Origin of the sequence: Streptomyces sp. NPDC051104 (assembly GCF_040682835.1) — a bacterium.
Lineage (GTDB): Bacteria > Actinomycetota > Actinomycetes > Streptomycetales > Streptomycetaceae > Streptomyces > Streptomyces cynarae.
The window spans coordinates 57672-168643 of record NZ_JBFBBS010000007.1; the positions used below are offsets into that span (position 1 = coordinate 57672).

109 protein-coding genes, 2 tRNA genes, 11 pseudogenes and 1 riboswitch (2 of these 123 cut by a window edge) are annotated in these 110972 nt (G+C 70.8%); of the genes and pseudogenes, 47 read left to right on the top strand and 75 right to left on the bottom strand.

What is annotated here, in order from left to right; all coding sequences use genetic code 11:
- From AB0N14_RS12935 to sbnA, 5 genes are all read left to right on the top strand, one after another.
- Nucleotides 1-503, top strand: partial view of a Pls/PosA family non-ribosomal peptide synthetase gene (locus tag AB0N14_RS12935; protein WP_366025702.1) — the final stretch only. Its footprint begins 2083 nt before the window's first position; 503 of the gene's 2586 nt are visible here — the last part of the coding sequence; its start codon lies off the left edge, out of view; the stop codon is at nt 501-503.
- Between the two features lie 22 nt (nt 504-525).
- The gene (locus tag AB0N14_RS12940; RefSeq protein ID WP_366025703.1) at nt 526-3789 is read left to right on the top strand and encodes an amino acid adenylation domain-containing protein; all 3264 of its coding nucleotides are present in this window, start codon (nt 526-528) and stop codon (nt 3787-3789) included.
- 96 nt (nt 3790-3885) lie between these two features.
- Nucleotides 3886-4890 (top strand): TauD/TfdA family dioxygenase, encoded by a 1005-nt coding sequence (locus AB0N14_RS12945; protein ID WP_366025704.1) that lies wholly within the window; start codon nt 3886-3888, stop codon nt 4888-4890.
- Complete coding sequence (gene sbnB / locus AB0N14_RS12950) at nt 4887-5954, top strand: 2,3-diaminopropionate biosynthesis protein SbnB (protein ID WP_366025705.1); 1068 nt, start codon at nt 4887-4889, stop codon at nt 5952-5954. Before AB0N14_RS12945 ends, sbnB begins: the two co-directional genes overlap by 4 nt.
- 34 nt (nt 5955-5988) lie before the next feature.
- The gene (gene sbnA / locus AB0N14_RS12955; protein ID WP_366025706.1) at nt 5989-7017 is read left to right on the top strand and encodes a 2,3-diaminopropionate biosynthesis protein SbnA; all 1029 of its coding nucleotides are present in this window, start codon (nt 5989-5991) and stop codon (nt 7015-7017) included.
- Nucleotides 7018-7137: 120 nt separating this feature from the next.
- On the opposite strand, the gene AB0N14_RS12960 is transcribed toward sbnA, so the two are convergent.
- From AB0N14_RS12960 to AB0N14_RS12980, 5 genes are all read right to left on the bottom strand, one after another.
- Nucleotides 7138-7884: a metallophosphoesterase gene (locus AB0N14_RS12960; protein WP_366025707.1), complete on the bottom strand. Its 747-nt coding sequence runs from the start codon at nt 7882-7884 to the stop codon at nt 7138-7140.
- Nucleotides 7881-8171 (bottom strand): BON domain-containing protein, encoded by a 291-nt coding sequence (locus AB0N14_RS12965; RefSeq protein WP_103841768.1) that lies wholly within the window; start codon nt 8169-8171, stop codon nt 7881-7883. Before AB0N14_RS12965 ends, AB0N14_RS12960 begins: the two co-directional genes overlap by 4 nt.
- Entirely contained in the window at nt 8168-8851 is a 684-nt protein-coding gene (locus tag AB0N14_RS12970) for a hypothetical protein (RefSeq protein ID WP_366025708.1), read from the bottom strand. Before AB0N14_RS12970 ends, AB0N14_RS12965 begins: the two co-directional genes overlap by 4 nt.
- Nucleotides 8852-8991: 140 nt before the next feature.
- A complete protein-coding gene (locus AB0N14_RS12975; RefSeq protein WP_366025709.1) occupies nt 8992-10230 on the bottom strand; it encodes a SpoIIE family protein phosphatase in 1239 nt (412 codons plus the stop codon).
- Between the two features lie 117 nt (nt 10231-10347).
- Entirely contained in the window at nt 10348-12288 is a 1941-nt protein-coding gene (locus AB0N14_RS12980; protein ID WP_366025937.1) for an ABC transporter ATP-binding protein, read from the bottom strand.
- A 144-nt stretch (nt 12289-12432) separates the two neighbouring features.
- On the opposite strand from AB0N14_RS12980, the gene AB0N14_RS12985 reads away from it, so the two are divergent.
- From AB0N14_RS12985 to AB0N14_RS13010, 6 genes are all read left to right on the top strand, one after another.
- Nucleotides 12433-13395 (top strand): lysylphosphatidylglycerol synthase domain-containing protein, encoded by a 963-nt coding sequence (locus AB0N14_RS12985; RefSeq protein WP_366025710.1) that lies wholly within the window; start codon nt 12433-12435, stop codon nt 13393-13395.
- 185 nt (nt 13396-13580) lie between these two features.
- Nucleotides 13581-14345 carry a crotonase/enoyl-CoA hydratase family protein gene (locus AB0N14_RS12990; protein ID WP_366025711.1) on the top strand — a complete coding sequence of 255 codons (765 nt, stop codon included), beginning with the start codon at nt 13581-13583 and terminating at the stop codon, nt 14343-14345.
- A 215-nt stretch (nt 14346-14560) separates the two neighbouring features.
- A complete protein-coding gene (locus AB0N14_RS12995) occupies nt 14561-15643 on the top strand; it encodes a mechanosensitive ion channel family protein (protein WP_366025712.1) in 1083 nt (360 codons plus the stop codon).
- Nucleotides 15644-15693: 50 nt separating this feature from the next.
- Entirely contained in the window at nt 15694-16107 is a 414-nt protein-coding gene (locus tag AB0N14_RS13000) for a DUF4186 domain-containing protein (RefSeq protein WP_366025713.1), read from the top strand.
- A 102-nt stretch (nt 16108-16209) separates the two neighbouring features.
- Complete coding sequence (locus AB0N14_RS13005; RefSeq protein WP_366025714.1) at nt 16210-18429, top strand: NADP-dependent isocitrate dehydrogenase; 2220 nt, start codon at nt 16210-16212, stop codon at nt 18427-18429.
- Between the two features lie 147 nt (nt 18430-18576).
- On the top strand, nt 18577-18948 hold the full coding sequence (locus AB0N14_RS13010) for a hypothetical protein (protein WP_366025715.1): 372 nt from the start codon (nt 18577-18579) through the stop codon (nt 18946-18948).
- A 17-nt stretch (nt 18949-18965) separates the two neighbouring features.
- Here AB0N14_RS13010 and AB0N14_RS13015 read toward each other — a convergent pair whose 3' ends face one another.
- From AB0N14_RS13015 to AB0N14_RS13045, 7 genes are all read right to left on the bottom strand, one after another.
- A complete protein-coding gene (locus AB0N14_RS13015) occupies nt 18966-20342 on the bottom strand; it encodes an NtaA/DmoA family FMN-dependent monooxygenase (protein WP_366025716.1) in 1377 nt (458 codons plus the stop codon).
- A gap of 20 nt (nt 20343-20362) precedes the next feature.
- Nucleotides 20363-21574 (bottom strand): LLM class flavin-dependent oxidoreductase, encoded by a 1212-nt coding sequence (locus AB0N14_RS13020; protein WP_366025717.1) that lies wholly within the window; start codon nt 21572-21574, stop codon nt 20363-20365.
- 123 nt (nt 21575-21697) lie between these two features.
- The gene (locus AB0N14_RS13025) at nt 21698-21892 is read right to left on the bottom strand and encodes a putative leader peptide (protein WP_366025718.1); all 195 of its coding nucleotides are present in this window, start codon (nt 21890-21892) and stop codon (nt 21698-21700) included.
- A 17-nt stretch (nt 21893-21909) separates the two neighbouring features.
- Complete coding sequence (locus tag AB0N14_RS13030) at nt 21910-22935, bottom strand: transporter substrate-binding domain-containing protein (protein ID WP_366025719.1); 1026 nt, start codon at nt 22933-22935, stop codon at nt 21910-21912.
- Between the two features lie 76 nt (nt 22936-23011).
- On the bottom strand, nt 23012-23797 hold the full coding sequence (locus AB0N14_RS13035; protein ID WP_366025720.1) for an amino acid ABC transporter ATP-binding protein: 786 nt from the start codon (nt 23795-23797) through the stop codon (nt 23012-23014).
- Nucleotides 23794-24777 (bottom strand): amino acid ABC transporter permease, encoded by a 984-nt coding sequence (locus tag AB0N14_RS13040; RefSeq protein ID WP_366025721.1) that lies wholly within the window; start codon nt 24775-24777, stop codon nt 23794-23796. The genes AB0N14_RS13035 and AB0N14_RS13040 overlap by 4 nt, the downstream gene beginning before the upstream one ends.
- Before the next feature lie 326 nt (nt 24778-25103).
- Nucleotides 25104-25213, bottom strand: a riboswitch (SAM riboswitch).
- 88 nt (nt 25214-25301) lie between these two features.
- Nucleotides 25302-26186 (bottom strand): glutathione S-transferase C-terminal domain-containing protein, encoded by an 885-nt coding sequence (locus AB0N14_RS13045; RefSeq protein ID WP_366025722.1) that lies wholly within the window; start codon nt 26184-26186, stop codon nt 25302-25304.
- Nucleotides 26187-26676: 490 nt separating this feature from the next.
- Here AB0N14_RS13045 and AB0N14_RS13050 point away from each other — a divergent pair, with 490 nt between their 5' ends.
- Together AB0N14_RS13050 and AB0N14_RS13055 are read left to right on the top strand one after the other, a co-directional pair.
- On the top strand, nt 26677-27288 hold the full coding sequence (locus AB0N14_RS13050; protein ID WP_366025723.1) for a hypothetical protein: 612 nt from the start codon (nt 26677-26679) through the stop codon (nt 27286-27288).
- Nucleotides 27289-27487: 199 nt separating this feature from the next.
- Nucleotides 27488-28294 (top strand): hypothetical protein, encoded by an 807-nt coding sequence (locus tag AB0N14_RS13055; RefSeq protein WP_366025724.1) that lies wholly within the window; start codon nt 27488-27490, stop codon nt 28292-28294.
- On the opposite strand, the gene AB0N14_RS13060 is transcribed toward AB0N14_RS13055, so the two are convergent.
- Nucleotides 28243-28515, bottom strand: coding sequence for a hypothetical protein (locus AB0N14_RS13060; RefSeq protein ID WP_366025725.1), 273 nt, complete (start codon nt 28513-28515; stop codon nt 28243-28245). The genes AB0N14_RS13055 and AB0N14_RS13060 overlap by 52 nt on opposite strands.
- A 361-nt stretch (nt 28516-28876) precedes the next feature.
- On the opposite strand from AB0N14_RS13060, the gene AB0N14_RS13065 reads away from it, so the two are divergent.
- Nucleotides 28877-29413 (top strand): NUDIX hydrolase family protein, encoded by a 537-nt coding sequence (locus AB0N14_RS13065; RefSeq protein WP_200422004.1) that lies wholly within the window; start codon nt 28877-28879, stop codon nt 29411-29413.
- 112 nt (nt 29414-29525) lie between these two features.
- Here the strand turns inward: AB0N14_RS13065 and AB0N14_RS13070 are convergent, their stop codons facing one another.
- Nucleotides 29526-30512, bottom strand: coding sequence for an aldo/keto reductase (locus tag AB0N14_RS13070; protein WP_366025726.1), 987 nt, complete (start codon nt 30510-30512; stop codon nt 29526-29528).
- A gap of 199 nt (nt 30513-30711) precedes the next feature.
- Here AB0N14_RS13070 and AB0N14_RS13075 point away from each other — a divergent pair.
- The 4 genes and pseudogenes from AB0N14_RS13075 to AB0N14_RS13090 all read left to right on the top strand — a co-directional run.
- Nucleotides 30712-31821 (top strand): annotated as a pseudogene (locus tag AB0N14_RS13075) (FAD-dependent oxidoreductase); the annotation flags it as partial.
- 121 nt (nt 31822-31942) lie between these two features.
- The gene (locus tag AB0N14_RS13080) at nt 31943-32944 is read left to right on the top strand and encodes a proline racemase family protein (RefSeq protein ID WP_366025727.1); all 1002 of its coding nucleotides are present in this window, start codon (nt 31943-31945) and stop codon (nt 32942-32944) included.
- A gap of 91 nt (nt 32945-33035) precedes the next feature.
- Nucleotides 33036-33752, top strand: coding sequence for a GntR family transcriptional regulator (locus AB0N14_RS13085; protein WP_366025728.1), 717 nt, complete (start codon nt 33036-33038; stop codon nt 33750-33752).
- 12 nt (nt 33753-33764) lie between these two features.
- Nucleotides 33765-34017 (top strand): annotated as a pseudogene (locus AB0N14_RS13090) (amidohydrolase); the annotation flags it as partial.
- Nucleotides 34018-34020: 3 nt separating this feature from the next.
- Here AB0N14_RS13090 and AB0N14_RS13095 read toward each other — a convergent pair.
- Nucleotides 34021-34662, bottom strand: a complete 642-nt coding sequence (locus AB0N14_RS13095; RefSeq protein ID WP_366025729.1) for a TetR family transcriptional regulator — start codon at nt 34660-34662, stop codon at nt 34021-34023.
- Between the two features lie 81 nt (nt 34663-34743).
- Here AB0N14_RS13095 and AB0N14_RS13100 point away from each other — a divergent pair, with 81 nt between their 5' ends.
- Nucleotides 34744-36246 carry an FAD-dependent oxidoreductase gene (locus AB0N14_RS13100; RefSeq protein ID WP_366025730.1) on the top strand — a complete coding sequence of 501 codons (1503 nt, stop codon included), beginning with the start codon at nt 34744-34746 and terminating at the stop codon, nt 36244-36246.
- Nucleotides 36247-36282: 36 nt separating this feature from the next.
- Here AB0N14_RS13100 and AB0N14_RS13105 read toward each other — a convergent pair whose 3' ends face one another.
- Nucleotides 36283-37326, bottom strand: a complete 1044-nt coding sequence (locus AB0N14_RS13105) for a PP2C family protein-serine/threonine phosphatase (protein ID WP_366025731.1) — start codon at nt 37324-37326, stop codon at nt 36283-36285.
- A 489-nt stretch (nt 37327-37815) separates the two neighbouring features.
- On the opposite strand from AB0N14_RS13105, the gene AB0N14_RS13110 reads away from it, so the two are divergent.
- Nucleotides 37816-39177: a hypothetical protein gene (locus AB0N14_RS13110; protein ID WP_366025732.1), complete on the top strand. Its 1362-nt coding sequence runs from the start codon at nt 37816-37818 to the stop codon at nt 39175-39177.
- Between the two features lie 159 nt (nt 39178-39336).
- Here the strand turns inward: AB0N14_RS13110 and AB0N14_RS13115 are convergent, their stop codons facing one another.
- A complete protein-coding gene (locus AB0N14_RS13115; RefSeq protein WP_366025733.1) occupies nt 39337-41715 on the bottom strand; it encodes an excinuclease ABC subunit UvrA in 2379 nt (792 codons plus the stop codon).
- Nucleotides 41716-41872: 157 nt separating this feature from the next.
- Here AB0N14_RS13115 and AB0N14_RS13120 point away from each other — a divergent pair, with 157 nt between their 5' ends.
- A complete protein-coding gene (locus AB0N14_RS13120; RefSeq protein ID WP_366025734.1) occupies nt 41873-42643 on the top strand; it encodes a TioE family transcriptional regulator in 771 nt (256 codons plus the stop codon).
- Nucleotides 42644-42668: 25 nt separating this feature from the next.
- Here the strand turns inward: AB0N14_RS13120 and AB0N14_RS13125 are convergent, their stop codons facing one another.
- The gene (locus tag AB0N14_RS13125) at nt 42669-43895 is read right to left on the bottom strand and encodes a cytochrome P450 (protein WP_366025735.1); all 1227 of its coding nucleotides are present in this window, start codon (nt 43893-43895) and stop codon (nt 42669-42671) included.
- A 137-nt stretch (nt 43896-44032) separates the two neighbouring features.
- Here AB0N14_RS13125 and AB0N14_RS13130 point away from each other — a divergent pair, with 137 nt between their 5' ends.
- Nucleotides 44033-45265 carry an FAD-dependent oxidoreductase gene (locus AB0N14_RS13130; RefSeq protein WP_366025736.1) on the top strand — a complete coding sequence of 411 codons (1233 nt, stop codon included), beginning with the start codon at nt 44033-44035 and terminating at the stop codon, nt 45263-45265.
- Between the two features lie 107 nt (nt 45266-45372).
- Here AB0N14_RS13130 and AB0N14_RS13135 read toward each other — a convergent pair whose 3' ends face one another.
- The 5 genes from AB0N14_RS13135 to AB0N14_RS13155 are packed head-to-tail and all read right to left on the bottom strand — an operon-like array spanning nt 45373 to nt 50374.
- Nucleotides 45373-46536: a hypothetical protein gene (locus tag AB0N14_RS13135; protein WP_366025737.1), complete on the bottom strand. Its 1164-nt coding sequence runs from the start codon at nt 46534-46536 to the stop codon at nt 45373-45375.
- Between the two features lie 59 nt (nt 46537-46595).
- Nucleotides 46596-47264 carry a response regulator transcription factor gene (locus AB0N14_RS13140; RefSeq protein WP_366025738.1) on the bottom strand — a complete coding sequence of 223 codons (669 nt, stop codon included), beginning with the start codon at nt 47262-47264 and terminating at the stop codon, nt 46596-46598.
- Nucleotides 47261-48565, bottom strand: coding sequence for a sensor histidine kinase (locus AB0N14_RS13145; RefSeq protein ID WP_366025938.1), 1305 nt, complete (start codon nt 48563-48565; stop codon nt 47261-47263). Before AB0N14_RS13145 ends, AB0N14_RS13140 begins: the two co-directional genes overlap by 4 nt.
- 28 nt (nt 48566-48593) lie before the next feature.
- Nucleotides 48594-49433 (bottom strand): ABC transporter permease, encoded by an 840-nt coding sequence (locus AB0N14_RS13150; RefSeq protein WP_366025739.1) that lies wholly within the window; start codon nt 49431-49433, stop codon nt 48594-48596.
- Nucleotides 49430-50374, bottom strand: coding sequence for an ATP-binding cassette domain-containing protein (locus tag AB0N14_RS13155; protein ID WP_366025740.1), 945 nt, complete (start codon nt 50372-50374; stop codon nt 49430-49432). The genes AB0N14_RS13150 and AB0N14_RS13155 overlap by 4 nt, the downstream gene beginning before the upstream one ends.
- Nucleotides 50375-50614: 240 nt before the next feature.
- Between AB0N14_RS13155 and AB0N14_RS13160 the strand changes: the two are divergent.
- Nucleotides 50615-50876 (top strand): annotated as a pseudogene (locus tag AB0N14_RS13160) (hypothetical protein); the annotation flags it as partial.
- A gap of 110 nt (nt 50877-50986) precedes the next feature.
- On the opposite strand, the pseudogene AB0N14_RS13165 reads toward AB0N14_RS13160, so the two are convergent.
- The 4 genes and pseudogenes from AB0N14_RS13165 to AB0N14_RS13180 form a co-directional block, all read right to left on the bottom strand.
- Nucleotides 50987-51177 (bottom strand): annotated as a pseudogene (locus tag AB0N14_RS13165) (hypothetical protein); the annotation flags it as partial.
- Between the two features lie 303 nt (nt 51178-51480).
- Nucleotides 51481-52758, bottom strand: coding sequence for a hypothetical protein (locus AB0N14_RS13170; protein ID WP_366025741.1), 1278 nt, complete (start codon nt 52756-52758; stop codon nt 51481-51483).
- Between the two features lie 38 nt (nt 52759-52796).
- On the bottom strand, nt 52797-54065 hold the full coding sequence (locus AB0N14_RS13175) for a HAMP domain-containing sensor histidine kinase (RefSeq protein ID WP_366025742.1): 1269 nt from the start codon (nt 54063-54065) through the stop codon (nt 52797-52799).
- Complete coding sequence (locus AB0N14_RS13180; protein WP_366025743.1) at nt 54056-54709, bottom strand: response regulator transcription factor; 654 nt, start codon at nt 54707-54709, stop codon at nt 54056-54058. Before AB0N14_RS13180 ends, AB0N14_RS13175 begins: the two co-directional genes overlap by 10 nt.
- A 393-nt stretch (nt 54710-55102) precedes the next feature.
- Here AB0N14_RS13180 and AB0N14_RS13185 point away from each other — a divergent pair.
- From AB0N14_RS13185 to AB0N14_RS13195, 3 genes and pseudogenes are all read left to right on the top strand, one after another.
- A pseudogene (locus AB0N14_RS13185) lies at nt 55103-55414 on the top strand (hypothetical protein); the annotation flags it as partial.
- 53 nt (nt 55415-55467) lie between these two features.
- Nucleotides 55468-55896 (top strand): BlaI/MecI/CopY family transcriptional regulator, encoded by a 429-nt coding sequence (locus tag AB0N14_RS13190; protein ID WP_366025744.1) that lies wholly within the window; start codon nt 55468-55470, stop codon nt 55894-55896.
- Between the two features lie 4 nt (nt 55897-55900).
- Nucleotides 55901-56926: a M56 family metallopeptidase gene (locus AB0N14_RS13195; protein WP_366025745.1), complete on the top strand. Its 1026-nt coding sequence runs from the start codon at nt 55901-55903 to the stop codon at nt 56924-56926.
- 18 nt (nt 56927-56944) lie between these two features.
- On the opposite strand, the gene AB0N14_RS13200 is transcribed toward AB0N14_RS13195, so the two are convergent.
- Nucleotides 56945-57100 (bottom strand): hypothetical protein, encoded by a 156-nt coding sequence (locus AB0N14_RS13200; protein WP_366025746.1) that lies wholly within the window; start codon nt 57098-57100, stop codon nt 56945-56947.
- Between the two features lie 488 nt (nt 57101-57588).
- On the bottom strand, nt 57589-58287 hold the full coding sequence (locus tag AB0N14_RS13205) for a DedA family protein (RefSeq protein WP_366025747.1): 699 nt from the start codon (nt 58285-58287) through the stop codon (nt 57589-57591).
- 326 nt (nt 58288-58613) lie between these two features.
- Between AB0N14_RS13205 and AB0N14_RS13210 the strand changes: the two genes are divergently transcribed.
- From AB0N14_RS13210 to AB0N14_RS13225, 4 genes and pseudogenes are all read left to right on the top strand, one after another.
- Nucleotides 58614-59948 carry a glycosyltransferase gene (locus AB0N14_RS13210; RefSeq protein ID WP_366025748.1) on the top strand — a complete coding sequence of 445 codons (1335 nt, stop codon included), beginning with the start codon at nt 58614-58616 and terminating at the stop codon, nt 59946-59948.
- Nucleotides 59945-60697: a polysaccharide deacetylase family protein gene (locus AB0N14_RS13215; protein WP_366025749.1), complete on the top strand. Its 753-nt coding sequence runs from the start codon at nt 59945-59947 to the stop codon at nt 60695-60697. Before AB0N14_RS13210 ends, AB0N14_RS13215 begins: the two co-directional genes overlap by 4 nt.
- 61 nt (nt 60698-60758) lie before the next feature.
- Nucleotides 60759-61488, top strand: a pseudogene (locus AB0N14_RS13220) (transposase); the annotation flags it as partial.
- A gap of 12 nt (nt 61489-61500) precedes the next feature.
- Nucleotides 61501-61746 (top strand): annotated as a pseudogene (locus AB0N14_RS13225) (histidine kinase dimerization/phospho-acceptor domain-containing protein); the annotation flags it as partial.
- A gap of 86 nt (nt 61747-61832) precedes the next feature.
- Here AB0N14_RS13225 and AB0N14_RS13230 read toward each other — a convergent pair.
- From AB0N14_RS13230 to AB0N14_RS13250, 5 genes and pseudogenes are all read right to left on the bottom strand, one after another.
- Nucleotides 61833-61906 (bottom strand) — tRNA-Pro (locus tag AB0N14_RS13230).
- 106 nt (nt 61907-62012) lie between these two features.
- A pseudogene (locus tag AB0N14_RS13235) lies at nt 62013-62926 on the bottom strand (YceI family protein).
- Between the two features lie 176 nt (nt 62927-63102).
- Nucleotides 63103-64185, bottom strand: coding sequence for a maleylacetate reductase (locus tag AB0N14_RS13240; RefSeq protein WP_366025750.1), 1083 nt, complete (start codon nt 64183-64185; stop codon nt 63103-63105).
- A complete protein-coding gene (locus tag AB0N14_RS13245) occupies nt 64182-65057 on the bottom strand; it encodes an intradiol ring-cleavage dioxygenase (RefSeq protein ID WP_366025751.1) in 876 nt (291 codons plus the stop codon). The genes AB0N14_RS13240 and AB0N14_RS13245 overlap by 4 nt, the downstream gene beginning before the upstream one ends.
- 54 nt (nt 65058-65111) lie before the next feature.
- Nucleotides 65112-65741: pseudogene (locus AB0N14_RS13250) on the bottom strand (FAD-dependent monooxygenase); the annotation flags it as partial.
- 1 nt (nt 65742) lies between these two features.
- Between AB0N14_RS13250 and AB0N14_RS13255 the strand changes: the two are divergent.
- The 3 genes and pseudogenes from AB0N14_RS13255 to AB0N14_RS13265 form a co-directional block, all read left to right on the top strand.
- Nucleotides 65743-67038: pseudogene (locus AB0N14_RS13255) on the top strand (helix-turn-helix domain-containing protein); the annotation flags it as partial.
- Between the two features lie 47 nt (nt 67039-67085).
- Entirely contained in the window at nt 67086-67442 is a 357-nt protein-coding gene (locus tag AB0N14_RS13260; RefSeq protein WP_366025939.1) for a DUF779 domain-containing protein, read from the top strand.
- Nucleotides 67443-67560: 118 nt separating this feature from the next.
- A complete protein-coding gene (locus AB0N14_RS13265; protein ID WP_366025752.1) occupies nt 67561-68745 on the top strand; it encodes a phosphodiester glycosidase family protein in 1185 nt (394 codons plus the stop codon).
- 3 nt (nt 68746-68748) lie between these two features.
- Here the strand turns inward: AB0N14_RS13265 and AB0N14_RS13270 are convergent, their stop codons facing one another.
- From AB0N14_RS13270 to AB0N14_RS13295, 6 genes are all read right to left on the bottom strand, one after another.
- Nucleotides 68749-68943: a hypothetical protein gene (locus AB0N14_RS13270; RefSeq protein WP_366025940.1), complete on the bottom strand. Its 195-nt coding sequence runs from the start codon at nt 68941-68943 to the stop codon at nt 68749-68751.
- 102 nt (nt 68944-69045) lie between these two features.
- Nucleotides 69046-69909, bottom strand: a complete 864-nt coding sequence (locus AB0N14_RS13275; RefSeq protein ID WP_366025753.1) for a phosphatidylinositol-specific phospholipase C/glycerophosphodiester phosphodiesterase family protein — start codon at nt 69907-69909, stop codon at nt 69046-69048.
- A gap of 176 nt (nt 69910-70085) precedes the next feature.
- Complete coding sequence (locus AB0N14_RS13280; RefSeq protein WP_366025754.1) at nt 70086-71192, bottom strand: acyl-CoA dehydrogenase family protein; 1107 nt, start codon at nt 71190-71192, stop codon at nt 70086-70088.
- Nucleotides 71189-72370: an acyl-CoA dehydrogenase family protein gene (locus tag AB0N14_RS13285; RefSeq protein ID WP_366025755.1), complete on the bottom strand. Its 1182-nt coding sequence runs from the start codon at nt 72368-72370 to the stop codon at nt 71189-71191. The genes AB0N14_RS13280 and AB0N14_RS13285 overlap by 4 nt, the downstream gene beginning before the upstream one ends.
- Nucleotides 72367-73338, bottom strand: a complete 972-nt coding sequence (locus AB0N14_RS13290; protein ID WP_366025756.1) for an NADPH:quinone oxidoreductase family protein — start codon at nt 73336-73338, stop codon at nt 72367-72369. The genes AB0N14_RS13285 and AB0N14_RS13290 overlap by 4 nt, the downstream gene beginning before the upstream one ends.
- 84 nt (nt 73339-73422) lie before the next feature.
- Nucleotides 73423-73995 (bottom strand): XRE family transcriptional regulator, encoded by a 573-nt coding sequence (locus AB0N14_RS13295; RefSeq protein WP_366025757.1) that lies wholly within the window; start codon nt 73993-73995, stop codon nt 73423-73425.
- A gap of 116 nt (nt 73996-74111) precedes the next feature.
- Between AB0N14_RS13295 and AB0N14_RS13300 the strand changes: the two genes are divergently transcribed.
- The 4 genes from AB0N14_RS13300 to AB0N14_RS13315 all read left to right on the top strand — a co-directional run bounded on the left by AB0N14_RS13300 (nt 74112) and on the right by AB0N14_RS13315 (nt 77862).
- Nucleotides 74112-75659: an ATP-dependent DNA ligase gene (locus AB0N14_RS13300; RefSeq protein WP_366025758.1), complete on the top strand. Its 1548-nt coding sequence runs from the start codon at nt 74112-74114 to the stop codon at nt 75657-75659.
- A complete protein-coding gene (locus AB0N14_RS13305; RefSeq protein WP_366025759.1) occupies nt 75656-76141 on the top strand; it encodes an NUDIX domain-containing protein in 486 nt (161 codons plus the stop codon). Before AB0N14_RS13300 ends, AB0N14_RS13305 begins: the two co-directional genes overlap by 4 nt.
- A 79-nt stretch (nt 76142-76220) precedes the next feature.
- Nucleotides 76221-77606, top strand: coding sequence for an NADP-dependent succinic semialdehyde dehydrogenase (locus tag AB0N14_RS13310; RefSeq protein ID WP_366025760.1), 1386 nt, complete (start codon nt 76221-76223; stop codon nt 77604-77606).
- Between the two features lie 25 nt (nt 77607-77631).
- Complete coding sequence (locus tag AB0N14_RS13315) at nt 77632-77862, top strand: DUF6213 family protein (protein ID WP_366025761.1); 231 nt, start codon at nt 77632-77634, stop codon at nt 77860-77862.
- Between the two features lie 21 nt (nt 77863-77883).
- On the opposite strand, the gene AB0N14_RS13320 is transcribed toward AB0N14_RS13315, so the two are convergent.
- Nucleotides 77884-78549 (bottom strand): transcriptional regulator, encoded by a 666-nt coding sequence (locus AB0N14_RS13320; RefSeq protein ID WP_366025762.1) that lies wholly within the window; start codon nt 78547-78549, stop codon nt 77884-77886.
- A 189-nt stretch (nt 78550-78738) separates the two neighbouring features.
- Here AB0N14_RS13320 and AB0N14_RS13325 point away from each other — a divergent pair.
- From AB0N14_RS13325 to AB0N14_RS13335, 3 genes and pseudogenes are all read left to right on the top strand, one after another.
- Nucleotides 78739-79812: pseudogene (locus AB0N14_RS13325) on the top strand (type III polyketide synthase); the annotation flags it as partial.
- Nucleotides 79813-79858: 46 nt separating this feature from the next.
- On the top strand, nt 79859-81061 hold the full coding sequence (locus AB0N14_RS13330) for a cytochrome P450 (protein ID WP_366025941.1): 1203 nt from the start codon (nt 79859-79861) through the stop codon (nt 81059-81061).
- Nucleotides 81062-81068: 7 nt separating this feature from the next.
- The gene (locus AB0N14_RS13335; RefSeq protein WP_366025763.1) at nt 81069-81608 is read left to right on the top strand and encodes a cupin domain-containing protein; all 540 of its coding nucleotides are present in this window, start codon (nt 81069-81071) and stop codon (nt 81606-81608) included.
- A 17-nt stretch (nt 81609-81625) separates the two neighbouring features.
- Here AB0N14_RS13335 and AB0N14_RS13340 read toward each other — a convergent pair whose 3' ends face one another.
- Nucleotides 81626-81967: an acyl-CoA dehydrogenase family protein gene (locus AB0N14_RS13340; RefSeq protein WP_366025765.1), complete on the bottom strand. Its 342-nt coding sequence runs from the start codon at nt 81965-81967 to the stop codon at nt 81626-81628.
- Between the two features lie 244 nt (nt 81968-82211).
- Between AB0N14_RS13340 and AB0N14_RS13345 the strand changes: the two genes are divergently transcribed.
- Nucleotides 82212-82451, top strand: a complete 240-nt coding sequence (locus AB0N14_RS13345; protein WP_366025766.1) for a helix-turn-helix transcriptional regulator — start codon at nt 82212-82214, stop codon at nt 82449-82451.
- 128 nt (nt 82452-82579) lie between these two features.
- Here AB0N14_RS13345 and AB0N14_RS13350 read toward each other — a convergent pair whose 3' ends face one another.
- Nucleotides 82580-82816: a hypothetical protein gene (locus AB0N14_RS13350; RefSeq protein WP_366025767.1), complete on the bottom strand. Its 237-nt coding sequence runs from the start codon at nt 82814-82816 to the stop codon at nt 82580-82582.
- 133 nt (nt 82817-82949) lie between these two features.
- On the opposite strand from AB0N14_RS13350, the gene AB0N14_RS13355 reads away from it, so the two are divergent.
- Together AB0N14_RS13355 and AB0N14_RS13360 are read left to right on the top strand one after the other, a co-directional pair.
- The gene (locus AB0N14_RS13355; protein WP_366025768.1) at nt 82950-83186 is read left to right on the top strand and encodes a GntR family transcriptional regulator; all 237 of its coding nucleotides are present in this window, start codon (nt 82950-82952) and stop codon (nt 83184-83186) included.
- A 34-nt stretch (nt 83187-83220) separates the two neighbouring features.
- Nucleotides 83221-83400 carry a hypothetical protein gene (locus tag AB0N14_RS13360; protein WP_366025769.1) on the top strand — a complete coding sequence of 60 codons (180 nt, stop codon included), beginning with the start codon at nt 83221-83223 and terminating at the stop codon, nt 83398-83400.
- A 37-nt stretch (nt 83401-83437) separates the two neighbouring features.
- Here the strand turns inward: AB0N14_RS13360 and AB0N14_RS13365 are convergent, their stop codons facing one another.
- Complete coding sequence (locus AB0N14_RS13365) at nt 83438-83995, bottom strand: hypothetical protein (RefSeq protein WP_366025770.1); 558 nt, start codon at nt 83993-83995, stop codon at nt 83438-83440.
- A gap of 93 nt (nt 83996-84088) precedes the next feature.
- On the opposite strand from AB0N14_RS13365, the gene AB0N14_RS13370 reads away from it, so the two are divergent.
- Nucleotides 84089-84295, top strand: a complete 207-nt coding sequence (locus AB0N14_RS13370; RefSeq protein ID WP_366025771.1) for a hypothetical protein — start codon at nt 84089-84091, stop codon at nt 84293-84295.
- A gap of 99 nt (nt 84296-84394) precedes the next feature.
- On the opposite strand, the gene AB0N14_RS13375 is transcribed toward AB0N14_RS13370, so the two are convergent.
- Nucleotides 84395-84472, bottom strand: a tRNA-Met gene (locus AB0N14_RS13375).
- 43 nt (nt 84473-84515) lie between these two features.
- Between AB0N14_RS13375 and AB0N14_RS13380 the strand changes: the two genes are divergently transcribed.
- Nucleotides 84516-84863 (top strand): DUF6233 domain-containing protein, encoded by a 348-nt coding sequence (locus tag AB0N14_RS13380; RefSeq protein ID WP_366025772.1) that lies wholly within the window; start codon nt 84516-84518, stop codon nt 84861-84863.
- A 149-nt stretch (nt 84864-85012) separates the two neighbouring features.
- Here the strand turns inward: AB0N14_RS13380 and AB0N14_RS13385 are convergent, their stop codons facing one another.
- The 6 genes from AB0N14_RS13385 to AB0N14_RS13410 all read right to left on the bottom strand — a co-directional run bounded on the left by AB0N14_RS13385 (nt 85013) and on the right by AB0N14_RS13410 (nt 88264).
- The gene (locus AB0N14_RS13385; RefSeq protein WP_366025773.1) at nt 85013-86029 is read right to left on the bottom strand and encodes a hypothetical protein; all 1017 of its coding nucleotides are present in this window, start codon (nt 86027-86029) and stop codon (nt 85013-85015) included.
- Between the two features lie 2 nt (nt 86030-86031).
- Complete coding sequence (locus AB0N14_RS13390; protein ID WP_366025774.1) at nt 86032-86418, bottom strand: hypothetical protein; 387 nt, start codon at nt 86416-86418, stop codon at nt 86032-86034.
- Between the two features lie 308 nt (nt 86419-86726).
- Nucleotides 86727-86903, bottom strand: coding sequence for a hypothetical protein (locus tag AB0N14_RS13395; protein WP_366025775.1), 177 nt, complete (start codon nt 86901-86903; stop codon nt 86727-86729).
- Between the two features lie 7 nt (nt 86904-86910).
- A complete protein-coding gene (locus AB0N14_RS13400; protein ID WP_366025776.1) occupies nt 86911-87627 on the bottom strand; it encodes a collagen-like protein in 717 nt (238 codons plus the stop codon).
- Entirely contained in the window at nt 87624-87890 is a 267-nt protein-coding gene (locus tag AB0N14_RS13405) for a hypothetical protein (protein ID WP_366025777.1), read from the bottom strand. Before AB0N14_RS13405 ends, AB0N14_RS13400 begins: the two co-directional genes overlap by 4 nt.
- Nucleotides 87891-87901: 11 nt before the next feature.
- Entirely contained in the window at nt 87902-88264 is a 363-nt protein-coding gene (locus AB0N14_RS13410; RefSeq protein ID WP_366025778.1) for a hypothetical protein, read from the bottom strand.
- A 63-nt stretch (nt 88265-88327) separates the two neighbouring features.
- Between AB0N14_RS13410 and AB0N14_RS13415 the strand changes: the two genes are divergently transcribed.
- On the top strand, nt 88328-88927 hold the full coding sequence (locus AB0N14_RS13415; RefSeq protein ID WP_366025779.1) for an HNH endonuclease: 600 nt from the start codon (nt 88328-88330) through the stop codon (nt 88925-88927).
- 26 nt (nt 88928-88953) lie between these two features.
- On the opposite strand, the gene AB0N14_RS13420 is transcribed toward AB0N14_RS13415, so the two are convergent.
- From AB0N14_RS13420 to AB0N14_RS13480, 13 genes are all read right to left on the bottom strand, one after another.
- Nucleotides 88954-89832 (bottom strand): endolysin, encoded by an 879-nt coding sequence (locus AB0N14_RS13420; RefSeq protein ID WP_366025780.1) that lies wholly within the window; start codon nt 89830-89832, stop codon nt 88954-88956.
- A 1-nt stretch (nt 89833) separates the two neighbouring features.
- Entirely contained in the window at nt 89834-90628 is a 795-nt protein-coding gene (locus AB0N14_RS13425) for a hypothetical protein (RefSeq protein ID WP_366025781.1), read from the bottom strand.
- A 70-nt stretch (nt 90629-90698) separates the two neighbouring features.
- On the bottom strand, nt 90699-91097 hold the full coding sequence (locus AB0N14_RS13430; protein ID WP_366025782.1) for a hypothetical protein: 399 nt from the start codon (nt 91095-91097) through the stop codon (nt 90699-90701).
- A gap of 5 nt (nt 91098-91102) precedes the next feature.
- Nucleotides 91103-91867: a hypothetical protein gene (locus tag AB0N14_RS13435; RefSeq protein ID WP_366025783.1), complete on the bottom strand. Its 765-nt coding sequence runs from the start codon at nt 91865-91867 to the stop codon at nt 91103-91105.
- A 683-nt stretch (nt 91868-92550) separates the two neighbouring features.
- Nucleotides 92551-93387 (bottom strand): hypothetical protein, encoded by an 837-nt coding sequence (locus AB0N14_RS13440; protein WP_366025784.1) that lies wholly within the window; start codon nt 93385-93387, stop codon nt 92551-92553.
- Nucleotides 93387-94457, bottom strand: a complete 1071-nt coding sequence (locus AB0N14_RS13445; protein ID WP_366025785.1) for a DUF5047 domain-containing protein — start codon at nt 94455-94457, stop codon at nt 93387-93389. The genes AB0N14_RS13440 and AB0N14_RS13445 overlap by 1 nt, the downstream gene beginning before the upstream one ends.
- 13 nt (nt 94458-94470) lie before the next feature.
- Nucleotides 94471-95934, bottom strand: a complete 1464-nt coding sequence (locus AB0N14_RS13450; protein ID WP_366025786.1) for a hypothetical protein — start codon at nt 95932-95934, stop codon at nt 94471-94473.
- Entirely contained in the window at nt 95931-100649 is a 4719-nt protein-coding gene (locus AB0N14_RS13455; protein ID WP_366025787.1) for a phage tail tape measure protein, read from the bottom strand. Before AB0N14_RS13455 ends, AB0N14_RS13450 begins: the two co-directional genes overlap by 4 nt.
- 139 nt (nt 100650-100788) lie before the next feature.
- On the bottom strand, nt 100789-101238 hold the full coding sequence (locus tag AB0N14_RS13460; protein ID WP_366025788.1) for a phage tail assembly chaperone: 450 nt from the start codon (nt 101236-101238) through the stop codon (nt 100789-100791).
- Nucleotides 101239-101246: 8 nt separating this feature from the next.
- Nucleotides 101247-101720, bottom strand: a complete 474-nt coding sequence (locus AB0N14_RS13465) for a hypothetical protein (RefSeq protein WP_366025789.1) — start codon at nt 101718-101720, stop codon at nt 101247-101249.
- Entirely contained in the window at nt 101717-102196 is a 480-nt protein-coding gene (locus tag AB0N14_RS13470; RefSeq protein WP_366025790.1) for a hypothetical protein, read from the bottom strand. The genes AB0N14_RS13465 and AB0N14_RS13470 overlap by 4 nt, the downstream gene beginning before the upstream one ends.
- 3 nt (nt 102197-102199) lie before the next feature.
- Nucleotides 102200-102490 (bottom strand): hypothetical protein, encoded by a 291-nt coding sequence (locus AB0N14_RS13475; protein WP_366025791.1) that lies wholly within the window; start codon nt 102488-102490, stop codon nt 102200-102202.
- Nucleotides 102487-102825, bottom strand: coding sequence for a hypothetical protein (locus AB0N14_RS13480; protein ID WP_366025792.1), 339 nt, complete (start codon nt 102823-102825; stop codon nt 102487-102489). Before AB0N14_RS13480 ends, AB0N14_RS13475 begins: the two co-directional genes overlap by 4 nt.
- A 53-nt stretch (nt 102826-102878) precedes the next feature.
- Here AB0N14_RS13480 and AB0N14_RS13485 point away from each other — a divergent pair, with 53 nt between their 5' ends.
- Nucleotides 102879-103097 (top strand): hypothetical protein, encoded by a 219-nt coding sequence (locus AB0N14_RS13485; RefSeq protein WP_366025793.1) that lies wholly within the window; start codon nt 102879-102881, stop codon nt 103095-103097.
- Here AB0N14_RS13485 and AB0N14_RS13490 read toward each other — a convergent pair.
- The 11 genes from AB0N14_RS13490 to AB0N14_RS13540 form a co-directional block, all read right to left on the bottom strand.
- Nucleotides 103094-103555 (bottom strand): hypothetical protein, encoded by a 462-nt coding sequence (locus AB0N14_RS13490; protein WP_366025794.1) that lies wholly within the window; start codon nt 103553-103555, stop codon nt 103094-103096. The genes AB0N14_RS13485 and AB0N14_RS13490 overlap by 4 nt on opposite strands.
- Before the next feature lie 56 nt (nt 103556-103611).
- Nucleotides 103612-103818, bottom strand: a complete 207-nt coding sequence (locus AB0N14_RS13495; RefSeq protein ID WP_366025795.1) for a hypothetical protein — start codon at nt 103816-103818, stop codon at nt 103612-103614.
- Between the two features lie 18 nt (nt 103819-103836).
- Nucleotides 103837-104388: a phage head-tail connector protein gene (locus AB0N14_RS13500; RefSeq protein ID WP_366025796.1), complete on the bottom strand. Its 552-nt coding sequence runs from the start codon at nt 104386-104388 to the stop codon at nt 103837-103839.
- A 30-nt stretch (nt 104389-104418) separates the two neighbouring features.
- A complete protein-coding gene (locus AB0N14_RS13505; protein ID WP_366025797.1) occupies nt 104419-104715 on the bottom strand; it encodes a hypothetical protein in 297 nt (98 codons plus the stop codon).
- Entirely contained in the window at nt 104712-105398 is a 687-nt protein-coding gene (locus tag AB0N14_RS13510; RefSeq protein ID WP_366025798.1) for a hypothetical protein, read from the bottom strand. The genes AB0N14_RS13505 and AB0N14_RS13510 overlap by 4 nt, the downstream gene beginning before the upstream one ends.
- Complete coding sequence (locus tag AB0N14_RS13515) at nt 105395-105895, bottom strand: hypothetical protein (protein WP_366025799.1); 501 nt, start codon at nt 105893-105895, stop codon at nt 105395-105397. The genes AB0N14_RS13510 and AB0N14_RS13515 overlap by 4 nt, the downstream gene beginning before the upstream one ends.
- A gap of 47 nt (nt 105896-105942) precedes the next feature.
- The gene (locus AB0N14_RS13520) at nt 105943-107334 is read right to left on the bottom strand and encodes a phage major capsid protein (protein ID WP_366025800.1); all 1392 of its coding nucleotides are present in this window, start codon (nt 107332-107334) and stop codon (nt 105943-105945) included.
- 136 nt (nt 107335-107470) lie between these two features.
- Nucleotides 107471-107788, bottom strand: a complete 318-nt coding sequence (locus AB0N14_RS13525) for a hypothetical protein (protein WP_366025801.1) — start codon at nt 107786-107788, stop codon at nt 107471-107473.
- A complete protein-coding gene (locus tag AB0N14_RS13530; RefSeq protein ID WP_366025802.1) occupies nt 107785-108807 on the bottom strand; it encodes an HK97 family phage prohead protease in 1023 nt (340 codons plus the stop codon). The genes AB0N14_RS13525 and AB0N14_RS13530 overlap by 4 nt, the downstream gene beginning before the upstream one ends.
- Nucleotides 108800-110080 carry a phage portal protein gene (locus AB0N14_RS13535; RefSeq protein ID WP_366025942.1) on the bottom strand — a complete coding sequence of 427 codons (1281 nt, stop codon included), beginning with the start codon at nt 110078-110080 and terminating at the stop codon, nt 108800-108802. The genes AB0N14_RS13530 and AB0N14_RS13535 overlap by 8 nt, the downstream gene beginning before the upstream one ends.
- A gap of 15 nt (nt 110081-110095) precedes the next feature.
- A protein-coding gene (locus tag AB0N14_RS13540) for a hypothetical protein (protein ID WP_366025803.1) crosses the window boundary here: on the bottom strand, nt 110096-110972 show its 3' portion. Its footprint extends 530 nt past the window's final position; only the last 877 of its 1407 coding nucleotides appear in the window; its start codon lies off the right edge, out of view; the stop codon is at nt 110096-110098.

The following is a 110972-nucleotide window of genomic DNA, read 5'->3' on the forward strand; positions in this document are numbered from 1 at the left end:
GCTCCATCTACGACCCGGAATTCTGGTATCACGAGCGCGTGTGGAAGGTGCCGTCCGCACACCTCAACGTCTTCAACGGAACCCCCTTCAAGAACCTGATCTGGCGGCTGCTGGGCGTCCGTATCGGCCGCAGGGTCTTCGATGACGGCCTTTATGCAACAGAGCGGACGCTCACCGCCATCGGCGACGACTGCACGCTCAATGCCGGCTCCAAGGTCCAGTGTCATTCGCAGGAGGACGGCACGTTCAAGTCCGACCACTCCGCGCTCGGCGTCGGCTGCACCCTCGGGGTCGGCGCCCATGTGCACTACGGCGTGACGTTGGGCGACGGCGCCGTCCTGGCTCCCGACTCCTTCCTCATGAAGGGCGAGGAAGTCCCCCCGAACGCCCTGTGGGGCGGAAACCCCGCCGTCGAGTTGTCCCATGCGCCGGGCGACGGCAGCGGATCGACGACGGCGACAGATACGCCCTCGGTGAACGGCGCCGCCACGACGGCGATTTGAGGAACTTCAGGAAGACCGATCGATGGGAGCGCTCGTGGATGCGGACCGGGAGTACTGGCGCGGCGTGCTGACCGCCGGCGGTTTCACCGCGGTACCCCGCTGGGTGCGGGAGCCGGTGGCGGGTGCGGCCGAGCAGGAGACGGTGCTGCCGGACGACATCGCCGCAGCGGTGCGCGGGCTGGCGGACGTGCTGCGGGTGCCGGTGAGTTCGGTGCTGCTCGCGGCGCACGCCAAGGTGCTGGCCGCGCTGTCGGGTGAGCGCGAGGTGGTGACGGGCTACGCCGCCGGGGCTGCGGGCGGGCCGCTGCCGTGCCGTCTGACGGTCGCCCCCGGGTCGTGGCGAGAACTGGTGCTCGGCGCTCACCGCGTCGAGGCCGAGGTGCTGGCACACCGGGACTTCCCGGTGGACGCGCTGTGCCGGGAGCTGGGGCTCTCCGAGCCGTCGTACGAGGTCGTGTTCGACGCCACGGGCGGCGGTCAGGGGTCGGCCGACGACGCGGTGCTGGGCGTGGGCTTCAGTGACCGGGGCGGACGGCCGGTGGTGCGGGTGCGGTACCGCACGGACGTCCTGGACGCCGAGGCGGCGGCCCGGATCGGCGGCTACCACCTGACCGCGCTGCGGCTGATCGCAGCCGACCCGGACGCCGGGCACGCGCGGCAGAGCCTGCTGTCGGCGGAGGAGATGCTGTACCAGCTCGAAGGACTGGCCGGACCGCACCGGGCCCTGCCCGACATCCGGGCGCACGAGCTGTTCGAGCAGCGGGTACGGGCCCACCCGGAGGCGGTGGCCGCGGTGCACGGCGACCGGCAGTGGACGTACGCGGAGCTGAACGCGCGCGCGAACCGGCTCGCACGGGCCCTTCTGGCTCGTGGACTCGGCCGGGAGGACGTCGTGGCGGTGGTCACCGAACGCGATCTCGACTGGCTCGCGTCGGTGTTGGCGGTGTTCAAGGCCGGAGGCGCCTACCTGCCCATCGAGCCGCACTTCCCGGCGGGCCGTATCGGGACGACGCTGTCGCGCGCCGGGTGCCGGCTGGTACTCACCGAGTCCGGCAGCACCCACAGCCTCGACCAGGCCCTCGCCACACTGCCGGGCGTCGAGAGGCTGCTGGTCGAGACGGCGTACGCGGAGCAGCACGCCGAGGACGACCTCGGCGTGCAGGTGAGTGCCGGCCAGCTCGCGTACATCTACTTCACCTCCGGCTCCACCGGCGAGCCCAAGGGGGCGATGTGCGAGCACGCGGGCATGCTCAACCACCTCCACGCCAAGATCGAGGATCTGGGGATCGGCCAGGGGCGGGTGGTGGCGCAGACGGCCCCGCAGTGCTTCGACATCTCGCTGTGGCAGTTGCTGTCCGCGCTGCTGGTCGGCGGGCGGACGCTGCTGGTCGAGCAGGACGTGGTCGTGGATGTGGAGCGGTTCGTCGACACCTTGGTCCGCGGCCGGGTCGGGGTGGTCCAGGTCGTGCCCTCCTATCTTGAGGTGGTGGTGTCGTATCTGGAGCGGCATCCCCGCGAGCTGCCGGACCTGACGTGTGTGTCGGTGACCGGTGAGGCCCTGAAACGGGAGCTGGTGCAGCGCTGGTTCGCGATCCAGCCGGGCATCGAACTGCTCAACGCCTACGGGCTGACCGAGACCTCGGACGACACCAACCACGAGGTCCTCCACCGGGTGCCCGAACGGGTACTGCTCGGGCGTCCGGTCAGCAACGTGCGCGTCTACGTCGTCGACGAGCATCTGTCGCTGGTGCCGCTGGGCGCCCCCGGGGTGATCGCGTTCTCCGGGGTGTGCGTGGGGCGGGGGTACGTCAACGATCCCGAGCGGACCCGCCAGGCGTACCTGCGGGATCCGTACCGGCCCGGCGAGCGCCTCTACCTCGGAGGTGACTGGGGGCGCTGGCATCCCGACGGCAAGCTGGAGTTCCTGGGCCGCCGGGACAACCAGGTCAAGATCCGCGGTTTCCGCATCGAGATCGGCGAGATCGAGAACACGCTGCTACGGGTGTCAGGGGTGCGCGACGGAGCCGTGGTCACCGCCGAACTGGCCGGTGGCAGCACGCACCTGATCGCCTTCTACACCGGCCGGCGCCAGGAGACGGAGGCGCTGCGCGAGGCTCTGGGCGCTGTCCTGCCCGCCTACATGGTCCCGACGGCCTTCCACTGGCAGGAGAGCCTGCCGCTGACCGCCAACGGCAAGATCGACCGGAAGGCCCTGACCGCGCTCGCGGAACGGACCGAGCCGGCCGCGGACGCCGACCGGGCCGGGGAGGAGGACCGTGCCCCGCGCACCCCGACCGAGCGGAAGCTGGCGGCGACCTGGGCGGAGCTGCTGGGCGTCCCCGAGCACCGGATCGGCCGGCAGGACCACTTCTTCGACTCCGGCGGAACCTCCCTGTCGGCGGTCAAGCTCACCATCGCCCTGGACCGCGCGGTGTCCCTGAAGGACATCACCCGGCACCCGGTGCTCGCCGACCTCGCCGCCCTCCTCGACGGCGCCGCCCCCCAGCGCCCGGAGCTGCTGCAGCCGCTGTCGCAGCCGGACGGTGTGCCGCAGTGCGCCCTGGTCTGCTTCCCGTACGCGGGCGGCAACGCGGTCAACTTCCGTCCGATGGCCGGGGCCCTGGCGGACGGCGGGCCCACGGTGTACGCCGTCGAACTGCCCGGTCACGACCTGGCCGCCACCAGTGAGCCGTTCGCGCCGATCGCCCAGGTGGCCGAGCACGTCGTCGCCGAGCTCGCCGGGCGTGGTCTGACCAGGGTCATGCTCTGGGGCCACTCCTCGGGCACCGCACTGGCGCTGGAGACGGCGAGGAGACTGCGCGAGCGCGGAGTGGACGTGCCACGGGTGTTCCTCGGTGCCCAGCTGCTCGGCACCGCGGCCGAGCGGCGCGCCGCCGTCACCGAGCTGACGGGGCGCAGCAACGCGGAGATCGCCGCCGGGCTGAGCGCGGACAGCGGCTACACCGAACTGGGTGAGCTGAGCGCACAGCACGCCGAGCACGTCGGCGCCGCCTACCGGCACGACTGCATCGGTGCGCACCACTACTTCGCCGACGCGCTGGAAGCCCCGCCCGCAGTGCGGCTGTCCGCGCCCGTCACCGTGGTCGTCGCCGCCGACGACCCGAACACGGCGGGTTACCGCGACCGGTACCGCGACTGGCAGCTGCTGGCCGAACACGTGGAGCTGCAGGAACTGCCCGACGGCGGCCACTACTTCCCGCGCACCCGCCCGGAGGCAGCGGCACGCGCCGTTCTGGGCGCTACCGAACTGCTGTCCTCCTCGTGATCACGAGTCCCTGTCTCTCCGTGAGCCTCTACCTCCCCTGTCAGCCCCTGCCTCCCCGTCAGCCTCCGTGCGGAGCCACCGAAAGGAAGAACAGAGATGTCGTCATCGTCCCTGGCCTCACTGCCCGAAGTGGCACTGCAGCCGGGCAAACCGCCGATCCTGCGCATCGAGGCCCCCGGTGACGCGGTGAGCTGGGCGGCCGAGAACCGGGAAGCGCTGCGTGCGCGGGTCGCCGAGCACGGCGCACTGCTCGTCCGCGGCCTGGGGCTGAAGGAGACGGAGCAGGTCGGCGCCGTCTTCACCGCGCTGGCCGGGGGGCTGATGACGGAGCGGGAGGCCTTCGCTCCCCGGCAGACTCACGGACCCCGGCTGTACTCCTCCGCGACCTGGCCGGCCAACCAGCCGATGTGCATGCACCACGAGCTCAGCTACACCCTGGAGTGCCCCGGCCTGATGCTGTTCGCGTGCCTGACCGCGCCCGATCAGGGCGGGGCGACCGCGGTGTCCGACGCGGAAGAGGTACTGCGGGCGCTGCCCGCCGAGATCAGCGAGCGGTTCGAGCGTGAGGGCTGGCTGCTGACCCGCAGCTACAACGACGAGATCGGGGCGTCCCTGACGGAGTCGTTCGGCACCGACGACCGGGCGGCCATCGAGCGTTACTGCCGCGAGAACGCCATCGACACCGACTGGCTGCCCGACGGCTCGCTGCGCACCCGGCAGCGGCGCGCCGCCGTGGTGCGGCACCCGGTCACCGGACGGCGCTGCTGGTTCAACCAGATCGCCTTCCTCAACGAATGGACGCTCGCGCCGGAGGTGCGCGAGTACCTGGTGGACGAGTACGGGGAGGACGGGCTGCCGTTCAACACCCGCTTGGGAGACGGCAGTCCCATCGGAGAGGACATCGTCGCCCTGCTCAACACCACCTATGAGCAGCACACGCGTCGCGAGCCCTGGCAGGCGGGCGACGTGATGCTGGTCGACAACATCCGTACCGCACACAGCAGGGAGGCCTACACCGGGGACCGTCAGGTGCTGGTGGCCATGGCCGAGCCGCGCCGCCTGGCCGACTGCTGCCCGAGCCCGGAGGTGACCCGGCGATGACCGTTCTGTCGTCCCCCGCCGCCCAGCCCACGCCCGACCACACGGCAGCGCCCACCTTCGCGGTGATCCCCGGCGCGCAGGTGCGGCAGGCACTCGACGGGCGCGAACAGCAGGTCGTGGACCTGGTCGAGGCCACCTACCGGCTGCACGGCGCCGGGGACTCGGTCAATCCCCCGTCGTACTTCCTGCGCTTCCCCGACCGCCCGTCCTCCCGGATCATCGCGCTGCCGGCCTCCATCGGCGGACCGAACCGTGTGGACGGCATGAAGTGGATCTCCAGCTTCCCGGCCAACGTCTCGTCCGGACTGCCCCGGGCCTCCGCGGTGCTCATCCTCAACGACCACGAGACCGGCTACCCGTTCGCCTGCCTGGAGAGTTCCATCATCAGCGCCACCAGGACCGCGGCGTCCGCGGCGCTGGCGGCCGACCGGCTCAGCCGCGGCCGGTCCCGCCCGAGGCGGGTCGGCTTCTTCGGCACCGGCCTGATCGCCCGCTACATCCACACCTTCCTGGCGGGCACCGGCTGGATTTTCGACACGATCGGCCTGCACGACCTGTCCGCCGGCAGCACGGCCGGCTTCCGCGGTTACCTGGAGCAGGCGGACGCGACCGGCGAGGTCACGGTCCACGACAGCGCCGAGGCGCTGATCCGCTCCAGCGACCTGGTCGTCTTCGCCACCGTCGCCGGTAAGCCCCACGTCACCGATCCGGCCTGGTTCTCGCACCACCCCCTGGTGCTGCACGTGTCCCTGCGTGACCTCGCCCCCGAGGTCCTGCTCGCGTCCGCCAACGTCGTCGATGACGTCGAGCACTGTCTGAAAGCCGACACCTCCCCCCATCTGACCGAGCAGCTCACGGGCGGCCGCGACTTCCTCGACGGCACCCTCGACGACGTCATGTCCGGACGGGTGACCCTGCCGGACGACCGGACGGTGATCTTCTCGCCGTTCGGACTCGGCGTCCTCGACCTCGCCGTCGGCAAGTACGTCTACGACGAAGTGGCGCGCTCCGGACACCTCCACCTCATCGACCACTTCTTCCACGATCTGCGCCGCTACGGCTGAAGGCATCCCTCAGCCCTGGCATCAGGAGGCCACCGTGCCTGTCATCTCCGCTCCCCATGCCTTCAACGAGAGCCAGCTGTACGTCGACCTGCGGTCGATCTTCGGCCGCCCCCTCTATCTGAAGTGCGAGGGCTTCAACTTCGCCGGTTCGATCAAGCTGAAGGCCGCGACCGAGATGGTGGAAGCCGCCGAGAGGGACGGCCTCCTGACGCCGGATTCGATATTGGTCGAGTCCTCGTCGGGGAACCTGGGCGTGGCGCTCAGCATGATCGCCGCGAGCAAGGGCTACCGGTTTCTGTGTGTGACGGACTCCCGTTGCAACCTGTCGACCAGGCTGCTGATGGAAGCCCTGGGCAGCAAGGTGCACATCATCTCCGACCTGGACGCCAACGGCGGGTTCCTCGGCGCGCGGATCGAGTACGTCCGCGCGCTGTGCGACACCGACGACCGGTACGTGTGGCTCAGCCAGTACACCAACCCGGGCAACTGGCGCGCGCACTACCGCACGACGGCTCCGGAGATCGCGTCCCAGTTCCCGCGCCTCGACGTGCTGTTCGTCGGGGCGGGCACCACCGGGACGCTGATGGGTTGCGCGCGCTACTTCCGCCAGTGGCACCGGCCGGTGCACATCGTCGCGGTGGACGCCGTGGGATCGGTGGCCTTCGGCGGCGAGCCGGGCCGCCGGATGATCCCCGGCCTCGGCATGAGCATGCGCCCGCCGCTGCTCGACGAGTCGTACGTCGACGAGGTGATCCGGGTCGAGGAGGCGGACACCATCCGTGCCTGCCACCGGCTGGCCCGGCGCGGGTTCCTCTTCGGCGGCTCCACCGGGACGGTGGTCAGCGGCGCCTTGGACTGGCTGTCCCGGCACGACACCCGGGACCTCACCGCGGTCGCCGTCGCTCCGGACCTCGGCGAGCGCTATCTCGACACGATCTACCAGGCCAACTGGCTGCACGACCTGTATGGGGAACACATACTCGACTCCGAGGAGATGGCGACCGGTTCCCGCAAGAGACCGGAGACCATGACACGGACGACGGGCCGCCGGCCGAAGTCGTAGCACGGCGCGTCAGCGGCGCCCGCCGCCCCGGTGGGACTGCCGGCGCCGCTGCCGGTCCGGGGGGTCATGCAGCCCGCCCCCGGACGGCAGGCAGAAAGGCCCCGGGGCCGGTGTTCAGTCTTAGGCGCCGGCGCCCACCGGTTCCCGCGTCCTCAGGTGGTAGACGCGGAAGGCCCGCCCGATGACCGGCTGGGCGACATTGCGCACCTTGACACCGCCGGTGGTCATGCCGTGTTCCGTGCCGGCGTGCGCGTGCCCGTGCACCGCGAGGTCCGCGCCGGCCGTGTCGATCGCCTCGGCCAGCAGATAGGTCCCGAGGAAGGGATAGATCTCCAGGGGTTCGCCGGCCAGGGTCTCCGGCACGGGCGAATAGTGGGTGAGGGCGATCCGGGCGTCGCACCCCTGCCCGTCCAGCTCCTCCAGGGCCTTGCGCAGGGCGTCGGCCGAGCGGCGCGAGGTCCGCACGAACTCCTTCATCAGCGGCTCGCCGAACTCCCCGGCGCTGCGGCCGACGAATCCGCCGCAGAACCCCTTGGTGCCGGCCACGCCGACGCGGGAGCCCCCGGCCTCCACGACGGTTCCCTCTCCCTCGAGCACCTGCGCCCCGGCGCCCCGGAGGATGGCGGTGACCTCGTCCGGGCGCTCGTCGTGGTGGTCGTGGTTGCCGAGCACCGCCACCACCGGGACCGCGAGGTCCTGGATCTCGCGGGCCACCACGCGGGCCTCCTCCGGCGTGCCGTGGCGGGTGAGGTCCCCGGCCAGCAACAGCAGGTCCGCGCACTCGGGCAGGGACTCGAACGCCGGCCGCAGCACTCCCTGGCTGTCGGCTCCCATGTGGATGTCCCCGACGGCTGCCACGCGGATCATGTGAGCTCCTCCGCATGGTCGGGGGACGAGGTGTCCGCGACGACGATGTCGTAGTGGACCGGGATGCCGGCCAGTTCCTCGCGGACCATGCCGAGGATTTCGTCACGGCACTGGGCGGAGGCGACCGTGCCGGTCAGCAGCACCGCCTCGCCGCGCACCTCGACCCGGACCCCCAGCTCACCGGGGTGCCCCCCGGCCAGGTGCTCCAGGAGGTGGGCGACGCGGTACTCCGTGTTCAGAGCGGGTGCGGCACCGGATGGTGCCTGCTCTCCGCCGTGCTGGGTCATGGTGCCTCCTTGCGCGGGGCGATGACGTTCAGGCGTTCGAGGAGGAAGAAGAAGGCGGCGGGCATGGGTTCGTCACCGCAGTCCTGCCGCACCCGCTCCCAGTCGACCTTCTCGCGCAGCGCGCGGGCGACGGGCAGCACCGCGCCGAAGTCGCAGTGGTGCTCGGAGAAGGCGGCGATCAGACTCCACAGCAGGTCGGTGGGGGCCAGCACGGGCATGCGCACCGAGGCGACGGAGAGCTCCTGTGCCCGGGAGAGCATGTCCGTGGTGACGGGCCGGTGCGCCAGCTCGAAGATGACGTCGATGTCCTGGTCGAAGCACTTGGCCTTGAGCAGCCAGTCCTCCGGCGGCCGGTAGACGGTCAGACCGGCTTCGCTCAGCGTGTCCGCCACCGCTTCGGCGTCCTCGGGCCGCACGCAGAAGTCGGCGTCGTGCTGCAGGTTCTGGCTGCCGCCGTGGGCGTAGACGGCCACGCTTCCGGCCAGCGCGAACGTGTGCCCCTTGCTCTTGAGCACGGCGCCGACCCGTTTGGTCGCCTCGAGGATCGCCTGGTGGCGGTCGTGCGGCAGTTGCCGCTCCCCCGGTTCGGGGCCGGATCGTTCGGAATTCGTCGTCGCCGGACGCAGTTCACGCACCTCCGATCGTCGGGCAGGGGTCGCGTGATCCCCGTGCTGTGTCATGGCCACTCCATTGCCGTCCCGGGCAGTGCCCGGTGCCGTCGCTCCCGGGCAGCCCTTCCGTGCCCGTCTGAGTACCCGGTCCTCCCTTCTCGACACAGAGCCGTCCGCGCCACCCTCCGCCGGGCTTTGGGCCGAAGGGGTCACAGCCGGACGATGACCAGGGCGATGTCGTCGCGGGCCCCGCCGGCCACGCCCAACCGGGCCAGCAGTGCGTCGGCGAGGCGTTCCGGGCTCAGGGAGCACTGGCGGCACAGGACGTCCTTCAGGCGGTTCAGGCCCGCTTCTATGCTCTCGGCGCGGCGTTCGATCAGCCCGTCGGTGTAGAGGACGAGCGTGTCACCGGGGATGTAGGTCTGGCCGGCCTGCGGCCGGGGCACATGCTGGGGCCGGGCGCCCAGCGGTGGGTCGGTGGCTCGGTCCAGCAGCTCGCAACTGCCGTCCTGATGGACCAGAACCGGCGGCGGGTGACCCGCGCTGCTGTAGATGAGCAGCTGGCTGCGGGGCTCCACCATCACCTTGACGGCGGTGGTGTTGAGCGCGCCCTCGACGGAGCGGGCGTACAGGCCCAGCACCTCCAGGGCCTGGGCGGGCCGCTCCAGGGCACGGGTGGCCGCGCTGAGCGCGCTGCGGAGCATGCCCATGACGGCGGCGGCCTCCAGGCCGTGGCCGACGACGTCGCCGACGGCCACCGCGAAGCGGTCGTCGGGCAGGTCGACCAGGTCGTACCAGTCGCCGCACACGTTCAGTGATCCGGTGGCGGGCAGGTAGCGCACGGCGACGTTCTCGTGGTGGGCGAGGTCGGGGGACTGGAGCATGGCCTCCTGCAGGGTGAGTGCCACCACGCGCTCCCGCCGGTGCGCCTGGCGCAGCTCCTCGTTCAGCCGCTGCAGCTCGCGCGCCCGCGCGTACAGCTCGGCCTCCAGCGCCTCGCGCTCGGTGAGCTTGCCCGACATCCGCCAGTGCCCCACGCCGTGGGTCTGGACGTACCCGGTCACGTCCTCCACCCGGAGGATGATCGAGCCCACGCTGCCGTCCGACCGGAGGATCGGCGTATTGATCGGGGACCACCACCGCTCCTCGAAGATCCCGGGGCGGCCCATGATCGGGATGTCGTACTTCTGCAGCGCCATGGTGTCGGGCTGTCTGGTGATCAGGACCCGGTGCAGCGAGGCGTTCAGGTTCCGCACCCCCTCGGCGGCGGGGTCGCTCGGGTTGTCGGGGAAGGCGTCGAAGACGTGCCGCCCGATCAGGTCCTCGCGGGTCCGCCTGGTCGCGTCCAGGTATGCCTGGTTCACCTCCACGATGACCAGGTCGGTTCCCAGCACCAGGTAGGGGCTCGGTGTGGCGGCGAACAGGGCCGCGTAGTCGATGTCCGGCATCGTCACCGTCTCCCTTCCCGCCCCTCCCCCTGGTGCCCGCTCCTTCACGCTACGGTCATGGCAGGCCGGACGCCCACCGCGACGGCCCCCGGCACGGCCGCTGGAACCTCTCCGGTCCTAGGCCACGGCCTCCGCCGCGGTGTCCGGCCGGGTCTGCGTCGCTGTCTCCGTCCGCGTCCCCGTCCGCGGCTCCATCGGCGGGACCGTCCTCTCGAACTGGGTCCGGTACAGCTCCGCGTACCGGCCGCCCGCCGCGAGGAGCTGCTCGTGCGTGCCCCGCTCCACGATCCGCCCGGACTCGACCACGAGGATCAGGTCGGCGGCCCGCACGGTGGACAGGCGGTGGGCGATGACGACGGCGGTGCGGCCCTCGAGCGCCTCCGTCAGGGCCTCCTGGACGGCCGCCTCGGAGGTGTTGTCCAGGTGGGCGGTGGCCTCGTCGAGGATGACCACGCGCTGCCGGGCCAGCAGCAGGCGCGCGATGGTCAGACGCTGGCGCTCGCCGCCGGAGAGGCGGTAGCCGCGCTCGCCGACGACGGTGTCGAGCCCGTCGGGCAGGGAGCGTACGAGGTCGTCGAGGCGGGCCCGGCGCAGCACGTCCCACAGCTCCTCCTCCGTGGCGTCCGGGCGGGCGAGCAGCAGGTTGGTGCGGACCGTGTCGTGGAACAGGTGGCCGTCCTGCGTGACCATGCCGAGGGTCGCGCGCAGCGACGCGGCGCTGAGGTCGCGGACGTCGACGCCGCCGACGCGGACGGCGCCCTCGTCCACGTCGTAGAGCCGGGGCAGCAGGGCGGCGATGGTCGACTTGCCGGCGCCGGAGGAGCCCACGAGGGCGATGGTCTGCCCCGGTTCGGCGCGGAAGGAGACACCGTGCAGGACATCGGCGCCGCCGCGCGTGTCGAGGGTCGCCACCTCCTCCAGGGAGGCGAGGGAGACTTTGTCGGCAGCCGGGTAGGCGAAGCGGACGCCCTCGAACTCCACCGCCACCGGTCCGTCGGGGATCTTGCGGGCGTCCGGCTTGTCCTCGATGAGCGGCTGGAGGTCCAGCACCTCGAAGACGCGCTCGAAGCTGACGAGGGCGCTCATGACCTCGACGCGCGCCCCGGCGAGAGAGGTGAGCGGCGCGTAGAGCCTGGTGAGGAGCAGGGCGAGGGAGACGATCGACCCCGCCTGAAGGGAACCGCGCAGGGCGAACCAGCCGCCGAGGCCGTAGACGAGGGCGAGTGCCAGGGCCGAGACGAGGGTGAGCGCGGTGATGAACGCGGACTGCGCCATCGCGGTGCGCACCCCGATGTCCCGCACCCGCCGGGCCCGCGCCGCGAACTCGGCGGACTCCTCCCCGGGCCGCCCGAAGAGCTTCACCAGCGTGGCGCCCGGCGCGGAGAACCGCTCGGTCATCCGGGTGCCCATGGCCGCGTTCAGGCCCGCGGCCTCCCGCTGCAACCGGGCCATGCGGCGGCCCGTCCGCCGGGCCGGGACCACGAAGACCGGCAGCAGCACCAGCGCGAGCAGGGTTATCTGCCAGGACAGGGTCAGCATCACGGCGAGCGTGAGCAGCAGCGTGACCACGTTGCCGACGACCCCGGACAGCGTGTTGCTGAAGGCCCGCTGGGCGCCGATGACGTCGTTGTTGAGACGACTGACGAGCGCTCCCGTACGAGTACGTGTGAAGAACGCGACCGGCATGCGCTGCACATGATCGAACACAGCCGTCCGCAGATCGAGGATGAGACCCTCGCCGAGCGTGGCCGAAAGCCAGCGGGCGAGGATCCCGAGCGCCGCCTCGGCGAGCGCTATGAGGGCGATGAGTGTCGACAGCCGTACGACCGTGCCGCGGTCGCCGTGCGACACGATCGCGTCGACGACGCGGCCGGCCAGCACGGGCGTGGCGACGGCGAGCAGTGCGGTCAGCACACTCACCACGACGAACTGCGCGATGCGGCGCCGGTGCGGGCGGGCGAACGCGCCGATGCGGCGCAGCGTGGCGCGGGCGAAGGGGCGGTGCTCCGCTTGCGCGGTCATGACGCTGTGCAGCTGCTGCCAGGCGGTGGTCTCCATGCTCATGGGAATGACGGTAGAACCTCGAGCTTCGTCGAGGTCAATGAGCGGCGCGCGGGCCCTCCCGTGCCTTGCCCGGCGTGTCAGCCGCCGTACTCGCGCACGCAACCTCGTGTTGGTGCGGTGCGGAGACCCTCTGCCGGTGTGACTGTCCTGCGTCTCCCTCAGGGACTCCCCAGACGTGTTCCGGTCCGCCAGGTGCTCTGCCTGCTCCCGCTCGTCCTTGTGACCGTGGTCGCGGTGCGGCACCGCTCGGTGCTCGCCGAGGGCTTCGGCCATCTCCGGGCGGCCGAGTGGCCGTGGCTGGTGGCCGCCGTCGGCGCCACCTGTCTGACCTGGGTCGCGGCGGCCCTGACCCGGCAGGGCGCGGTGGTGCAGCGGCTGCCGCTGCGCCGGCTGCTCGCCACCCAGTTCGCGGCGGGCGCCGCCAACCACCTGCTGCCCACAGGTCTCGGCGCCGGCGCGGTCAACCTGCGGTTCATGACGGTGTGCGGGGTGCCGCTCGCCCGCTCCTCGGCGGCGCTCGCGCTGTACCTGCTCGCCGAGTCGGTCACCCGGGTCGGCCTGCTTCTGGTGCTGCTGGTCGCCTTCCCGGACGCCCTCCACCTCGGCGGTCTCGTACCCGCCTCGGCGACCGGGCCGCTCCTGCTCGCGGCGGCCGGGGTGGTGGGCGTGGCGGTGGCGGTGCTGCTGGTGGTGCGAAGGGTGCGGACGGCGGCGTGGTCCTTCCTGCGTACGGCGCTCTGCGAGGCCCGCTCGGTGCACACCCGTCCCGCCCGGGCTCTCGCCCTGTGGGGCGGCTCGCTGGCCTTTCCCACGCTGCAGGCGGCCGGTCTCGCCGCGGTGGGGCGGGCGCTGTCGCTTCCGGTGGCGCCCGTGCACATGGCGGTGGCGTATCTGGCGGCGACGGTCGCGGTCGCCGTGGTGCCCACCCCGGGCGGCATCGGCTCGGTGGAGGCGGCGCTGGTGGTCGCCCTGGTCGCCGCGGGCGGTCCGGTGGCCGTGGCGACCGCGGTGGTTCTGGCGTACCGGATCATCACGGTGTGGCTGCCGCTGCTGCCGGGGGCCCTGACGCTGGGGGCGCTGGTGCGGCTGAGGGTGATCTGACCGGGGGACGGCGGCCGTCTCGGTGATCTGACCGGGGGACGGCGGCCGAACTCGGGCGATCCGTCCGGGGGACGCCGGCCGTACTCGCGTGATCTGTGATCTGACCGGGGGACGCCGGCCGTACTCGGGAGTAGCGTCGGGAGCCTCTCCCCGCCCTCCCAAGAGCCGTCCGAAAGGGGCAGCCGATGCCGGTCCGCGTCGAACGTCAGGGACACGTCTTCACGGTCGTCCTCTCCCGCCCCGAGGCCCGTAACGCGGTGGACGGGCCCACGGCCGCCGAACTGGCCGCCGCCTTCCGGGAGTTCGAGGCGGACGAGGTGGCGCGGGTGGCGGTGCTGTGGGGCGAGGGCGGGACGTTCTGCGCGGGCGCCGACCTCAAGGCTGTCGGCACCGGGCGCGGCAACCGGGTCACCGAGGACGGCGACGGTCCGATGGGCCCGACCCGGCTGCGGCTGTCCAAGCCGGTGATCGCGGCAGTCGCGGGGCACGCCGTGGCCGGAGGTCTCGAACTGGCGCTCTGGTGCGACTTGCGGGTGGCCGAGGAGGACGCGGTGTTCGGGGTGTTCTGCCGCCGCTGGGGCGTGCCGCTCATCGACGGCGGGACGGTCCGGCTGCCGCGGCTGATCGGCACCAGCCGGGCGATGGACATGATCCTCACCGGCCGTCCGGTGCCGGCCCGGGAGGCGCAGGAGATGGGGCTCGCCAACCGGGTCGTGCCGACCGGGCGTGCCCGCGCCGAGGCGGAGGAACTCGCCGCCGCGGTCGCCCGTTTCCCCCAGGCCTGCCTGCGCGGCGACCGGGCCTCGGTGCTCGACCAGGAAGGGCTGGACGAGCGGGCGGCCCTGCGTGTCGAACTCCGGCACGGCATGGACGTACTGGCCCAGGGCCTTCAGGGCGCGGCGCGGTTCGCGGCGGGCGCGGGGCGGCACGGATCGTTCTCGGACATGTGACCACCGCGCGCACCTCGCGACGCCGATGGCCGCTTCCCGACGTCCCGGTGAGGGGACGTCACGGTCATGCGGCAGGATGAATCCTCACTCCGGACAGCGAACACCTGTCCGGACGCGATCGTGCAATCCGTGATTCGAGCAGGTGGCAAGGTGACGATTCATCACTTCCGGCTTTCGGGCCTTTTGGGCCTTTCCTTTCGTGCGGGAGGTGACCGGTGAACCGCGCCGTGACCCTGGACGACCTCATCCTCGGCGGGATCGCCCTGGCCGCGGGCTTCCTGGCGGCGTTCCTGTCGCGCGCGCTGCTGCGCTGGCTGGCCAAGCACGCCAAGCGCACCCGCTGGAGCGGTGACGATGTGATCGTGGACGCGCTGCGCACGGTGGTGCCGTGGGCGGCGATCGCGGGCGGCGCGGCGGCCGCGGCCGCGGTGCTGCCGCTGACGCGGACGGTCCAGCATCACGTGAACCAGACCCTGACCGTGCTGCTCATCTTCGTGGTCACCCTCTCCGCGGCCCGGGTGGTCGCGGGCCTGGTGCGGACGGTCACGCAGTCCCGTTCCGGGGTCGCGGGATCCGCCACGATCTTCGTCAACATCACGCGGATCCTGGTCCTGGCCATCGGCTTCCTGGTGGTGCTGCAGACCCTGGGCATCTCCATCGCTCCGCTGCTCACCGCCCTGGGTGTCGGCGGCCTGGCGGTCGCGCTGGCCCTGCAGGACACCCTCGCCAACCTGTTCGCGGGCGTCCACATCCTCGCCTCCAAGACCGTCCAGCCCGGCGACTACATCCGGCTGAGCAGCGGCGAGGAGGGTTATGTGGTGGACATCAACTGGCGGCAGACGACCGTGCGCCAGCTCTCGAACAACCTGGTCGTGATCCCCAACGGTCAGCTCGCCAAGACGAACATGACCAACTACACCCGTCCCGAGCAGCAGCTGACCGTGCTCGTCCAGGTCGGCGTCGCCTACGACAGCGATCTCGAGCACGTCGAGAAGGTCACCACCGAGGTCGTCGCCGAGGTGATGACGGAGATCACCGGAGCGGTCCCGGACCATGAGCCGGCCGTCCGCTTCCACACCTTCGGCGACTCCCGGATCGGCTTCACGGTGATCCTGGGCGTCGGCGAGTTCAGCGACCAGTACCGGATCAAGCACGAGTTCATCAAGCGCCTGCACAAGCGGTACCGGGCCGAGGGCATCCGCATTCCGGCGCCGACGCGGACGGTGGCGCTCCAGCAGGGCTCGGCCGTCATCCCGCCGCAGCGCAGCGGCGAGGACAGGGTGTCGGAGGCCGGTTAGGCCCGGCTGGGCCGGAGTCGGGGAACCGGCGGCTCTATGCTCGAAGGAGCATGATGTCCTCGCCAGACCCCGACCCCCCGACTCCGGCTCCGGCTCCGACGGCCCGCACGCTCGACCAGAAGCTGGACGCCGTCGCGCGCCATCCGTTCCGCGCGAAGTTCCATCTGCGCGGGCGTGATCTGGCCACCGCCCGGCTCAAGGGCCCCTCCACGATCCGGTGGCACGCCTACGACCTCGTCGCCAAGCGTCTGGCGCCGGCCGAACCGTACAAGGACGGAAAGCAGACCCCCTACCGGGGCCACCCGGTCTTCGTCGCCCAGCACGCGACCGCGACCTGCTGCCGTACCTGCCTCCAGCGCTGGCACGGGATCCCCAAGGGGCGGGAACTGAGCCGCGCGGAGCACGCCTATGTGGTGGACGTGATCTGCCGGTGGATCGAGCGCGAGGTGGCAGGAGCGTCCTGATCGGACATCGGGGTATCCGTGGCGCAGGCCACTGTCGAGCGGGATCCGCGTACGAGATATCTTGATGTCGAGCAATGTTGCAGACGTGGAGCGGAGCACCCGGTGACTGACTCGACCATCATCTACACGCACACTGACGAGGCCCCGGCCCTGGCGACGTATTCCTTCCTGCCGGTGGTCACGGCCTACGCCGGGAAGGCGGGTGTCGCCGTCGAGACGCGCGACATCTCGCTGGCCGGGCGCATCCTCGCGGTCTTCCCGGAGTACCTGAACGAGGACCAGCGGATCAACGACGACCTCACGGAGCTCGGCGAGCTGGCCAAGACCCCCGCGGCCAACATCATCAAGCTGCCGAACATCTCGGCGTCCGTACCGCAGCTGAAGGCGGCCGTCGCCGAGCTGCAGGGCAAGGGCTACGCGCTGCCGGAGTACCCGGACGAGCCGAAGACCGACGAGGAGCGGGAGATCCGCGCCCGTTACGACAAGGTCAAGGGCTCCGCCGTGAACCCGGTCCTGCGCGAGGGCAACTCCGACCGCCGGGCTCCCGCCTCGGTCAAGAACTACGCCAAGACCCACCCGCACCGCATGGGCGCCTGGACCTCCGAGTCCAAGACGAACGTGGCGACCATGGGCGTGGACGACTTCCGCTCCACGGAGAAGTCCGCGGTGATCCCCGAGGCCGGTTCGCTGCGCATCGAGCTGAAGGGCGACGACGGCTCGACCACCGTGCTGCGCGAGTCGGTGCCGGTCCTCGAGGGCGAGGTCGTCGACGCCTCCGTGATGCGCGTCGCCGCGCTGCGCGAGTTCCTCACGGCGCAGGTCGCCAAGGCCAAGGAGGAGGGCGTCCTGTTCTCCGTGCACCTGAAGGCCACGATGATGAAGGTCTCCGACCCGATCATCTTCGGTCACGTGGTGCGCGCCTTCTTCCCGAAGACGTTCGCGAAGTACGGCGAGACGTTCGCCGCGGCCGGTCTGACCCCGAACGACGGTCTGGGCGGCATCTTCAAGGGCCTTCAGGCCCTGCCGAACGGCGACGAGATCAAGGCCTCCTTCGACGCCGAGCTCGCCGAGGGCCCGGACCTGGCCATGGTCGACTCCGACAAGGGCATCACCAACCTGCACGTCCCGTCCGACGTGATCGTCGACGCCTCCATGCCGGCCATGATCCGCACCTCCGGCCACATGTGGGGCCCGGACGGCCAGGAGCACGACACCCTCGCGGTCCTGCCGGACTCCAGCTACTCCGGCGTCTACCAGGCCGTGATCGACGACTGCCGCGCCAACGGCGCGTACGACCCGGCCACCATGGGCTCGGTCCCGAACGTCGGCCTCATGGCGCAGAAGGCCGAGGAGTACGGCAGCCACGACAAGACCTTCGAGATCCCGACCACGGGCACGGTCCGCCTGGTCGACGGCAACGGCAACGTGGTCATCGAGCAGACCGTCTCCGCCGGTGACATCTTCCGCGCCTGCCAGACCAAGGACGCCCCGATCAAGGACTGGGTCAAGCTGGCCGTCACCCGCGCCCGTGCCACCGGCGACCCGGCCGTCTTCTGGCTGGACGAGACCCGCGCCCACGACGCGAACCTGATCGCCAAGGTCAAGCAGTACCTGTCCGAGCACGACACCGAGGGCCTGGACATCAGGATCCTCTCTCCGGTCGAGGCGACCAAGCTGTCCGTGGAGCGGATCCGCCGCGGCGAGAACACCATCTCCGTCACCGGCAACGTGCTGCGCGACTACCTGACCGACCTGTTCCCCATCCTGGAGCTGGGCACCAGCGCCAAGATGCTGTCGGTCGTCCCGCTGATGGCGGGCGGCGGCCTGTTCGAGACGGGCGCCGGCGGCTCCGCCCCGAAGCACGTCCAGCAGCTGGTCAAGGAGAACTACCTGCGCTGGGACTCCCTGGGTGAGTTCTTCGCCCTGGTGCCGTCCTTCGAGCAGTACGCGAAGGTCACGGGCAACGCCCGTGCCCAGGTGCTGGCCGACACCCTCGACCGCGCCACGGCGACCTTCCTGAACGAGGACAAGTCCCCGACCCGTCGCGTCGGCGGCATCGACAACCGCGGCAGCCACTTCTACCTGTCCCTGTACTGGGCGCAGGAGTTGGCCAGGCAGACCGACGACGCCGAGCTGGCCAAGGCGTTCGCCCCGCTCGCCGAGACGCTCTCCGCCAACGAGCAGAAGATCGTCGAGGAGCTGAACGCCGTCCAGGGCAAGCCGGCCGACATCGGCGGCTACTACCAGCCCGACCCGGCGAAGGCCGCCGAGGTCATGCGTCCGTCGGCGACCTGGAACGAGGCGCTGGCGTCGCTCGCGTAGGACGGCAGCCCTGTCCGCGTGACAGCCGCCCCGGCCGGATCCGATCCGGCCGGGGCGGTCGCGCATGGTTCGGCTGACCACCCCCGTTGTCAGTACCGGGGCCTAACGTGGTCGGTGTCGGCGTGGTCGGAGAGGGCGAGGCGAGCTGTGATCAACGGGTATGTCATCGGCGAAAGTCTGCGCACCGGTGCGGTGTTCGAGCCGGAGGGCCTGCGCATCCGCAAGGTGACCCGCATCGACGTCTCCAGGAGTGCCCGGGCCGGGCAGCCGTCCACCTGGACCTTCGTCGAGTTCGAGACGGACGACTCCCATGCGACCGCCCTCTCGCAGGCCCTGGCTGAGGCGCTGGAGCCGGACATGGGCTGGTACTCGGACTTCGTGGTCGGGGACGACCGGGTGGTCGTCTTCGCCGGGAAGGTGTTCCGCTATCGGCGCGGCGATGCCCAGGGCCGCGCCGAAGCGGTGGCGTACGGACGGAGCGTGGGCACTCCCGAGGACCAGCTCGACTGGAAGGAGTGACCCGCCGGACGGCACGCTTACGACGCCGCTCGCTCCCTGGGCGCCCCGGTGTCCGGGTGGGCGAGGCCCAGGTGGTCGCGCAGGGTCGTGCCCTCGTAGTCGGTGCGGAAGACGCCCTGCTCCTGCAGGAGCGGGACGACCTTGTCGGCGAACGGGTCCAGGCCGCCGGGGGTGATGTGCGGGACCAGGATGAAGCCGTCGGAGGCGTCGGCCTGCACGAATTCGTTGACGGTCTTCGCGACGGTGGACGGGGAGCCGACGAAGGTCTGCCGGTTGCCGGTGTGGATGACGAGGTCGCGGATGGACCAGTTGTTGACGACGGCGAGCTCCCGCCACTCGCGGGCGGTGGCCAGCGGGTCGCGGTACATGCGTACCTGGGCACGGCCGCGGGAGATGTGCTCCTCGCTCACGTTCGGGTCGATGTCGGGCAGCGGGCCGTCCGGGTCGTACGCCGACAGGTCCCGGTTCCAGACGAACTCCAGGTGCTTGATGGCCGTGGCACCGCTGACCTGTTGCCGGCGCACCTCGCGGGCCAGATCCTCGGCCTCCGCGTCCGTGTCGCCGAGGACGAAGGTCGCGGCGGGCAGGATGAGCAACTGGTCGTGTCCCCGCCCGTACTTGGCCAGACGGCCCTTGACGTCCGCGTAGAAGGCCTGGCCCGCCTCCAGGGTGGCGTGCCGGCTGAAGATGGCGTCGGCACTGGAGGCGGCGAACTCGCGGCCCTCCTCGGAGTCGCCCGCCTGGAAGACGACCGGGCGGCCCTGCGGGCTGCGCGGGACGTTGAACCGGCCGTGGATGTCGAAGTGCTTTCCCCGGTGGACGAAGGCGCCGGCCTTGGCGTCCCGCAGGAAGGTGCCGGTGGCCTGGTCGGCGAGGATCTCGCCGCCGTGCCAGGAGTCGAAGAGTTCGTTCGCGGTGGCCAGGAACTCCTTCGCCCGGGAGTAGCGCTCCTCCTGCGGCAGGAAGCCGCCGCGGCGGAAGTTCTCGCCGGTGAAGGCATCCCAGGAGGTGACGACGTTCCACGCCGATCGTCCGCCGGAGAGGTGGTCGAGGCTGGCGAACTGGCGGGCCACCTCATAGGGCTCGTTGAAGGTGGAGTTGATGGTGCCGGTCAGGCCGAGCCGGTCGGTGACGGCGGCCAGGGCGGCGAGCACGGTGAAGGTGTCGGGGCGGCCCACGACGTCCAGGTCGTAGATCTTCCCGCCCTGTTCGCGCAGGCGCAGGCCCTCGGCGAGGAACAGGAAGTCGAACTTGGCCCGTTCGGCGGTGCGCGCGAAGTGCACGAAGGAGCTGAACTCGATGTGGCTGCCGGCCTTCGGGTCGCTCCACACGGTGGTGTTGTTGACGCCCGGGAAGTGGGCGGCCAGATGGATCTGCTTCAGCGGCTTGCTCATGGTCTGCGGGTCCCTCCGGCTCAGGCGGTGACGGCTGTGGAGTAGCGGTTGGCGGGGCGGGCGAGCCCCAGCAGTCCGCGCAGGGTGTCGGACTCGTAGGCGCGGCGGAAGACGTCACGGCGCTGGAGCTCGGGGACCAGGCCGCGGGTGATGGCGGGGAGGTCCTGGCCGGTGACAGCGGGGCGCAGCCGGAAGCCGGTCAGTCCTCCGTACCGCAACTCCTCCAGGAGATCGGCCAGTTGAGCTGGGGTGCCGGTGAAGACGCGGGCGTCGCTGGTGTACTCGTGTCCGGCGAGATCCTCCAGGCGCTCCTTGCGGGCCGTGGCCCTGGCCGGGTCGTCGTCCAGGAAGACCACGAGGTCGCCGAAGACGTGCAGCGGCTCCCCGGCCCGGCCCGCCGTCTCCTGCTCGGCGCGGATCTCGGCGACGATCGCCCGGGCCTGGTCCGCGTCGTGCGGGGTGACGTAGCCGATGTCGGCCTGGCGGGCCACCAGCCGGTAGGGGACGGTCTGGTGGGCGAGAGCGGTGACGATCGGCTGGCCCTGCGGCGGTCGGGGCGTGATGGACGGGCCCTTGACGCTGAAGAACCTGCCCTCGAAGTCGATGTAGTGCAGCTTGTCCCGGTCGATGAAGCGGCCGGTGGCGACGTCCCGGATCTCCGCGTCGTCCTCCCAGCTGTCCCACAGGCGCCGGACGACCTCGACGTAGTCGGCGGTCTCGTCGAAGAGGTCGGTCACGACGCCCAGGGCGGCCGGGCTGTCGTAGGCGTCGATCCTCGGGATCGTGCGGCGGCCGAAGTGCGCGGCCTCGTTCGGACGTGCGGTGATCTGTACGCGCAGGCCCGCACGGCCCGTGCTCACGTAGTCCAGAGTGGCGATCGCCTTGGAGATGTGGAACGGCTCCGTGTGGGTGGCCACCACGGTCGGCACCAGCCCTATGTGCCGGGTCAGTGGCGCGACACGGGAGGCGATGAGCACGGCGTCCAGGCGTCCGCGTACCTGGTCGGTGCGCTCGTCCGGGTCGAGGAAGTGGGAGGACTGGGGTCCGAGCCCGTCTTCGATGGTCACGAAGTCGAGCAGACCGCCTTCGGCCTCGGTGACCAGGTCGGCCCAGTAGCCGGCCGTGAACAGGTCCCGGGGCCGGGCCACGGGCTCGCGCCAGGAGGCGGGATGCCAGCCGGTGCCGTCCAGGGCGACGGCAAGGTGCAGGTGGGAAGGGGAAGTCGAGGACACGAGTGGGTGCCTTCCTGAAGTCCGTACGAGATGGCCGGCCGGCGCCGGCGGGCGCGGCGGAGGGCGGGCGCGGCGGAGGGCGGGCGCGGCGAGGTGGGGGCCCCGGCCGAAGGCTGGGGACGGTCAGGAGCAACAGAGCGCGCCGGCCACGCGCAGCAGATCGATGTGGGCCCGGGAGTGCAGAAGCGGACGGCGGGACGGGTTCAGGACGCGGGCGTGCACGGTACGGGTCACGTCCTGCACCTCCGTCCGTACGGCCGTCGTGGCGCGCAGCTCGTCGTCAACGACAACAGCCCGGCTCCGCCGTCTGTTCCGCACTCCGGGAATCCCTTCGGTCAGGAGTTGTCGAGCGGCAGCCCGGGCGGGTTGACCTCGGACTTGGCGACGGCCTCGTTGGACAGGTTCCAGGCGGCCAGCCACTTGGCGTACTGGCCGGTCTTGATCAGGTGGTTGATGGCGTCGGCGAGCGGCTTCGCGAGCCCGCTGTCCTTCTTCGCGGTCGCCGCGATCAGCCCCTGCAGGGACTCGCCGGCGCCGGAGAACTCGCCCGCGTTGCGGGTCGCCTGGGGCGTGTTCGCGACCTGCCTGATGTGGTAGGCGATACCGGGGTTGGGGCCGAAGTACGCGTCGATCTTGCCGCTGGACAGCGCCAGATAGGTGCCGTTGCGGTCCGGGTAGTACTTGACGGTGAGCTTCTTGCCCTCCTTGGCCAGCTTCGCCTTCCACTCCAGGAGGATCTTCTCCTGGTTGGTGCCCGAGCCGACCGAGACGGTCCTGCCCTCGAGGTTCTCGTAGTTGCCGTCGAAGTTCCAGGTGCTCGTCCTCGGCACCTCGAAGGCCAGGTTGTCCTGCCGGTAGGAGGCGAACTCGTACTTCTTCTTGCGCTCCTCGGTGTCGGTGACGTTGGAGAAGGCCACATCGACCTTGCCGCTGTCGATGCCGACGAACAGGTTCTCCCAGGTGAAGTTCTTCAGCTCGGGCTTGAGGCCGAGGACCGCGGCCACCAGGCGGCCGAAGTCGGGTTCGGCGCCGGTGAGGGTCTTCTGGTCGCTGCCCACGTACGCCAGCGGTGCGAAGCCGGAGGGCAGGGCGCCGATGCCGATCTCCAGCTTGCCGCTCTTGCGGATGGCGGCGGGCAGTTCGGCGTTGAGGGACTTCACCTCGGACACCTCGAGGGCGGTCTGCGTGGCGGCGCCGTTGGAGAGCTGCCCCACGGTGACCGTGCCGGAGGATGCGCTGTCCGTGTTGGTGGCGGTGTCGCTCCTGCCCCCGCACGCGGCGAGTCCGGCGGCGAGGGAGGCGACGGCGGTGCCTGCGGTGAGACCGCGCAGGAGTCGGGTGCGGAGACTGAGGGTGGGCATGGCTGTCCTTGTCCGGTGAGCGGTGGCGGTGGTGGCGTGGGGGGAGGTTTTGGAGAGGAACGCGGAACCGGCGGGTTCAGAGCACCTTGCTCAGGAAGTCCCGGGTCCGCTCGTGCCGCGGGTTGTCGAGGACCTCGGCGGGCGGCCCCTGTTCGACGATCCGGCCGTCGTCCATGAAGATCACCCGGTCGGCGCATTCGCGGGCGAAGCCGATCTCGTGGGTGACGATGACCAGCGTGGTGCCGCCGCCGGCCAGGTCCTTGATGACGGCCAGCACCTCGCCGACGAGTTCGGGGTCGAGGGCCGAAGTGGGTTCGTCGAAGAGGATGACGCCGGGCCGCAGGGCGAGCGCGCGGGCGATGGCGACGCGCTGCTGCTGGCCGCCCGAGAGCTGCCGCGGGTAGGCGCCGGTCTTGTCGGCGAGTCCGACCCGGCCGAGCAGGTCGAGGGCGACGTCCCGGGCCTCCGGCTTGGTCAGCTTGCCGGTCGCCACCGGCGCCGCTGTCACGTTCTCCAGCACGGTCAGGTGCGGGAAGAGGTTGAAGTTCTGGAAGACGAATCCGATGCGGCTGCGCTGGCCCAGGATGACCCGCTCGCTCAGCTCCTTGAGGTGGTCTCCGTGCCGGCGCACGCCGATGGGCTCGCCGCCGACGCTGACATAGCCACGGTCGGGCTTCTCCAGGTGGTTGATCACCCGCAGCAGGGTGGACTTGCCGGAGCCGGACGGGCCGAGGATCACGGTCACCTCGCCCGGCCGTACGGTCAACTCCACGCCGCGCAGCACCTGGTGGGCGCCGAACGCCTTGTGCACGTCGTGCACCTGGATGGCGGCGGGGCGGGTCTGAAGCGTGTCGGTGGTCATACGGCGGCCTCCCTGCGCGCACGGGCCCGCAGATCGGCGAGACCGGTGCGGAGCTTCTGCAACGGGGTCGGCGGCAGCGCGCGGGTGGCGCCGCGGGCGTAGTACCGCTCGACGTAGAACTGGACGACGGACACGAGGCTCGTCAGGATCAGGTACCAGACGGTGACGACCAGCAGCAGCGGCACGATGTCGCCGGGGTAGGTGCTGCCCATGGCCTGCGCGGAGCCGAACAGGTCGAGCAGCGACACGTAGAACACGAGTGACGTGCTCTTGACCAGGCCGATCAGCTGGTTGACGTAGTTCGGGGTGATGGACCTGAGGGCCTGCGGGAAGACGATCCGCCGGAACTGGTGGCCCTTCGGCAGGCCGAGCGCGGCGGCCGCCTCGTGCTGGCCCTGGTCGACCGAGAGGATGCCGCCGCGGACCACCTCCGCCGCGTACGCCGCCTCGTTCAGGCTCAGTCCGACGACGGCGACGACCATATCGGTGGCGAGCTTGGACTCGTCGAAGCTGAAGAAGGCCGGGCCGAAGGGCACGCCGACGCTCAGCGTCTTGTACAGGGCGCTGAAGTTGTAGAGGAGGATCAGCACCACGATCAGCGGTGTGGAGCGCAGCGCCCACACGTACGTCCAGCTGACCGCGCGCAGGACCGGGCTCTTCGACAGCCGGGCCAGTGCGAGCACGATTCCGCCGAGCAGGCCCAACACGGCGCTGAGCGCGGTGACTTCGAGCGTGATGAGCAGCCCGTCGAGGATGGTGGGGCGCAGGAACCAGTAGGCGAAGCGGTCCCACTGGTAGAACGGGTTGGAGACCAGGCCGTGGACGAACTGGGCGACGAGGACCAGCACGACCGCCGTGGCGATCCAGCGGCCCGGCCGGCGCAGGGGCAGTACCCGCTGGGCCGCGGGGGGCTTGGCCGCGGTGTCTGCGCCAGGCGGCGCCGGGGCGAGCGACACGGCGGCTCCGGGGGGTTCACTCATGACAGGCTCCAGCGGAGTCGAACGCCCGGGCGGCGCGCCACGGCACCGCCTGGCGGCACGGGCCGCGGCGTGACGAGGCTGGTGAAGCGCAGTGCACCGGGGACGGGACGGAACGAGGGCACACCGCGGCGGCGGTGCGCGTCAGGGATTCAGAACGCCGTCAGCCGTGACAGCGGGCAGAGCCCGGGGTGGTACACAGTGCGCTGTTGACGCGGAGCAGGTCGACTGAACGGTTGGCGCACAGCAGGACGCAGCCACGGAGCCGCACTGCGGCTGTCCTCGAGGCTGCGTACATCACTGTCTCCGTCGTTCTTCCGGCCCGGGGGGCCACGCGCTTACCGAAACGTCATCCGGTCGGGTCGTCACCTGGGGCACCCCACCGCGGTGCGAGGGTTGCCGGTCAGCCAGCCAGGGCTTGTCGCTGACGCTCATGACCTTTCTGGCCGTAAGTCAATACAGGCGCCGCAAGCGATGTCAACGTGCGTCCGGCAGGTGATACGTGCTCGGCGGCGCCGTCCTGCCCCTCAACCGGTGCGGGTGGCGGCGTCGTTGGGGACGTGGGAGGCCCAGTCCAGGATCTGCACCGCGGCGCCCGCGGCCTCGAGTCCCCGACAGTGCGCGTGGTGCCGTCGGGCGATGCCGGCGTGGTCGAGGTGCGGACCGAAGGCGGGGTGGGCGGCCAGCCGGCGGGCGTACGCCCACAGGTGCGGGTGGTCGGCGATGCGGTGCACCGCGGCGGCGTCCAGGTGCCAGCGGTGCACGGTGTCGAGCTGCACCAGGCTGACCCACAACTCCACGTCCGCTGCGGTGAGTTGGTCGCCGAGCAGGTACTCCTGCCGGGCGAGCCGTCCCTCCAGTGACCGCAGGGTGCACAGCAGCGAGGTGAGCGCGGCGTCCCGTTGCTCCGGGTCGGCGTCGACGCGTCCGGCGCGCTGGGCGGCCGCGTCGATGCCCTGCTCGCACAGCCGCCGGACACCCTCGATCTCGGCGTCCGCACCCTGCGGATACAGCGCGGGGTGGTCCGTGCCGAAGTGCCGCGCCAGGTCGCGCACGATGTCCGGAGCGTGGGTGCTGACGATCCGGCCCGACCAGTCGTCGCTGAGCACCGGTGCCAGGGCGGCTCCGGGGTAGCGGTGGGCACTGGCCTCGTACAGCGGACGCAGCGCGGAGTACTCGCCGCCAGGGCCGTCGGGCACCGGGGGCAGCAGCGTGACGGGACAGACGTCCACGAGGCCGAGCAGGCTGTGCGTGATGGCTATCCGCAGACAGTGCGGACACGCCAGCGACAGGTGGAGACGGTAGCGGCGCGGCACGGCGTAGTGGCCGCTGCGCGCGTCGCAGCCGATCCGGCCGCGGAAGGCGGGGACCGGCTGTGCGGACGGGAGTGCGGTCAGGGCATGGGCGGACATGTCTCTCCCGGGGTTCTGGGACGCGAGGGTATGGAGGTGGTGGCCCACGGGCAGGCGGCGCTCCCCGGCGCGAACGGCGCGGGGTGGCGGCGGCGCGGCGTGGCTCCGCCGGTTTCAGCGCCGGTGGCTGCTCGCGCTGCAGACGCGCAGCAGATCGATGTGACGGCGGGAGGTCAGCAGGAGGGACTGCCGGCGCGTGCGATGAACACGGCTGATGACCGGCCTCAGGCGCCCCATGTTTCCCTACCTGTCCACTAGGAAATCCCACCGGCAGTGTCGATCCGGCCTCGGGCCGCGTCAAGAGGGTGGTCGAGGAGTGAGCGCGACGCTTCGACTGGTGGCTCCCTCGACTGGAGGCAGCCGGTTCGTCCAACTTGCTGACATATGGACCCCTTTCGGCAGGGCCTGCCGAGCGATGTGGCGCGAGCGCGCAAAGCTCCCTTCGGATTCGGGAAATACCCCCGGACCGCTCGAACTAAGGAGCACCTACATGAGTCCTGAAGGCAGGGCCCCTTCGCCGCTCGGGCCGCTGGCGCGCGACAGGTACAAGAGGGCCAGCAAGTTCGCCTCGCTCGCACTGGTGGTGGCGGCCGGTCTGGTCACCCCGACCGTGGCCGCCGCACGTAGCCACACCCCGCACACGACCGCGGCGCACGGCGGCGACTGCGAGCACCGCGCGGGCCTCCCCGGTGGCGACCACGACAAGGACAAGTGTCCCAAGCCCAGGCCCACGTACCCTACGGCTTCGCCCACGGAAACCAAGCCGCCCTCGGGCTGCTTCGACATCGACTCGGTCGTCCATGGGGACACCAAGTACATCTCGGTGGTATGCAACGGGCAGGTGTACGTCCTGACAGTCGCCGAGACGGGTACGGACGCGGGACACGCTGTCAGTGGCTGGCTGCCGGTGGGAGGCCCGAACAACGTCATCGACGCCACGCTGGCAGAGAGAGATGCTGTCGTGTACGTCTCCGTGCTGACCGCGAATGGACAGGTGCAGGAGGGCACTTGCACCACGGCCTCGGGCCAGCAGGGCCCGGGCCGACCGATCAACGTACCGTGCACCTTCGTGACGGATTTCCCCACGCCTCCGGCCTCTTGATCAGTCGGCCCGTGTAGCGACTCCCGGTCGCGTGGCATCAGCCGCACCGGGCAGCACCGCACAACGCAGCCGCCCCTCCCCCACCGAGAGGGGCGGCTCCGCGTTTCCGAACCTCTACGGCAACGCCTGCACCAGAAGATCCAAAACAATGGCAAAGGGGCCTGTGGAATCAGCAGTTCCTCATGTCATCGTGCGTGCCATGAGCACTGAGCACGTCCTTGATGACCGGTCCGACACCCACGCCCATGCACGCATACGCCGGACGGCGAACAAGGTGCCGGAAGTCACCGTCTACTTCTGGATCATCAAGGTTCTGACCACGGGAATGGGCGAGACCGCCTCCGACTACCTGGCCCGCCTGCTCGGCCCGATCCCCGCGGTCGGCCTCGGCGCCCTCGCCCTGCTCGGGTCCCTGGTCCTGCAGTTCGCGGTTCGCCGGTACGTGGCCTGGGTCTACTGGACCGCCATCGTCATGGTCAGCGTGTTCGGCACGATGGCCGCCGACGTCCTGCACGTGGGTCTCGGCGTGCCCTACACGCTCTCGACACCGCTGTTCCTGGTGGCGCTGGGCGCCGTCTTCGCCCTGTGGTACGCGAGCGAGCGGACCCTGTCCATCCACAGCATCTCCACCCGGCGCCGCGAGACGTTCTACTGGGCGGCCGTGCTCACCACGTTCGCGCTCGGCACGGCCGCGGGCGACCTGAGCGCCACGATCGGCCTCGGCTACCTGGGGTCCGTCGTCCTGTACGCCGTGGCGATCTGTGTGCCGGCGGTCGCCCACCGCGGGGGACTGCTGGGCGCGGTGGCCGCGTTCTGGTCCGCGTACGTCGTCACCCGCCCCCTCGGTGCGTCGATCGCCGACTGGATGGCCTTGCCCCACAGCCGTGGCGGACTGGGCTGGGGCCTGGGGCCGGTCACCCTGTCGTGGACGGTCGCGATCCTCGGCTTCGTGGCCTATCTGGCGGTCTCGCGGCGCGATGTGCGAAGCGACTCGGTCGCCGTGTGACACACCACGGCACGGGACCGGGCGGGTGACTCCTGCATGGTGGCGACGAGCGCGTCGACGACCTTCTGCACGGTGTCCTTGTGCGAGTTCACCCAGTCGGTGCGGGCGAGCACACTGGCCGCGGGATAGGCACCGCCCATCGCCGTCGTGGTGGCCAGGTCGATCGCGGAGGTACCGACGCCCTTCTTCTGGATCGCGGCGACCGCCGGCTGCGTCGTCATGACCCAGTCGACCTTGCCGTTCTGCAGCGCGGCGATGGCGGTGGAGCCGGCGCCGACCCCGATCCGGTGGAACTCGCTGGTCTTGACGCCCTTCTTGGCGCGCCCAGGAACTGGGTGAGGGTGTCGGTGCCCGAACCCAGATCGGTGACGTCTCGTTCCCCGACCGTCGCTTTCCGGTCCGGTTCCCCGACATTTTCTGTCCCGTCCCGTTCCCCGGCCGTCGCCATCCCGTCACCGACCTGATTTCGCCGGTGCGGGAAAGCGGACCGAGCGGCGGCCGACCACATGCCGTCGGTGTGACTTGCGTCTGACCTGGTGAGACACGCGGCCGATGCCGGGGTGTTGACCGTACGATCGGGCAATGCCTGACACGACCGAAACCACGCCCGGCTGGCTGACTCCCGACGAGCTCGAGTTGGCGCGAGCCCGCATGCCGATCCTGTACGTGGAAGCCGTGCCCGTGCGCGTCGACGACAGCGGTGAAGTCACCAGCATCGGACTGTTGCTGCGGATAGGGCCCGACGGGACCGTCAGCCGCACCCTCGTCTCGGGGCGGGTGCTGCACCACGAACGGGTCCGTGACGCCCTCCTGCGCCATCTGGAGAAGGACCTCGGACCGGTGGCGCTGCCCCGCGTTCCGCCCTCCCTGCAGCCCTTCACCGTCGCCGAGTACTTCCCGACACTGGGGATCACCCCGTTCCACGACCCCCGCCAGCACGCGGTGGCCCTCGCCTACATCGTCCCGGTCGCCGGCGACTGCCGTCCCCGCCAGGACGCGCTGGACCTGGAGTGGTTCAGTCCCCAGGAGGCCGCGTCGGCCGTGGTCCAGAACGAGATGCCGGGCGGCCAGGGCGTCCTGCTCAAGCAGGCCCTGGCCCACATCGGCTGCCTGCCCTGAGCGACTGTCGGGCCTGAGCGACGCGGCCGCCGGCCAGGTGCCCCGACGGTGCCGGGCCGGCGGCCGCGTCAACGGCGGTGCCGCGTCTTTGGAGCCCCGCATCTCGGGGCCCTCAGTGCACCGCGTCCAGCCGCGCCCTCTGCTCCGCGGTCAGTTCCAGTTCCACCGCGGCCAGGTTCTCCTCCAACTGCGCCACCGACGAGGCCCCGGCCAGCGGGATCACCGGCAGGTCGCCGCCGATCTGCCAGGCCAGCACCACCTGGTTGACACTCGCCCCGGTCTCCCGCGCCACCTCCCGCAGCACCGCCAGCCGCGCCGGGGTGCCCGGGTGGTCGAAGTCACGGGGCAACGGGATGTCCCGGCGTGCGTAGGCGCCCTTGAGCAGCGGTGAGTACGCGACCAGGGTCAGGCCCGGCTCGTCGCGCAGATAGCTCAGCAGCTCCGCGGTGGTGCCGCCGAGGCTGCCGTCCGGGAAGATCTCCTCGGGGATGTCGGTGCGCGGGCGTAGATAGCTGTGCTGGTACTGCAGCACCTCGTAGCCGGGCAGCCCGGCCGCCGCCGCGAGGGCGCGGGCGCGCTCCACCCGCCAGACGGCGTGGTTGCTCACGCCGAGCAGGCCGACCGTGCCCTCCGCGACCAGTTCGGCGAACCCCTCGACGGTCTCGCGCAGCGGCACCGTGCGGTCCTCGATGTGCGCGTACAGCAGGTCGAGCCGGTCCACGCCGAGGCGTTCCCGGCTGCGTTCGGCCGCCTCCCGGATCGCCTTCGCCGACAGGCCCTCGGGGTTGTCGACATAGCTCGTGCCGGGAGCCAGCGGGCGTGCGCCGAGCTTGGTGGCGATCACGATCTCGTCGCCGATGCCGCGGCTGCGGCGCCAGCGGCCGAGCAGTTCCTCGCTCTGGCCGCCCTGGCCGCCGTCGGTCCAGAAGGCGTAGTTGTCGGACGTGTCGATGAAGTTGCCGCCCGCCTCGACATAGCGGTCGAGGACGGCGAAGGAGGTCTTCTCGTCCGTCCGGGAGCCGAACAGCATCGCGCCCAGCGCGAGCACGCTCACCCGACGGCGGGTCTTCGGATCGGTGCCGATCATCCGGTACTTCATGGTGGTCCCTCCCGTCGCGGCCCGCTGGTGCGGGCTCGATCGGGAGTCTTCAGCTTGAAGCGCGCTTCAAGTCAAGGGCCGTGGCGCGCCGGGGAGCGACGGGAACGCGTGACGTCTGTGCGGCGGCATCCGCCTGTGCGGCAGCGTCCGTCGCGCGTCTGGTCCGCCATGGGACCATGTGACATAGTACTGACCGTGATCGGGCCCGGCGGGGCTCGCCGCGGCGCTCGCGGCAGCGGCGCGCGGCGTACGCGTCACACTCGTCGACGCGGCCCCCGAGGCGGGCGGCCAGTTCTACCGGCAGCCCGCCGCGGCACTCGGCGCACGGCGCGCGCGGGCCATGCACCACCAGTGGCGCACCTGGCGCACCTGGCTGCGGCTGCGCGAAGGACTCGACCGGCACCTCGCGGCCGGACGCGTCAACCATCTGGCCGATCACCACGTGTGGTGCGTGGAGAAGGAGTCGGAGGGGTTCACCGTGCACGCCCTGCTCGGGCACGAGCAGGAGCGGCCGGTCGCCGTGCGGGCCCGCGCCGTGCTTCTGGCGACCGGCGGCTGCGAGCGGGTGCTGCCCTTCCCCGGCTGGACGCTGCCCGGGGTCGTCACCGCAGGCGGCGCCCAGGCCATGCTCAAGGGCGGACTGGTGGTGCCGGGGCGCAGGGCGGTCGTGGCCGGGACCGGGCCGCTGCTGCTTCCGGTCGTGACCGGGCTCGCGGCGGCGGGGGTGACGGTCGCCGCGCTCGTGGAGTCGGCCGGCCCGAGGGCCTTCGTACGGTGCGCCGGGGCCCTGGCCGCCCAGCCCGGCAAAGGGGTGGAGGCGGCGGCGTACGCGGCCCGGCTGCTGCGGCACGGGGTGCGGATCCTTGCCCGGCACACCGTGGTCGAGGCGCAGGGCACCGACCGGCTGAAGGCGGTGACCGTCGCCGCGCTCGACGCAGGCGGACGTGTCCGGGCCGGCACCGCGCGCCGTGTCCCCTGCGACACCCCCGCCGTCGGGCACGGCATGCTCCCGCACACCGACCTAGCCGAAACCCTCGGCTGCCGCATCGACGGGACCAACGTCGCCGTCGACGACGAACAGCGCACCGACGTCCCGGGGGTCTGGGCGGCGGGCGAGGCCACCGGGATCGGCGGCGCGGCGCTCGCCCTCGCCGAGGGGCACATCGCCGGGCGGTCCGGCGCCGCGCGGCTCGCCGGTGCCGTACCCGATCCGCGGGGCTGGGAGCGGGCCGCGCGGCGCCAGGCGGCGCTGCGCGCGTTCTTCGCGGGGCTCGACAACGCGTACGCGACGCCTGTCCGCTGGGCCGAGGCCGGTACGGCGGTCCCGTGCGCCCGCCGCGCATGCCGCTGCTGCCCGAGCAGGAGGCCGCCGTGCGCGCCGCCACGGAGAAGGCCGTCGCGGCAGGGCTCGCGTAGAAGGGAGGCCGGTCATGCGCAGCAAACTCGTCCTGCACGCCGTCGACTCCCACACCGAGGGCATGCCCACCCGGGTGATCACCGGCGGCATCGGCGCCATCCCCGGCGCCACGATGAACGAGCGGCGCCTGTGGTTCCGTGAACACCGCGACGACGTCAAGCAGTTGCTGATGAACGAGCCGCGCGGGCACGCGGCGATGAGCGGTGCGATCCTGCAGCCGCCCACCCGTCCCGACTGTGACTGGGGCGTCATCTACATCGAGGTGTCCGGCTGTCTGCCGATGTGCGGGCACGGCACGATCGGGGTGGCGACCGTGCTCGTGGAGACGGGCATGGTGCAGGTCGTCGAGCCGGTGACCACCATCCGGCTGGACACCCCGGCGGGCCTCGTCGTCGCCGAGGTCGCGGTCGAGGGCGGCGCGGCCGCGGCCGTCACGCTCAGGAACGTGCCGTCCTTCTGCGTGGGCCTCGACCGCAAGGCCACCCTGCCCGACGGGCGCACGGTGACCCACGACCTCGCGTACGGGGGCAACTTCTACGCGATCCTGCCGCTGGCGGAGTTCGGGCTGCCGTTCGACCGCGCCCGCAAGGACGACATCCTCGCGGCCGGGCTCGCGCTGATGGAGGCGATCAACGCCGAGGAGGAACCCGTCCACCCCGAGGACCCGACGATCCGCGGCTGCCACCACGTCCACCTGTACGCGGCGGGGGCCACCGCCCGGCTGTCCCGGCACGCGATGGTCATCCACCCGGGCTGGTTCGACCGTTCCCCGTGCGGTACGGGTACCAGCGCGCGCATGGCGCAGCTGCACGCGCGTCGCGAACTTCCCCTGCACACCGACTTCGTGAACGAGTCCTTCATCGGGACGCGGTTCACGGGGCGCCTGCTCGGGACCACTGAGGTCGCCGGCCGTCCCGCTGTGCTGCCCAGCTTCACAGGGCGGGCATGGGTGACGGGCACGGCACAGTACCTTCTGGACCCGGAGGACCCGTTCCCGGCGGGGTTCGTGCTGTAGTCACCTGCCGCAGTCGCCCGGTACGGGAACGCCGGAGCACTGGGACACTGGTGCTGCGTGACATTGCACCCTTCGAGGAGACAGAAACACCATGGCCGCCCCGCGCCCCAGCTCGCCCTCCCCCGCTCCCGCCCTGCCCAGGCTCGGCGGCAAGAAGAGCAATTACCGCGAGCGGGTCGCCGACGCCCTGCGGGCCGCGCTGATCGCGGGCGAGCTGCGCCCCGGCGAGGTGTACTCCGCGCCGACGCTCGCCGCCCGCTTCGGCGTCTCGGCGACCCCGGTGCGCGAGGCCATGCTCGACCTGGTCAAGGAGGGCCTGGTCGACACCGTCCCCAATAAGGGCTTCCGCGTCACGGAGGTCTCCGAGAAGCAGCTCGACGAATACACCCACATCCGCTCCCTGATCGAGATCCCGACCACCGTGGCGCTGGCCCGGACGGCCGACCGGGTCTCGCTGGAGGCCCTGCGCCCGGCCGCCCGGGAGATCGTCACCGCCGCGGCGGCCGGGGACCTCATCGCCTACGTCGAGGCCGACACCCGCTTCCATCTCGGCCTGCTGGCCCTCGCCGGCAACGCGCACCTCGTCGAGGTGGTCGGCGATCTGCGCAAGCGGTCGCGTCTGCACGGGCTGACCGCGCTCGTCGAGGCCGGCCGGCTGCTCGCCTCCGCCCAGGAACACCTCGAACTCCTCGACGCCCTGCTGGAACGGGACGAGGACGCCGTACGGACGGTGATGACCCGTCACATCGGACATGTCCGCGGCCTGTGGGCGGCCCACGGCCGGGACCAGGACCGAGCGCGCGACTGACCACGCCCGCGCGGCCCCGTCCGCGCCCGGGCGATCCTTGAGGAGGCCCTCGAGATCACCCCGTTCCGCAAACTCCTCTACAGCTGCCGACGCCTACGGGATCCCCGAGTTCTACCAGCTCGGCGCGCCGGCCTTCCGGCGGGGCCTGGCAGAGTTGCTCCAGGACCGGGTTGACGCCGACGAACTGAGCCCGCCCGACGCGCGGCGGATCGCCGCGTGGACGGGCCGCGACAACGCCTGCCGCGTGTACGGGCTGCCCCGCTGAGATTCACCGCTGCGGGGTCAGGTGCCGCAATCCGTTCTCCAGCAGCGCGAACGCGTGTTCAGCGTCAGCCACCGCACCCGCATAGCGCTCGTCGGCCGGCTCCCCGTACGCCAGCCGTTCGGCGTTGTCCTGTGCCAGCGCCCAGTGGACCGCGACGATCTGGACGGCAGCCAGCCGCGCGGTGAGTTCCGGAGTCTCCGCCGTTTCCCGCAATGCCTCGGCGAGTGCGCGTTCGGCGCCGGTCTTGAACCGTTCCATCCGGGCCACCAGCGAGGGCGCGTCGAGGATCATCCGGAGGAGCCTGCGCACCTCGGGATGGTCGTTGAGCCCGGTGAACGGGTCCCGCTCGCGCAGCCCCCTGAGGAAGTTCTCGCGCACCGCGGCCAGCGGGGCGGTGCCGGGCGGGCGGGTCCGCACGACGCGGGCGATCTCGGTCTCGTGGTCGGCGAGGCGGTGCACCACGAGGTCCTCCTTCGCCGGGAAGTAGGCGAAGAGCGTGCGTTTGGACACTTCGGCGGCCTCGGCCACCTGGGCCACCGAGACCTGGTTGAAGCCGTGTTCGAGGAACAGCGTGATCGCCGCCTCGGAGATGGCCGCGCGGGTCCGCTGCTTCTTTCGTTCCCGTAGTCCTGGCTTGCCGTCCACGACGCCCACGGTACCAGAGATTTGCACTCTGAGGATTTCTGCACCTGGTATACATATAGCCCTGGACGAAAACGAGAGGGAGTGACGGTGTTGACGGAGCGCACGACCGAGGTCGTCATCGCGGGCGCCGGCCCGTCCGGACTGGTGCTGGCGTACGAACTGGCCCTGGCCGGGGTCGAGACCCTGGTGCTGGAGAAGCTGCACCAGCGCATCCAGCAGGTGAAGGGCGGCGGGATCCAGCCCCGGACCGCCGAACTGCTTCAGTCGCGCGGGCTGCTGGCGCCGCTGCTGCGGCGGGCCACACCGCGTGAGCCGGTGGGCGGGCACTTCGCGGCCCTGCCCGTGCCCCTGGACTGCACCCCCTGGCAGACCAGGCACCCCTTCCCCATCGCGATCCCTCAGTGGGAGATCGAGGAAGTGCTCGAGGAGCGGGCGATCGCCGTCGGCGCGCGGATTGTGCGCGGCACCGCCGTCTCAGAGATCGAGTCGGACGACGACGGTGTGGTCGTAACGGCGGACGGCCTCAAGGTGCGGGCCCACTACCTGGCGGCGTGCGACGGCGCGCACAGCACGGTGCGGAAACTGCTCGGGCTGCCGTTTCCCGGCAGGCCCGGGACGCACCAGGCGGTGGTGGCCGACATCCGCCTGTCCGCCGTGTCGTCGCTGGTGCCGCAGCAGATGGGCCATATGAGCAGCCTGACCCGTCACGCGGGCGGTTACTGGGCCATGCTGGTCCCTCTCGGCGGCGACCGGCACCGGCTCACCTTCGGGCGCGGGGACCAGGCGGACACCACCCGCGACCTCCCCGTCACCCACGAGGAGATCACCGCCGCGCTGCACGCCGCGTACGGCCCCGAGACCACCCTCGGTGCCGTGGACAACGCGTCCCGGTTCACCGACGCCACTCGGCAACTGGAGCAGTACCGCGCGGGCCGGGTCCTGTTCGCGGGCGACGCCGCACACATCCACCCCCCGCTGGGTGGCCAGGGCCTGAACCTCGGCATACAGGACGCGTTCAACCTCGGTTGGAAACTGGCCGCGGCCGTCCAGGACCGGGCGCCGAGCGGCCTCCTGGACAGCTACCACGCCGAACGGCATCCGGTCGGAGCCCAGGTCCTGCATCACACGTCGGCGCAGCGGGTGCTGGCAGATCCGAACCCGAGCGAGGACGCGGCCGCGCTGCGTGACATCTTCATCGACCTGCTCCGCCTGCCCGATGCCAACCGCCACCTCGCGGGACTGGTGTCCGGCCTCTCACTGCGCTACGAACTGCCCGGCGAGCATCCGCTCACCGGACAGCGGATGCCGGACGCCGACCTGGTCACCGAGGCCGGCCCCACCCGGCTGTCGACGCTGTTCGGCTCGGGGCACGCCGTCCTGCTCGATCTGGCCGGAGCCGTCCCGGCCGACTTCACACTCCCGCCACGGGTCGACCTCGTCCGTGCCGCCTGCACCGACGACCTGGGCGCCGCTGCCCTGCTCATCCGCCCCGACGGCTACGTGTGCTGGGCCGCGGCCGGCTCCGCCACCGGCGACCATTCGCTGCTCACCACCATCGCCGGCCACCTTGCGAAGGCGCACTGAGCCGGGTGCCCACCACGCCCTGACCGCACTCGCCCCTTACGCGGAGTGCTCGCGAGCCGGGGCGTGCCGGCAGCGCACGGCGACGGCCGCGATGTCGTCGTCGAGCCTTCCACCGCTGTAGTGGAGCAGGTCCTGATGGAGCCGGTCCAGCAGCTCGCGGGGCGGCGTCGGGCCGTGCTGCCGCATCCACTCCGGCAGCGGGAAGAACGTGCCGGTTCGATCCCGGGTCTCCGTGACGCCGTCGGTGTAGAGCAGCATCTGGTCGCCCGAGGCGAAGGCGATGGTGTCGACGTAATAGTGGTTCCCGAGGAGCGTCGCGAGGTTGAGGGGTGGCGAGGGGAGGCTGGGTTCGAGGACCTGGATCTCCCCGTGCCGCACCAGCACCGGTGGCGGGTGCCCGCAGTTGAGGATTCTGGCGTGCCCGCTGTCGTGACGGATCTCGGCGATGAGGGCGGTGGCGAAGTGCTCCGGCCGGTCCTGGGCGGGTGTCGCGGCGCTGTAGCGGGCCAGACTGAGCTCCAGGCGATGGATGATGCCCATCAGGTCGGGCTGGTCGTACGCGTTCTCCCGGAAGCAGTTGATCACCGCAGAGGCCGCCCCCACCGCCGACAGCCCCTTGCCCCGCACGTCGCCGATGAGCAGCCGGACCCCGTACGGCGTGTCGACCGCCTCGTAGAAGTCACCTCCGATCCGGGCCTGCTCCTGGGCAGCCAGATACAGCGACTCGATCTCCACGTGCTGGATGCAGCGCGGCAGCGGGCGCAGCAGCACCTTCTGGGCCGCGTCGGCGACGAGCCGGATCTGGAAGAGTGCCTCTTCCCGCTGAAGTCTGAGGTGGCTCGCATACGCGGCCGCCAACGTGACCGCGACGATCGCGGCAGCCGTGTAAGGCGTCCCCAGGTCGGAGTAGACGAAGCTGAGCCCGATCATCACCAGCAGGCAGAACGCCCCCAGCAGGACCGTCGCGAGCACGGGCCACATCGCGGCGGCGAGCGCGGGTGCCGCGGGCAGGAGGCGGCTGAAGGCGATCTGCCTCGGAGTGGCGAACGCCAGACTGGCGACGAGGACGGTGAGGATCACCGGTGACAGCAGTATGGTGTCCCGCCGGCCACTGTACGGAGGGCGGCGGCGCCGGAGCCGTCCTGACTTGATCACAAAATGCATACTATCGGGGCGAAGCGGACACCGAGCCGCGTTGGGCACGCGGCCGATCAGCCGCATCGAATCCCGTGCTGCGGCCCGCGGCGCCCCTCCGGTGAACCGTGCCTGCGCCCGTCGCCCGGCGCTCCGCCCGGCTTCGGGACCGACTCCCCGCCGCTCGCCGGGTATCCGGGTATCCAGAGACTCAGCGTTTACGTAAGGTGACGCGCTGCAAGCCGGGACAGCGACCAACCCGGGCACAGAAGCCGACCGCGCCGACGCTCGGGCTTGATTCCTTCGCGTACCGCTGCCAGGCTCCCAACCCGGGCCGGATGTGGATCTCGGTGACCGTGTGGCTTCTGTCCGCGGTTCCCCCGACCGCCTCAGGCGCCCGAGGAACAGGACCCGACAGCGACTCAGCGAGTGACCGTGACGACCGACAACGACGAGTGGACTCCGCGTTCCGCGGGCCGGATGCGGGCAACTCCCTCGCCGGGGCTGACGGTCATCGGGCAGTTCCGGCCGCGCGCGGCCGTATGGACGGCCGTGGCAGGCATCGCACTGTTCGCGCTGGTCGGCGCGAGCGCGCCGAACCACAACACACTCAGGGCGCCGATCACCTGGCTCCGGTTGCCCGCCATGCCCGGCGCCGTGTCCGCGGCGGTCACTTACGCGGCCATCGTGCTGTCGTGTCTCGGGACGCTCGGCCTTCTCCGCGCGCACGGGCGGGGCTGGAGGCCACAGCCACGGCTGCTGTTCAGCGCCGGCGCACTCGCCGTGCTCGTCGTCGCCAACCTCACTCCGGTCGGCTCCTCCGACATGGCCAGTTACGCGGCGTACGGCCGTATCGCCGCGCTCGGCGCCGATCCGTACGTGACGACCCCGGCCCAATTGGGAGGCGCCTACGCCCACCTGGTGAGCGAGGGGTGGCGGTACACCCCGTCCGTGTACGGGCCGGTGGCAACGTGGTGGCAGGCCGCTGGGGCGTTCGTCGGCGGTGATCGGCCGTGGCTGACGATATGGGCGCTGATGCTCGCCAACGCGGCCGCGTTCCTCGGCACCGGCTATCTGCTCATCCGCACGGCCGACGATCCGGTCCGGGCCGGACTGCTGTGGATCGCCAACCCGCTCCTGATCGGCGTGCTGGTGGCGGGCGGGCACCTGGACACCATCATCGCGTGTCTGACCGTCTGCGCGATCCACTTCGTCCGCAGGGCCACCCGATGGCACCACGACCTGATCGTCGGGGGGCTGGTCGGCCTGGCCTGCGGTGTCAAGATAAGTGCCGCCCTGCTCGGCGTCGGACTGGTCTGGCCGCTGCTGCGGGCGGGCTCCTGGCGACGGGCCGCCCGGCTCACGTGCGCGGCCGCGCTGACGCCGGCCGTCCTCTACAGCGCGTACGGTGTGCACGCCCTGGCCCCGCTCTCCGCGGCCTCGCGACTGGTCTCCACACCGTCGTTGTGGGCGGTGTTCGAGAAGTTCGGCGCCTGGTTCCTGGGCCCTCGTGGGGCCGCGACCGCCACCGGTGTCCTGTGGCCCGTCGTGATGCTCGCGCTGGCCTGGGCGCTGCACCGCCGCGTCCCGGCGGACTCTCCCGCCGTCGTCGCGGTACCGTTCGCGCTCACCTTCGCCTGGGTGCTCGCAGCACCGTGGACGATGCCTTGGTACACGGCTGTCGCCTGGGCATCGGCGGCCTTGTTCCGCTCAGGCCGCCTCACCCGGTACCTCGTCGTGACCACCGCGCTCCTGGCCCTGTCCCACAACAGCGGCGGTCACGGCTGGACCCTTTGAGCCAGTGGGATGTCGCGGACCATTGCCGGCGCGGGAGTTCGCCTCAGGGTTGCCGCGCCGGCCGTCGGCCGCAGCCCCGTCCCGGTCCTGCCGGGACGGGACGGGGCGGGTTCAGCGAGGGGAGGGGACCTCTCTCGCCGAGCCCGGTGCTCCCCCGCCTCAGCCGCCCACGTAGTCAGCGAGGTGCCGGCCGGTGAGGGTGGAGCGGGCGGCGACCAGGTCGGCGGGGGTGCCCTCGAAGACGATGCGGCCACCGTCGTGGCCGGCGCCGGGGCCGAGGTCGATGATCCAGTCGGCGTGCGCCATGACGGCCTGGTGGTGCTCGACGACGATGACCGACTTGCCGGAGTCGACGAGCCGGTCGAGCAGCCCGAGCAACTGCTCGACGTCGGCGAGGTGCAGGCCGCTGGTCGGCTCGTCGAGGACGTAGACGCTGCCCGATCCGGCCATGTGGGTGGCCAGCTTGAGGCGCTGCCGCTCACCGCCGGACAGGGTGGTGAGCGGCTGGCCGACGGCGAGGTAGCCCAGCCCGACGTCGGCGAGCCGGTGCAGGATGGCGTGCGCGGCCGGCGTGCGCGCCTCACCACTCCCGAAGAACTCCGCGGCCTCGGCCACCGGCATCGCGAACACCTCGCTGATGTCGCGCCCGCCGAGGCGGTGGTTCAGCACCGACGCCTGGAACCGCTTCCCCCCGCACTCCTCGCAGGTGGTGGCGACACCGGCCATGATCGCCAGATCGGTGTAGATGACGCCGGCGCCGTTGCAGTTGGGGCAGGCACCCTCGGAGTTCGGGCTGAACAGTGCCGGCTTGACGCCGTTGGCCTTCGCGAACGCCTTGCGGATCGGGTCGAGCAGGCCCGTGTACGTCGCTGGGTTGCTGCGCCGGGAACCCTTGATGGGAGACTGGTCCACCGTCACCACGCCATCGCGTCCGGCCACCGAGCCGTGGATCAGCGAACTCTTGCCCGAGCCGGCGACCCCGGTGACCACGGTGAGCACGCCGAGCGGGATGTCGACATCGACGTCGCGCAGGTTGTGGGTGTTCGCGCCACGCACCTCCAGCACACCGGACGGCTTGCGCACCGACGGCTTCACCGCGGCCCGGTCGTCCAGGTGCCGTCCGGTGAGCGTGCCGCTTGCCCGCAGTCCCGCCACCGTGCCCTCGAACACCACCTCGCCGCCGGCCGTGCCGGCCATCGGGCCGATGTCGACGACATGGTCGGCGTACCGGATCGTCTCCGGCTTGTGCTCCACGACCAGCACGGTGTTGCCCTTGTCGCGCAGTTGCAGCAGCAGGTCGTTCATGCGCTGGATGTCGTGAGGATGCAGGCCCACGGTGGGCTCGTCGAAGACATAGGTGACGTCGGTGAGCGCGGAGCCGAGGTGGCGAACCATCTTGACGCGCTGCGCCTCACCACCGGAGAGCGTGCCCGTCGACCGCTCGAGCGAGAGATAGCCCAGACCGATCGAGACGAACGAGTCGAGGGCCTGGCCGAGCACCGTCAGCAGTGTGGTGACCGACGGCTCCTTAAGGTCGCGGATCCACGCGGCCAGTTCGCTGATCTGCATCGCGTTGGCGTCGGCGATGCTGATGCCCTTGATCTTCGAGGATCGGGCAAGCTCGCTGAGCCGGGTGCCGTGGCACTCGGGGCAGATGGAGAAGGTCACCGCCCGGTCCACGAAAGCACGGATGTGCGGCTGCAGCGCCTCCTTGTCCTTGGACAGGAACGCCTTCCGGACCCGCGCCAGCAGGCCCTCGTAGGTGGTGTTGATCCCCTTCACCTTGACCTTGACCGGGTCCCGGTGCAGGAAGTCGTGCAACTCCTGGTCGGTGTACTCGCGGACCGGCTTGTGCGGGTCGAGGAAGCCGGACTCGGTGAACGACTGCACCACCCAGCTGCCGGGCTTCCAGCCGGGGACGGTGACCGCCCCGTCGGCGAGCGACTTGGAGTCGTCGTAGAGCTGGGTCGGAGTGATGTCGGTGACGGTCCCCATGCCCTCGCAGCGCGGACACATGCCGCCGACGACGCTGAAGCCCTTCTCGATCGTCTGTCCGTTCACGACGAGCGTGCCGGACGCGTCAGCCGTGGCGACGTTGAAGGCGTACGCCTTCTGCGAGCCGATGTACGGCTTGGCGAGCCGGCTGAACAGGATGCGCAGCAGGGCGCCCGCGTCGGTGGCGGTGCCGACCGTGGAGCGGGGACTGGTGCCCATCGGCTGCTGGTCGACGATGATCGCGGTCGTCAGCCCCTCGAGGACGTCGACCTCGGGCCGTGCCAGTGTCGGCATGAAGCCCTGTACGAAGGCGCTGTAGGTCTCGTTGATCAGCCGCTGCGACTCCGCGGCGATCGTGTCGAACACCAGTGAACTCTTGCCCGAGCCGGAGACTCCGGTGAACACCGTCAGCCGACGCTTCGGGATCTCCACATGGACGTTCTTGAGGTTGTTCTCACGCGCACCGTGCACGCGGATCAGGCCGTGGCTGTCGGCGACATGCAACGCAGGCGGCTGTGTGTCCGTGCTCGTGCCGACGGTCATCGGGTTCCCCCCGTGTGTGGTAGCGGCACGCCATCGGCATGCGCGGTGATGACGAACTCCTGGACTTCCCCGCCCATGACATCAAGCCTATCCCTGCAACAGCGATTGAGAGTTTGGGCTGAAAACCCGCAGGAGAGATGCACTAAAGTCTCAAACCGTGGAGTATCTGCGTCCCCATGACCTCGCCCGCGAGCACGGCATCTCGACCCAGGCGGTCCGCAACTACGAGCGGGACGGGTTCATCCCGCTCGCCGAACGCACCCCGAGCGGCTACCGGACCTACACCGAGGTGCACGCGGCGGCCCTGCGCGCCTATATGGCGCTCGTCCCGGCGCATGGTCACGCCGTGAGCGGGCAGATCATGAGGTCCCTCAACACCGGCGAACTCGACGCCGCGCTGACGGCCGTCGACCGCAGTCACGCCCAACTGCTGGGCGACCGGCGGACGCTGGACGCCGTCGGACAGGCCGTCGAGCACCTGACCTCCGGCCCGGACACCGGCCAGGACACGACCGACCCTGCGCCGGCGAGCACAGAGACCCTCAGCATCGGCGAACTGGCGCACCGCTTGGGCGTCACCGCGGCGACCCTGCGCAACTGGGAGACGGCGGGCATCCTCGCCCCCGACCGCGAGCCGGTCTCCGGACACCGTGTGTACGGCGCCTCTGACGTCCGCGACGCCGAGCTCGCCCACCTCCTCAGACGAGGCGGCTACCCGCTGGAGCGCATCTCCACCGTCGTCCAGCAGATCCGTACGGCCGGCGGCACACAGGCGCTGTCCGCCGCTCTCGACGACTGGCGGCGCAGACTCACCGTCCGCGGGGTCTCCATGCTCGACGCGGCCGTCCAGCTCTCCCACTACGTGGCTCGCCTCGACATCGCCCCGGCCGATCGGTTCATCCGTGCCGGGGCTGCGGCGGAGCACTGAACGGTTCCCCGATGCGGCTACGTGATCATCGCGGAGAACCGGGCGTGAACGTGACGGGCAGGCGCTGGGGGCCGCGCAGGCCGCCCGGCCTCCATCGCAGCTCGTCCGGCGGCACCGCCAGGGCGAGACCGGGAAGGCGGCGCAGGGCGGTTCCGATGGCGACCTGGCCCTCCAACCGGGCCAGCGGCGCGCCCAGGCAGTAGTGGATGCCGTGCCCGAACGCGAGGTGGGGGTTGTCGCGACGGGTGATGTCCAGACGATCGGGGTCCGGGAACCGCGCCGGGTCGCGGTCGGCGATGGCGGAAGCCACCAGCACGGTGGCGCCGCGCGGGATCGTCACGCCCGCGATCTCGACGTCCTCCCGCGCGAAACGGGCGATGCCGGGGCTGACCGGTCCGTCGTAGCGCAGGAACTCCTCGATCGCGTCCGGCAGCAGCGCCGGATCGTCCCGCAGCAGCTGGAGCTGGTCCGGGTGGGCGAGCAGTGCGGCGATGCCGCCGCCGATCAGGTTGACCGTGGTGATGTATCCGGCCACCAGCAGCAGGAACGCCGTGGCGATCAGCTCTTCCTCGTCCAGCCGCTGCTCCTCGTCACGAGCGGTGATCAGAGCGCTGAGCAGGTCGTCTTCAGCGTCGGCACGCTTGGCCTCCAGAAGCTTGGTCAGGTACGCGCGCATCTGCTGCCACGCACCGTCGACCACGGCAGGGTCCGGCGGCTCGGGTCCCCGGAGGATCATGTCGTCGGTCCACCGCTGGAAGTCGTACCGGTGCGTCGTGGGCACCCCGAGCAGCTCGCTGATCACGGTGACCGGAAGCGGCAGCGCGAAGTCCGCGACGAGGTCCGCGCGGCCTTCCTGCACGATCGCGTCGAGCAGCCCGTCGGTGACGGCCTGGACGCGGGGCCGCAGCTCGGCCACCCGGCGCGCGGTGAAGGCCTTCGAGACCAGCCGGCGCAGGCGGGTGTGGTCGGGCGGGTCCGCCCGGAGCATGTTGCGCAGCATGGACTCGCGCTCCGTCGCGGGCAGCTGCCGCAGGAGCCGGGGGTCCGACGCGTCGCGGACGTCGCTGCTCAGCCGCGGGTCGGAGAGCGCGGCGAGGCCGTCCTCGTAGCGCGTGACCAGCCAGGCCTGCAGGCCGCCGGCGATGACCGCGCGCCGCACCGGGCCCTCCTCGCGCAGCTGCCGGTAGAACGGGAACGGGTTTGCCACGAAGGCCGGGTCGGCATAGGGAAGGAGGATCGGCTGCTCGCTCATCGTGGTCTCCCGAAGTGCGTCGAAGTGCTTCACGAAACGTCTGGGGCGGCCACGGACTGTGTGGCGGATTCAGCACATTTTGGAGATATATATGCCCCAATATGTGAGGCTGTCGTGCACGCCGAGGGGAGGACCCCATGGAGCGGACCATGTGCTGTGTGGTGGGCGGCGGCCCCGCCGGAATGGTCCTCGCCCTGCTGCTGGCCCGGTCCGGCGTGGACGTCACCGTCCTGGAGAAGCACGGCGACTTCCTGCGCGACTTCCGCGGCGACACGGTGCATCCCTCGACCCTGACCCTGCTGGACGAGCTCGGCCTCGCCGAGCGGTTCGCCCGTCTGCCGCAACGGCGGGTGACGACCCTGCAACTGCCGATCGGCCGGGACCGTTCACTGATCACCGTCGGGGACATCGGCGCGCTGAGGGGCGCGTACAACTACATCGCCATGGTGCCGCAGTGGGACCTGCTCGACCTCCTGGCGGACGAGGCCCGACGGGAACCGTCCTTCTCGCTGCGGATGAACACCGAGGCGACGTCCTTCCTGGTGGAGCACGGAAGGGTCACGGGGGTGCGGTACCGCACGTCCGACGGCCGTACCGGGGAGCTGCGGGCCACCCTCACCGTCGCCTGCGACGGCCGGGGCTCGCTGGCCAGGGCACTGCCCGAACTGCGGCTGCGGCAGTTCCCCTCCCCCATGGACGCCTGGTGGTTCCGGCTGCCGCGGCGGGAGGACGACCCGCACGGGCTCGTGGGAGGCGTCGGCGACCGGTTCCTCACGGCCATGATCGACCGTGGGGACTACTGGCAGTGCGCCGCGCTGATCCCCAAGGGAACCGATGGCCGGCGCCGTGCGGCCGGCCTGGAGCGGTTCACGGCCGACTTCACGGCCGCCGTACCCTGGCTCGCCGACCGTGTGCACACGCTGCGGTCATGGGACCAGGTGAAGCTGCTCGACGTACGCCTGGACCGCCTCAGGCGCTGGCACCGCCCGGGTCTGCTGTGCATCGGCGACGCTGCCCACGCCATGTCGCCGGTCTTCGGCATCGGCATCAACCTGGCCGTGGAGGACGCCGTGGCCGCCGCGCGGCACCTCGTCGAGCCGCTGCGCGCGGGCGCGGTCGGCCTGCGTGACGTACGGGCCGTGCAGCGCCGCCGCCGGCCCACCACGGCCGCGACCCAGGCGCTGCAGCGGGCCGCCCATGCCCGGGTCATCGAACCGCTGCTGGCGGGCCGCCCGCCCTTCGGCAACCCCGGGCGAGCACAGCGCATGGCCGACCTGCTCACCACCTCGCGGTGGCTGAATCGGGTGCCGGCGTACTTCCTCGCCTATGGCGCCGTACGCGAGCGGCCGCCGGCTGCGGCGATTCGCTGAGGGACGGTTCGGCCTCCGTCGAAGCGGAGGGGCACCGCCGGCTCCCGCACGAGCGAGTCGCCGGGTGAGTCGCCGGGTGAGCAAAAGGCACTGCGCCGGGGGCGGTGTCAGCGCCCGGGATTCCGTTCACCGGCGGGACCGGTCAGGGCTGGTTCGGGGCGGTGGATGCCGCGCGGGCGGTAGCCGAGGAGGTCTGCGAGGCCGAGCAGATCGGCGAGCAGCCAGACGATGGCGAGCCACGTCTCGGTGCCCTGGAGCCCCGGGTCCCGGCCGGGGCCGCTGCCGTCGGGCGTGGGGCCGAAACCGAAGCCCTGCCCTGGTCTCCAGCGCGTGAGTGCGGCGGCCGGCTGCGTCGCCGCCCAGGCACGCGTCTCCTCGCCGCGGTGGTCGGTCTGCCGGCCGCAGAGCCACAGGGGGTTGACGACGTCCAGGACGTTGCAGGCGTTCTCCCGGCCGGGGGCGAAGAACCGCCGGTCGCGGGCGTGGTCGAGGACGGTGTCGATGACCCGCTCGGCGTACGGCACCGGCAGGCCGAACCGGGCGAAGGAGCCGCGGGTGAGCCGGTAGTGGCCGTTGACCGTCTGCAGGCGCCCGCTGTGCGGGGTGGGCGAGCCCCACATGCCGGTCCAGGCATCGACGTGGGTGTGCGGCCAGCCGAAGAGCGCCTCCACCGCCCCGGGCGCGGCCGGTTCCGCGCCCTGCCGCAGGTTCCAGTGTGCCGCGGTGGCCCAGGCGTCGACCCACGCTCCCGCGTGCCAGGCGCGGTCGCGCCAGGGCAGTGCCGCCAGACGCTCGACAAGACGGTCCGCGGTGGCTCCCCGCACGGTGTGCACCGGGTGGGCGAACGAGCTGCCGAGCGGGTCGAGTGCGTAGCCGACGCACAGCACGTGGTAGACGGCGGCCCCGTCGTCCGGAAGCCCGGCCGGCGGCGGCGCCTGCCCGTACTCGTGGACCAGACCGGTGGCGGCATCCTGCAGGGCCCGCAGCCGTGCCATGTGCTCCGCGGCGGGCAGTTGCGGCGGAGCCTCGTCGAGGAGGAGGTCGGCGATCTCCACCGCGTCACAGAACGCCCGCACCGTGGGCCGGGCGCCGGGCCGGTCGACGTACCGGCCGTCCTCCGGCAGCCAGCAGCAGGCCAGCAGATCGGCCGCCTGCGCACGAGCCGTCTCGGCGAACGCCGACACCTGCCCGGCGAGCGCCGTGCCCGCGCGCGGGGCCGCACCGCGCGCGTCGCGGCGGTCGCGGGTCCGGCGCGCCGGGTTGCCGGCCAATGACGGCGGTCGTTGCCGCTGTGACGCGTCGAAGCAGGCAGCCTCACTTCTGGCTTCCGTCAGCCGGCACCGGGGCGGGCGAGCCCCTGGTCGTAGGCGAAGATCACGGCCTGGACGCGGTCGCGGGCACCGATCTTGGCCAGGACGCGGCCGACGTGCGTCTTCACGGTGGACTCGGTCACGACGAAGCGGGCGGCGATCTCGCCGTTGGTCCAGCCCTTGCCGATGGCGACGAGGATCTCGCGCTCGCGTTCGGTGAGGGCGGCCAGTCGCGGGTCCTCGCCCGGGTCACCCCTCTTGATGGGCACGTGCCGGGCGTACTCGTCCAGGATGCGACGGGTGAGGGCCGGCGCGATCACCGCGTCGCCGCCGGCGACCGCACGGATCCCGGCGAGGAGTTCCTCGGGGCGCGCGTCCTTGAGGAGGAAGCCGCTGGCTCCGGCCCGCAGGGCGGCGTGCACATACTCGTCGACGTCGAAGGTGGTCAGCACGAGGACACGGGAACGCCCCCCGGCCTCGGCGATCCGGCGGGTGGCCTCGATGCCGTCCATGCCGGGCATCCGTACGTCCATCAGGACGACGTCGGGGCGCAGTTCGGCGGTCTTGCGGACGGCCTCGGAGCCGTTCGCGGCCTCGCCGATCACCTGCGTCTCGGGAATGGAGTCGAGCAGCACCCGGAAGCCGTAACGCTGGAGTTGCTGGTCGTCGACGACGAGCACCGTGGTCACCGGGTACCTGCCTGAGGTGTCAGGTCGAGGACGGCCTCCACGGCCCATCCCCCGTCGGCAGCGGGTCCGGCACTCACGGTCCCTCCGTACAGCGCCGCACGTTCGTGCATGCCCACCAGTCCGTGTCCTTCCTCGTTCCTTGGTTCGGGGTGTCCGGCCGGCCCGTTGTCGCGGATCCGGATGACGAGCCGTTCGTCCTCGACGACGACCGAGAGGTTGACCAGGGTGCCGGCGCCGGCGTGCTTCAGGGTGTTGGTCAGGGCTTCCTGGACGATGCGGTAGACCGTGAGCTGCATGCCCCGGTCCAGGGCGTCCACCTCGCCGACGGTCCGGTAGACGATCTCCAGTCCTGCGGTGCGTACGCCGTCGCACAACGTCTCGATGTCCGCGAGGCCGGGCTGGGGGCTGAGTTCGGGTGTCTGGCGGGCGCCGTCCGACGCCTCGCGCAGGACGCCGAGCACCCGGCGCAGCTCGCCGAGAGCCGTCCGGCCGGTGTCGCCGATGAGCTGGAGCGCCTCCTTGCCACGTTCGGGTGCGGTGTCGGTGGCGTACGCGCCGGCGTCGGCGAGGGTGATGATGACGGACAGGTTGTGGCCGACGATGTCGTGCATCTCCCGGGCCACCCGGGCGCGTTCCGTGGCGGTCGCGAGTCTGATGCGCTGGTCGCGTTCCGTCTCCAGCCGCGCCGCCCGCTCCCGCAGCCCCGCGAGCTGCGCCCGCCGGGTGCGCACCGTCAGGCCGACCGCCAGGGCCGCGGTCGCCGTGCTCAGCAGGAAGAACAGGGCGTCCCAGACGGACACGGCCGGCGACACGCGTACCGCGACCAGCACCATCCCCGCCGCCATCACCGCGCCGGCCCACGGCAGCCGTCGCAGCTGCCCGTGCAGGGTCAGGCTGTACAGGGCGACGAACAGGGCGACGTCCGCGCGCAGCGCGGCACCCAGCGACCACTGCAGGACGAAGACGACGGCGATGGCGACGAAGGTCGCCAGGGGCCGGCGCCGCCGCCACAGCAGCGGCAGCACCAGGCCGGCCTGCAGGGCCAGCACGGCCGCCAGGGGAAGCTGGGTGAAGGCGAACCGGAACCTGTGCCGGCCGTCGCCGTCCCCGTCCCCCGAGCCGCCGTGGTGCAGCAGGTCCGGCAGGCAGAACATGAGGAAGACCAGCGCCGCCACCGCGGTGTCCAGCACCCACGGATGGGTGCGGTCCGCCTGCCGCAGCCGGTGGCCGGCCCGGGCGAGCCGGGCCGCCAGCGGTCCCGTTCCGCCGGTGTCCCCGGCGGAGGTGGTCGTCGTCGTCAAGGTGGTCACCTGCCCATGGTGCAGGCCGTCAGACGTCGCTGCGCACCAGCCGGTACGCCGCCCCGGCCAGTGCGAGCACCGTCCAGCCGAGGAAGACCAGCAGCCCGGCGCCCGGCGACAGCGTGGTCGAGTCGTGGGTCAGGGCGAACATCGACTCGCCCGCGTTGCTCGGCAGGTAGGGGCTGATGTTGTCCTGCCAGGAGCTGGGCAGCAGGGAGATCAGCCCGGGGACCAGCATCAGGGAGGCGACCAGCACCGAGATCCCGCCGGCCACCGACCGCAGCAGCGCACCCAGGGCGGTGCCGATCACGCCGACCAGACCGAGGTAGAGCCCGGCGCCCAGCAGGCTCCGAACGGCTCCCGCGTGCGTCAGACTCATCGCGGCGGGGGTGCCGGAGACGATGCCGCTGCCGAACCCGAATGCGACGAACGCGCCGAGGGTGCCGACCACCAGCGCGACCAGCCCGAACACGGCCGCCTTCGACCACAGCACCGGCAGTCGGCGCGGCACGGCCGCGAGCGTCGAGCGGATCATGCCGGTGGAGTACTCCCCCGCCGTGACCAGCACGCCGAGCACGCCGAGGGCCAGCTGGGCGAAGTTGGTACCGAAGAGGGACAGGCTGACGGCCGTCGCGGTGGCGAAGTCCCGGTCCCGGTGCGGGGAGCCGATGCCGGACTTGTAGTGGTTCGCGGCGATCAGTCCGAAGGCGACGAGGAAGAGCAGGCCGAGGCCCAGGGTGATCCAGGTCGAGCGCAGCGACCACAGCTTGGCCCACTCCGAGGCCAGCACACGCCGTCCCGTCACCCGGTAGGCGGGGCGGGCCGGGGCGGCCGGGGACGTCTCGACGGTCGCGGTGAGCGTGCTCATGCGGTCCTCCCGACGGTCTCAAGGGTCTCGACGGTCGCGGAGCCGTGGTACTCCACGGCATCCCTGGTCAGGTTCATGAACGCCTCCTCCAACGACACGGTCCGCGCCGTCAGTTCGAACAGCGCGATCCCGTGCTCGGCCGCCTTCAGACCGATCTCCCGGGCACTCACCCCGCTCACCTGAAGCTCCTCGGAGCCGGCCCGGCCCGTGATCTCAACCCCCGGAGCGGCCAGTGCCTCCCGCAGCCGTGCCGGCTCCTGGGTGGCCACCTGCACCATGTCGCCGCCCGCCTCCCGGACCAGGTCCCGCACGGTGGTGTCGGCCAGCAGCCGCCCGCGCCCCACGATGATCAGATGGTCCGCGACCAGCGCCATCTCGCTCATCAGGTGAGACGACACGAACACGGTCCGTCCCTCGTCGGCGAGCGCCTTCAGCAGGTTGCGGATCCAGAGCACGCCCTCCGGGTCGAGCCCGTTGACCGGCTCGTCCAGCATCACCGTCTGCGGATCGCCCAGCAGCGCCGCCGCGATACCGAGCCGCTGCCCCATCCCGAGGGAGAAGGCACCGGCCCGCTTCTTCGCCACACTGCCCAGCCCCGCCATTTCGACGACCTCGTCGACCCGGCGCCGCGGAATCCCGTGCGTCAGCGCGAGCGCCAGCAGATGGTTGTAGGCCGAGCGGCCCGGATGGATCGACTTCGCCTCCAGAAGCGCCCCCACCTCCTGCAGCGGCGCCTGGTGGCGGGCGTAGCGGTTTCCGTTCACCGTGACGGAGCCGCTGGTCGGGGCGTCGAGTCCGACGATCATGCGCATGGTCGTGGACTTCCCCGCGCCGTTGGGCCCCAGGAAGCCCGTCACCGTGCCCGGCTTCACGGCGAAGTCCAGCCCGTCGACGGCCGTCTTCTCCCCGTACCGCTTGGTCAGCTGCTGTGCGTCGATCATGCGGGTCTCTTCCTGTCGGAACCGGCGCCCGTCTATCGCCTTGACGCCTCACCGACAACGCTAGGAGGCGAAACACCCCGATCCGGTGGTACCGCGGACCGATCCACGCCCGCGGGGTCGTACCGCGGTACTACGCTCCACTGCACCCTCGGTCTCACCGTTCAGGTCGCGCTCAGGCTCGGCGTCCCATCGTGCGGATCATGACCGCAAGGCACGTCCTCGACGACCGGCCCCTCACCGTTCTACTGGGCGGCCGTACTCGCCACACCGGCACCGCCGCGGGCGACCTCACCGCCACAGCCGGCCTCGGTTACCTGGGCTCGGTCGCCCAGTTCGCGGCGGCCATCCGCGCACCCGCCCTGGCCCACCGCCTCAGCACCCTCAACGCGGTCGCCGCCTTCTGGACCGCGTACGTCATCACCCGCCCCTCGGCGCATCCCTCGCCGACTGGATGGCCCTCGGCCACGCCCGCGGCGGCCCCGGCTTCGGCCTGGCGCCGGTGGGCACGACGGCGCGGGCTCGGACTGCCGCTCGCGCGGCGCCCGGCCCATGCCGTCGGCGGCGAGGTGTCCCCCGATCCGGCGTGCACCCGCGGGGCACGCTTCGTGGCGCGAAGTGCGCGAGGGCGACCGCGGCGATGACCAGGCCGAAGAGGACCGCGGACAGCCAGTAGCCGAAGTCCGTCCGCTCGGAGACCAGGTCACCGGCGGCGGTGCCGAGAGCGAACGTGAACAGGACGGCGAGCCCATAGAACGACTGCGGCCCGTGGTGTCGATGGTGTGGATGGACAGCGTCCGCTCGCGTGAGCGCATCCTGACTGCCACGCGGCATCCGCCGCCCCGCCGTCCGCGCCCGAGCAGCATGGCGCCATGACACCTCCTGGCCACGGCCTTCTCATTGCGGCGCTCCGCCCTTCCCCGTCCGCCGCCTGGAAGAGAGCCGCCCTGAACCATCCCGCCAGCACCGTGCGCCCGTCAAGGACGCGCAGCAGCTCGGGCAGCACCTGGTCGAAGGTGGGCGCGTCGACGACCATTTCGTCACGGATCCCGTGTCCCGGAGAGCGTGATCGGCGGCGGCCTCAGGAGAGTCGCCGCCGATCAGGTTCGTCAGCGCATATCCGTGAGGAGGGTGTTGAGTTCAGCCTCCTGCTGTGACGGCGACATCGGCGGGTTCGGGTGGTCGATACCGAAGGTCTTCAGGACCTGGTCCATCTGGGCGTCGATGAACGTCCAGCCAGTGTTGTCCAGCGGCTGCAACGAGGCTTGGTCGGCATCCCAGAGGTCTCGCAGCGACTGAGCAGCTGCGTGGGCCCCGGTCGCGTTCCCCGACTGTGCGTCCTTGAGTGAGGTCGATGCGAGTGTCCTCAGTGCGTCGACCTTCGTGGACGGGAAGTTCTTCACGGCCTGGCCAGGGGCGAGATGAACGGTGGAGGTGGCGTCGGTCTCCGGCGCTGGGCCGACGTGCGGCTGGCTGTGAGCCCAGACCAGCAGGCCCCCGGTGGCGACGGCGAGGAGGCCGAAGCCCGCCAGCGCGATGCGCTCCCTCTGCGGGTTGGCGGTGATCTGCGGGGTGTGCGTAGCGTCGTAGGTCTCGGTCACGTCGGAGCGCGTCACCGTCAGGTAGATGACAGTCGCCAGGATCAGGCCAAGGAAGATCAGGCTGGTGGTGAAGGTGCCCAGCGCAAGGCCGGTCGGGTCGCCCGGGTTCTGAGCGACCTTCGGGGAGGCGAGCCAGTCGCCGATGTTGGCGCCCAGCGGGCGGGTCAGGATGTAGGCGAGCCAGAAGGACAGCACCGGGTTCGCGCCGAACTTCCACAACAGCGTGATCGCCGCGATGAGGCCGAGCGGCAGCAGCACTGAGACTCCGGGGCTCCAGCCGGTGAGCTCCAGAGTCCAGTCGCCGGTCGCGGTACCGAGCGCGAAGGTGACGAGAACGGCGAGCCAGTAGAACGACTCACGCGACGGCGTCGTGACCGAGTGGATCGAGAGGGTGCGCTCGCGCAGCCACCACACGCCGAAGACCACGGCGAGCAGGACCGAGAACACTGCGGAGCTGATCCACAGCGGCACGTTGAGCTGGTCGGTCAGGATGTCGGTGTACAGCGTGCCCGTGACACTGACAACGACCACGGTCAGCCAGTACGGGAATGGGACGTACCGCTTCAGCCGCAGCTGGACGCCCAGAACCACCACGAATACCGCGGTGAAGATCCATGCCGTGTTCACCAGGCCGACGCCCAGCTTCATGTTGATCCAGTCGGCGAAACTCTCACCGACGGTCGTGCACAGGATCTTGATCACCCAGAACCAGATGGTGACCTCGGGAACCTTGTTCAGCATCAGCCGCCCACTGCGGTGCGTGCGGGCTTCGCTCGTCGTTGTCATGCGACGAGGTTGGCTCGGCCAACCTGCACACAACCTGACTACGCGATCGCCTCTGGCGCGGGGAAGGTCACCTCGACGCGACCGTGACCATCCGCGATCGCACGGACTGCCACTCCCGCGGACGCGGCGAGACGCTTTACCACGGCCAGTCCCAACCCGTGCCCGTTGCCGCTGGTCACGCCCGCTTCGAAGACCCGGTCGACCTCCGCCGGATCGAACCCCGGGCCATCGTCGAGGACATCGATCACGACCCCCTGGGGCTGGATGCGCGCCGTGACCCAGACGCGCGAACTCGCATGCCGCAGGCCGTTCTCCAGCAGGGGTGACAACACAGCCACGACGAGCTCGGTTGCCACGGCGACATCGACGTTGGTCGGGATGGCGAGTTCGATGGAGCGACCGGCGATCGCCTGTCGCGCCGCCGCCCTGAGATCGCAACGGGTACCGCCATCGATCCGTGTCCGGGCGGTACTCAGAATCGTCGTGATCGCCGTGTTCAGACGGTCGACCTCGGTCAGAACAGACTCCGGTGCCAGACGATGACCGGAAAGTTGCGCCAACTGCGCCTCGCCCCGCAGGGCCGTCAAGGGCGTCCGCAATTCGTGGGCGATCTCATCGGTCAGCCGGCGCTCGTCCGCAAGCGCGTTGTCCACGCGGTCAAGTAGGCGATCGAGAGTTCGCCCGAGCTCCCCGAATTCATCGCGAGGAACGCCGAGGTTGAATCGGCGCCCGTGTTCGTGATCGCCCCAGTCGTCGGCGAGAGCGGCCATTTCGTGGACCACCCGCAACGCACGACCCACCACGAGGTGTGCGACGACGCCGGCGAGCAGGATCGAGATGCCGCCCAACATGAGCGACATCGTCAGGCTGCGCTGCTCCGACGTCTCGTACGGCGTCAGATCCACCCTCACGACTGCCATGACGTGGTGGCCTTCGAGCCGGATTGGCTCGGCATGCAGAAGGTAACTGCCGACCGTGGTGGTTTGGGACTGCCCGGAGCCGGCAAGCGCCTCGACGCGGTCAAGGACGCCGCCCGGCACGATCCCGTCAACAAGGTGCCCATCGGCATACACCCACGAGACCGTGTCCAGCGCTTCGTTGCCGCTCTCGATCAGCACGACGTGGCCACCGCGTACGGCTACGTTCGCCGCCACCGCCTCTGCACGTGTATGCGCCAGAGCGTTCGCGTCGGCGTCGGTCACCTGGCTCAGCAACACGTGTGAGACCACCACCAGCACTGCGACCACCGCAGTCGCGATCAGAACCGCAAGCGCGACGACCCTTCCACGGAAGCCCGTCACTCCCATCGATAGCCCACCCCACGGACCGTCGCCAGGCGATCGGCCACGCCCAGCGCACCGAGTTTGGTCCGTAGCCGGCGAACGAAGGAGTCAAGGGTGTTGTCGCTGACCTGCGCGCCATGCGGCCAACCGGCAGCAACGAGGGCGTGGCGGCGTACGGCGTCGCCCTGCGAGGCGATGAGCCTACCCAACAACCGAAACTCGGTCGGCGTCAGGCTCTCGCTTGTCGAACCGTAGATCACGACATGTTTCGCCGGATCGAGAACGACGCCCCTTGGTGGGGTCGTCGCGGTCGTTCTGCGTAGCAGGGCGCGGACCCTCACCAGCAACTCCGGGATGTCGAACGGTTTCGTCATGTAGTCGTCGGCTCCCGCCTCGAAGCCGCCCACCTTGTGATGCATGCCATCCAGAGCGGTGAGCATCAGCACCGGGGCATCAACGCCACGTGCCCGCAGCGCCAAGCAGACATCGCGGCCATCAGCGTCCGGGAGCCCTAGATCCAGGACGATCAGGTGAGGGATCGGCTCAAGGTGCCGCAGCAAGCTGTCCGCCGTAGAAGCGACTGCGATCGTATGGCCGTCGTGCTCAAGTGCACGCTTGAGGACGTCGCGGACCGCTGCGTCATCCTCACACACCATGATAAAGGCCACACGCTGACCCTAGGTACTCCAGCGAGAGTTCTCCATTCCGCCTAGTCAGCGCACTGGTGGTCCGCGAGATCCGTAACGGCGTCTACTTGCGGTGCGGCTGGACGGTCCTCGCCCCCGGCGAGCGCTTCGCGCTCGACCGCATCGTCCTGCCCTTCTGGTCCGCCGCCGTGCTGTGCGTCACGGTGGCCGCCACGATTCTGCCGCCCCCTGCGCATGATCCTGGTGCCGCGCTTCGCCACCGACCACGCGCGCGTCGGCGTCACCGCCATCGACATCCGCGCCGTCAACACCATGGGGACCCGATTCGCCCCCGCACTTCGCCGGCCGCACGGCCAGGGCGCCTCCAACTGGTGGACCATCATCTCCGGCCCCGCCACCCTCGCCCCGCACGCCTCCGCCGCCGGCGACCTCACCGCGACCGCCGGATTCGGCTACCTCGGCTCGGTCGTCCTCTTCGCCGTGGCGATCTGCGTTCCCGCACTCGCCAACCGTTTCGGCGCCCTGGCCGCCGTGCCCGCCTTCTGGACGGCGTACGTCATCACCCGCCCCCTCGGCGCATCCCTCGCCGACTGGATGGCACTCGGGCACGCCCGTGGCGGCCTCGGGTTCGGCCTCGGTCCGGTCACCCTCGCTTGGACGGTCGCCATCGCCTGCTTCGTCGGCTACCTGGCGGTCTCGCGCAAGGACACGTACTACGACAAGTAGGAGGTGAGCGGGTAGCCTGTACGCAACGACGGTGAGGGAAGGCGGACGGCGAGGTGGCGGGCCAAGGAGACGAGGAAGCCCACGAGGCATCCGGCAGGCGGGCGCGCGGCGAACTGGAGAGCGATGTGCTCGCCGCGCTCTGGGCGGCCAACGGGCCGCTGACCGCGCGGGATGTCCGGGGACGGCTGCCGGGCGACCTCGCCTACACGACCGTACTGACCATCCTGTCCCGGCTATACGACAAGGGCATGCTGGCACGGCACCGCGAGGGCCGTGGCTATGCCTACGAACCGGTCCGCGACGAGGCGTCGCACACCGCCCAGCGCATGCACTCCCTGCTGAAGGGCGGCTCCGACCGTCAGGCGGTACTGGCCCGCTTCGTCTCGGAACTGTCCGAACAAGACGAGCACCTGCTGCACCAGGTGCTGTCTGGGCACGACGACATACTCCCCGACAGCCGACGCTCACCCGGCAAGCGGTGAGCCGGTGCTGATCAGCGTCTACATCCCTTTCCTTGTCACGGCGACACTCGCCGTGCTCGCGCCCCCCGTGGCGCACCGGCTGCCCCCGCGCCCAGCGGCCCTGGCGCTGGCCTGTGCCGCGCTGGTGACGGCGGCAGGCTGGGCGGGATCACTCGCCCTGCTGGCTTTCACCAGAGTGGCGCAGATCCCGCAGATCGCCGAGGAAGGCCGCTGGTCCGTGTCCGCCCTGCGCTCCCAGGACCCCGTCTATGCCGTCGTCGCGGCCGTCAGCACCCTGGTGCTCGCGGTCTGCGTCGTCTCCCTCGGCGTGGCCGCCGTCCGGCAGGGCCACCACCTGCTCCGGGCCCGGCGGGAGTGCGCCAAACTGCCCGGGCACACGGAGCTAGCCGTACTTGATGACGACGTCCCGGTGGCCTTCGCGCTGCCTGGGGCACCGGGCCGGATCGTCGTCTCCCGGGGGATGCTGCGCCGCCTCGGTGACGCCGAGCGCGAGGCGCTGCTCGCCCACGAGCGGGCGCATCTGCGCGGGCGTCACCACGTCTTCCAGAGCGTGTGGCGGCTCACGGCCGCTCTGAACCCGTTGTTGCGGCCGGTGGCCGTCGCGGGCAACTTCGTCCTGGAGCGCTGGGCCGACGAGGAGGCCGCCGAGCGGGTCGGTGACCGTACGGTCGTCGCTCACGCCGTGGGCCGCGCCGCGCTGGCATCCACCGGTGCGTCCCGTCCCGCCGCGCTGGCCGCGACCGGCGGGGTGGTGCCCCAGCGGGTACGGGCCCTGCTGGCTCCGCCGCCCGCCCGCCGGAGCCTGCCCTTGCTGGCGGGCGGTCTGCTGCTGGCGGTCTGCTGCGCGAGCCTGGCCAACGCCGCCTCGGACAGCGACCGGATGCTGGACAGCGCGCAGTGGGCACTGTGCACGGCACATGCCGACACCACCACCGCCGCGCCGACCGACCACGACGATGACCCTGGGCACGGACCGCACGGCTGCTGTGCCGCCCCCGATCGTCCGGAGCATGGAGAGCGGTACTTCTGACCTGCCCGGCGCCGGTGCTCACCCCGTCACGCGGTCGCCCGGACGGACCGGCAGGAGCTCGGTGAACGGGGCCGGTGCACGGCTCGCCAGGGCGAGCCGGCCGCCGAGCGAGAAGGACAGTTCACGGGCGAGCGCGAGCCCGATGCCGGTGCCCGGCCCGGCGCCGGTGTGCAACGACTCGGCGGCGCCTGCGATCCCGATCGCCTTCTACGCCGGGTGTGCGTCCGCCGACACCGGCGGCCACGGCGGCGACGGCGCTCAGCCGGCGGTCGAGCAGGAACAGCGCGGCCACGCTCGCGGCGGCAACGGTGGCGTGCCCGCTGGGGAAGGCATAGTCCGAAGGTGCCGGGCAGGTGTCGACGAGGTAGGCGTGGGGCATCGACCGGCAGGGCCGCTCTCCGCGACGAGCTTCTTGACGACCTCGGCGGCGGCGAAGGCGGTCAGGACGGCGACCGGCGCGGCCAGCGCGAGGGTCATCGCCTGCGGGCCACGGCGCCGTGCGGTCCACCAGCCCGCGATCATGAGGATCGCGAAGACCCCGAGACGGCGAGCGGGACGAGTCCACGCGGTTTGCCAGGCTCATCTGATCCCGGGAGTCGACTACCGGCCTGCCTGTTCAGCGACGTGAATTCACCGCCCGGGAGGCCATCTGGTCACCGACGTCACGCCCGTCCGGGGTCGGACGCGGACGGGGCCCGCCCATCCGGGGTCGGACGCGGACGGGGCCGCCCGTCCGCCGCGGGTGCATCACGGTCCGCCCCGGCCAGGACGGAGGGCGCCCGGCGGGTGCGCAGCCACTCGATGGCAGGAGGCAGCAACCCGGCGGCGACTACAGCGCCGATGACTGGCGCCAGGTATGCCACCCCGTGCCGCCCGCTCTCGCCGAGCGCGTAACCGGCAAGCACCAGCGACTGCGACCAGACGATTCCGGCCAGGGATTGCCACAGGGTGAAGGATGCGGCCGGCATGCCCAGCAGCCCGGCCGCCGGGTGGACCAGGGTGCGCACCACCGGGACAAACCGCCCCAGCAATACCGCCCGCCGGGGCCCGTAACGCGTGAACAGCGCCTCGGCCCGGCGCGTGCGGGCCTCACCCCGGCTCCCCGGCCGGCGCAGCCGCATCGCCCGGCCGCCGCGCCGCCCCAGCCAGAAGCCGGTCTGCGCGCCGGCGAGCGAACCCACGCCTGCGCATGCCAGCACCAAGGGCAGTGACAGCCGGGCCGCACCGAGCGTACTGAGTGAGCACGCCAGTCCGGCCGGCAGCAGCAGGGTGTCACCGGGCAGGAAGACGCCCACGGCGGGCAGGGCGGTCTCGGCGAAGACCACGACCAGTACGGCCCACGCTCCGGACCTCGTCAGCATCGCCTGCGGATCCAGTGCTGTCCCAATGGTCGTGAGACCTGGCGCCATCGGCGTCCCTCCCCTCGGTGCACCACCGCTGCCTCTGCATCTCGTAGTGACTTGACCGGCATCAACCGGGATGCCGAAGCCTGGGTCGCCGCCGGATTCCCATCCCGCGGCGACCGTTTCCTAAGTTCTACATCATGTAGTAACTTCGCCTCTCAGTACCACAGCGGTCGAGTCGTGGCCCTGGCCCGCGCACAGGCGCCGCCTCGGCCTGCCCGCAGTGCCGTCTGGGCCGGGGCATGCCCGGCGTGCCCCGTAGCCCATCAGGAGGCTGATCGACCGTGGTCCACCGTGACGACCTGGCGCCGGAGTCGGCGCCCTCGCCGTCCGCCGCACCGCCGCAGGGCGGTGCTGGGCGGATCGCGATCATCTCGGCCGGTGTCGGCGCGGGACACGACGGTGCGGCCGCAGGGCTGGCCGAGCGGCTGGCCGAGTACGGGTTCCTGGTGGACCGGCACGACTTCCTCGACCTGCTGCCCACCGGTACGGGCCGGCTGGTGTGCGGTACCTACCATCGCATGCTGACCTGGATACCGGACGGCTACCAACGCCTGTACGCGGCCACCGACGGGGCCGCACGCCCCGGCGCGGTGTGGCGGGCACTGTTCCGCGCAGCCGAGCAACGCACACTGCGGGCGCTCGCGCCGGACACCCGCGCGGTCGTCTCAACCTACCCCGGCGCCAGCCAGGTCCTCGGCGCGCTGCGCCGGCGCGGCAAGCTGACGGTGCCGGCCTTCACCTACCTCACCGACTTCTCCGTCCACACCCTATGGGTAGCCCCTGGCATCGACGCCCACTTGGCCGTGCACCCGGTGCCGGCGGCCCAAGCCCACGTACAGGGCGCGGCCGCCGCCACTGTCGTCGGTCCGGTCACCGATGCACGCTTCACCCCCGCCACCGCCGGGCAACGGGCTGCCGCCCGCGAGCGGTTCGCCCTGCCCGCGGACGCGCCCCTGGCCCTGCTGGTCGCCGGGTCGTGGGGGGTCGGGCCGGTGCGACGGGCCGCCGCCGAGATACAGGAGACCGGGGTCGCGGTGCCCGTGGTGGTGTGCGGACGCAACGAGGCCCTCGTGGAGGAGTTGCGCGGGGACGGCATCGAGCACACTTTCGGCTGGGTGGACGACATGCCCGGGCTGATGCACGCCTGCGACGTCCTGGTGCAGAACGCGGGCGGACTGACCTCTCTGGAGGCATTGGCCGCCGGGCTGCCGGTGGCCAGCTACCGCTGCATCCCTGGTCACGGCCAGACCAACGCGGACGCCCTGGAAGAAGCGGGCCTAGCGGCCTGGATCCGCGACCCGGCGGACCTCGGCCCGGTGCTGGCCGAGCTCCTCCACGGACCGCGCGGTCGGGCCCAGCGCGCGGTGGGACTCGACCTGCACCGCCTGGCTCCCGGACCGGTGACCGCCATCGCCGCCAGAACCGGGCAGCAGCCCACGCCGGACGCACAGCCTGCGGTGAGGCGCTTTCCCGGCCGACGACGGATCGCCCTGACGGCCTTCACCGTGGCGGCCACGGCCTGTCTGGGCGTCGCCGCCCCGCTGGCCTACGCCTACAACGAGACGCCCGCCCGCTTCACCGCCGTCGCCCATTATCTGGATGGAGACGGACGATGACCCCGGCCCGTCTCGCCCGTGCCGCGGCGCTCGCATCGGCAGCGGCGGTGCCCGCGCTCGCGGCATTGCACGCGGCACCCGTGATCTCCACGTTCGGGCCGCTGCGCAACGTGGCCATGCCGCGCCTGGCCGGCCGAGGCCGGCCGGATCACGTCGCGCTCACCTTCGACGACGGCCCCGACCACCTGTCCACCCCGCACTTCCTCAACTTCCTCGACGCACGCGGGCTGCGTGCCACCTTCTTCCTGCTCGGGTCGATGCTGGCCCGCTCACCGGAGCTGGCTATGGAAATGGCCGCGGCCGGGCACGAGATCGCCGTCCACGGCTGGCACCACCGCCCGCTGCTGCTCCGCGGTCCCCGCGCCGCCTACGACGACCTCGCCCGCGCCCGCGACGCCGTGGCCGACGTCACCGGCAGGCCACCCGTACTCTTCCGGCCGCCGTACGGGGTGATGAGCAGCGCCGCGCATCTGGCCTGCCGACGCCTCGGCCTGACCCCGGTGCTGTGGACCTGCTGGGGCGAGGACTGGCGCAGGCGGGCCACCCCTCAGTCCGTCGAGCACACCGTCCTGACGAACCTGCGCGGTGGCGGCACCATCCTGCTCCACGACTCCGACTGCACCTCCGCCACCGGCTCCTGGCGCACCACCCTCGCTGCGCTGCCCCGCATCCTCGACACCTGCCAGGAACGCGGCTGGCAGGTCGGCCCCCTGCGCGAACACGGTGTCCCCGGCCTGCCCCGCCGGTGAGCTCGCCACTCGGCGAGGTGGTGTCGCTACGCCGAAGCTCGCGGTGGTTCGGGCCGGAAAGGTGGCGCGGGAGTTGTGCGGTCGGGCGGCCGCCCGCCTCGCCGGCCTGCCGGCCGTGCCCGTTTCCCGCAGCACCGCGCTGCGCCATCTGCGGCGCCTGCCGCTGCCCAGGCAGGCGGTCCCGCGGGTGATCGGCGTGGACGACTTCGCCCTGCGCCGCCGCCTATGCCACGATCATCACGGATGCCGAGACCGGCAGACGCGTCGCGGTCCTGCCCAGCCGCGAGGCAACGACGTTGGAGACCCGGCTGCGCGAACGTCCCGGAGTCGAGGTCGTGTGCCGGGACGGCTCGGCCACCTACGCCGAGGCCGTCCGCCGTGCCCTGCCCGACGCGGTGCAGGTCAGCGACCGATGGCGCCTCTGGCGCAACCTGTGCGACAAAGTCCTGCTCGAGGTCCGTGCCCACGCCGGCCAGCTGGGCCACCATCAACCCACCCCGCCCCGGCGGAGTACGCGAGCAGACCACCGCGAACGCTGGAACGAGATCCACCATCTGATCGGCCAGGGCGTCGACCTCCTCGACTGCTCCCGCCGACTCGGCCTGGCCCTGAACACTGTCAAACGCTACGCCCGCATGCCCCAACCCCAGGCCCTGCGCGTCGCTCCCGGCTACCGGCCGACCCCCGTCGACCCCTATCGCGCCTGTCTGCGTGCCCGCCGTGCGGCCGACCCCGCAGTCCCCGTCACCCAACTGCTGTGCGAGATCCGAGAGTTGGGCTACACCGGCAGCGCCAAACTGGCGGAACTGCGCCGGCTCGCCGCGTCGTTCACACGGACCGCGACCCGGCTTCAGCACCTGCTCCAAGCTCAGGAGGCGTTCGCCTCCGACGTGTCACACCAGTTGGAGACACCCCTGACCTCACTGCGCCTGGAGAACTTCGAGCCGCACCTCGCCCCCTGCGCCCAGGACAGCCTCGACAAGGCACTCGGGGAGCTGGAGCGCCTCAGCCGCATGGTGCAGGGGCTGCTCGCTCTCGCACGGCTGGAAATCACCGAGATCCGGGCAGAGGCAGCCGACCTCACGGCCGGTTTCGGATGCCTCCGAAACCGGCCCTCACCTGCGACTGTCTCCAGTCGGGACGACAGGATTTGAACCTGCGACCCCTTGACCCCCAGTCAAGTGCGCTACCAAGCTGCGCCACGTCCCGTCGCGCTCCCGCGTGTTCCGCGGGGGCGCGCAGGCAAACCCTACCGCACTGGTCTGAGGAGCCCTCATCCGGCCGCCCGCGCCGGCTGCCGGCCGACCGCGGCGCCCTACTCCGGCGGCGTCGGCGTGTCGTGGGTGCGGTACATCGCCTGGACGTCCAGCTCCAGTTGTACCGTCGGGCCCACCACCGCGATGCCCCGGGCCAGCATGGACCGCCAGTTCAACGCGAGGACTTCAGGTGCAGCTCCGCCTTGGCCAGGGCCGCGCAGCGCAGTTCCTCGCCGTAGCCGCCGTTCACCATGCCGAGGTACGTCGTGTCCAGCGCGACCGAGCGGCTCACGCCGTGCATCGTGAGGGAACCCTGCAGGGTCCACTTGCTGCCGCCCCGGTATGCGAAGCGTGTGCTGGCGAAGTCGATGTACGGGAAGCGCTCGACGTCCAGGAAGTCGGCGGACCGCAGATGGTTGTCGCGGGTGTTGTTGCCAGTGGTGATGCTGGAGGCGTCGATCCGGACGTGGACGCGGGACTGTGTCATGTCCTGGGCGATCTGGATGCCCCCGTCGAAGCGTTCGAAGCGGCCGTGGACGTTGGCCATACCGACGTGCTCGGCGACGAAGCGGATCGCCGTGTGCGGCGGGTCGAAGAGCCAGACGCCCTGCATCGGCAGCTGCTGGGCCTCGGCCGGCTGCAGCCAGATCCGCTCGGTGCGCGCCGCCGTGCCGGCCACGATCTCGACGGTCTCTCGGTGCGGCCTGAGGCCCTCCGCCGCGACCAGCAGACTGTAGTGGCCGGGCGGCAGTGCGGCGAGGAAGAAACCGTACGGGTCGGTCGTGCCACGGGCCGCGACGCGGTGCGTGTCCAGGGCGGTGACGGTGACGTCCGCGGACGCCATCGGCGAGCCCATCGGGTCGACGATCTCGCGTGCGACGGCGCCCGCGCCGGGCGGGAGGGGGAGCGAGAGGCCCGCCGCCTCGGCTGAGGCGCCCGGGGGCCGCCGACGCCGGAGGAGTGCGAGGGCCATGATGTTCACCTTTCTTCGGTGGCGCAGCCGTGCGAGCGGCGGCTCGGAGCACGCCGAAGCGGCCGCGCCTGCATGCGGTCCCCCCCTTCTCGATCTTGCATCGGACCGCGCCGCCGCGGGTGTCTCATTACGAGACAGTTCATGCGACAGGGTGCGAGCGCCGTCGTGAAGGCCCCCTAGGCCGCGGAGGTCTCCGGCGGCCGTCCCTCGTACGCCGCCCTCAGCACGCCCCGCACCCCGTCCGCCGTCACCGGGCGCGGGTTGGCGTACGGCTGGGCCGTCACCTGGGCGGCGGCCGCCGTCACGTCGGGCTCCGCCAGGCCGAGTTCGGCGAGGGAGCGCGGCGCGCCGAGGCGCCCGCCCAGCTCCCACAGGGCGCGCGCCACGTCCTCGGCGCCGAGCGCCCGCCGCAGCGCGGTCACCGCCTCGGGGGCCGCGGGCGCGTTGTAGGCGAGGACGTACGGCAGCACCACCGTGTGCGTCTCCGCGTGCGGCAGCCCGAAAGTGCCGCCCAGCACATGGCACAGCTTGTGGTGCAGCCCCATCGTGGTCGAGCCGAGACAGGCCCCGCACAGCCATGCCCCGTACAGTGCGCGGCTGCGCGCCTCGAGGTCGCCCGGGTCCGCGACGAGCAGCGGCAGCGCCTCGGCCATCGCCCGGGTGCCGTCCTCCGCCATCAGCTGGACCAGCGGGGAGGTGTCGGGGGCGTACAGCGCCTCGACGGCGTGGGCGAGCGCGTTGATGCCGCTGGTCACGGTGAGCGGTACGGGCAGGGAGAGGGTCAGTTCGGGGTCGTAGACGACGCTGCGGGGCTGGACCTGCGGGTCGCGGCCGGTGCGTTTGGCCCCGTGTTCGGTCAGCCCCCACACGGGGGTCATCTCGGAACCGGAGTAGGTCGACGGCACGGCGATCAGCGGCAGCCCGGTGCGCAGCGCGATCGCCTTGCCGAGGCCGATCGCGGAGCCGCCGCCGACCGCCACGCACCCGTCGGCGCCGGCCGCCCGCGCCGCCTCCACGCCCCGGTCGGCGACGTCGGCCGGTACGTGCATACGGGCCTCGGCGTGCAGTCCCGCGCAGGCGTCGCCGAGGGCGTCGGCGACCGTCCGTGCGGTGGGCTCGCCGCGGCTGCCGGAGATCACGAGCAGCCGCCGCAGGCCCAGACGCGTGGCCTCGCCCGGGGTCGCGGTGACGGCGGCGCCGGGCCGGAAGACGACCCGCACGGGCCGCGTCTCGTAGGTGAAGTCGGTGGTGAAGGTCATGTCGCACGCTCCAGGACGAGGTCGAAGCGGGCCTGCCGGAACGGGTTGGGTACCCCGAACTCCCGTGCCTGGAACGGGTCGTCGGTGACCGTGAAGTCCTGTACCAGGCTCTTCTTCACCGCGAACACGGCGTCGGAGTCCAGGTAGTCGCTGCCGGCCACGAAGATGTGCGTGGTGACGGGGGCGTGTCCGGCGGCGGTGGCGATGAAGTGGATGTGTGCGGGGCGGTACGGGTGCCGGCCGGTGGCCCGTAGCAGTGCGCCGACCGGGCCGTCGGTGGGGATGGGATACGGGGCCGGTACGCAGGTGCGGAACCAGAAGCGGCCCTCGCAGTCGGCGGTGAACAGTCCGCGACCGTTGCCCGCGGGCTGGAGGTCCGGCTGCTGCACGTCGTAGTGGCCGTCGGCGTCGGCCTGCCACACGTCGAGGACGGCGCCCGGCAGGGGTGTGCCGTCCTCGGAGAGCACCCGGCCGCTGACCACGCACGGCTCGCCGCTGCCCACCAGGTTTATGTCGTCGCCCAGTTGGCGCACCGGTGACTCGGTCATGTGGAAGGGGCCGAGGACGGTCGACTCGGTGGCGCCCGGTGCGCGGTGGCCGTTCAGGGTCTCGACGAGCGTGGAGACGCCGAGGACGTCCGACAGCAGGATGAACTCCTGACGGGTGTCCGTGCAGGTCTGCCCGGTCGCCGTCAGGAAGCCGACGGCCTTCTCCCACTCCTCCTGGGTGAGTCGCGTCTCGCGCACGAAGGCGTGCACATGGCGGATCAGGCCCGTGAGCAGCTCGCGGAGCCGGGGGTCGGCGGTCGCGCCGATACTGGCGACGGCCTCCTCGGTGACCGTGTCCTGTCCGGCGGTGCTGTCGATGGTCATGCCGTGCTCCTCGTCGTCCACGACGTACCTGTCGCTTCCTCCATGATCCCGCGTTCAGGCGTGTCCGAGGATGCGCCGCAACGCCTCGCACAGCAGTTCCCGGGCGTCCGGGGCGGCGGACGCGTGCCGGAACGCGACGAAGCCGTCGGGCCGCACCAGCAGGGCGCCCGCGTCGGAGATCTCGCGCAGCCGCGCCCAGTCGCCGTAGGGGTCCTCGTACTCCTGGCCCGGGCCGATCACCACGGTGGCGATCTCGGTCTCCTGCGCCTTGGCCGCCCGTACCCAGCACTCGCCGCCGATGCCGGTGAGCAGGGTGAAGCGGCCCTTGCCGACCGTGTCGAGGGTGGACAGGGTGCGGGTGTCGGCGGTGATCCAGGCGTGCGGGAGCCTGGCGCCGGGGCGGGAGGAGGGCTGGTGGTACAGCTCGGGGTCGCGGGTGAAGCCCGGGTCGCTCGGGCGTCTGCGGGGACAGCCCGTCGAGCGCTTCGAAGATGGGCGCGGTCTCGCCGATGGACCGGTTGGCGCGGGTGACGATCTGCTGGCCCACGGGGGCGCGCTCGGCGGTGTAGGACTCCAGCAGCTTGGGGCTCGCCGTGCCGTCGAGGACCAGCTTCGGCTTTTCCAGGCCAGGTTGTAGGAGTCCTGCATGGAGGTGTTGGAGCCGAGGCCGTTGGACGGCGGGTGGCCGGAGCACTTCCTCGACCGGTGGCAGGACGTGTCGGCGGTCAGCGTCCCGGTGTCGGCGCCGTGGACCGGGCAGGCGCTCGGCACGGTGACCGTGGCGTCACAGCTGTGCGCCGGGTGCCCGCCGCATCCGGGCGCGGCGCTCGCGGAGGCGGCCGTCGCGGCGGTCGAGGCCGAACTGCTCGCCCGGGCACGGCCGCCCGAGCGGGCCCTGCTGGATGCCTATCTGCGGGCGGCGCGCGGGCCGGATGCCGCGGTGGCCGCGCTGGACGGCCTCAGCCGCCTGGTCAGCACGGCGGCGGAGCGCATGGTGGCGCCGGAGTCCCTTCACGCCCTGGAGCGTACGGCGGTGGCGGTACGGCGCCAGGAGGACGTGCCCGCCGAGGCCGTCCTGCCCGAGGGCGCGGGGTGCACCGCGCGGATCACTCCGGTATGCCGGGACGGCGCGGTCGTCGGCATCGTGGCCGTGCTGGAACCGCTGGCCGATCCGCCGCCGCCGGTGCCGCGCCCGGCCGTCGCCCTGGTCGGCTGCTCGGCGCCCTGGCGCCATGCCGTCGGGCGCGCCGTCGAGCTGGCCCACTCCCGGGAGCCGCTGCTGCTGACCGGTGAGCGGGGGACGGGAAAGACCGCGCTCGCCCGGGAGCTGCTGGGCGAGCGCGCCGTACGAGTGGTCGACGCGGCGGAGAACGGAGAACTCGACCGGGCGCTCACCGAGCTGGCCCGGGGCCGTCCTCTCCTGCTCCGCCACGCCGAACGGCTCGCCCAGTCCGGTGTGGCCGCCCTGAACACCCTGCTCGACGCGCACCCCGAGGCGCCGCTGCTGGTCACCTACACGCCGGGCGCGCCGCCCGGCCCGTGTCTCCAGCGGCTCCTCGACACCCTGGCCGCCCGCTCGGTCACCTGCCCGCGCTGCGCGAGCGTCCCGAGGACGTAAGGGAGTTGCTGTCGGCGCTGGCCCCGCGACCCGCACCGGGCAGCCCGCCGTTGACCTGGGCACTGGACGCCCTGCGCGCCCTGGAGCGGTATCCGTGGCCCGGAAACGTGACCGAACTCGCGCATGTCGTACGGGCGCTGGCGGAGCACCGCCGGGCGTCCGGGCCGGTCCGCCGGGCCGAGCTGCCGGATCCCGTGCGCGACGGACCCGCGGTCCGTCCGCTCAGCCCGATGGAGCACGCCGAGCGCCACCACGATCCTGGAGGCGTTGCACCGCCACGGCGGCAACAAGGCGCGTACGGCGGCGGCGCTCGGCATCGGCCGCGCGACGCTCTACCGCAAGCTGCGCGGGTACCGGGGCTGACCGCAACGTCGTTGCAACCTGTCCGGTGCTGGGATCGTGCCGTGACCATGGACATGATTCCGCGCGTGGAGCTGACCCCCGCGGCCGCCGAGCTGGTGCGGCGGCTGCGGGAGGTCCACGGGCCGCTGATGTTCCACCAGTCCGGCGGCTGCTGCGACGGCAGCGCGCCCATGTGCTACCCGGAGGGCGAGTTCCGCACCGGCGGCTCGGACGTGCTGCTCGCGGAACTGGAGGTCGACGGGGTCGGTGAACCGGTCGGTTTCTGGATGTCCAGGAGCCAGTACGAGACGTGGAGCCACACCCGGCTGATCGTGGACGTGGTGCCGGGCCGTGGCAGCGGCTTCTCCCTGGAAGCACCCGAAGGAGTGCGTTTTCTCATCCGTTCCCGCGTCGTCGACGCCTGAGCACTGCGCGGGACACCACCCGTCTGGTGCACTTCCCCCGAGTCCTGCGGAAGTCGACGAGACATCAGGGGGAGCTGTGACGCGTCGCGACAGACGGTTCAGAGCCGTACTGACGGCTTTGCTGGCATGGAGCGCACTGGCCGGTGCCGCCCTCGCGGGGGCCGCCCCGGCCAGTGCCGCGCCGGGCGCCCGGAGGATCGCGCCGGGTGTCCAGTACAGCGAGTTCGACATCTCCGCGGCCCACGGGGTGACGCGCGCGCACCTCGTCACCGTGGACCTGCGCGATCCGCGGGTACGGGTCGACCTGCTGCATCCGCGTGCCGTGGCCGCCCGCGCCACCGTCTCCCAACTGGTCGGCGCGCAGCGTGCGGTGGCGGGGATCAACGGCGACTTCTTCAACATCACCGAGACCCGGCATCCTTGGGTCCCGGCGACCGGCTCGGCCGTCGGCCCGGCCGTCGCGAGCGGGCACACGCTCAAGGCCGCCGTGCCGCGCGGGCAGCGCTTCGGACCGGCCCTGCCGCCCGGTACGAGCACCGAGGACGTGCTCGGCGTGGGCACGGACCGTACCGCGCGCCTGGACCGGCTGACCCTCGACGGCTCCGTGACCGCACCGGGCGAGCGGCTGCCGCTGCGCGGGCTCAACCAGTACGCGCTGCCCGAGGGGTCGATCGGGGCGTACACCTCGGACTGGGGCAGTGTCTCGCGGCTGCGTGCCGTCTGCGGGACCGACACCGACCGGGGCGGGCCGTGCAGCACGGACTCGTACGAGGTGACCGTCCGGGGCGGCCGGGTCACCGCCACGGCCGATCATCCGGGCCGCGGCCCCATCGCGGCCGGCGGCACGGTCCTGGTGGGCCGTGAAGCGGGGGCGCGGCAGCTGCGCAAGCTCTTCAAGGGCGAGAAGGTCCAGGTGCGGCACCGGCTGGTGGCGGCCGCGTCCGGGGTTCCGTACCGCTTCGCCGTCGGCGGCTTCCCGGTGCTGCGGCACGGTACGCCGCTGCCCGGCCTCGACACCACGACATCCGCCGTGCGCACCGCGGTGGGCATCGAGGACGGCGGCCGCCGCCTGCTGCTGCTCGCCCTGGACGGCTCGGCCGCCTATCGCAGCGGCCTCACCGTCTCGGAGGTCGCCCGGACCCTGCGGTCGCTGGGCGCCACGGACGGCTTCAACCTCGACGGCGGCGGCTCCACGACCCTGGTCACCCGGTCGTCGGACACGGGCACGGTGAACGTGCGCAACCATCCCAGCGGAGGAGCCGAACGCCCCGTCCCGGACGGGATCGGGGTGTTCAGCTCGTGAGCGTCAGGGGCGCAGGCTGCTGACGATCTGCGCGGTCGCCGCGAGCCCCTGGTGGATGGTCGGGGCCATGCTCGTACTGGCCAGGAAGAAGCCGAGCAGAATGCAGACCAGCGCGTGCGAGATCTTCATGGCGTTGTTGCGCACGAAGATCACCGCAATGACCAGGAGCAGCAGCACCACCGAGATGGAAACGGCCATCATCACCCTCCTCCGCCACGCCCACTTCGCGGCTTTCGGCCGCAAGTGTGTCGTAGCGGAGGGTTCCTCCGGGCGGCTGACGTGTCCGCCGAACGTGTGGTTCTACGCCATCTCGTGGGCGTCGAGGAACGCCTCGAGGCCCGCGAGGTCGTCCGTGTTGACGTAGTCGACCCCGGCGGCCAGCAGTTCGCTCCACAGGGCGTCCCGGGCCGGGCCCGCCGCGTCGGGGGTGGCCCAGAAGCGCACCTTCTGCCGGTGCGCGTGCGCCCGGGAGAGGATGTCGCGCAGCTTCTGCCGCTCGGCGTCGGGGAAGGACCCCTCCCCCTGCCAGCTGAAGTTGAGGGTCCAGTTGTCGCTGATCAGTGGGACGAAGGTGGCGGGCGCGGGGCTGCCGAGGTCGCTGAGGCGGCCGTCGTAGAAGGCGTGCCGCACGGTCTGCGCCTCCATCGGGGCACGGGCGGCGCGGTCCCCGGAGATGACCGCCGTGACCGGTCCCGGGTACACGCGGCCGTGCGCGTACGTCGTGAACAGGTGCCGGTAGCGCCGGAGGTGGCGGTCGAGTTCCAGGTAGGTCGACGAGCCCTCGGTCTTGATGTCGATGAGGAGTTGCAGCGGTCCGCGCCAACCGCGGTGGACCGAGCCGTGGTTCGCCTTGACGAGGGCGGCGAGCGGGTCGAGATAGAGGGATTCCAGGGTGCGCCCGGGGTCGAGTTCGACGGGGTCGTGGGCGACGAGGAGCTGGTCGCCGACGAGGTAGATGTCGGCCTCCACGCTGCCGAAGCGGTGGTCGAGGGCGTCGAAGAGGGGTCGCGGGTGCTCGTAGTCGTTGTGGGCGTGGGCGCGCCACAGCGGGCGCGGGCCGCGCTTGCCCTCGCCCGCCCATGCGTGCGCGGTGGGCAGGGCGAGCGAGCCGGCGAGTGCGGCGCCCAGGGTGGTGAGGGCTCTGCGACGGGTGGTGAGGGCCATGCTCCGCCTCCCTTGATGTGCCGTACGGGACTTCAAGGGAGTATGGGCGCCCGTGAGCCTGGGGAAGCAGGGCCGACGGGGGAGTTGGCCGGACCGCCGTCCCGCGTTCATCTCGCTCGCCGGGCACACACGGAAAAGCCCGCCCCAGGTAGGGCGGGCTTCTCCCGGGCGTCACGTCACGGGGCCGGGAGGTCGGCCAGGTCGGCCAGCGCCTCGCGGTGGGCGCCCGCCGTGCCGTAGGCGATCGAATCCGCCTTGGCCCGCTTCAGATACAGGTGGATCGGGTGCTCCCAGGTCATGCCGATCCCGCCGTGCAGTTGCAGGGCCTCCTCGGCGGCGCGGACGGCGACGGGTGCCGCGTACGCCTCGGCGACGGCGACCGCGATGTCCGTGTCCTCGCCGCCCGTGGCGAGCGCGTCGGCCGCGTGGCGGGCGGCGGCCCGCAGGCCGGCGACCTCCAGCCACAGCTGTGCGAGCCGGTGCTTGAGCGCCTGGAACCCGCCGACGGGCCGGTTGAACTGCTTGCGTTCCTTCAGATAGCGCACGGTCTCGGTCAGGCACCAGTCGGCGACGCCGAGTTGCTCGGAGGCGAGCAGCCCCGCGCCGGCCCGCAGGGCTCGTCGTACGGCCGGTGCGGCGTCCGCGGTGAGCAGGCGCCCGGACGCGCCGTCGAGGGTGACCGTGGCGAGCGGGCGGGTGAGGTCCAGGGCCACCTGCGGGGTGATGGTGACGGCGGCCGCGTCCACGGCGTACAGGCATCCGTCGTCCGCCGGAACCAGCAGCACATCGGCTGCGGCCGCGTCCGCGACGGCACTCAATTCCCCGTGCAGCGCGCGGTTCTCGTGTCGTACGACGCCGTGGGCGCCGCCGGGTCCGGCGGACAGCCCGACCGCGAGCGCGCCCACGGTCCGCCCGGACGCCAGCTCCGTCAGCAGCTTGGCGGCCTCGTCGCTGTCGCTGGCGAGCAGGGCCTCGGTCGCCACCACCGCGCTCGTCAGGTACGGCACCGGGGCGACCGCGCGCCCCAACTCCTCCAGGACCACGGCGGCTTCGCGGTGCGAGGCGCCCTGGCCGCCCAGGGACTCCGGCACCAGGAGACCGGCGAGCCCCATGCCGTCGGCGAGCGCCTGCCACAGCGAGCGGTCGTGCGGGGCGTCCGACTCGATGCGCGCGATCACTCCCGCCGCGTCGCAGCGGTCCGTGAGGAGGTCGCGCACGGCGGAGCGCAGCGCCTCTTCCTCCTCCGAGTAGAGCAGATCGGGCTGCGTGCTCGTCGTGCTCATCGGGCCAGGTCCTTCCATGCGACGTCCTTGTCGGTGCGCGGCTCGGCGGGCAGGCCCAGGACGCGCTCGGCGACGATGTTCAGCAGGACCTCGCTGGTCCCGCCCTCGATGCTGTTGCCCTTGGAGCGGAGGTAGCGGTAGCCGGCGTCACGGCCGGTGAAGTCGACGAGTTCGGGCCGGCGAAGGGTCCAGTCGCCGTACAACAGGCCCTCCTCGCCGTGCAGTTCGACCTCCAGGCCGCTGATCTCCTGGTTGAGGCGGGCGAAGGCGAGCTTCATGCCGGAGCCCTCGGGGCCGGGCTGGCCCACGGCGAGCTGCTGGCGCAGCCGTTCGCCGGTGAGCCGGACGACCTCGGCCTCGACCCACAGCCCCAGCAGCCGCTGGTGCAGGTCGTGGGTGCGCAGATCGGGGCGCTCGCGCCAGGTCCTCGCGACCGGGCCGATCATGCCGCCCTCGCGCGGGATGCGCATGCCGCCGATGGACACCCGCTCGTTCATCAGCGTGGTCTGCGCGACCCGCCAGCCGTCTCCGACCTCGCCGAGGCGGCGGGCGTCGGGGATGCGGACGTCGGTGAGGAAGACCTCGTTGAACTCGGCCTCGCCGGTGATCTGCCGCAGCGGCCGGACCTCGACGCCGGGGTCGGTCATGTCGCAGATGAAGTAGGTGATGCCCTGGTGCTTGGGCACGTCCGGGTCGGTGCGGGCGATGAGGATGGCCCAGCGGGCGATGTGGGCGCTGGACGTCCACACCTTCTGCCCGTTCACGACCCAGTCCTCGCCGTCCCGGACGGCCCGCGTGCCGAGGGCGGCGAGGTCGGATCCGGCGCCGGGCTCGCTGAACAGCTGGCACCACACCTCCTCGCCCGTCCACAGCGGCCTGAGGTAGCGCCGCTTCTGCTCCTCGGTGCCGTAGCGGAGGATCGTCGGCGCGGCCATGCCGAGCCCGATGCCGATGCGGCGGGGGTCGTTGTCGGGGGCGCCGGCTGCCTCGAGCTCGGCGTCCACGACGGCCTGGAGGGAGCGGGTGGCGCCGAGGCCGCCGAGGCCCTCCGGATAGTGCACCCAGGCGAGTCCGGCGTCGAAGCGGGCCCTGAGGAAGTCGAGGCGGTCGGTGGTGGCGGAAGAATGGGAGGCGAGCAACTCCTGCGTACGGCGGCGCAGTTCGGCGGCGTCGGTCATGCGGCGGCTCCGTTCTCCGGGACGACGGCGACACGGCCGGTCGTCACACCGTCGGCCACGCGCTGCACGGCGGTCGCGGCACCGCTCAGCGGGACACGCTCGCTCACCAGGGGCTTGATGGCGCCGCGGGCGGCCAGCTCGGTGAGCTGTTCGTGGCAGTGCTGGACCAGCTTCGGGTTCTTGGTGTTGTACAGGCCCCAGTGCAGGCCGAGGATCGAGTAGTTCTTGACAAGTGCGTGGTTCAGCCCCGGGCTGGGGATGGACCCGCTGGCGAAGCCCACGACGACGATCCGGCCCTCGAAGGCGACGACCTTCGCGGACTGTGCGTATGCCTCACCGCCCACCGGGTCGTAGATCACGTCGGCGCCCCGGCCGCCGGTGGCCTCCTTCACCGCGGCGACGACGTCCTCGGCGCGCCGGTCGATCACCACGTCACAGCCCAGCTCCCGGGCGACGGCCGCCTTGTCCGCGCCCCCGACGACGCCGATGACCGTCGCACCGGCCGCCTTGCCGAGCTGCACGGCCGCGCTGCCGACCCCTCCTGCGGCTGCGTGGACGAGCAGCGTCTCGCCGGCCTCCAGACCGGCCCGGCGGTGCAGACCGAACCAGCCCGTCTGGTAGCCGATGTGCAGGGCGGCGGCCTCGGCGTCGTCGAGGGAGTCCGGGGCGGGCAGCAGGGCCGCGGCGTCCGCGAGTGCGTACTCGGCGAAGCCGCCGTACGGCAGCGCCGGGTTGGCGATCACGCGGCGCCCGTCCTCGGTCTCGCCGCAGATCTCCACTCCCGGCGTGAACGGCAGCGGCGGCCGGACCTGGTACTGCCCGCGGCACAGCAGCGCGTCCGGGAAGTTGACGTTGGCGGCCCGTACCTTCAGCAGGACCTGGCCGTCGCCGGGCGTGGGCCGCTCCACCTCCGCGAGGCGCATCACCTCACTCGGCTCACCGTTCTCGTGCACTTGCCATGCCTGCATGCGGGGCCTCCACCGACTGCTCTGTCCGACCGGGCTCATCGCATACTAAGCGGTCGCTTGCCCATGAGGGAACAGTCGGATGCGTCACGAACGAGCGGGCCGCGCCCGTACGTGCATCCGCTCCCCCTGCGGCCCGAACAGGCTGAGGAACTCCACCGGCCCCTCCCCCGTCGACCCGAACCAGTGCGGCACCCGCGTGTCGAACTCCGCCGCCTCCCCCGCGGCCAGCACCACATCGTGCTCACCCAGCACCAGCCGCAGCTTTCCGGACAGCACGTACAGCCACTCGTAGCCCTCGTGCGTCCGCGGATCGGGAGCGTGCTTGCGCTGCGGTTCGAGGACCTTGAAGGCCTGGAGCCCTCCGGGCTGCCGGGTCAGCGGCCAGTGGGTGCGGCCGCCCCGGACGATCGGCTTGGCGCGCACCCGCGGGTCCTCCACCGCTGGCGCACCCACCAGTTCGTCCAGCGGTACCTGGTGGGCCTGCGCGATCGGCAGCAGCAGTTCGAGGCTGGGCCTGCGCAGGCCCGACTCCAGTCGGGAGAGGGTGCTCACGGAGATGCCGGTGGCCTCCGACAGCGCCGCGAGCGTCACCTCCCGCTCCTTGCGGATCCGTCGCAGCCTCGGGCCCACGCCCGCGAGAACGTCGTCGGTACTCATGGCTGCATTGCAGTTTCGGCAAACGTGTTTGTCAATGCCGCAGCATCGGGGCGACTTCGCCCCCGCCCGGGAGAGACGAAGGTGTAGGCAGGCCGCCCTAGGTGCACCATGACTGCATGCTGCTGAGCCGGCTCGCCCATGTGTCCCAGGAGGTCTCCGCCACCTCGGCGCGGTCGCGGAAGATCGCGCTGCTCGCCGAGCTGTTCCGGGCCGCCGACGCGGACGACGTGCCGATCGTCATCCCCTATCTGGCCGGACGCCTGCCCCAGGGGCGGCTCGGCATCGGCTGGAAACTCCTCGACCAGGGAGTACCGCCGGCCGAGGAGCCCACGCTCACCGTGCGGGACGTGGACGCCCGGCTGACCCGGATCGGCTCGGTCACCGGCACCGGCTCGCAGGCGGAACGCAGGAGGCTGGTCGGCGCGTTGCTGGCGGCGGCCACCGCCGAGGAGCAACGCTTCCTGTTCGGGCTGCTCACCGGGGAGGTGCGGCAGGGGGCGCTGGACGCCCACGCCGTGGAGGGACTGGCCGGGGCGACGGGCGCCGACCCGGCGGACGTACGGCGGGCCGTCATGCTCGCCGGGTCACTGCAGACCGTGGCGCGGGCACTGCTCGCCGACGGCCCGGCGGCCTTGGAGGCGTTCCGGCTCACGGTCGGCCGGCCGGTGCTGCCGATGCTGGCGCAGACCGCGTCCTCGGTCGCCGAGGCCGTCCGGAAGCTGGGTGCGTGCGCCGTCGAGGAGAAGCTCGACGGCATCCGCGTCCAGGTCCACCGGGACGGCGACGAGGTACGCATCCACACCCGGACCCTGGACGACATCACCGACCGGTTGCCGGAGATCACGTCGGCCGCCCTCGAGTTGCGGGGCGAGCGGTTCATCCTGGACGGCGAGGTCATCGCCCTGGACGAGGACGGCAGGCCGCGCTCCTTCCAGGAGACCTCGGGGCGTGTCGGCTCCCGGGTGGACGTGGCGACGGCCGCCGCGTCCGTCCCCGTCTCCCCTGTCTTCTTCGACGCGCTGTCCGTGGACGACCGGGACCTGCTGGACCTGCCGTTCACGGACCGCCACGCCGAGCTCGCCCGGCTGGTCCCGGAACCCATGCGGGTGCGGCGCACGCTCGTGCACGACCCGGGCGACCCGGGGGACATCGCCGCCGCGGAGGCCTTCCTCACCGAGACGCTGAAGCGCGGACACGAGGGCGTGGTGGTCAAGGCGCTGGACGCCCCCTACAGCGCGGGCCGGCGCGGCGCGTCCTGGCTCAAGGTGAAACCGGTGCACACCCTCGACCTGGTGGTGCTGGCCGCCGAGTGGGGCCACGGCCGCCGCACCGGCAGGCTGTCCAACCTCCACCTCGGCGCACGCAACCCCGATGGCTCCTTCGCGATGCTCGGCAAGACGTTCAAGGGCATGACGGACGCGATGCTCGCCTGGCAGACCGAGCGGCTGAAGGAACTGGCCGTCGAGGACAACGGCTGGGTGGTGAGGGTACGGCCTGAACTCGTGGTCGAGATCGCCTACGACGGGCTGCAGCGCTCCACCCGCTACCCGGCCGGCGTCACGCTGCGCTTCGCCCGAGTGGTGCGCTATCGGGAGGACAAGCGCCCCGAGGAGGCCGACACCGTGGAGACGGTGCTGGCCGCCCACCCCGAGGTGGCGCCGTGAGCGGGCGGAGCAGGCGCAGCGCGGGTCTGCTGCTGTTCCGGCGCACCGACCACGGTCCGGAGGTCCTGCTGGCCCATATGGGCGGCCCGTTCTTCGCCCGCCGCGAGGCCGGCGCGTGGACCGTGCCCAAGGGCGAGTACGACCCCGACGAGCCGTCCTGGGACGCGGCCCGCCGTGAGTTCCGGGAGGAGCTGGGGCTGCCGCCGCCCGACGGGGAGGCCGTCCCGCTCGGCGAGGTGCGGCAGAGCGGCGGCAAGACCGTCACGGCCTGGGCGGTCGAGGCGGACCTCGACCCGGCGGCGATCGAGCCGGGCACCTTCACGATGGAGTGGCCGCCGAAGTCGGGGCGCCTGGAGGAGTTCCCGGAGGTGGACCGGGTGGCGTGGTTCGGCCTCGACCGGGCCCGGGAAGTGATCGTGAGCGCGCAGCGGGCGTTTCTGGACCGGCTCGCGGAGCACTCGAGCCTGGGCGGAGTCCGATGACACCGGGACAACGCCGCCCGCGTTGCGGCCGCCACCGCCGCGCGGGAAGGTCGAAGCAAGCCTTTCCAGGAGGTCAGCCATGCCCATCGCCACCGTGAACCCGGCGACCGGCGAGACGCTCAAGACGTACGACGCCCTGGGCGCGGAGGAGATCGAGCGCAGGCTCGCCGCCGCCGATGCCGCGTTCCGCACCCATCGCACCACGACGTTCGCCCAGCGGGCGCTGCTCATGCGCAAGGCGGCCGACCTGCTCGATGAGCACCGGCAGGAGATCGCCCGGGTGATCACCACCGAGATGGGCAAGCCGGTCAAGCAGGCCCGCGCCGAGGCCGCGAAGTGCGCCAGGGCGATGCGCTGGTACGCCGAGCGTGCCGAGGAGCTGCTCGCCGACGAGGAGCCCGCCGACGTCGACGTGAAGGACTCGGGCGCCTCCCGGGTGATCGTGCGCTACCGGCCGCTCGGCCCGGTGCTCGCCGTGATGCCGTGGAACTTCCCGCTGTGGCAGGTGATCCGGTTCGCGGCGCCCGCGCTGATGGCGGGCAACGTGGGCCTGCTCAAGCACGCCTCCAACGTCCCGCAGACCGCGCTGTATCTCGAGGACCTGTTCCGCCGGGCGGGCTTCCCCGAGGGCTGCTTCCAGGCCCTGCTGATCGGCTCCGGAGAGGTCGAGAAGGTGCTGCGCGACCCGCGGGTCAAGGCGGCCACGCTCACCGGCAGCGAGCCGGCGGGCCGGTCCGTCGCCTCGGTCGCCGGGGACGAGGTCAAGAAGACGGTGCTGGAACTGGGCGGCAGCGACCCGTACATCGTCATGCCGTCCGCGGACCTGGACCGGGCCGCGCAGGTCGCTGTGACGGCCAGGGTGCAGAACACCGGGCAGTCCTGCATCGCCGCCAAGCGGTTCATCGTGCACGCGGACGTGTTCGACGCGTTCGCCGAGCGGTTCACGGCCGGGATGAAGGCGCTCAAGGTCGGCGACCCGATGGACGAGGAGACCGAGGTCGGACCGCTGTACAGCGAGCGGGGCCGGGCCGACCTGGAGGAACTCGTCGACGACGCGGTGGAGGCGGGCGCGACGGTGCTGTGCGGCGGCGAGCGGCCCGACCGGCCCGGCTGGTACTACCCGCCGACCGTCCTCGCCGACATCACCCCCGAGATGCGGATCCACCGCGAGGAGGCGTTCGGCCCGGTGGCCACGCTGTACCGGGCCGCTGACCTCGACGAGGCGGTGGCGATCGCGAACGACTCACCGTTCGGACTGAGTTCGAACGTCTGGACCCGCAACGGGACCGAAGTGGACCGTTTCGTGCAGGACCTGGAGGCCGGCGGGGTGTACGTCAACGGGATGACGGCGTCCCACCCGGCGTTCCCGTTCGGCGGGGCCAAGCGCTCCGGTTACGGGCGGGAGCTGGCCGAGCACGGAATCCGCGAGTTCTGCAACATCACCACGGTGTGGCACGGGGCATGAGCGTTCCACGGTTACGATCGCCTCTGTGAACCGCGAAGTGACCCTGCCTCTGATCGTCGACGACCGCGGGACCTTGCAGGTGGCTGCCGCCGATGTGAGCAAGTTGTTGCGCAGGCTGGGCGGTCGATGGGTGCGGCTTGTGGAGGAGGGGGAGCAGGGGTTGGACGAGGACACGGTGGCCGCGTTGGCCATCGAGCTGGCGAAGCTCGCGGACCGGATCGACGTCGCGTGCATCGCGCACAGCAGTGGTTCCTAGGGCCGCCGGGGGCCACTGCGGTCAGCCCTTGCCGTCCAGTTCCCACAGCGCGTGCCAGAAACTGGTCTCGTGGTTCTGGAGCAGGCGGCCGTAGCGGTGGGCGCGCTCCTCGTTCAGGCGGTCCGCGTCCAGGGCCTCCTGGATCGCCGCGCTCGCCTTCCGGTCCAGGTCCGGGGAGGGCTCCGCGAACAGGTCGAAGAAGGCGCAGGCCTCGTCGGTGAAGCCGTAGCAGTCGCGTAGTGCCTGCGCGATCCTGGCGCAGTAGTCGCCCCATGTCGCGAAGTTGGCGCTCAGGGCCAGAACGACGTCGGCCGGTTCCCCGTTCAGGGCCAGCCAGGCCACGTAGGCGGCATACCCCTGGCAGTCCGCCATCGGCTCGTACCCGGCCGGCGTCTCCTCCTGGCAGGCGGCGGCGTACGCGCCCAGACGGTCCTGGGCCACGGCCTCGGCCTCGGTGAGCGCGGTGAAGAAGTCCGCGCACGCCGGCTGGTCCCCGCAGCGCTCGGCCAGGTGCTGGAAGGCGCGGCGGTCGGAGGCGATCACATCCCGCTGTTCGGCGGCCAGGGCGGCGAGGGTGGCGGGCCGGGCCGCCCCGCGGGCGATCAGCGGAAGCAGCCGGTTGGCGTGCGGATCGGGGGCGAGTCTCTCGGTGGCCGTCTCCAGCAGTTCCCTGGCCGTACGTGTCATCGACGCTCCTCCTCCGACTACGACTGCGACTTTACGCACACACGTCGTCACTGTACGTCCACCACCGGATCGGAGTAGCACCGCGAGATATCCCCGCTGCGCCGGGTGATCGTGGGTGGACCACCCGCGTAAGGGTGACGAACCCCCTTCCGCCGGGGGACGAAGAATCCTCCGCCAAGGCGAAAGAAGGCGCGCTCCATGGCGACTCTGTGCAAGCCCGCGGTTTCTGTCCCGGAACACGTGATCACGATGGAGGAGACGCTGGACCTGGCGCGCTCCCGCCACCCGGACCACCCTCAACTCCCTCTCGCGCTGCGGCTCATCGCGAACACCGGGGTCAAGACCCGGCACATCGTGCAGCCCATCGAGGAGACCCTGAAGCACCCGGGCTTCGAGGAGCGCAACAACCTCTACGAGGCCGAGGCGAAGGCCCGCGTGCCCGCGGTGGTGCAGCGGGCGCTGGACGACGCCGAACTGCTCACCACCGACATCGACGTGATCATCTACGTGTCCTGCACCGGGTTCATGATGCCCTCGCTGACCGCGTGGCTGATCAACACGATGGGCTTCAGCACCGACACCCGGCAGATACCCATAGCCCAGTTGGGCTGCGCCGCCGGTGGCGCAGCCATCAACCGGGCGCACGACTTCTGCACGGCCTACCCCGACGCCAACGCCCTCATCGTGGCCTGCGAGTTCTGCTCGCTGTGCTACCAGCCCACCGACCTGGGCGTCGGCTCGCTGCTGTCCAACGGCCTGTTCGGCGACGGCATCGCGGCGGCCGTCGTGCGCGGCAAGGGCGGCACCGGCGTGAAGCTGGAGCGCAACGCCTCGTACCTGATCCCGAAGACCGAGGAGTGGATCGCGTACGACGTCCGGGCCACCGGATTCCACTTCCTGCTGGACAAGCGGGTGCCCGCCACGATGGAACCGCTCGCCCCGGCGCTCGACGGACTGGCCAGGCAGCATGGCTGGGACGCCTCCGAGCTGGACTTCTACATCGTCCACGCGGGCGGCCCGCGCATCCTGGACGACCTGAGCAAGTTCCTGCACGTGCCGGCGGAGGCGTTCCGGTTCAGCCGGGCCACGCTCACCGAGTACGGCAACATCGCGAGCGCCGTCGTCCTGGACGCGCTGCGTCGGCTGTTCGAGTCGGGCGGCGCCGAACACGCGGCGCGCGGGCTGCTGGCCGGTTTCGGACCGGGCATCACGGCGGAGATGTCGCTGGGCCGCTGGCACATCTCCGGGAACGGGAAGAAATGAGATGACCACCGACACGGACGACAGGCGGCGCGCCGCGGCCGAGGGGATGGGCGGCGGGGTCCTGCCGCCGGTCCGCCCCTGGCCCGCCCTCCACCCGCCCGGCCCGGACTTCGACCCGGACCTGGCCGAGCTGATGCGCGAAGGCCCGGTCAGCCGGGTCGAGCGGCCCGACGGCGAGGGCTGGGCCTGGCTCGTGACCCGCTACGACGATGTGCGCGCGGTCACGAACGACCCCCGCTTCGGCCACGAGCCGGTCATGGACGGTCGACCGGCCCGGCTCGTCCCGCACGTCGTCCCGCAGCGGGACGCGGTCGCCTTCCCGAACCCGTCCGACCCTGCCCGGCCGCGCCGCTCGGTCGCCGCGGCCTTCACGGCGCGCGGCGTCGAACGGGTGCGCGAGACGGCGCGGCGCATGCTCGACGAACTGGTCGACGAACTGCTCCAGGACGGGCCTCCCGCCGACCTCATCGCGGCGGTCCTCGGCCCCTTCCCCGGCGCCGTGATCTGCGAGCTGATGGGGATCCCGGCCGCCGACCGGCGCGACATGCGCACCTGGACCCGGCTCATCCTCTCCCCCGCGCACGGCACGAAGGCCGGTGAGCGGGCCAGGGACGAGATGAGCGCGTACTTCACCGGCCTGATCGGCGCCCGTGAGGGCGGCACCGGCGAGGACGTCGTCTCGCTGCTCGGGGCCGCCGTGGGCCTGGGTGAGGCGGCACTCGACGAGGCGGCCGGCCTAGCGGTGCTGCTGCAGATCGGCGCGGAGGCGGTCACCGGCCACACCGGCCGGATGTTCCACCTCCTGCTGACCCGTCCGGACCTGACCGAACGTCTGCGGGCCGAGCCCGCGATCCGCCCGCAGGCCGTCGACGAACTGCTGCGGTACATCCCGCACCGCGACGCCGTGGGCCCGCCCAGGGTAGCGACGCAGGACGTGGAGGTCGGGGGCGCACGGATCCGGGCGGGTGAGGCGGTGTATGTGTCGTACGCGGCGGCGAACCGCGACCCGGGTGTGTTCCCGGACCCGGAGACGATCGACTTCGCGCGCTACCCGAACCCCCATGTGGCGTTCGGCTCCGGCCCGCACCGCTGCCCGGGCGCCATGCCGGCCAGGCTGGCGTCCGAGATGCTGCTGGACGCCCTCCTGGACCGGGTACCGGGGCTCCGGCTCGCGGTGCCGCCCGATGAGGTCCCGTTCCGCGAGGGCGCGCTGACCCGCGGGTCCGATGCCCTTCCCGTGACGTGGTGAGCGGCTCATGACGACGACTGACAGACCATTGGCCACCGAGGGCCTGTTCGTGCCGCCGGGTCACGGACGCGTGGTCCAGACACCGGCCCAGCACGTGACGTTCAAGGTGACCGGCTCGCACTCGCGCATGGCGTCCACGTTCGAGGTGATCGTGCCTCCGGGCTTCGACGTCGGCGCCCATGTGCACACGCGCAGCGAGGAGCTGTTCTACGTGCTCGAGGGCGAGCTGGACGTGCTCGCCTTCGAGCCACGCGTACGGACCCCCGACAACTGGCAGAAGTGGGAGTCGAGCTCGGGCCGCCGGGTGCTGCGCGCCACCCCGGGCACGGTCATCGTCGTGCCCCCCGGCTGCCCCCACGCCTTCGCCAACCCGACGGAGACCCCGGCGAAGATGTTCTTCCAGGCGTCCCCGCCCCCGGACCACGAACGCTACTTCGAGGAACTCCTGGAGATCCTCGCCGACGGGGGCCCGCCGGACCACGAGGCGATCGAGGCGCTGCGGAGGCGGTACGACATCGAGCAGATCACGCCGCTCAAGCACCGTTAGCGTCTGTGGGAGGGCCCTCAGCGAATGGGCATGCCGGAAAGCGTCCGGGCGATCACCAGCCGCTGGATCTCGCTCGTACCCTCGAAGATCGTGTAGATGGCCGCGTCGCGGTATGTCACCTGCGCGCGGGTGGCGTTTGACCTGCGTAGCCCGGTAATCGGGCCGCGTTGCTCCGGGTTGGTTGGGTATTCCGCCGGGTTCCGTGGGATAGATCGTCTCCCAAACCGTCTCCCAGAAAACGAGCGCGCCCCCCAGCCTGTGAGCTGGGGGGCGCTCGCGCCGGCCACCACAATGGGGGGCGCCACATCGTGGGGCCGGCACGTCTTTGGGGGTTCGACCCTCCGTATTGCCTGGTGCATGCAGGTCGATGCCTTGATTCACCCCTTCGAGTGAACACACGTTCGATTCCTGGACACTACACGCAGCCCTGCGGCATATGCCAGTCCACTGCAGGGCTACACGCTGTGGAGTTGCTGTGTCGGGTCGGGGGCTTCCGCCTGTTCTACGGCGGGAGTTGGGCGGTCCGTCGCGAGGCTGTGACTTTTTCATGAGGCGACCATTTGGGTACTGACACAAGATCACAGACGCCCGAACGTCTGACGCGTGCCAGCCCGCCGCAGTCCCCGACCCGACTGGGTCTTACAACGTCGTGTCAGCCTCGGTCACCGCATCGCCGATCTCCGGCGACAGGCGGAGCTATCGCAGGAGGAGCTGGCCCATCTCGCCGGCATGGAGCGGCGGTCGATCCAGCGCTACGAGAACGCGGTGCGGGATCCGCAGTTCTCCGACCTGCTGCTGATTGCTCATGCTCTGCGGGTGCACGTGACTGACCTCCTCCGGTGAGCACTGTCGACTGGCGTGTAGTCAACAGCCCGTACCGGCGGTAACGGAATGGTCGGACCATGTTTATCTGCACAGGCCCCACACATCCCATGCATTGCAGTGACCTGCGGTAACGCTTGGGCCAACGCTCAGGCCGTTTCGCCCCTCAGTAGGCGGCCGGCTGCGTCGCTCTCGCGGCGCCAGGCTCGCCACAGCTCTGTGCCCGTCTCGCAGGTGCGGTCGAGGTCGCGGCAGGCGCCGCAGCCGGTGAAGTGGGTGGCGTAGGCGCTGTAGGCCTCCTGAGCGGGTGCCAGCTGTACGGCCGCGACGACAGGTCGGCGCGGGCTGCTTCCACCGTCGGCCGGGTTGTTCGTAGGCTCGTCCACGTCGACGCTCCGCTCGTCGGCCACGCCCCCGGGCCCTGCCAGGCCGCGGGGGTCTTTATGTGCGCAGGTCTACTGCGGTGTACCGCACTGTACTGCGGTCGCGCGGTGTACCGCAGTTACCTACGGTCGATCTGTGAGCGTTGATCTTGACCGGACGCGGCCGATTTGGCGGCAGATCGCGGCCGTCATCGTGGCACGCATCGAGGACGGGACGTACCCGGCCGGATCGCGGGTGCCGTCCGTCGTGGAGATCTCCACCGAGTTCGACGTCGCGGCGTCCACGGCGCAGAAGGTGCTGGGCTACTTGAAGCGCGAGGGGCTGGTGCGGACGGAGGTCGGGCTCGGGAGCTTCGTCGAGCCAAAGCCATAGGCCGCTGTCCGACCCCGCCACTACGCTGATCGTCATGTCCTCCTCTCCCCCGCCGCAGGGTTCGGTGCGGTCTGCTGCCGTGGTGCAGGCGGACATTCATGCCCTGCTCAAGGCGACGGGTGGCTGGCTGTGGGGCCCGACGCGGGCGCGCTACGAGGAGCTGCGGGATGAGTGGGTGGAGGCCGTGCGCGGGGAGATGACCACCGCGGCATGACGAAGCCCCGCACGGTGGCGGGGCTTCATCGAGGCTGTCAGTCTTCGGCAACCGTGAGGCTGGCGAGTGCGCGACTGATCTGCGACTGGTTGATACCGAGGATGCGAGCGGCCTTGGACTGGTTGTCGCCAGCGCGCCGAACCATCGACTGGATGAGTTGAGCGCGCTCCCGGCTGGCCGCAACGACTTTCTCCTGTGCGGCCTTCAGTGCGGCGTCGGCGGCCTGGTAGTCGTCGTACAGGGCCTGGATCTCGCTCTGCCACTCCAGGTTGCCTCCAACCTTGAACTGCTCCAGCGGGGTGAGGGCGTTCCACTGCTCCAGCGACTGGGCGTTGGCCTCGCGCCAGGCGGCGAGGGCGGCCTCGGACTGCTCGGGGATGATGGGGGCGGGGATGGCGTCGTACTGGAGGGCGGCGTTTTCGAGGGTGCACCAGTCCAGGCCCTGCGGTCCGTCGCCGTCGCGGGTGGTGAGGGTTTCGAAGTCGAGCACCTTGGCGGAGTTGGCGTTGCGGTCGACGTCGACGACGATCCAGTCTCCGCCGGTCTGGTCGACGTAGTGGTCGCCGACGTTGATGGTGTCGATGTCGTAGCGCATGGTCCCGCCCCTTCGTGGTTGTGTCTTGCCGACAAGACAACTATGCGCCCCCCTCATAGAAATGTCAATGAGGGGGGTGCATAGACTTCGCCCGTGACCGCCTTCGACTTCCCCGAAGACCTGCTGGCTCTGGAGTCCCGCGCCTGGGAGGAGATCCAGGCCGGACGATTGACCACCGCCACCGCGGGCGCCGCACAGGACGCCGTGAGCGTGTTCGCCGCCGAGGGCGGGCACGACCGGTATGAGGTGGAGATGGCGCTCAAGAAGGCCGTGCGGCACCCGGAGCCCGCGGAGGGCTGACAGCAGCAAGCCCCGCACCGGGTGCTGTTCCGGGCGGGGCATCAGCACAGTGCCAGCTGCTGCTGATATGACGAACCAAGCCTACGGGGCGCCACTGACAACGCGGGGTCGGAGTCGAACCGGCGTCCATGCCGGGCATGACCCCGGCCGCTCTGTACCCGTTGAGCTACCCGCAGCCCCCAGGATGGCAGACACCTCGGCCACGCATAGGATCGAACACGTGAACGATCTGTCGCCGGAGGAGCGCCTCGACAAGCTGCGCACGCTGGAGGAGTGGCTGGACTGGCAGCTGCGCCAGACCCGGGCCCGCATCGCAACCCTGGAAGCCGAGGTCGAGCGCGAGCGGCGGCAGCGGGAACGGGCGTGGCGCGAGCAGCAGTGGAAACTGCAGCCCAGCCGCGCGGCAGGCGACCGCACCAGCACCCTCCACCGCGGCGGCTGCACCATGTGGAAGTCGGAGATGGGCTACCTGTCGCGGGAGGACGTGCTCCTCGCGCTCGACGACGACACGATGACCGTCGAGATGTGCGGCATCTGCCGGCCCGAGACCGGACTACGGGAGGGCTGACAGGGCGGCCGTCTTCCGCGTACCGTGTCTGGGCGCACGGGAGGAGGGGCCATGAGCGACGACACCACATGGGGCTACGACACCGCCTGGGGCTGAACCCCGGACAGCACAACGCCCCCGCAGCCGAAGCTGCGGGGGCGTTCGCTTGTTCAGAGGCCGATGTCCTCGGATGCGGCGTCGGTCCATTTGTCGGCTTCGCGGATGTAGCCCCAGAAGGCGGGGCTGTTGGCGGCGTGGCCGGACTGGGCGCGGATCTTTTCTTCGCGCTTCCCGGCCCGGCGGCTGGTGGTGATGAATCCGGCCCGCATCGAGTGGCCGGTGAGGCGGACGGCGAGCCCGGCGCGTTCGGCGTTGCGGGCGATGATCTCGCGGACGGCTTCCGGGGAGAGCGCGCGGCCGCCGAGGTTGCCCCAAACGTCGATGGGCAGGAAGGCGGGGCCCCCGGTGATGCCCGCGGCCGCGCGCCAGGTCGACCAGGCCCGGACGGGGCAGGTGTCGGGGTTCGTGCCGTAGGCGACGACGACGTTGCGGGGCGGCCGCCCTTTCACCGCTGGGACGTGCACGTCGAGTCCCTGGCTGACGAGGGTGATGCCGTCGACGGTGAGGGCGGCGACCTCGGCGGAACGTCCGGCGATGCCGAAGGCCATGAGCCACAGCGCGCGGTCGCGGAGGCCGGTGAGTCCGGCGGCCGCTGCCGCGCTCATCTTGCGGAGCTGGTCGGGGGTGGCGGCGGCCGCCGGTCCGCGGCCGCGCGCCATGCGCTCGGGGTCGGCTTTCAGCGGCTTGAGGGCTTGCCGGGCGGCGACGGTCACGGCTTTGGGGACTTCGATGCCGCGGCCGCGCAGGGTGACGGTGACGCCGGTGATGCGCCGGTCGATGCTATTGGGCGCGGCCGCTTTGATGGTGTCGAGCCAGACGACGAAGCCGACGAACGTGCCCTTCGTAACGGCGGCCAATGGGAGCGGCTGGCCCGTCCGTTCGGCGAGCCAGTCGTGGAACTCTTCCCACAGCTTCCAGTCGTTGGCGTAGCTGCGCTTTGTGTTGTGGGGGCGGATGGCGTCGAGGTGCTTCTCGGCTGCCTCTTCCATCGCGTGCAGGACGGCGAGCGTCGCAGCGTCGTAGGCGGCGGGGGTGGCGTCCGGCTGGCGGGGGACGAGGTCGGTCACGCTCAGACCGCCTTCCGTCGATCCTCAAGGCGAGTGACCCCGTGCGCCAGGTGCTCCGCGCGGTCTGCTGCGGCGAGGAGCGCCATGGCGAGCCGCCTGGCGTCGGAGACGTACATCGGCACGAAGTCCTCGCCGGGAAACATGGATTCCGGGGTGGACACGTGGACCATGCCATCCGCCGTGTCCTGCTCATCTATCGCACGGACAACCCACACGTACTCACGACTCCCATAGGGGTGGGGCTGCTCGCGCAGGTCCCACTCGTGGCCGGGCATGGAGTGGTCGGGTCCGTTGATGCGGGTCGGCTTGGGGCGCTCAGCGCTGCCAGCCATGGCCGTGAGGCGCAGAAGTTCGCGGCGGATCTCTCCGAGTGTCAGGTCGTCAGCCATGGCTAATTGTACCGTTTTTTCGCCCGCGATATGGCATGTTATCGAGAGTGCTACTGCCGAACGGGGCTCCCCTTCACGGGCGTTCAGCGACTCCCGGACGCGACGAAGCGCCCCGCCCTCCCGAAGGAGAGCGGGGCTGAAGTCGAGCGGCACAGGGGTCATCCGTCTCCGGCCGGTAGACGGCGCCACCTCTCAAGCAGCGCGAAGCGTGAGCGCCGGGTCTCGCACCCGGATGCCGCAAGTTCAACTGTACGGTCCGAACCTTGAAGTTCGGGCGGGGATCTTCAACTTACGTTGCGCGAGCGCAGTCACGCGGTCTCGTCGGTGGCGTACCCGTCGGGCAGTCCCGGATACACCGGCTCGAGGAACGGGTTGATGCTCGGCGCGGGGATGGGCTGCGGGTCGAGGCGGCCGAGCTGCTCGAGACTGCGCGCGTCCGCCGCCGTGTCGTCACGGCGCGGCGTGCGCGGGATGGGTTCGGGCATGGTGCTCCTACGGGTATTGGCGGCGGTTGGGGTCGAGTCCGGCGGCGAGGGGGACGGGTACACCGCCGCTGCCGCTGTCCCCGCCGCCGTTGGTGTCGCGGCACGTGTAGTGGGTGGAGCCGTCCGCATCCGGGGTGCACTCGTAGGTGACGCCGCCGTACTGGAACGTCCAGCCCGACGGCGGGGGTCCGGCCGGTCCGCGGTCACCCTGCGGACCCTCGGGTCCTGCCGGCCCGGGATCGCCCTGGGGGCCCGGCGGGCCGGCGGGTCCGGTCGGGCCTGCGGCTCCGGGTTGGCCGGGTGAACCGGTCGCGCCGGGCTGGCCGGTGCTGCCGGACGCGCCCGGCGACCCCGATGGGCCTGGGGATCCGGACGGGCCGGGTGATCCGGTGTCGCCCCTCGGTCCGGGCGGCCCCGCCGGGCCGGGGATCGGCACCGGCACCTCTGCGCGCGCGGAGAGACTGGGCACCGCCTTCGCCGGGTCGGGCGCGACAGGCGTTCCGCCCTTCGCTTTCACCTGCTCCCGCAGTGCCCGGACGTCGCTGGCGAGCGTCGATACGGCATTCCCGCGGAGGTCTGCCTCGGCGGCGTACTGGTCGGCTCGGCGGCTTTCGGCGTCGATGCGGCCCCAGATGATGACGGCCGCGCCGGACAGGGCCAGCATCCAGCACAGGATGGCGATCCACCGCCAGCTTCCGGCGAGGGCCCGTTCTGCACGGGTCACGGATCGCCTCCCAATTCGATGACTTTGACGCGGAGGCGGGCGATCGCCTCCTGATCCTCCACCCGCCGCTCCAGGAGGGCGGTGATCCGGCTGTCGCGTTCGGCGAGCTCCTTGCGCAGACCGTCGCGTTCTTCCTGGATCTGGTCGAACTCTGAGTTCCAGCGGGTGGTTGCGGTCTCTCCCCGCTTCCCGAGGTACGCCACCACGCTGCCGGACAGGACCCCAGCGAACGCGAGGATCGCGCCGATGGTGGTGGCGTCCAAGGTGGCTCCTGTCAGATGCTCCGCGGCGGTTCGGCTGTGGCCGGCGCGGCGGGGCTGGCCGGGGACACCTGGCCGCGGGTCACGAGGGCGAGCACGGTGAGGACGACGGCGTTGAGGGCGCCGATCTTTTCCGCGGACAGGCTCAGCCCGTAGGCGGCGAGCAGGGCGGCAACGGCGGCGACGAGGCCGGTGAACGCGCTGGGCGCGATCGGGCGGGTGACGACCGCGGTCGCGGCGGCGAACACGGCGCTGATGACGGCGACGATCGCGCCGGCCTGCTCGGCGGACAGGCCGAAGTTGAACGTGACGAGCAGCGACAGGCCCGCGCTCATGACGGCGATGATGAGAGCCGGTTCCCGGCCGAAGATACGCATGGGAGTCTCGATTCTTTGTCATTCAGAGCCGCTGTAACCGAGGCGACTCGATAGGATTGCCACATGGGAATCACCTTCGGCGATCCACGTTTGCCCGACCGTTTCTGGTCCAAGACGAGAGTCTCGAACGATGGCTGCTGGTCTTGGACTGCGGCCAAAAGCATCGGCTACGGCAAGATCAGTTGGGAGGGAAAATCTCGGCACGCGCACATAGTTGCGTACACCGTCCTCGTTGGTCCGGTGCCCGATGGCCACGTGATAGACCACGAGTGTCACCACCCGAGCAACTGTGCAGGCGGCAACACATGCCCTCACCGCGCATGCGTGAACCCGAACCACATGGTGGCGAAGACAAGCCAGGCCAACACCTCGACGGGGCGCGTGAGTCACGCCGGGTCCAGGAAGACTCACTGCCCGTCTGGTCACCCCTACGATGGTCGAAACGTTCGCATTGGTTCGGACGGCGGTCGATACTGCCGAGAGTGCGAGCGGCTTCGCTCCCGTAGGCGAGTCGAGCGCTTCAGGGCGGGAGAGGCATCGCCCATGCGGCACCGTGTCACCCACTGCCCGGAGGGGCATGAGTACACCCCTGAGAACACTGGCTACAACACCAGCAATGGCGGCCGATACTGCCGGGAGTGCCACCGGACGCGGTGGAGTTAGAACATCCGCCCCCTGAACCACGGCTATCAGTCCGTGACCGTGAAACCGTGCTTCAAGCCAAGCCGTTCCAGTGAGACTTTCCCGGGAACGCCGTCGGCTCCGGAGCCGGAATACCCGCACTTGCGTTGCCAGCTGGAGTAGGCCCCGAGCGTCCTGGTGCCGAATGAGCCGTCGACCCACTGGGACGCGAGGAGGCCCTCGGCCTGCAGCGCCTTCTCGACGAGGAGCACCTCGGCCTTGTAGCTGGCGTGGCCCTGCGCCGCCGCCGGGTCGTGCTTCGCGGCGTACACGACGTGCGCGAGGCTGACCGTGGGCTTGGTGACCGGCTTCGGCGGCGTCGGGCCGAATGCGAACAGGTTCGGCATGGGGCCGGGGTCGACGTGCGAGTTGCCGGGGATCTGGTTGTGGCCGTAGTGCCCGCCGCGGCCCAGCCAGACGTCCATGCTGACGGTGTCGCGAGCGAAGCCGGTCGGGGCGCCGCCGGGCCAGGTGTCGGCGATGCCGAGGCTGCGCAGCCACGTCATGATCTGGTCGAGGTTCTTGCAGGGCGTGTCGCGGACCGTGGCGTACTTCTTGCCGCTGACGGTCTCGCCCGCAGTGAAGACGATCTCGATCTGGATGCAGTAGCGGCCAGTGCGGTTGGTCTTGACGTCGCCCGCGTTCTGCAGGGAGAGGCTACGGCTGTCGGCCGGGAACATCTGCGCGATCTGGCCGGTGAACGGGTCCCAGAGGAGGTGCGGGGCGACGTTGGCGCCGCCGCCGGTGAACCAGCCGAGTTCGTTCTTGAACGTCCAGTCGCGGTCGTTGGAGGTGATGTGCCAGACGGCCCGCGCGGGGCCGCCGTTCATCGCGCCGGTGTTCCCGACGGGGTGCCGGGCGGCTCCCGGCATCCAGAGGTCGACCATGTCAGACTCCCTTCGCTGCGAGGAGGCCGCGTATGTCGGCCGCGAGGTCTTCGGCGGTGATGGCGGGTGCCGGTGCGGGTGCGGTGGCCCAGATGGGTACGGTGACGTCGCCCTGCTGGGACAGGAGCCACTGCGCGTCGGCGGTGGTGATCCAGGCGGACCCCTTGACGCCCCACGATTCGCCCCAGGAGTTGTCGATGCGGAGGGCGCCGACGGAGGCGTCGTAGGCGGACAGGACGTACTCGTGGCCGCCGGCCACCTGGGAGCTGCGGTCGACCTTCACGTAGCCGTTGCTGGTGTCGACGTTGAACATCGACTCCAGCCACACGGTGCCGACCATGACGGGCCCGGTCTGGAGGGCGGACAGGAGCGCGGAGAGGCTGAAGGCGTGCTTGTACGACGTGGCCAGGCCGAGTTGCTTCAGCGCCTTGGCGGCGCCGAGCCCTGAACTGCCGGTGTCGTCGGGCGGGTAGGCGCCCTGGATGCTGTCGAGTTGGGTGGCCAGCGAGTAGACCTGCACGGCGAGGGTTTCGTCGACCGGCAGAATGTTGCCGCTGATCTCGACCGAGGTGAGGCCGGGGCGCGCGGCGCAGTCCGTGCCGAGCAGGCCGGCCGCCGCGTTGCCGGTGCAGCTGCCGAGTCGCCCCTGGTCGAAGATGGGCGCCCGGCGCTTCCAGTCGACCGTGCGGATCGCCGACTTCGGCAGGACACCGTGCGCGTACCGCAGGGACAGCGGATCGTGCTCGACATGGCGCCCCAACCTGCGGTCGGAGCGCTCGTATATCAGGGTGTGCAAGAGCCCTCCCGGGCGTGAAAAAAGCCCCGAAAGGGGCTGGTGGACGGTGGGGGCGGGGCGGTGGGTGCGGTCACCCGCCGTCGGTATGGTCGAGGAGGTTGCCGCCGACTGTGAGCCGGACAAAGCCCAGTGCCTGGCGGGTGAGTTCGGCGACCTGCGCCATGGCGTCGTCGATAGTGACGCCGCCCGAAGCAACGGCGTCGAGGTATGCCTGGTTGGCGGCGAGGTCCTCGCGTGCCCGTTCCAGGAGCGCGACTTGGGTGGCGCGGCGCGCGTCGTCGGCGATGGCTTGGTCTGCGCTCGCGTTCTCGGCGTCGGTGAACGGACGCTGTTCCACCAATTGTCCGCACTCGTACCGGCGGTAAATGCGTGACGGTACGTCCCACTGTTCGACGATCGATGCGTCCCGGACCTCGGTCGTGTACGGGGCTGGCGAATCGCTCGCCGGCTCGCTTTCGGTGGGTGTCATCCGGGTCACGCCTTGTAGGTGGTGACGATGACAACGCCGTCGCCGCCTTTGCCGCCGGATGCGGCGCTGTTGGTCTGGGCGCCGTTCGACGCGCCCGCCGCTCCGCCGCCGTAGGTGTAGCCGTCGAAGCCGTTGCTCTGTCCTGTGAGTACGGTGGTGGCGCGGCGCTGGCCGGCCAGGAAACTCGCTCCACCGTTGTTGACCTTGATGGGGACCAGGCTGACGACCGGCCCGTTCCCGCCGTCGCTGCCCTGTACGCGGAGGTTGCCGCCGGTGCCGCCGGTGCCGCCCAGGCCGCCGTTGGTGACCGTGCTGCTCGTCGTGGATGCTCCGCCGAGGCCGCCGCTGCCGCCCACAGCAGTGATCAGGGAGCCGAAGCTGCTGGTGCCTCCGCTGTTCCCATTGTTCTGGCCGGCTGCGCCGCCGGAGCCGCCCGCGCCGACGGTGACGGCTTGGCTGGTGCCGACGGCTGCTGCAGTGAAGATCCCTCTGGCGTACTCTCCGCCCCCGCCTCCGCCTGCGCAGGCGGCGTGCGTGGAGTCTGTGGCTGGACATCCGCCGGAGCCGCCTCCGCCGCCCTGGACTTCGACGACGACCCACAGCGCGCCTGCCGGGCGGGTCCACGTGCCGGAGGCGGTGAACACCTGCACGTCGACGGAGCCGGGGATCGCCGCGTCGGCGCTGGTAGCGAGGCTTTGCATCCACTCCCAGATGCGGGCGTTGTCGCTCGACTCGGGGTAGATAAGCCCCTTGCCGGTGGTCTGGCTCATGAACTGCGCCTCCAGGGGCTGGCATACAAAAGGCCCCGCGAATATGCGGGGCCTTTTGGGAAGGGTTGTTAGCTCGGCTCTCCCGTCGCAGCGGAAGTTCCCGCCCGGCCGTAGCCGTCGAAGATCTTGTGACAGGAGGCGCAGAGCGGCATGTATCTACTCAGGTCGAGGCTGTACTCGGATCCGGTTTCAGGATCCCGCTTCGGCTCTGGATCCGAATGATCGTAAGCCCATTGCAAGGCTGGTCCACTGCAATGGCTGCACTTGTGCGCGCTCGCTTTCCCTCGCGTGCGCTCATTTCGAGAATGCAGCCCGAAGTAGCCGACGTTGGCGCCAGTCCACTGCGGGTGTCGAGCACCGAAGCGCCCGATGGGGTCTGTTCCGGGATCACCTTCGAGCCGTTGACGCTCGTAGTGGGAATTGCAAAGCCCGCGAGCACGGTGGGGACGCTTACAGCCATCGATCGAGCAAGTACGTGCCTCGCGGACTGGATCGTCTGTGGTGCCCCTCAGTCGCAGTCTCTGGTAGTGCTTCGCGCACAACCCTCGCCCGAAGTGTCTCGCGGTACAGCCGTCAATGTCGCATGTACGCTCAGGCATAGCCTGCCTCTCGCCGTAATCGAGACGGTGGGTTAGGGGCCGCACGGTGGTGACACATCGGGCGGTCCCGCTTCCCCTATTTTCTCACGAACTGCGGCGCCAATAGAGCGTCAAGGTCCACGCGGCGGACCAGGAACCGCGTCCGGCGAGGCGGATATAGGGATCGTCGGAGCTGATGTTGATGGCGAGGCCGCCGCGGGTGCCGTCGACCATGGCCTGCCCCCAGGAGGTGGGGATGGTGAAGGTCGTCTCCCAGGGGCTGACCTGGTAGACGACGCCGAGCACCGGACCGGTAGTCGACTCGTTGAGCGTCGGGAATCCGGCCGGGCGGGTGGACTGCGTGACCAGGCGCAGCGTCGGCGACCGCTGGCCGTAGTCGCCGGAGGTCAGCCGGCGCAGCCGCACGGTGGCCTTCGTGACGGTGGCCCCGGCGATGCTGCGCGGTTTGGAACCGTAGAAGGCGAAGCCGCTGTTCCGTCCGAAGCCGCTGCCGCCGTAGCGGCCCTGGAAGGTGTCCGCCGACGTCGAGCTGCCGATGTCGGTGCGCCAGCTGCCGTCCCGCCAAGTCGACGTGGCTATTGGCGGGCACACCAGCGTGCCCGTGGTGACGGTGGGTTTTGGTGTGGGGGCGGGATCGCTGGGCGGTGGCGGGGTGCTGCCGGTGTCCTGGCCGGTCGACGGCAGTGACGGGGGTACGGCGGGTGCAGGCCCGAGCGTTGCGATCGCCCAGTACACGCTGCCGCGCCGCAGCACGAGAATCGAATTGCCGGCGGCGATGCTGATGCCCGTCACAACTCGGGCCGTGACCTGGATTCCGGCGACGTTCGCCAAACAGGCTCCTGCCGCGGATGCGGTCATGGCGACTCCGACGAGCGCGCCCTGTCCGGCGAGGGAGACCCGGGTGTCTGCCCAGTCCGCCATCAGAGGACTCTCACGGAGAGGGTCATTTCGCCCGGCGAGTACGGCAGGGACATGGACTCGATCACGCACGGCGCGTTCGTGAGCCCGGCACCGGTGGCGGAGATGATGTCGCCGGTGATGAGGCCGGGGTGGGGAACCATGGTCACCCCCAGTCTGCGTGAGGCGGTGCGGCGGAGTTGCAGGAGTTTCGCGGTGGCGGCTGTGCGGCACTGCGCGACGGTCGTCAGCAGCGGTGATGAGAACGTGTACGGGACGGGGAGCGGGTTGAAGGGTCCGCCGTACCGGTAGGGGCTGAGCCCGTCGTCGTCGTAGGCGACGCCCTGGAGTTGGTTGCCCACGCCGTCTTCGCCTTGGGCGACGACGACGTTGAATGCGCCGTCGCGGCTGGTGGCGCCCTGCCAGCGCATGACGGTGCCGCCGGTGCCGTCGGTGAGGGACAGCACGGGAGTCCCGTCGTCTGTGAGGGGTTCCACGAACAGGGTGCCGTCGGCGGTGACGTAGGCGTCGGCCGCCCATGCGGAGAGGACTTCGGTGAGGCCGCCGAGCCGGTCGTTGTCCCATTGCATGCCCACCGGGACGGACCGGTCGGTGAGCAGCCCGTCGAATGTGACGGTCAGCGCGGGTTCGACGAGGGATCGCACTGTGGAGACGAAGGTCCCCGACGGCTGGAACGGTGCCGCAAACTTCGCTTCGTCGATGAGGGTGAGGAGGCCCTGTGCGGTGACGGTGACGGTGTCGCCGTCGGTGTTGGATTCGGTGATGAGGAACCAGCCGCGGTCGATCCATTCGAAGTCGCCGCCGCCGATGTCGACGCCGTAGGAGATGTGGAGTTGTTGCCCGTAGGCGGCGAGTGGGTGGCTTGGGTCGGCGCCGGGGTCCCAGTTGTATCCGCGGTCGCGGCGCGGAACGGTGAGGGTGATGCGTTCAGGGATGTTGAGGGAGCGGTCGCGGTCCTCGTTGCCGTCGGCGACGGGGATGTCCGCGGCGAGCAGGTTGCCGTCCAGCCATGACTCGGCGCGGACGAGCATGGTGAAGGAGCGCTGTACGACGGCGAGCGCTGTTGTCGACATGTCGAGCATGGCGTCACCCGAAGTCGTATTGTGCGATCGCCAGCAGCGTGGTGAAGAAGCTAGCGATGTCGGCGAGGGTGCTGAAATTGTTCGCGATGTCCTGCAGGGTGAACCCGGCCGCTTCGAGCACGTCAGCCCAGTCGTCGGCCTTGACGACGTCGAGGGTGAACCACCTGTATTCGTCGTACCAGGTGGGTGCCTCGTTGTCGCTGAGGAGGGCATAAGTGCCGTCGAGGCGCGTCATCGAGGTCTGCTTTCGCAGCAGGATGACGCCGTCGGTGGCGTTGTCGAGGATGTCGTTGAGGGCGTCGCCGTCCTGATCGGTTTCGGTCCGCACCGTGATGGTGGAAGAGGCTGCGGAGCGGGGTCGGCCCACGACGACGATCCGACCGCCCGCGTTGAATTGCGTGGCGTCGCGGTCGCGCTTTTTCTCCAGTGGCGACTCGATTTTCACTGCGGCCCCGACGCCGCGGATCGCATCGGAGATGACGTCGCTGGTGACCGTGGACGTGATGGGCCCCGAGTAGACGGTCCACTGCTGGCCGTAGACGTCGGTGAGGATGGCCGCGTAGTTCAGTGACACCCCGAACGGCTGCTCGGCGTCCACGCGTAGGAGCGACGACTGCCCCGTCACGTTGATGCCGCTTGCCGCACGTACCGGGGTGAGGTCGGTGCCGACCTGCCGGTACACCGTCACCGACGTGACGTCGTCCGCGAGAAGCCCCGTGACCGACACCAGGTTCCTGGGTGGGAACACCGACTGCGGGGCCGCGTTCACGTCCGAGGTGGCCTCGCGGATCCGCAGCACCCCGGCGACGCCGGTGGTGGCAGCGGACAAGGTGGCGCTCACGGTCGGGGCGGCCGTGGCCGACCCGGAGGACACCGAAGCGCTCGCTGCGGCGGTACACAGCCCGTTTCCGGTTGCCACCGCGATGGTGTACCGGCTGCTTACGGCGCCGAATGTGACACCGGCCGCGGCCACGGCCTGCGCGGACAGTGTGACCGTGGACAGCGGCAGGGCATAGCTGATCCATGCGAAGTCGCCCGGCTTCCACGTCAGGGACGTCGCCCCGGCGGCGGAGAAGGCGGTGCCGGACGTCTGGTCGTCGCCGAAGCTGGTCGTCCAGCGCCAGCCCGTGCCCGCGCTGCGGGAGAGAATGTTGATCGTTCCGGCGATGGCGCTGCCCGCACTGCCGGACGGGATTGACGTAGTTGGCGGCGTGTCGCCGCCCGTCATCACGCGCACGAAGTAGGTCAGCCTGCGGGGCCCGGTACCGCTGCTGAAGGTCCCGCCGCCCCCGCTGAAGGATCCGGCGAGCGTCCAACCGGACGGCGTACTGGGGACGTTGTCGTTGGGATGACCGGAGACGACCTGCAGAATGCCGAGCTGACCCGCCGCTGGTGCAGCGAAATACGGCGGGGTGACGGTGTAGGGGTGGCCCGTCGTGACGCCGGAGTTCACATAGGAGATCGTCACCCACGCCTCCCCACTTTTGCCCGGGCCGCCTGGCGGTCCTCGGACGCCTTGATTTTCGGTTTGACCTGGACGTCGATGAGGTCGCGCAGGCGGTCGTCGTTGAAGTGGACATGCACGTTGCTGCCGGATGCCTCAATTGCTGCGACCAGCCTCGCCCAGACCTCTTCCTGGTCTCCGTCGTTCCGGCCGTTGGCTGCGGTCGGCACGTAGCGGCGGCGCATGGACACGCCAGCGGCAGTGTCGGCGAGACGCTGGGCTGCGCTGCCGACGAGGTGGCCGTGCAGGTCGATGCCGTGGGCCATGCCGAGGACAACCTGCTTGCCGACCTCGTCACGAAACACCTGCGACGGAGACTTGATCTTCAGGATCTTTTTGATCTCCTTCACCAGGTCGGCGGCAAGTTTCGCCATCTGCTTGGTGAGCGCCGCCTCCTGGGCCTTGAGGCCGGCGAGGAAGCCCTTCCCAGCCTGTGCCCCGGAGTCGTACATCAGGTCGGCCATGTCCTTGCCGAAGGACGTGGCCAGGCTGCTGCCCGACTTGACCAGACTGTTCAGCTTGGCAATGTCCTGCGTCGTGACGTCCTTCGCGCCGAGAATGGACGCGAGTTGGCTGCCCGGACCGGCATCGGACAACGCCTGCAGGAGTTCCTTGCTGGCACCGCGCGCCTTCAGCTGGCCGGACAAGGCGACGAAGCCGGACGCGGTTTTCTGCTGGCCGACCATCTGCGAGATGAGGGAACGGACATCCGCCGCGGACGTCCCCGAAATGTTCAGGAAGTCGTTGATCTTCCCAGCCTGATCGGATGCGTACTGGTTGGCCGCGTTGATCTGGCTCTGGATACTCGCCTTCTTCGCCGCGAGCGATTCGAGGGCGCCGCCCTGCCTCTGGACGTATCCGGCGAGCCAGTCGTGGCCGGAGTTGAGCAGCTTGGTCGCCAGGCTCTTGATAGCCGAGGCGATCGCGGACGATGTGCCCGTCGCCAGGGTCTTCTGCAGCCCGGTCGCGATCGTGTTGGCAATGGATGACTTCGCGCTTCGCTGCGCGTTCCTGAGCGCGATCTCTGCGGCCTTCAGCTCCTTCTCCGCGGCCTGGAGACGCTTCTGTGCCGCCGCTTCACCCTTGTGCCGGCGCCGCGCGCGCGACAGGGCGTCCTTTGCGTCCTCGACTGCCTGACGGTCGCGCCTGACCCGGTCCGCGGCGTTGTCGATCGTGCCGGACGCGTAGCCGGGCAGTTTGATGCCGTGGGTCTTGGCGAATGCCATGGACTGCTGGTGGCTGAGGACGTCCTCGCCGCCCTTGAAGTTGACCAACTCGGGCCCGCGCTCGCCGACCCACGCCAGGCCCTTCGCGGCGCCGCGGGTGCCCTTGGCGTAGCCGCCGGGCCGGGTCATCACGTTGATCCAGTTCGCGCCGTACCGGTGCATGGCGTAGTTGACGCCCGCGTAGATCGAGGCGAGCGGGTCGGTGATGCCGCGGGAGCGGAACGGTCCAGCGTAGGCGGCGAACGTGGACGGGATCGTCTGCATGAGGCCCTGCGACGGGTGCCCGGCCTTCGCGTTGATGTCCGTCAGGTTGATCGCGTTCGGGTTGCCGCCCGACTCGATCTCGATTCGCCGCAGGACGGCACCCTGCGCGTAGGCGGGCGCGCCGAGCATGGACAGCACCGACGCGACCAGCCCGGACCAGCGGTTGACGCCTCCTCCCCCGCCGCCGCCCCCGATACCGAGGGCGCCGAGTAGGTCGCTGCCGAGCCCGCCGAGCGCCTTGAGGGCTTTGCCGGGCAGGCTGGAGATGGAGACGAGGCCCTTCTTGGCGATAGCTGCCAGCGCCTTCGGCATGGAGCCGAACACGCGCTGCGCGATCGCTGTTCCGTTGGTGCGGGCCATGCCCTTGATGAGGCCGCTGACGAGGTGGCCGCCGATCGACATGAAGACCCGGGAAGGGCTCTTGATCCCGAAGAAGCGCTTCACCGCGCCGACGACCGGGTCGACGATGGTGCTTTTGATCCAGCCGTCGATGCCCTTCATCGTGCCGCCGATGCCGGACTTGAAGCCGGAGATCAGGGCGCCGCCCTTGGACCACAGCCACGTTCCGGCGTTCTTGAAAGCGCCGATGGACGGCCCAGCCACCGTGCCCCACACCCAGCCACCAATGCCCTTGGCCCGGTTGGCGATGCCGCCCGTCAGGCCGCCGACGAAGCTGCGGCCCTTGCCCCACAGCCAGGACCCGGCGTTGCTGAAGGCACCCACGGCCGGAGCCCCGACCGTGCCCCACACCCAGCCACCAATGCCCTTCGCTGCGCCCGACAGGCCGACCTTGAAGCCGGAGATCAGGTCGCTGCCGATGGATGCGAACACCGTGGATGGGGAGTGGATGCCGAAGAGGCTCTTCACCCAGTTGACGACTGGGTCAACCAGATGCCCCTTCATCCAGCCTCCGATGCCGTTTAGCACGTCGGAGGCTCCGGACAGGAAGCCGCGGATGAGGTCCTTGCCCTTGCCATACAGCCAGCCGCCCACCTTCACGAACGGCTTGAGCGTGTAGCTGATCAGCTCACCGATCTTGGCGATGACCCAGCCAGCACCGTCCCTGATGCCGTTGCCGAGGAGCTTGGCGGCGTTCTTGCCCTTCTCCAGCAGATCCAGGCCCCACACGCCGAGGCGCGTGGTCAGTAGACCGCCCTCCCGCTCGATGAAAGCCGCCGCGTCAGGGAAGACGCGGGCGAAGCCCTTGCCCAAGTGGCGACCGATGAACCCCATGAGCTTGTCGAACGCGTCTGAGAAGGGCTTGGTCAGCTTGCCGATCTTGCCGATCAGCGGTTCGAACATCCGCAGGACCGGAATCTTGCTGATGATCTTGCCGAGGGGTCCGGCAATCTTGCCGACACCGACGAAGCTCAACGCGGCGACGACAGCGTCCCACCAGTGTTTTTTCCAGAAATCGGGGCTGAACAGGTCGGCTCCGAGAGAGCTGATGAAACCAATCGCGAACCCGAAGGCGTGGCCGCCGACCTGCTTACCGATGTCGACCCAGTCGAGGCCGCCGAGCGCTTTCGCCAGCTGCTCGCCGAGCTTGCCCGCGTTCTTCGCAACCCACTGGAAGGCCGTGCCGAGGGCACCCCCCAACTGCTCGCCGATCTTCGACCAGTTCACGGCCGCGATACCGCCAGTGACAGCCTTACGGATCGTCTCGCCCAACTTCTCGGCCGCGCTCTTCGGCGGCGCGGCCTTCGGGGTGATCAGCGGCGCCACCGACCCGGACCCGCCGTGCGGCATCGTCGGAAGGGGCGGGCCCTGGACGCCGCCAATCGGGCCGACGGACCCAGACCCGCCATGCGGCAGCGGAGGCAGCGGCTTGCCCGGCCCCCCGCCCGGGGACGTCTGCCCCGACCCGAGATGCGGCGCACCAGTGCCCGGCCCCAAAATGCTCGTGGGGAACTTGTCGATGCCCGTCTTCGGTGCGGGCTTCTTGTCGAGCACGCCGAGGCCCGTGAGGAAGTCGTCGACCATGCCCTTCGCGGTGCCGATGTCCTGCTTGATCCTGTCGACGGGTATGAGGCTGCGCATCGACAGGCCGAACCGGGCGGCGGCGGGCATCGCCGTCTCGGACAGGAACTGCACGAAGCGCGTGAGCGGCGGCAGCACCTTCGTGCCGATCCGGACGCTCATGACCTCAAGGTTCGAGGTGAGGAGCTTCCACTGGGCTTCGGCGGTCTGCCTCTGCATCGTGACCGCGTCATCGAACTTGCCCGTCGACTTGTTGACCTGGTCCTGCTTCTTCTTCAGCACATCCAGGTTGTTGATCATCAGGAGGATGCCGCTGGAAGAACGGCCCCCACCGAACGCCCTGCTGAGGATCTGGGACTGCTGCGACGCCGACAGCCCGGACGCATCGAGGTGATCCTTCAGCATCTGGATCGCGCCGATAAGCCCGTCCTTGCCACGCATTGCGTCCGCGAGCTGCAGACCGGTCAGGCCGATCTTCGCAAGCTGCTTCTCCGCCGCCCCCGACGGAGCGCCCAGCAGCGAGAACGACATGCGCAGCCGCGTCGCCGCAGAGTCCGCCGAGATGCCCTCGTCCGTCATCAGCGCCAAGGCGGCGCCGACCTGCTTCAGGGAGAGGCCGAATTCCTTGGCGCTGGGCAGGATTCCGGTGCCGATGGCCGCGTTGAACTGCTCCATCGACATGTTGCCCGCGCCGATGATCGCGTTCACCGTCGAGACAGCCTCATGGAACGAAGTGGCGCCCTTGATGCCGGTCCGCCACGCGCCCGCCAGAGCGTTGGTGGTCTGCTCCAAGTCGGCATGCCCGACCGCGGCCAGATCCGCAGCCTCCTTCAGCGCCTTCATCGCCGACACGTTGTCCATGCCCACCGACTTCAGGTGGTACAGGGACTCGGCGAGCTTCTGCGGGCCCTGCTGGGTCGTCGTCCCCAACTTCAGTACCTGATCCGAGAGGACCCGCACGTCCTTCGCTGTGGCGCCGGCCTGCGTGGAGATCCTGGTCATCTCCGACTGGAACTCGGTCGCCTGGCGTGCCGACTCCGCGAGGCCGGCCGCCAGGCCCCCGACGAGCGCCTCGCCTGCGATCTTCGCCGTCTTGCCGAGCTTGCCCATGATGGAGTCCGTGCTGCGGGCGGCACGGCCGATCTGCCCGAAGGTGCGTGAGGCCGCGTCGACGGCGACGAGACGGTAGATGATGCCGGTAGACGCCATGACGCCTCCCCTCGGTCAGCGAGTTGTCATGGCCAGTTGCGCTTCGGTTCGGCAGCCTCTTTCTCGGCCGCCGCCTCTTGCTCTTCTCGGATCTGGTAGAAGATCTCCCACTCGGCGAGCTCGCGAGCGGAGATCCGCCTCAGGAGCTCAGCGACGGTGCATCCGAGGTCTCGGGCGAGGACGAAGCAGAAGAGCCGCTGTCCGTCGCCGCTTCGGAGTTTCCCTCCATCTGCGCCTTCTCCTCCTCGGAGAGTCCGGACAGGCGGGACGCGACGTCGTACAGGCGGTCGATGACCGCGCCGTTCTTCGCGCCGAGCGCGGACGCGTCCTGGTCGGTGAACAGGCGCTCCCCGGCCTCGTCAACGAGGCACTTCACGAGGAGCTTCGCCCGCATGTTGTCCTGGACGAGGACCGGTTCCATGCCCTTGCCGTCGAACGTGGGCCGGAACTGGCGGATCGAGCCCTGGAACGCGTCGAGCTCCTCGCCAGTCAGGCCGCGGACGATGACGTCGTCGCCCCACTCGGGCACGAACACCTTCTCGGTCTGGATGTCGACGGCGCCGAGAATGCCGTCACGGGACAGGGCCATGGTGCTCCTCAGGAGATGTCTTTGCTGATGCCGTCCAGGACGCGGTTCACGGCCCGACGTGCGACGGGCCCCGCCATGCGGAGGGCGCTGTAGAAGTAGGGGTGCGACGTCTGGGTGACCCAAACGTTGCGGTTGCCGAAGACAGGGTGCCGAAATCGTTTCTTGCCTTCGACCATCGACGGCAAGGACTTCATGTGGGAGGGCATCTTCCGCCCATCCACACGGATCGCGACGCCCGCCTGTTTGCCGGTCGTCTTCACCTCGAGCTTGGTTGCCTTCGACAGGGCGCCGCGCAGCCCGTCGGGGCTGTAGCCACGCTTGGACGGGATCTGCCGGATGGCCGCCCGCACCTTGGGTACGAGCGGCTTGGCTGCGGCGCGTAGCTCTGTCCGGAAGCGCTTCTTGACTTCCTTGTCGTCCATGCGCCGCAGCTCACGGCTGATCCGCCGCAGATCCCCGCCATCCTGCAGGCGGATACTCACGGGATGGTGACGTTCTCGGCCGGGACGCGGGTCATCGCGAACTGAAACGTCATCGCCGCCGGGTTCTCCACGTCACGGCTCTTCGGGACGCCGGTGACCTTGACCGGGAACACGTCCATCTTCTGCCCGGTGATGTCGCCCTCGGGGAGGATCACGATGTAGCCGGTCGTGTCGCGCGGCATCAGGGTCCGCGCATCCGACGACGTCGACGACGCGTACATGGTGATGCTGGAATCCTCCGCCTGGATACGGCCCGGGATCTTCGACACGAAGCGGGAACCCAGGTCCGGGGTGTCCTGCTGGTCGCTGCTCGTGGCGAACCCGGACACGGCGGAGATCTCGCCCGTCAGGTCGGTGCCCGCGTTCAACTCCGCCCGTGTCGGCGACTGGTAGTTGGAGATGGAGGCGACCCAGTAGTAGCGGGTCGTACCCGGCGGGATGTACCGGGACGTGGACGCGATCGGGGTGGCAGGCATCGGTTACTCGCCCTTCTTCTCGTGCCTTGCGCGCGACCGCGCCGGCCTCTCGGTGGATTCCGCCGGCTCCGACTGCTCCGGCTCGTCTGCGGCCTGCGGCTCGCGCCCGGCCTCCTCTTCGGCTGCCGCGGCTTCGGCTTCCGTCTTCGCCTTGGCGGCGGCGCGCTTCTCCAGCTCCTCGGCGGGGACCTGCTGCCAGCCCGCCGCGGTGTAGTGCGGCATGGCGTCCCTGGGAACTTCGATCTCCTGATCGGACGGCAGGGTGGGGTGCCGCATGGTGATGGTGTCGCTCACGGGACCCTCACCACCGCGACGGTCACGGAAGCCGTGATCGAGTAGTTGATGGTCGCGAGGCCGGTCGTCGGGTCCGCGTACAGGTTCGGGATCAGCGGGATGATGCCGACGCCGGTGTTCGCGGCCACGGTGAAGCTGCTGTCGGCGACCGCGAGGCGGCCGTCGACCTGCCCCGGTGTGGTCAGCGTCACCGTGCACGCGGCGGCATTGCCGTTCTTGACGTAGAGGAAGGTCCCGGAGCCGCACGCGGCGGTGTCGCCGTTCGTGGCGGCGATCGGTGTGGCGCCGATGTCGAGGCCCACGTTGGGCACGACATTGGTGACGAGCGCGGTCATCGCGTCTCCTGTTCTTCTTGACGGCCCAACGGGCTGCCGGGATAGTCCCCGGCATGACTTGGCTGCGGTGGTGGTTCGTGAGCGTTCCGGAATGGGGCTGGCAGCACGGCAGGCCGGACCATCACGGTGTCGGCGGACCGGTCGCGCTCGTGTTGATGGCGATCGCCTACGTCGCGGTCACGCTGTTCGTGATCGGGTGTGTGGTGCGCGTCGTGGCGTTCGCGGGGAAGAGCGCCGCCAGGGGATTCCGGCGCGGGTGGTCGCGTGACTAGCGGCCGGTATACGTATCGCAGGACACCTCGAACATGACGATCACCTGCGCGCCCTGTTGCGTCAGGCTCTGCGACAGACTGTGAGAGGCGACCCGCGCCCGCATGACCGCTCCACCCAAGGTCCTGTTCGCGGCGATCGCCGCTCCGGCCTCCGACAGAAGCTGAAAGGCCCGCGCCCGCGCGCCCACGATGTCGTCGCCGCCGCGCAGAACTGCCGCAGCGCAGCGGATCGTCAACTGCTCCCGGTCCGGAGATCCGCCCAAGCCCTCCCCCACAAGGGCCGATTCGGCGTCGATCTCCTCCTCGCCGCCCGTGTAGCCGACGGAGACGACCTCCATCAGCGTCGCCTGCGACGTCGACGGCCCATCCCGCACCGTCACGCCCGCCAGGCCAGGCCAGTCGGTGAAGGCCGCCACGAGGCCGTCGATGGCCGCCGGAACCTTCGATGCCCACGCCATCAGGCCACCCCCTTGAGCTGCTGCTGGAGAGATTGAGGAGGGCGGTCCGTGAACTCCTACTGATCGCGCGCCAGAATGAAGTTGATCACTCGATTCAGGTCCGAAAGGGCATCGCCGAGCTCGGCCTCTGCTGAGGCCAGGGCGGCGCGGGCGTCGACGACATCCGTGAGTCGCTGAGACGCGCGCGCCTGGGCCACCTCAAGTTCCTCAGCAACGTGCGCTGGAAGTCGCCAGTCCCGACGGCTTCTGCACAGGTCAGACATCGCGGTCTCCTTCTCTCGTCAGGCCACCCCCGGCAGTTGCGGGCCGAGCAGCTCGATCGCGCGGCGCGGGATCGCGAAGCCGCGGCCTGCCACGTAGTTGTCGTCGCCGCCGCTATTGAGCCGGACGCCCATCGTGCCGCGCTGGGTCTCCCACAAGTGCTGCACGATAATCAGGGCGGCGAGGCGGAAGTGCGCCGGGACTACCGTCATGCCCGCCTGGTAGGTCGCCAGCACCGAGCCCTTCACCGGCGGCCCCGACAGGACCGTCACGCAACCCGAGCCACCATCGACGCGGACCACCGAAGGGCTGACGCCCCAGGTCTGCGTACCATCGAGCGCGACGATCGACGTCAGCGAGACCACCGGCACGGAGCGGAGCAGGAACGCCGTAACGCTGCTAGCGAAGTCCAGCTGATCGACTATCGTGCGCGGTTCGACGACCTGCCCGAGCTGCGTCTCCACCGCCGCAGTGGCCGCGTCCACGTACACCTGCAGCTCCACGTCCTGGGACGTATCGGAGGCGGAGATATTCAGCTGCGCTTTCGCGTCAGCCAACGTCACGATCGCCACAACCCACCTCCGATCCCACCACGCGCGGTATCAGCTGGTCTTCGAATCGTCCTGCCCGGGCTTCGCCCGCGGGCCTCGCCTCGGCTTCGGCTCCGCCGTGGTCTCCGGTGCCTTCTCGGCATCCGCGCGCTCGGGAAGCGTCGTCGCCGCCTTCGCCGTCTCCTCGCCGTCTCCCTTCTCGTCGCTGGCCTTCCTGGCGACGTCGTGGTCGTACTGCTCCTTCAGGACACGGGCCACTTCCTTCGCATCCTGCGCGCGACCGGATCGCACGTAGGAGTCGTGCTCCTCGATCAGCGCGGCCTTGTACCTGTCGTCGACGCTGCTCACAGCTCGCTCACCTGCTCAATCTCGGGTAGCAGTGCGTAGTAGTCCTCTTTGAGCCGCTTACGAAGCGCAGACCGCTTCTGGGTGCGGTGCTCCAGACGCACATCCCACAGCGCCTCCGCCGGCTCGGATCGATGCTGGGTGTCGTTGCCGCACAGCACGCGAGTTCCGGACTCCCCTGGCGCCGTGACGACGTAGTGGGCCTGCTGGATGCCGATCCCAGGCAGCGCCCGGAACAGCACGCGGAGCGGGAACTGGGAGTCGATGTCGTCCCGCTCCCACATCGTCACCTCGGCCACATCCAGCTGAGTGGCCGCGAGCAGCGTGCGCGAGTCGGGCGGGACCTGCGTGAGCACCTCGTCGGCATCGATCCGCAGGAACCAGTCCCCCGGATCGGCCATGGTGGAACCGAGACGGAACATGAAGTCCCGCTTCTCCACCTCGTTGCCCCACCACGGCTGGCGAGAGGTGTGGACCGTGCAGCCCATCCCCGCGCCCGCCGCGGTGCGCGCGATCGTCTCCGCCTGCTCGCTGCCACTCGCCGGCTTGCGCACCGCCCCGGGGAAGCGGGCGTAGGGGCCGTCGACGGCGATCAGGTGGTCGCACAGCTTCGCCGCGCTCGCCACGCACTCCGCAAGCCAGGAGGCGGGTTCCTCGTACCAGGACAGCAAGCCGATGATCCTCACCCGTGCACTCCCATCCAGCCGCCCCGCGGGTTACGAAGGAACACACCTGGCTGCCCGGTCGCCAAGCAAGCGCTGCGGAGCTGGTCATGCAGGCTGCCCACCGGATGACCGTTGCCGCAGTCGTGCACCACACACACCGACCCCGGCTTGCCGGACGCGCCCCACAACTCGATCTCCGAGAAACGGCGGCTCGGATGACTGTCCAGGATCACCAGATCAGCCGAGGCCATCTGCTCGACGGTAGGCGTCACCCAGTCGGGATGCGCCGGAGCCTGCCGCCACGCAGGCTCCGACTCGAACCCCAGATAGGTACACGCCTCACGGTCCAGATGCTGCGTGATGCGGCCGATACCGACACCGGTCTCCAGCACGGCCGCTGGCTGAAGCATCCGCTGCAGCATGCCGACGAACCGGCAGAAGTCCTGCTCCGGCGACCACTCGTCCCACGACAGCCAGCCGAGTTCGGCGTGCGGCGTGAACTTCTTCTCGTCCTGCATGACACCCCCGGCCAGGGGCCAGACCGAAGCCTGGCCCCCCTTCATGATCAGAACGTCGGGGCGATCAGGCCCGTGCCGCCGATCTCCACCACCGAGGACGGGTAGCGCCCGGCCGTGAAGGCGATGTAGCCGTACACCTGCAGGCGGACCGTGAGGTTGCCGGAGCCGACCTCGGGCAGCACCCGGGTGCGGATGCCGGACTCGAACAGCAGCAGATCCGACGCGCGCAGCACATGGATGACGTCCTCCGTGGTGGACGCGCCCAGCGTGGTCGGCATGTTCGGGTCCGTGACGACCGGCAGGCCGTGCATCTGACCCACCACCTGCTGCGAAGCCACGGCACCGAGAGTACCGACCGCGTTCTGCGGGTTCCCGGAGTCCGGGACGACCAGCGGACGGCCGTTGGAGTCGGACGCCGCGAGCAGATACGCCCACCGGCGCGGATGCATCACGATCACGGTCGGCGCCATGTAGCGCAGGGTGTGTACCCGCTGCACCGCGTCCGCGATCTTGCTGTAGAGCTTGGACACGGTCGGCGTCGCATCCGTGTACGTGACCGTAGTGATCCCGGGCGTGCTCCGAACACCGGTCACCTGCCCGGCCGAGCCGGATCCCGCGATGACCTGCAGGTCCGCCTTCGTTGCGTAGTCCGCCACCAGGTCCCGGAAGATGACCTGGTCGAACGAGATCGGCGACTGGTCGAGCAGCTGGATCGCGACGTCCTGCTGACCCGCGATCGTCCGCACCGGAGCCGTCACCGACGTGTCCGTCAGGTCCGTCTCCTGCACCGCGACGTTGTCCGCGGTCTGCACCGCCGTCGCGGTACCGGTGGCGACCTTCGGGATGTTGATGCTATCGGTTCCCGGAGGCAGCGCCTGGCCGTTGCACAGGTTGGCGTAGGCCCGGCCCGCGCGCGCCAGCTCGGCGTACTGCTCCATCAGCCACACCGGCGGAACGAAGTAGCCGCCCTGGCCGTCGGTGCGGGACAGGTCGCGGTACTCGGGGTCGGTCTGGACGTCCTGGGCGTGCCGGCGCAGCCGCTCGATGGCCTGCCCGTCGCCATCCATGTTCAGCTGGACACGCATGATGTCCTGCAGGTAGGAGCGTCCGTTGCCCTGAGCGTAGGTACGGCCCTCCGTCACGGACTGGACGCGGGACTGAGCGCGGCGGATCGCGGCGGCACCGGCGGTGACCTGGTTCTCCCGCTCGGCCTCCTCCGACAGCTCGGTGATGCGCTCGTCGAGGGACCGCAGAGTCTCGTCCTGCGCCTTGATCTTCTCGGTGAGACCCCGGAACTCCGAGTCCTCCTCGTCGGAGAGGTCCTCACGGGCCTCCTCCTCGGCGATATCGACGATCGCCTTGCGCTGCGCGAGGAACTGCTCGCGCTCCTTCGCAGCCTGCTCACGCCGAGCAATGAGCCGCTTGAGTCGCTCGTCCATGAGCGAGCCTGCCTTTCGTGGCTTTTCGAATCGGGACAGCGGCCAGTGCCAGGCCTCAAGAGGCCGCCGACATGCCAGTGCCAGGCAGGCGACAGCAGCCGCGCGTCCGTGCCGGACCGCGGGTCGATCAGGTGGTTCAGTCGCCGTCAGGCCCCGACGACAGAGGGGCCCGCAGCCACAGTTGGACGCGGGCGAGCTGGCCGGCGGTCTTCACCGCGACCTTCTCCGCATAGCAGGCGACATCCGGGTCCAGTGACGCCGGATCGCCCGAGTACAGGTAGTCGGAGCAGAGACCGATCACGGCCTCACCGACCTCGGCCAGCGCCTGCAGCAGCCGGCCCTCCGCTTCCCCCATCTGCGCCGGGGGCGTCTCGTCGCCGTCCTGGGCGACCAGAGCGCGGGCCTGAGCAACCGTGCCCGACTGGACGCGCATCCGCGCCTGAGGGCGGCTCATCCGATGCTCCCGTCCGCGTTCCAGTTCGACGGGATCTGGTCGCCCATGCCGATGGCCTTCGCGCGGCGCGCGATGTGGGCGCGGATCGCATTGTGCGACCCGGAGCCCCGCCCGACTGCCCGCAGCGCGGCGGCGAGGTCGTCGGCGCCATGCATGTTCGCCGGCCGGATCGGATACGAGCCGTTGGGCATCGCCCACCCGCGGGATGCCGCGTACTGCCGGGCCGCCGCGTTCAGATCGGCGGCGTTCGGCGTGTTGATATTGCCCTGGTCGACACGCTCGGACAGGTCCGCGTCACCGTCGAGGACAGCACGCGCCTCCGCCCGCGACAGAGAGCGGGCCTCCCGCCCCGGCAGCAGCCGCCGAACCTCCGCGAGCCGCTCCGCTGCCCGCGCAGCCCGCGACGCACCGGCGAAGCCCTCCGCGCCCATCGCCCGCAGCTCAGCAGCGGCCTCGTCCGGGCTTACCCCGGCCAGGAACTCCACCACCGACCGCATGTTCAACTGCGCCGACGTCGCCGGATTCGCGCCGAAGTTCACCACCGAGACGTCACCCTTGTGGAGGGACACCTCGGTGAGGCGGCGCTGCGAGTCATCCTCCGACCACGCGTCCTGCTTCACCCGGAACGCAAACGACATCTCATCCATGTCGCCGCGCTGCATCTTCGTCTCCAGACGCTGCACGTCCGGATCCCGGCGGTCCAGGTCCGCCGTCACCAGCAGCCCGCGCGCATCCGTACCCAGGCGCAGCGTGCCCGACTTGGTGCGGGCGAGCGGCATGCCCTCATGGTTGATGAGCAGGTGTACGTCCGGCTTGTTCGCCAGCGTCACATCGAACGCACGCCGGTCGACGGTCTCCGTCCAGCCGCGCGGGGCGCCGCCCATCACGTCATACGGGTGATCGAAGATGGAGGCGTAGCCGGACAGGATCAGGTTGTCCCCCGCCTGCCGCAGCTCGAAATCGGTCGCGGCGACCGCGCGCCGCTCCGGGGCGTCGATGAGCGAGCGCCGGTCAACCATGGGATGCTCCCTTGTCATCTCGGACCAGCCTCAACCGGCCGTCCTCCTGCTCGCCATCGGCGTTCCTGATCATCGGGACGCCAACCGGCTTGCCCGCAGCCAGCGGCAGCGGCGTGTAGTCCGAGCCCGCACCATCCGGCAGCGGCGCCTCGTTCTCCATGGCACGGATGCCGTCGATGTTGTCGTAGCCGATCAGCCGCATCTTCTCGTATGCCTCGATGCGGGTCTTCATGTCCGCCCGCACCAGCACATCAGCGTCGAACTTCACGAACTGGCCCCGCGGCAGCAAGGCGCTCAGATGCGACTCCAACAGCGCCAGCCACGGCAGCAGCGAGAACTGGACCAGCTCGATCTGCCGCTGCTCCGGCGAGCTGTACGACATGGAGCCACCGGTCTCGCCGCCGATCATCTCCGGCGGAATCCCGTAGATCGCCGCGATCTGCGACGCCGTCATCCGCATCGTCTGAACGAACTGCGCCTCGGACGGGCTGACCGTCGTCGGCGTGTACTCCCAGTCCTTGCCGTACACGATCGGCTCATGCGAGCGGATCGCCTGCACCAGCCGCTGCTTGATGACCGACGCGTCCTTCTGGTCCACCGTCTGCGTCGTGTTCCGGAACTGGCCCGGCGGCACACCGCCACTGCGGAACCAGTCGTCGGAGAACTGCTGCGCCGCCAGACCAGTCGACACCGTCACCGCATACGCGCCGATCGGCGACAGCCCCCACACCCGCCCCGGAAGCTGAAACCACGGAATGTGCACGACATCCTCGGACGGCAGCCGCTCCCCCAGGTAGTACCACTTCGGGTTCGTGAACGAGCCCGGCTCACCAAGCGGAGTCAACTCCACCCGGTCCTCACACAGCACGTTCGCCGGGTTCACCCACTCGATCGTCGTCGGATACTCCAGATAGTCCCGCGTCGTCACGATGCCGACCGCGTTCCCCCGGTACGCCAGCGACGTCACCGCCCGGAACACCCAGCCATGCAGCGTTCCCTGCGCACACGGCTGCGAGAACAGCGACCCGTTCGGCAACCGCTGCGTCCTATCCCCCACCTGCCGGTACGTGTACAACGGCACCGAAGAGATCGTCGCCGCGAGCAGCCGGCCCGCCGCCAGAACAGGACCCAGCCGCAGCGCCCCGTCCTCGTTCACGGCCGCCGGAGCCGCCAGAGGATTCACCGGCCATGACACCGCCGACGAATCCAGCAGCCGCTTCTCCTGCTCCGGCCGCTCACCACGCCCCAACAAGCCCCGGAACGGGTTACGCATCACGAACCCCCTCCGTCAGAACACCGAGTCCAGAACGTCGTATTGGCTGCCCTCAAGCAGGTGCGAGCGGGTCACGTAGGACCAGCGGGCCAGCGTCATCGCCACCAGCGGGGAGATATCCCCGTCCACGCCCTTCACCGTCCACGCGATCGTCTCGCCCGTCTGCCTCGTCTTCGCGCACGCGACAGCCAGATCCAGATGCCGGTTCGGCACCACACGGAACGACTCCTCGCGCACCGCCTCCAGCAACTGCCCGGCCGCCGCAGCCATATCCACCGCGTTCGTCACCGCCAGATCACCCGGCTGCGGAGACTCCGGATCCTCCGGCCGCTGGAACCCCGCCGCATCCAACGCCGTCTCCAGAAACGCGAACGTGCCCCGACCCATCGCCACCGCGATCGGGCCGAGCGCCTCGCGGAGCTCCACCAGCCGCGGCACCAGCCACTTCGTTCCCGGCCGGTAGTCCGCCAACTGCGTGTGCCCGAGCCCGTCCGCTCGGACGCCCCACACCTGCACCGCCGCGTAATCCCGCAGCGGAGACACATCCACAGCGACCGCCACACCATGCTCACGGTCCCGCTGCGAGTCCGCATCCATCAGCCGCGCCCACGCCGCGGCATCGATGACCGCGTTGCCCTGCGACTTCCGTGGCCACACCCCGAGCCGCTCCCGCGCAAAGCCCGCATCACCCATCGACCGGCGCTCCCGCAGCACCGCCTCCTCGCTGAGCCGGTAGCCCAGCGCCGGATTCGACGCCGCCCACAACCGCCGGTCGTCCAGGTCGATCTGATCCAAGTGGTCCAGGTCGCCCTCGATGCCCCAGTCCCGCCACCCCAGCGAATCGTCGCCGCCCGCGTCCGCACGCTCCTTCAGGGCGAACATGACCTCGCCC

What these genes read in the sequence shown, in the direction of transcription:
- AB0N14_RS12970 (WP_366025708.1), bottom strand. Translation starts at nt 8,851, where the DNA reads ATGACACAGCACGGGGATCACGCGACCCCTGCCCGACGATCGGAGGTG.
- AB0N14_RS13045 (WP_366025722.1), bottom strand. Translation starts at nt 26,186, where the DNA reads ATGTCCGCCCATGCCCTGACCGCACTCCCGTCCGCACAGCCGGTCCCC.
- AB0N14_RS13535 (WP_366025942.1), bottom strand. Translation starts at nt 110,080, where the DNA reads ATGCGTAACCCGTTCCGGGGCTTGTTGGGGCGTGGTGAGCGGCCGGAG.
- AB0N14_RS13115 (WP_366025733.1), bottom strand. Translation starts at nt 41,715, where the DNA reads ATGACCGTCGGCACGAGCACGGACACACAGCCGCCTGCGTTGCATGTC.
- AB0N14_RS13335 (WP_366025763.1), top strand. Translation starts at nt 81,069, where the DNA reads ATGACGACGACTGACAGACCATTGGCCACCGAGGGCCTGTTCGTGCCG.
- sbnB (WP_366025705.1), top strand. Translation starts at nt 4,887, where the DNA reads ATGACCGTTCTGTCGTCCCCCGCCGCCCAGCCCACGCCCGACCACACG.
- AB0N14_RS13015 (WP_366025716.1), bottom strand. Translation starts at nt 20,342, where the DNA reads ATGAGCAAGCCGCTGAAGCAGATCCATCTGGCCGCCCACTTCCCGGGC.
- AB0N14_RS12990 (WP_366025711.1), top strand. Translation starts at nt 13,581, where the DNA reads ATGCCGGTCCGCGTCGAACGTCAGGGACACGTCTTCACGGTCGTCCTC.
- AB0N14_RS13495 (WP_366025795.1), bottom strand. Translation starts at nt 103,818, where the DNA reads ATGTCTGACCTGTGCAGAAGCCGTCGGGACTGGCGACTTCCAGCGCAC.
- AB0N14_RS13365 (WP_366025770.1), bottom strand. Translation starts at nt 83,995, where the DNA reads ATGCGCTACGACATCGACACCATCAACGTCGGCGACCACTACGTCGAC.
- AB0N14_RS13000 (WP_366025713.1), top strand. Translation starts at nt 15,694, where the DNA reads ATGATGTCCTCGCCAGACCCCGACCCCCCGACTCCGGCTCCGGCTCCG.
- AB0N14_RS13390 (WP_366025774.1), bottom strand. Translation starts at nt 86,418, where the DNA reads ATGGCTGACGACCTGACACTCGGAGAGATCCGCCGCGAACTTCTGCGC.
- AB0N14_RS13285 (WP_366025755.1), bottom strand. Translation starts at nt 72,370, where the DNA reads ATGACCGACGCCGCCGAACTGCGCCGCCGTACGCAGGAGTTGCTCGCC.
- AB0N14_RS13520 (WP_366025800.1), bottom strand. Translation starts at nt 107,334, where the DNA reads ATGGACGAGCGACTCAAGCGGCTCATTGCTCGGCGTGAGCAGGCTGCG.
- AB0N14_RS13270 (WP_366025940.1), bottom strand. Translation starts at nt 68,943, where the DNA reads ATGGCCGTTTCCATCTCGGTGGTGCTGCTGCTCCTGGTCATTGCGGTG.
- AB0N14_RS13470 (WP_366025790.1), bottom strand. Translation starts at nt 102,196, where the DNA reads ATGCCTGCCACCCCGATCGCGTCCACGTCCCGGTACATCCCGCCGGGT.
- AB0N14_RS13430 (WP_366025782.1), bottom strand. Translation starts at nt 91,097, where the DNA reads ATGACACCCACCGAAAGCGAGCCGGCGAGCGATTCGCCAGCCCCGTAC.
- AB0N14_RS13055 (WP_366025724.1), top strand. Translation starts at nt 27,488, where the DNA reads ATGAGCACTGAGCACGTCCTTGATGACCGGTCCGACACCCACGCCCAT.
- AB0N14_RS13275 (WP_366025753.1), bottom strand. Translation starts at nt 69,909, where the DNA reads ATGGCCCTCACCACCCGTCGCAGAGCCCTCACCACCCTGGGCGCCGCA.
- AB0N14_RS13280 (WP_366025754.1), bottom strand. Translation starts at nt 71,192, where the DNA reads ATGAGCACGACGAGCACGCAGCCCGATCTGCTCTACTCGGAGGAGGAA.
- AB0N14_RS12940 (WP_366025703.1), top strand. Translation starts at nt 526, where the DNA reads ATGGGAGCGCTCGTGGATGCGGACCGGGAGTACTGGCGCGGCGTGCTG.
- AB0N14_RS13060 (WP_366025725.1), bottom strand. Translation starts at nt 28,515, where the DNA reads ATGACGACGCAGCCGGCGGTCGCCGCGATCCAGAAGAAGGGCGTCGGT.
- AB0N14_RS13295 (WP_366025757.1), bottom strand. Translation starts at nt 73,995, where the DNA reads ATGAGTACCGACGACGTTCTCGCGGGCGTGGGCCCGAGGCTGCGACGG.
- AB0N14_RS13515 (WP_366025799.1), bottom strand. Translation starts at nt 105,895, where the DNA reads ATGCAGGACGAGAAGAAGTTCACGCCGCACGCCGAACTCGGCTGGCTG.
- AB0N14_RS13130 (WP_366025736.1), top strand. Translation starts at nt 44,033, where the DNA reads ATGGAGCGGACCATGTGCTGTGTGGTGGGCGGCGGCCCCGCCGGAATG.
- AB0N14_RS13150 (WP_366025739.1), bottom strand. Translation starts at nt 49,433, where the DNA reads ATGAGCACGCTCACCGCGACCGTCGAGACGTCCCCGGCCGCCCCGGCC.
- AB0N14_RS13030 (WP_366025719.1), bottom strand. Translation starts at nt 22,935, where the DNA reads ATGCCCACCCTCAGTCTCCGCACCCGACTCCTGCGCGGTCTCACCGCA.
- AB0N14_RS13070 (WP_366025726.1), bottom strand. Translation starts at nt 30,512, where the DNA reads ATGAAGTACCGGATGATCGGCACCGATCCGAAGACCCGCCGTCGGGTG.
- AB0N14_RS13410 (WP_366025778.1), bottom strand. Translation starts at nt 88,264, where the DNA reads ATGCGTATCTTCGGCCGGGAACCGGCTCTCATCATCGCCGTCATGAGC.
- AB0N14_RS13360 (WP_366025769.1), top strand. Translation starts at nt 83,221, where the DNA reads ATGTCCTCCTCTCCCCCGCCGCAGGGTTCGGTGCGGTCTGCTGCCGTG.
- AB0N14_RS13290 (WP_366025756.1), bottom strand. Translation starts at nt 73,338, where the DNA reads ATGCAGGCATGGCAAGTGCACGAGAACGGTGAGCCGAGTGAGGTGATG.
- AB0N14_RS13155 (WP_366025740.1), bottom strand. Translation starts at nt 50,374, where the DNA reads ATGATCGACGCACAGCAGCTGACCAAGCGGTACGGGGAGAAGACGGCC.
- AB0N14_RS13420 (WP_366025780.1), bottom strand. Translation starts at nt 89,832, where the DNA reads ATGGTCGACCTCTGGATGCCGGGAGCCGCCCGGCACCCCGTCGGGAAC.
- AB0N14_RS12965 (WP_103841768.1), bottom strand. Translation starts at nt 8,171, where the DNA reads ATGACCCAGCACGGCGGAGAGCAGGCACCATCCGGTGCCGCACCCGCT.
- AB0N14_RS13035 (WP_366025720.1), bottom strand. Translation starts at nt 23,797, where the DNA reads ATGACCACCGACACGCTTCAGACCCGCCCCGCCGCCATCCAGGTGCAC.
- AB0N14_RS13440 (WP_366025784.1), bottom strand. Translation starts at nt 93,387, where the DNA reads ATGGCGGACTGGGCAGACACCCGGGTCTCCCTCGCCGGACAGGGCGCG.
- AB0N14_RS13125 (WP_366025735.1), bottom strand. Translation starts at nt 43,895, where the DNA reads ATGAGCGAGCAGCCGATCCTCCTTCCCTATGCCGACCCGGCCTTCGTG.
- AB0N14_RS12980 (WP_366025937.1), bottom strand. Translation starts at nt 12,288, where the DNA reads ATGGAGACCACCGCCTGGCAGCAGCTGCACAGCGTCATGACCGCGCAA.
- AB0N14_RS13175 (WP_366025742.1), bottom strand. Translation starts at nt 54,065, where the DNA reads ATGGGAGTGACGGGCTTCCGTGGAAGGGTCGTCGCGCTTGCGGTTCTG.
- AB0N14_RS12945 (WP_366025704.1), top strand. Translation starts at nt 3,886, where the DNA reads ATGTCGTCATCGTCCCTGGCCTCACTGCCCGAAGTGGCACTGCAGCCG.
- AB0N14_RS13050 (WP_366025723.1), top strand. Translation starts at nt 26,677, where the DNA reads ATGAGTCCTGAAGGCAGGGCCCCTTCGCCGCTCGGGCCGCTGGCGCGC.
- AB0N14_RS13085 (WP_366025728.1), top strand. Translation starts at nt 33,036, where the DNA reads ATGGCCGCCCCGCGCCCCAGCTCGCCCTCCCCCGCTCCCGCCCTGCCC.
- AB0N14_RS13530 (WP_366025802.1), bottom strand. Translation starts at nt 108,807, where the DNA reads ATGGTTGACCGGCGCTCGCTCATCGACGCCCCGGAGCGGCGCGCGGTC.
- AB0N14_RS13435 (WP_366025783.1), bottom strand. Translation starts at nt 91,867, where the DNA reads ATGAGCCAGACCACCGGCAAGGGGCTTATCTACCCCGAGTCGAGCGAC.
- AB0N14_RS13170 (WP_366025741.1), bottom strand. Translation starts at nt 52,758, where the DNA reads ATGACAACGACGAGCGAAGCCCGCACGCACCGCAGTGGGCGGCTGATG.
- AB0N14_RS13065 (WP_200422004.1), top strand. Translation starts at nt 28,877, where the DNA reads ATGCCTGACACGACCGAAACCACGCCCGGCTGGCTGACTCCCGACGAG.
- AB0N14_RS13260 (WP_366025939.1), top strand. Translation starts at nt 67,086, where the DNA reads ATGGACATGATTCCGCGCGTGGAGCTGACCCCCGCGGCCGCCGAGCTG.
- AB0N14_RS13485 (WP_366025793.1), top strand. Translation starts at nt 102,879, where the DNA reads ATGACTTGGCTGCGGTGGTGGTTCGTGAGCGTTCCGGAATGGGGCTGG.
- AB0N14_RS12975 (WP_366025709.1), bottom strand. Translation starts at nt 10,230, where the DNA reads ATGCCGGACATCGACTACGCGGCCCTGTTCGCCGCCACACCGAGCCCC.
- AB0N14_RS13395 (WP_366025775.1), bottom strand. Translation starts at nt 86,903, where the DNA reads ATGCCCGAACCCATCCCGCGCACGCCGCGCCGTGACGACACGGCGGCG.
- AB0N14_RS13245 (WP_366025751.1), bottom strand. Translation starts at nt 65,057, where the DNA reads ATGACCATCGACAGCACCGCCGGACAGGACACGGTCACCGAGGAGGCC.
- AB0N14_RS13215 (WP_366025749.1), top strand. Translation starts at nt 59,945, where the DNA reads ATGACCCCGGCCCGTCTCGCCCGTGCCGCGGCGCTCGCATCGGCAGCG.
- AB0N14_RS13525 (WP_366025801.1), bottom strand. Translation starts at nt 107,788, where the DNA reads ATGAGCCGCCCTCAGGCGCGGATGCGCGTCCAGTCGGGCACGGTTGCT.
- AB0N14_RS13490 (WP_366025794.1), bottom strand. Translation starts at nt 103,555, where the DNA reads ATGGCGTGGGCATCGAAGGTTCCGGCGGCCATCGACGGCCTCGTGGCG.
- AB0N14_RS13205 (WP_366025747.1), bottom strand. Translation starts at nt 58,287, where the DNA reads ATGCTGACGAGGTCCGGAGCGTGGGCCGTACTGGTCGTGGTCTTCGCC.
- AB0N14_RS12960 (WP_366025707.1), bottom strand. Translation starts at nt 7,884, where the DNA reads ATGATCCGCGTGGCAGCCGTCGGGGACATCCACATGGGAGCCGACAGC.
- AB0N14_RS13320 (WP_366025762.1), bottom strand. Translation starts at nt 78,549, where the DNA reads ATGACACGTACGGCCAGGGAACTGCTGGAGACGGCCACCGAGAGACTC.
- AB0N14_RS13480 (WP_366025792.1), bottom strand. Translation starts at nt 102,825, where the DNA reads ATGACCGCGCTCGTCACCAATGTCGTGCCCAACGTGGGCCTCGACATC.
- AB0N14_RS13300 (WP_366025758.1), top strand. Translation starts at nt 74,112, where the DNA reads ATGCTGCTGAGCCGGCTCGCCCATGTGTCCCAGGAGGTCTCCGCCACC.
- AB0N14_RS13240 (WP_366025750.1), bottom strand. Translation starts at nt 64,185, where the DNA reads ATGACCTTCACCACCGACTTCACCTACGAGACGCGGCCCGTGCGGGTC.
- AB0N14_RS13080 (WP_366025727.1), top strand. Translation starts at nt 31,943, where the DNA reads ATGCGCAGCAAACTCGTCCTGCACGCCGTCGACTCCCACACCGAGGGC.
- AB0N14_RS13455 (WP_366025787.1), bottom strand. Translation starts at nt 100,649, where the DNA reads ATGGCGTCTACCGGCATCATCTACCGTCTCGTCGCCGTCGACGCGGCC.
- AB0N14_RS13330 (WP_366025941.1), top strand. Translation starts at nt 79,859, where the DNA reads ATGGGCGGCGGGGTCCTGCCGCCGGTCCGCCCCTGGCCCGCCCTCCAC.
- AB0N14_RS13415 (WP_366025779.1), top strand. Translation starts at nt 88,328, where the DNA reads ATGGGAATCACCTTCGGCGATCCACGTTTGCCCGACCGTTTCTGGTCC.
- AB0N14_RS13310 (WP_366025760.1), top strand. Translation starts at nt 76,221, where the DNA reads ATGCCCATCGCCACCGTGAACCCGGCGACCGGCGAGACGCTCAAGACG.
- AB0N14_RS13340 (WP_366025765.1), bottom strand. Translation starts at nt 81,967, where the DNA reads ATGCACCAGGCAATACGGAGGGTCGAACCCCCAAAGACGTGCCGGCCC.
- AB0N14_RS13040 (WP_366025721.1), bottom strand. Translation starts at nt 24,777, where the DNA reads ATGAGTGAACCCCCCGGAGCCGCCGTGTCGCTCGCCCCGGCGCCGCCT.
- AB0N14_RS13460 (WP_366025788.1), bottom strand. Translation starts at nt 101,238, where the DNA reads ATGGCCCTGTCCCGTGACGGCATTCTCGGCGCCGTCGACATCCAGACC.
- AB0N14_RS13445 (WP_366025785.1), bottom strand. Translation starts at nt 94,457, where the DNA reads ATGTCGACAACAGCGCTCGCCGTCGTACAGCGCTCCTTCACCATGCTC.